The organism is Brevundimonas sp. C43 (genome assembly GCF_030732185.1).
Lineage (GTDB): Bacteria > Pseudomonadota > Alphaproteobacteria > Caulobacterales > Caulobacteraceae > Brevundimonas > Brevundimonas diminuta_C.
Map to the genome: position 1 here is coordinate 2,391,872 of NZ_CP132231.1, position 111,417 is coordinate 2,503,288.

111 protein-coding genes and 1 tRNA gene (2 of these 112 only partly in view) are annotated in these 111,417 nt (G+C 64.8%); 47 read left to right on the plus strand and 65 right to left on the minus strand.

The genetic code is table 11. The features are described from left to right. Both Q9R14_RS12110 and Q9R14_RS12115 read right to left on the minus strand, forming a co-directional pair. Window positions 1–1,665: the 5' portion of a Tn3 family transposase gene (locus Q9R14_RS12110; RefSeq protein ID WP_306004149.1), read on the minus strand. It extends 1,209 nt beyond the left edge of the window; the window shows 1,665 of its 2,874 coding nt (coding positions 1–1,665); the start codon lies at window positions 1,663–1,665; the stop codon falls past the left edge of the window. A gap of 30 nt (window positions 1,666–1,695) precedes the next feature. Further along, the gene (locus Q9R14_RS12115; protein WP_066521070.1) at window positions 1,696–2,463 is read right to left on the minus strand and encodes an IS6 family transposase; all 768 of its coding nucleotides are present in this window, start codon (window positions 2,461–2,463) and stop codon (window positions 1,696–1,698) included. 63 nt (window positions 2,464–2,526) lie between these two features. On the opposite strand from Q9R14_RS12115, the gene Q9R14_RS12120 reads away from it, so the two are divergent. The 3 genes from Q9R14_RS12120 to Q9R14_RS12130 all read left to right on the plus strand — a co-directional run bounded on the left by Q9R14_RS12120 (window position 2,527) and on the right by Q9R14_RS12130 (window position 5,035). Further along, the gene (locus Q9R14_RS12120; RefSeq protein WP_306002567.1) at window positions 2,527–4,347 is read left to right on the plus strand and encodes a type IV secretory system conjugative DNA transfer family protein; all 1,821 of its coding nucleotides are present in this window, start codon (window positions 2,527–2,529) and stop codon (window positions 4,345–4,347) included. A 116-nt stretch (window positions 4,348–4,463) separates the two neighbouring features. Continuing rightward, window positions 4,464–4,742, plus strand: coding sequence for a type II toxin-antitoxin system ParD family antitoxin (locus Q9R14_RS12125; protein ID WP_021233332.1), 279 nt, complete (start codon window positions 4,464–4,466; stop codon window positions 4,740–4,742). Next, window positions 4,739–5,035 carry a type II toxin-antitoxin system RelE/ParE family toxin gene (locus Q9R14_RS12130; protein ID WP_021233331.1) on the plus strand — a complete coding sequence of 99 codons (297 nt, stop codon included), beginning with the start codon at window positions 4,739–4,741 and terminating at the stop codon, window positions 5,033–5,035. Before Q9R14_RS12125 ends, Q9R14_RS12130 begins: the two co-directional genes overlap by 4 nt. An 11-nt stretch (window positions 5,036–5,046) precedes the next feature. Here Q9R14_RS12130 and Q9R14_RS12135 read toward each other — a convergent pair whose 3' ends face one another. The 13 genes from Q9R14_RS12135 to Q9R14_RS12195 form a co-directional block, all read right to left on the minus strand. Further along, window positions 5,047–5,589 (minus strand): PRC-barrel domain-containing protein, encoded by a 543-nt coding sequence (locus Q9R14_RS12135; protein ID WP_021233330.1) that lies wholly within the window; start codon window positions 5,587–5,589, stop codon window positions 5,047–5,049. A 91-nt stretch (window positions 5,590–5,680) separates the two neighbouring features. Further along, on the minus strand, window positions 5,681–6,502 hold the full coding sequence (locus Q9R14_RS12140) for a family 1 encapsulin nanocompartment shell protein (RefSeq protein WP_062127258.1): 822 nt from the start codon (window positions 6,500–6,502) through the stop codon (window positions 5,681–5,683). Next, a complete protein-coding gene (locus Q9R14_RS12145) occupies window positions 6,495–7,592 on the minus strand; it encodes a Dyp-type peroxidase (protein WP_082824898.1) in 1,098 nt (365 codons plus the stop codon). Before Q9R14_RS12145 ends, Q9R14_RS12140 begins: the two co-directional genes overlap by 8 nt. Window positions 7,593–7,648: 56 nt before the next feature. Continuing rightward, a complete protein-coding gene (locus Q9R14_RS12150; protein ID WP_126014096.1) occupies window positions 7,649–10,303 on the minus strand; it encodes an excinuclease ABC subunit UvrA in 2,655 nt (884 codons plus the stop codon). Window positions 10,304–10,325: 22 nt separating this feature from the next. Next, window positions 10,326–12,302, minus strand: coding sequence for an excinuclease ABC subunit UvrB (gene uvrB / locus Q9R14_RS12155; RefSeq protein ID WP_062126562.1), 1,977 nt, complete (start codon window positions 12,300–12,302; stop codon window positions 10,326–10,328). A 64-nt stretch (window positions 12,303–12,366) separates the two neighbouring features. After that, window positions 12,367–13,641 carry a DUF3422 domain-containing protein gene (locus Q9R14_RS12160; protein WP_082824897.1) on the minus strand — a complete coding sequence of 425 codons (1,275 nt, stop codon included), beginning with the start codon at window positions 13,639–13,641 and terminating at the stop codon, window positions 12,367–12,369. A gap of 40 nt (window positions 13,642–13,681) precedes the next feature. Beyond that, window positions 13,682–15,040, minus strand: coding sequence for an NAD(P)/FAD-dependent oxidoreductase (locus Q9R14_RS12165; RefSeq protein ID WP_237237782.1), 1,359 nt, complete (start codon window positions 15,038–15,040; stop codon window positions 13,682–13,684). Further along, complete coding sequence (gene fghA, locus Q9R14_RS12170) at window positions 15,037–15,867, minus strand: S-formylglutathione hydrolase (RefSeq protein ID WP_062126555.1); 831 nt, start codon at window positions 15,865–15,867, stop codon at window positions 15,037–15,039. Before fghA ends, Q9R14_RS12165 begins: the two co-directional genes overlap by 4 nt. A gap of 147 nt (window positions 15,868–16,014) precedes the next feature. Then, window positions 16,015–16,413 carry a VOC family protein gene (locus Q9R14_RS12175; protein ID WP_062126553.1) on the minus strand — a complete coding sequence of 133 codons (399 nt, stop codon included), beginning with the start codon at window positions 16,411–16,413 and terminating at the stop codon, window positions 16,015–16,017. Window positions 16,414–16,465: 52 nt separating this feature from the next. After that, a complete protein-coding gene (locus tag Q9R14_RS12180) occupies window positions 16,466–17,575 on the minus strand; it encodes an S-(hydroxymethyl)glutathione dehydrogenase/class III alcohol dehydrogenase (protein ID WP_017980840.1) in 1,110 nt (369 codons plus the stop codon). A gap of 341 nt (window positions 17,576–17,916) precedes the next feature. Further along, window positions 17,917–19,128: a glutathione-independent formaldehyde dehydrogenase gene (locus Q9R14_RS12185; RefSeq protein ID WP_020486678.1), complete on the minus strand. Its 1,212-nt coding sequence runs from the start codon at window positions 19,126–19,128 to the stop codon at window positions 17,917–17,919. A 231-nt stretch (window positions 19,129–19,359) separates the two neighbouring features. Further along, window positions 19,360–20,280 (minus strand): LysR family transcriptional regulator, encoded by a 921-nt coding sequence (locus Q9R14_RS12190; protein ID WP_062126550.1) that lies wholly within the window; start codon window positions 20,278–20,280, stop codon window positions 19,360–19,362. A 326-nt stretch (window positions 20,281–20,606) separates the two neighbouring features. Continuing rightward, window positions 20,607–20,897: a metal/formaldehyde-sensitive transcriptional repressor gene (locus Q9R14_RS12195; RefSeq protein WP_062126547.1), complete on the minus strand. Its 291-nt coding sequence runs from the start codon at window positions 20,895–20,897 to the stop codon at window positions 20,607–20,609. Window positions 20,898–21,080: 183 nt separating this feature from the next. Here Q9R14_RS12195 and Q9R14_RS12200 point away from each other — a divergent pair, with 183 nt between their 5' ends. The 4 genes from Q9R14_RS12200 (at window position 21,081) to Q9R14_RS12215 (ending at window position 24,187) form a co-directional block, all read left to right on the plus strand. Beyond that, window positions 21,081–22,598, plus strand: coding sequence for a cytochrome ubiquinol oxidase subunit I (locus Q9R14_RS12200; protein ID WP_240893578.1), 1,518 nt, complete (start codon window positions 21,081–21,083; stop codon window positions 22,596–22,598). Then, on the plus strand, window positions 22,595–23,605 hold the full coding sequence (cydB, locus tag Q9R14_RS12205; protein WP_205499249.1) for a cytochrome d ubiquinol oxidase subunit II: 1,011 nt from the start codon (window positions 22,595–22,597) through the stop codon (window positions 23,603–23,605). The genes Q9R14_RS12200 and cydB overlap by 4 nt, the downstream gene beginning before the upstream one ends. Then, entirely contained in the window at window positions 23,605–23,721 is a 117-nt protein-coding gene (locus tag Q9R14_RS12210) for a DUF2474 domain-containing protein (protein ID WP_082824896.1), read from the plus strand. Before cydB ends, Q9R14_RS12210 begins: the two co-directional genes overlap by 1 nt. A 67-nt stretch (window positions 23,722–23,788) precedes the next feature. Beyond that, window positions 23,789–24,187: a bestrophin family ion channel gene (locus Q9R14_RS12215; RefSeq protein ID WP_306002568.1), complete on the plus strand. Its 399-nt coding sequence runs from the start codon at window positions 23,789–23,791 to the stop codon at window positions 24,185–24,187. Window positions 24,188–24,228: 41 nt separating this feature from the next. Here Q9R14_RS12215 and Q9R14_RS12220 read toward each other — a convergent pair whose 3' ends face one another. Both Q9R14_RS12220 and Q9R14_RS12225 read right to left on the minus strand, forming a co-directional pair. Next, entirely contained in the window at window positions 24,229–24,513 is a 285-nt protein-coding gene (locus Q9R14_RS12220; RefSeq protein ID WP_306002569.1) for a BrnA antitoxin family protein, read from the minus strand. After that, window positions 24,494–24,811 (minus strand): BrnT family toxin, encoded by a 318-nt coding sequence (locus Q9R14_RS12225; protein ID WP_031290428.1) that lies wholly within the window; start codon window positions 24,809–24,811, stop codon window positions 24,494–24,496. Before Q9R14_RS12225 ends, Q9R14_RS12220 begins: the two co-directional genes overlap by 20 nt. A gap of 186 nt (window positions 24,812–24,997) precedes the next feature. Here Q9R14_RS12225 and Q9R14_RS12230 point away from each other — a divergent pair, with 186 nt between their 5' ends. The 5 genes from Q9R14_RS12230 to Q9R14_RS12250 all read left to right on the plus strand — a co-directional run bounded on the left by Q9R14_RS12230 (window position 24,998) and on the right by Q9R14_RS12250 (window position 31,015). Continuing rightward, on the plus strand, window positions 24,998–25,615 hold the full coding sequence (locus Q9R14_RS12230) for a recombinase family protein (RefSeq protein ID WP_015449304.1): 618 nt from the start codon (window positions 24,998–25,000) through the stop codon (window positions 25,613–25,615). Between the two features lie 9 nt (window positions 25,616–25,624). Continuing rightward, complete coding sequence (locus Q9R14_RS12235) at window positions 25,625–28,630, plus strand: Tn3 family transposase (protein WP_306002570.1); 3,006 nt, start codon at window positions 25,625–25,627, stop codon at window positions 28,628–28,630. A 67-nt stretch (window positions 28,631–28,697) separates the two neighbouring features. Continuing rightward, the gene (locus Q9R14_RS12240) at window positions 28,698–29,876 is read left to right on the plus strand and encodes a zinc-dependent alcohol dehydrogenase (RefSeq protein ID WP_165118103.1); all 1,179 of its coding nucleotides are present in this window, start codon (window positions 28,698–28,700) and stop codon (window positions 29,874–29,876) included. Window positions 29,877–30,032: 156 nt separating this feature from the next. Further along, on the plus strand, window positions 30,033–30,608 hold the full coding sequence (locus Q9R14_RS12245; protein WP_306002571.1) for a recombinase family protein: 576 nt from the start codon (window positions 30,033–30,035) through the stop codon (window positions 30,606–30,608). Then, complete coding sequence (locus Q9R14_RS12250) at window positions 30,605–31,015, plus strand: DNA mismatch endonuclease Vsr (RefSeq protein WP_306002572.1); 411 nt, start codon at window positions 30,605–30,607, stop codon at window positions 31,013–31,015. Before Q9R14_RS12245 ends, Q9R14_RS12250 begins: the two co-directional genes overlap by 4 nt. On the opposite strand, the gene Q9R14_RS12255 is transcribed toward Q9R14_RS12250, so the two are convergent. The 5 genes from Q9R14_RS12255 to Q9R14_RS12275 form a co-directional block, all read right to left on the minus strand. Next, window positions 31,012–31,869, minus strand: coding sequence for a hypothetical protein (locus tag Q9R14_RS12255; RefSeq protein ID WP_306002573.1), 858 nt, complete (start codon window positions 31,867–31,869; stop codon window positions 31,012–31,014). The two genes, Q9R14_RS12250 and Q9R14_RS12255, sit on opposite strands and share 4 nt — an antisense overlap. After that, window positions 31,866–33,014, minus strand: a complete 1,149-nt coding sequence (locus Q9R14_RS12260; protein WP_306002574.1) for a DNA (cytosine-5-)-methyltransferase — start codon at window positions 33,012–33,014, stop codon at window positions 31,866–31,868. Before Q9R14_RS12260 ends, Q9R14_RS12255 begins: the two co-directional genes overlap by 4 nt. Next, the gene (locus tag Q9R14_RS12265) at window positions 33,007–33,219 is read right to left on the minus strand and encodes a hypothetical protein (RefSeq protein ID WP_306002575.1); all 213 of its coding nucleotides are present in this window, start codon (window positions 33,217–33,219) and stop codon (window positions 33,007–33,009) included. The genes Q9R14_RS12260 and Q9R14_RS12265 overlap by 8 nt, the downstream gene beginning before the upstream one ends. Window positions 33,220–33,290: 71 nt before the next feature. After that, on the minus strand, window positions 33,291–33,866 hold the full coding sequence (locus Q9R14_RS12270; protein WP_306002576.1) for a GIY-YIG nuclease family protein: 576 nt from the start codon (window positions 33,864–33,866) through the stop codon (window positions 33,291–33,293). A gap of 81 nt (window positions 33,867–33,947) precedes the next feature. Next, entirely contained in the window at window positions 33,948–34,715 is a 768-nt protein-coding gene (locus tag Q9R14_RS12275) for an IS6 family transposase (RefSeq protein ID WP_066521070.1), read from the minus strand. Here Q9R14_RS12275 and Q9R14_RS12280 point away from each other — a divergent pair. The 3 genes from Q9R14_RS12280 (at window position 34,709) to Q9R14_RS12290 (ending at window position 36,956) form a co-directional block, all read left to right on the plus strand. Next, window positions 34,709–35,251 carry a recombinase family protein gene (locus Q9R14_RS12280; RefSeq protein WP_371929789.1) on the plus strand — a complete coding sequence of 181 codons (543 nt, stop codon included), beginning with the start codon at window positions 34,709–34,711 and terminating at the stop codon, window positions 35,249–35,251. The genes Q9R14_RS12275 and Q9R14_RS12280 overlap by 7 nt on opposite strands. Before the next feature lie 65 nt (window positions 35,252–35,316). After that, the gene (gene aph(3'')-Ib / locus Q9R14_RS12285) at window positions 35,317–36,120 is read left to right on the plus strand and encodes an aminoglycoside O-phosphotransferase APH(3'')-Ib (RefSeq protein ID WP_001082319.1); all 804 of its coding nucleotides are present in this window, start codon (window positions 35,317–35,319) and stop codon (window positions 36,118–36,120) included. Next, window positions 36,120–36,956 (plus strand): aminoglycoside O-phosphotransferase APH(6)-Id, encoded by an 837-nt coding sequence (locus Q9R14_RS12290; RefSeq protein ID WP_000480968.1) that lies wholly within the window; start codon window positions 36,120–36,122, stop codon window positions 36,954–36,956. Before aph(3'')-Ib ends, Q9R14_RS12290 begins: the two co-directional genes overlap by 1 nt. 41 nt (window positions 36,957–36,997) lie before the next feature. Here the strand turns inward: Q9R14_RS12290 and Q9R14_RS12295 are convergent, their stop codons facing one another. From Q9R14_RS12295 to Q9R14_RS12310, 4 genes are read right to left on the minus strand one after another with little or no spacing between them, the layout of a single operon-like run. Further along, entirely contained in the window at window positions 36,998–37,810 is an 813-nt protein-coding gene (locus Q9R14_RS12295; protein WP_306002577.1) for a cytochrome c, read from the minus strand. Between the two features lie 52 nt (window positions 37,811–37,862). After that, entirely contained in the window at window positions 37,863–38,147 is a 285-nt protein-coding gene (locus Q9R14_RS12300) for a hypothetical protein (RefSeq protein ID WP_293827563.1), read from the minus strand. After that, window positions 38,144–38,536, minus strand: a complete 393-nt coding sequence (locus Q9R14_RS12305; RefSeq protein WP_293827561.1) for a hypothetical protein — start codon at window positions 38,534–38,536, stop codon at window positions 38,144–38,146. The genes Q9R14_RS12300 and Q9R14_RS12305 overlap by 4 nt, the downstream gene beginning before the upstream one ends. 2 nt (window positions 38,537–38,538) lie before the next feature. Next, window positions 38,539–38,886 (minus strand): hypothetical protein, encoded by a 348-nt coding sequence (locus Q9R14_RS12310; protein WP_306002578.1) that lies wholly within the window; start codon window positions 38,884–38,886, stop codon window positions 38,539–38,541. Between the two features lie 98 nt (window positions 38,887–38,984). Here Q9R14_RS12310 and Q9R14_RS12315 point away from each other — a divergent pair, with 98 nt between their 5' ends. After that, on the plus strand, window positions 38,985–39,428 hold the full coding sequence (locus Q9R14_RS12315; protein WP_293827556.1) for a helix-turn-helix domain-containing protein: 444 nt from the start codon (window positions 38,985–38,987) through the stop codon (window positions 39,426–39,428). A 111-nt stretch (window positions 39,429–39,539) separates the two neighbouring features. Here the strand turns inward: Q9R14_RS12315 and trbB are convergent, their stop codons facing one another. Genes trbB through Q9R14_RS12335 form a run of 4 tightly spaced genes read right to left on the minus strand, consistent with a single transcriptional unit; the run spans window position 39,540 to window position 43,440 of the window. Continuing rightward, window positions 39,540–40,496 carry a P-type conjugative transfer ATPase TrbB gene (gene trbB / locus Q9R14_RS12320; protein WP_293827555.1) on the minus strand — a complete coding sequence of 319 codons (957 nt, stop codon included), beginning with the start codon at window positions 40,494–40,496 and terminating at the stop codon, window positions 39,540–39,542. Then, on the minus strand, window positions 40,496–40,933 hold the full coding sequence (locus Q9R14_RS12325; RefSeq protein ID WP_112863216.1) for a hypothetical protein: 438 nt from the start codon (window positions 40,931–40,933) through the stop codon (window positions 40,496–40,498). Before Q9R14_RS12325 ends, trbB begins: the two co-directional genes overlap by 1 nt. Then, window positions 40,926–42,821 (minus strand): type IV secretory system conjugative DNA transfer family protein, encoded by a 1,896-nt coding sequence (locus tag Q9R14_RS12330; RefSeq protein ID WP_306002579.1) that lies wholly within the window; start codon window positions 42,819–42,821, stop codon window positions 40,926–40,928. The genes Q9R14_RS12325 and Q9R14_RS12330 overlap by 8 nt, the downstream gene beginning before the upstream one ends. Beyond that, window positions 42,799–43,440 (minus strand): GntR family transcriptional regulator, encoded by a 642-nt coding sequence (locus Q9R14_RS12335; RefSeq protein ID WP_306002580.1) that lies wholly within the window; start codon window positions 43,438–43,440, stop codon window positions 42,799–42,801. Before Q9R14_RS12335 ends, Q9R14_RS12330 begins: the two co-directional genes overlap by 23 nt. A 211-nt stretch (window positions 43,441–43,651) precedes the next feature. Between Q9R14_RS12335 and Q9R14_RS12340 the strand changes: the two genes are divergently transcribed. The 5 genes from Q9R14_RS12340 (at window position 43,652) to Q9R14_RS12360 (ending at window position 47,373) form a co-directional block, all read left to right on the plus strand. Continuing rightward, a complete protein-coding gene (locus tag Q9R14_RS12340) occupies window positions 43,652–44,137 on the plus strand; it encodes a helix-turn-helix transcriptional regulator (protein WP_293827546.1) in 486 nt (161 codons plus the stop codon). Window positions 44,138–44,232: 95 nt separating this feature from the next. Continuing rightward, window positions 44,233–44,355: a hypothetical protein gene (locus Q9R14_RS12345; RefSeq protein WP_258522575.1), complete on the plus strand. Its 123-nt coding sequence runs from the start codon at window positions 44,233–44,235 to the stop codon at window positions 44,353–44,355. 391 nt (window positions 44,356–44,746) lie between these two features. Beyond that, window positions 44,747–44,869, plus strand: a complete 123-nt coding sequence (locus Q9R14_RS12350) for a hypothetical protein (RefSeq protein ID WP_258522574.1) — start codon at window positions 44,747–44,749, stop codon at window positions 44,867–44,869. A 48-nt stretch (window positions 44,870–44,917) separates the two neighbouring features. Further along, a complete protein-coding gene (locus Q9R14_RS12355; protein ID WP_293827541.1) occupies window positions 44,918–45,613 on the plus strand; it encodes a lasso peptide biosynthesis B2 protein in 696 nt (231 codons plus the stop codon). A gap of 2 nt (window positions 45,614–45,615) precedes the next feature. Beyond that, complete coding sequence (locus Q9R14_RS12360) at window positions 45,616–47,373, plus strand: asparagine synthase C-terminal domain-containing protein (protein ID WP_293827539.1); 1,758 nt, start codon at window positions 45,616–45,618, stop codon at window positions 47,371–47,373. On the opposite strand, the gene Q9R14_RS12365 is transcribed toward Q9R14_RS12360, so the two are convergent. From Q9R14_RS12365 to Q9R14_RS12380, 4 genes are all read right to left on the minus strand, one after another. Next, window positions 47,303–49,768 carry a prolyl oligopeptidase family serine peptidase gene (locus tag Q9R14_RS12365; RefSeq protein WP_306002582.1) on the minus strand — a complete coding sequence of 822 codons (2,466 nt, stop codon included), beginning with the start codon at window positions 49,766–49,768 and terminating at the stop codon, window positions 47,303–47,305. The two genes, Q9R14_RS12360 and Q9R14_RS12365, sit on opposite strands and share 71 nt — an antisense overlap. A 45-nt stretch (window positions 49,769–49,813) precedes the next feature. Continuing rightward, window positions 49,814–52,744 (minus strand): TonB-dependent receptor, encoded by a 2,931-nt coding sequence (locus Q9R14_RS12370; RefSeq protein ID WP_306002583.1) that lies wholly within the window; start codon window positions 52,742–52,744, stop codon window positions 49,814–49,816. A gap of 80 nt (window positions 52,745–52,824) precedes the next feature. Next, the gene (locus Q9R14_RS12375) at window positions 52,825–53,814 is read right to left on the minus strand and encodes a FecR domain-containing protein (protein ID WP_293826539.1); all 990 of its coding nucleotides are present in this window, start codon (window positions 53,812–53,814) and stop codon (window positions 52,825–52,827) included. 2 nt (window positions 53,815–53,816) lie between these two features. Continuing rightward, the gene (locus tag Q9R14_RS12380) at window positions 53,817–54,329 is read right to left on the minus strand and encodes an RNA polymerase sigma factor (RefSeq protein ID WP_366098828.1); all 513 of its coding nucleotides are present in this window, start codon (window positions 54,327–54,329) and stop codon (window positions 53,817–53,819) included. Between the two features lie 113 nt (window positions 54,330–54,442). On the opposite strand from Q9R14_RS12380, the gene Q9R14_RS12385 reads away from it, so the two are divergent. Continuing rightward, window positions 54,443–54,649, plus strand: coding sequence for a helix-turn-helix domain-containing protein (locus tag Q9R14_RS12385; RefSeq protein ID WP_293826608.1), 207 nt, complete (start codon window positions 54,443–54,445; stop codon window positions 54,647–54,649). Window positions 54,650–54,759: 110 nt separating this feature from the next. Next, on the plus strand, window positions 54,760–54,984 hold the full coding sequence (locus tag Q9R14_RS12390; protein ID WP_293826542.1) for a helix-turn-helix domain-containing protein: 225 nt from the start codon (window positions 54,760–54,762) through the stop codon (window positions 54,982–54,984). 89 nt (window positions 54,985–55,073) lie between these two features. On the opposite strand, the gene Q9R14_RS12395 is transcribed toward Q9R14_RS12390, so the two are convergent. The 6 genes from Q9R14_RS12395 to Q9R14_RS12420 all read right to left on the minus strand — a co-directional run bounded on the left by Q9R14_RS12395 (window position 55,074) and on the right by Q9R14_RS12420 (window position 60,657). Then, entirely contained in the window at window positions 55,074–56,315 is a 1,242-nt protein-coding gene (locus Q9R14_RS12395) for a DUF3363 domain-containing protein (RefSeq protein WP_293826545.1), read from the minus strand. Window positions 56,316–56,646: 331 nt separating this feature from the next. After that, complete coding sequence (locus Q9R14_RS12400) at window positions 56,647–57,564, minus strand: DUF2493 domain-containing protein (RefSeq protein WP_293826548.1); 918 nt, start codon at window positions 57,562–57,564, stop codon at window positions 56,647–56,649. A gap of 348 nt (window positions 57,565–57,912) precedes the next feature. Next, window positions 57,913–59,115 (minus strand): DUF4238 domain-containing protein, encoded by a 1,203-nt coding sequence (locus Q9R14_RS12405; protein ID WP_293826549.1) that lies wholly within the window; start codon window positions 59,113–59,115, stop codon window positions 57,913–57,915. Window positions 59,116–59,249: 134 nt separating this feature from the next. Then, window positions 59,250–59,714, minus strand: a complete 465-nt coding sequence (locus tag Q9R14_RS12410) for a GcrA family cell cycle regulator (protein ID WP_293826551.1) — start codon at window positions 59,712–59,714, stop codon at window positions 59,250–59,252. Window positions 59,715–59,836: 122 nt separating this feature from the next. Continuing rightward, window positions 59,837–60,265, minus strand: a complete 429-nt coding sequence (locus Q9R14_RS12415) for a single-stranded DNA-binding protein (RefSeq protein ID WP_293826553.1) — start codon at window positions 60,263–60,265, stop codon at window positions 59,837–59,839. Window positions 60,266–60,300: 35 nt separating this feature from the next. Next, entirely contained in the window at window positions 60,301–60,657 is a 357-nt protein-coding gene (locus Q9R14_RS12420; RefSeq protein ID WP_306002584.1) for a hypothetical protein, read from the minus strand. 178 nt (window positions 60,658–60,835) lie between these two features. Here Q9R14_RS12420 and Q9R14_RS12425 point away from each other — a divergent pair, with 178 nt between their 5' ends. Then, on the plus strand, window positions 60,836–61,444 hold the full coding sequence (locus tag Q9R14_RS12425) for a DUF433 domain-containing protein (RefSeq protein WP_293826555.1): 609 nt from the start codon (window positions 60,836–60,838) through the stop codon (window positions 61,442–61,444). Window positions 61,445–61,449: 5 nt separating this feature from the next. After that, window positions 61,450–61,872, plus strand: coding sequence for a type II toxin-antitoxin system VapC family toxin (locus Q9R14_RS12430; RefSeq protein ID WP_293826557.1), 423 nt, complete (start codon window positions 61,450–61,452; stop codon window positions 61,870–61,872). A gap of 5 nt (window positions 61,873–61,877) precedes the next feature. Here Q9R14_RS12430 and Q9R14_RS12435 read toward each other — a convergent pair whose 3' ends face one another. From Q9R14_RS12435 to radC, 4 genes are all read right to left on the minus strand, one after another. Continuing rightward, the gene (locus Q9R14_RS12435; RefSeq protein ID WP_306002585.1) at window positions 61,878–66,140 is read right to left on the minus strand and encodes a bifunctional class I SAM-dependent methyltransferase/DEAD/DEAH box helicase; all 4,263 of its coding nucleotides are present in this window, start codon (window positions 66,138–66,140) and stop codon (window positions 61,878–61,880) included. 165 nt (window positions 66,141–66,305) lie between these two features. After that, window positions 66,306–68,384, minus strand: a complete 2,079-nt coding sequence (locus tag Q9R14_RS12440) for a ParB N-terminal domain-containing protein (protein ID WP_306002586.1) — start codon at window positions 68,382–68,384, stop codon at window positions 66,306–66,308. Between the two features lie 51 nt (window positions 68,385–68,435). Continuing rightward, window positions 68,436–69,341, minus strand: a complete 906-nt coding sequence (locus Q9R14_RS12445; RefSeq protein ID WP_293826561.1) for a toprim domain-containing protein — start codon at window positions 69,339–69,341, stop codon at window positions 68,436–68,438. 7 nt (window positions 69,342–69,348) lie between these two features. Further along, complete coding sequence (gene radC, locus Q9R14_RS12450; protein WP_293826563.1) at window positions 69,349–69,954, minus strand: DNA repair protein RadC; 606 nt, start codon at window positions 69,952–69,954, stop codon at window positions 69,349–69,351. 192 nt (window positions 69,955–70,146) lie between these two features. Here radC and Q9R14_RS12455 point away from each other — a divergent pair, with 192 nt between their 5' ends. After that, on the plus strand, window positions 70,147–70,554 hold the full coding sequence (locus Q9R14_RS12455) for a thermonuclease family protein (RefSeq protein ID WP_293826565.1): 408 nt from the start codon (window positions 70,147–70,149) through the stop codon (window positions 70,552–70,554). 36 nt (window positions 70,555–70,590) lie between these two features. Here the strand turns inward: Q9R14_RS12455 and Q9R14_RS12460 are convergent, their stop codons facing one another. Genes Q9R14_RS12460 through Q9R14_RS12490 form a run of 7 tightly spaced genes read right to left on the minus strand, consistent with a single transcriptional unit; the run spans window position 70,591 to window position 79,031 of the window. Beyond that, a complete protein-coding gene (locus Q9R14_RS12460; protein ID WP_293826567.1) occupies window positions 70,591–71,031 on the minus strand; it encodes a hypothetical protein in 441 nt (146 codons plus the stop codon). After that, window positions 71,015–71,458 (minus strand): DUF305 domain-containing protein, encoded by a 444-nt coding sequence (locus Q9R14_RS12465; protein WP_293826569.1) that lies wholly within the window; start codon window positions 71,456–71,458, stop codon window positions 71,015–71,017. Before Q9R14_RS12465 ends, Q9R14_RS12460 begins: the two co-directional genes overlap by 17 nt. Further along, window positions 71,455–73,545 (minus strand): heavy metal translocating P-type ATPase, encoded by a 2,091-nt coding sequence (locus Q9R14_RS12470; protein ID WP_306002587.1) that lies wholly within the window; start codon window positions 73,543–73,545, stop codon window positions 71,455–71,457. Before Q9R14_RS12470 ends, Q9R14_RS12465 begins: the two co-directional genes overlap by 4 nt. Beyond that, window positions 73,542–74,144 carry a cation transporter gene (locus Q9R14_RS12475; RefSeq protein WP_293826574.1) on the minus strand — a complete coding sequence of 201 codons (603 nt, stop codon included), beginning with the start codon at window positions 74,142–74,144 and terminating at the stop codon, window positions 73,542–73,544. The genes Q9R14_RS12470 and Q9R14_RS12475 overlap by 4 nt, the downstream gene beginning before the upstream one ends. Continuing rightward, the gene (locus Q9R14_RS12480) at window positions 74,141–77,362 is read right to left on the minus strand and encodes an efflux RND transporter permease subunit (protein WP_293826576.1); all 3,222 of its coding nucleotides are present in this window, start codon (window positions 77,360–77,362) and stop codon (window positions 74,141–74,143) included. The genes Q9R14_RS12475 and Q9R14_RS12480 overlap by 4 nt, the downstream gene beginning before the upstream one ends. Window positions 77,363–77,373: 11 nt before the next feature. Beyond that, window positions 77,374–78,531 (minus strand): efflux RND transporter periplasmic adaptor subunit, encoded by a 1,158-nt coding sequence (locus tag Q9R14_RS12485; protein ID WP_306002588.1) that lies wholly within the window; start codon window positions 78,529–78,531, stop codon window positions 77,374–77,376. After that, the gene (locus tag Q9R14_RS12490; RefSeq protein WP_306002589.1) at window positions 78,531–79,031 is read right to left on the minus strand and encodes a cation transporter; all 501 of its coding nucleotides are present in this window, start codon (window positions 79,029–79,031) and stop codon (window positions 78,531–78,533) included. The genes Q9R14_RS12485 and Q9R14_RS12490 overlap by 1 nt, the downstream gene beginning before the upstream one ends. A 75-nt stretch (window positions 79,032–79,106) precedes the next feature. On the opposite strand from Q9R14_RS12490, the gene Q9R14_RS12495 reads away from it, so the two are divergent. Then, entirely contained in the window at window positions 79,107–79,604 is a 498-nt protein-coding gene (locus Q9R14_RS12495) for a helix-turn-helix domain-containing protein (RefSeq protein ID WP_293826584.1), read from the plus strand. A 467-nt stretch (window positions 79,605–80,071) separates the two neighbouring features. Here Q9R14_RS12495 and Q9R14_RS12500 read toward each other — a convergent pair. Further along, window positions 80,072–80,146 (minus strand) — tRNA-Gly (locus tag Q9R14_RS12500). A gap of 118 nt (window positions 80,147–80,264) precedes the next feature. Further along, window positions 80,265–81,047 carry an SDR family NAD(P)-dependent oxidoreductase gene (locus Q9R14_RS12505; RefSeq protein WP_055754272.1) on the minus strand — a complete coding sequence of 261 codons (783 nt, stop codon included), beginning with the start codon at window positions 81,045–81,047 and terminating at the stop codon, window positions 80,265–80,267. A 55-nt stretch (window positions 81,048–81,102) separates the two neighbouring features. On the opposite strand from Q9R14_RS12505, the gene Q9R14_RS12510 reads away from it, so the two are divergent. Then, window positions 81,103–81,501: a YkvA family protein gene (locus Q9R14_RS12510; RefSeq protein ID WP_055754271.1), complete on the plus strand. Its 399-nt coding sequence runs from the start codon at window positions 81,103–81,105 to the stop codon at window positions 81,499–81,501. 152 nt (window positions 81,502–81,653) lie between these two features. On the opposite strand, the gene Q9R14_RS12515 is transcribed toward Q9R14_RS12510, so the two are convergent. Then, on the minus strand, window positions 81,654–82,655 hold the full coding sequence (locus Q9R14_RS12515) for an NADPH:quinone oxidoreductase family protein (protein ID WP_161640087.1): 1,002 nt from the start codon (window positions 82,653–82,655) through the stop codon (window positions 81,654–81,656). Between the two features lie 188 nt (window positions 82,656–82,843). Between Q9R14_RS12515 and Q9R14_RS12520 the strand changes: the two genes are divergently transcribed. Then, entirely contained in the window at window positions 82,844–83,713 is an 870-nt protein-coding gene (locus Q9R14_RS12520) for an isoaspartyl peptidase/L-asparaginase (RefSeq protein WP_306002590.1), read from the plus strand. Here the strand turns inward: Q9R14_RS12520 and Q9R14_RS12525 are convergent. Further along, complete coding sequence (locus Q9R14_RS12525) at window positions 83,710–85,431, minus strand: ATP-binding protein (protein ID WP_306002591.1); 1,722 nt, start codon at window positions 85,429–85,431, stop codon at window positions 83,710–83,712. The two genes, Q9R14_RS12520 and Q9R14_RS12525, sit on opposite strands and share 4 nt — an antisense overlap. A gap of 247 nt (window positions 85,432–85,678) precedes the next feature. Between Q9R14_RS12525 and Q9R14_RS12530 the strand changes: the two genes are divergently transcribed. After that, complete coding sequence (locus tag Q9R14_RS12530) at window positions 85,679–88,543, plus strand: pitrilysin family protein (protein ID WP_306002592.1); 2,865 nt, start codon at window positions 85,679–85,681, stop codon at window positions 88,541–88,543. A gap of 333 nt (window positions 88,544–88,876) precedes the next feature. Here the strand turns inward: Q9R14_RS12530 and Q9R14_RS12535 are convergent, their stop codons facing one another. From Q9R14_RS12535 to Q9R14_RS12550, 4 genes are all read right to left on the minus strand, one after another. Beyond that, complete coding sequence (locus Q9R14_RS12535) at window positions 88,877–89,710, minus strand: serine protease (protein ID WP_295188813.1); 834 nt, start codon at window positions 89,708–89,710, stop codon at window positions 88,877–88,879. 12 nt (window positions 89,711–89,722) lie between these two features. Next, window positions 89,723–90,163 (minus strand): DUF350 domain-containing protein, encoded by a 441-nt coding sequence (locus Q9R14_RS12540; protein ID WP_091751531.1) that lies wholly within the window; start codon window positions 90,161–90,163, stop codon window positions 89,723–89,725. Between the two features lie 111 nt (window positions 90,164–90,274). Next, on the minus strand, window positions 90,275–91,435 hold the full coding sequence (gene rlmN / locus Q9R14_RS12545) for a 23S rRNA (adenine(2503)-C(2))-methyltransferase RlmN (protein WP_306002593.1): 1,161 nt from the start codon (window positions 91,433–91,435) through the stop codon (window positions 90,275–90,277). A gap of 81 nt (window positions 91,436–91,516) precedes the next feature. Continuing rightward, a complete protein-coding gene (locus Q9R14_RS12550; RefSeq protein ID WP_185224983.1) occupies window positions 91,517–91,816 on the minus strand; it encodes a DUF6356 family protein in 300 nt (99 codons plus the stop codon). Window positions 91,817–91,987: 171 nt separating this feature from the next. Between Q9R14_RS12550 and Q9R14_RS12555 the strand changes: the two genes are divergently transcribed. Both Q9R14_RS12555 and Q9R14_RS12560 read left to right on the plus strand, forming a co-directional pair. Beyond that, window positions 91,988–93,319, plus strand: a complete 1,332-nt coding sequence (locus Q9R14_RS12555) for a trypsin-like peptidase domain-containing protein (protein WP_306002594.1) — start codon at window positions 91,988–91,990, stop codon at window positions 93,317–93,319. Window positions 93,320–93,639: 320 nt separating this feature from the next. Further along, window positions 93,640–93,975: a DUF2794 domain-containing protein gene (locus Q9R14_RS12560; protein ID WP_306002595.1), complete on the plus strand. Its 336-nt coding sequence runs from the start codon at window positions 93,640–93,642 to the stop codon at window positions 93,973–93,975. Window positions 93,976–94,028: 53 nt separating this feature from the next. Here the strand turns inward: Q9R14_RS12560 and Q9R14_RS12565 are convergent, their stop codons facing one another. Further along, window positions 94,029–94,778 carry a Bax inhibitor-1/YccA family protein gene (locus tag Q9R14_RS12565; RefSeq protein ID WP_055754260.1) on the minus strand — a complete coding sequence of 250 codons (750 nt, stop codon included), beginning with the start codon at window positions 94,776–94,778 and terminating at the stop codon, window positions 94,029–94,031. A 130-nt stretch (window positions 94,779–94,908) separates the two neighbouring features. On the opposite strand from Q9R14_RS12565, the gene thpR reads away from it, so the two are divergent. The 4 genes from thpR to mmcB are packed head-to-tail and all read left to right on the plus strand — an operon-like array spanning window position 94,909 to window position 97,100. Next, window positions 94,909–95,448 (plus strand): RNA 2',3'-cyclic phosphodiesterase, encoded by a 540-nt coding sequence (gene thpR / locus Q9R14_RS12570; protein WP_306002596.1) that lies wholly within the window; start codon window positions 94,909–94,911, stop codon window positions 95,446–95,448. Then, window positions 95,445–96,029, plus strand: coding sequence for a GNAT family N-acetyltransferase (locus tag Q9R14_RS12575; protein WP_306002597.1), 585 nt, complete (start codon window positions 95,445–95,447; stop codon window positions 96,027–96,029). Before thpR ends, Q9R14_RS12575 begins: the two co-directional genes overlap by 4 nt. Before the next feature lie 57 nt (window positions 96,030–96,086). Next, window positions 96,087–96,611: a lipocalin family protein gene (locus tag Q9R14_RS12580; protein WP_306002598.1), complete on the plus strand. Its 525-nt coding sequence runs from the start codon at window positions 96,087–96,089 to the stop codon at window positions 96,609–96,611. Window positions 96,612–96,656: 45 nt separating this feature from the next. Beyond that, window positions 96,657–97,100, plus strand: coding sequence for a DNA repair putative endonuclease MmcB (mmcB, locus tag Q9R14_RS12585; RefSeq protein WP_271042297.1), 444 nt, complete (start codon window positions 96,657–96,659; stop codon window positions 97,098–97,100). On the opposite strand, the gene Q9R14_RS12590 is transcribed toward mmcB, so the two are convergent. Further along, entirely contained in the window at window positions 97,097–97,879 is a 783-nt protein-coding gene (locus tag Q9R14_RS12590; RefSeq protein ID WP_295234172.1) for a C40 family peptidase, read from the minus strand. The two genes, mmcB and Q9R14_RS12590, sit on opposite strands and share 4 nt — an antisense overlap. Before the next feature lie 179 nt (window positions 97,880–98,058). On the opposite strand from Q9R14_RS12590, the gene Q9R14_RS12595 reads away from it, so the two are divergent. Next, window positions 98,059–98,532, plus strand: a complete 474-nt coding sequence (locus tag Q9R14_RS12595; protein WP_295234170.1) for a hypothetical protein — start codon at window positions 98,059–98,061, stop codon at window positions 98,530–98,532. Here the strand turns inward: Q9R14_RS12595 and Q9R14_RS12600 are convergent, their stop codons facing one another. Next, window positions 98,533–99,918: a leucyl aminopeptidase family protein gene (locus tag Q9R14_RS12600; protein ID WP_306002599.1), complete on the minus strand. Its 1,386-nt coding sequence runs from the start codon at window positions 99,916–99,918 to the stop codon at window positions 98,533–98,535. It abuts the gene before it with no gap. 86 nt (window positions 99,919–100,004) lie between these two features. Here Q9R14_RS12600 and Q9R14_RS12605 point away from each other — a divergent pair, with 86 nt between their 5' ends. The 6 genes from Q9R14_RS12605 (at window position 100,005) to Q9R14_RS12630 (ending at window position 105,785) form a co-directional block, all read left to right on the plus strand. Then, the gene (locus Q9R14_RS12605; RefSeq protein ID WP_306002600.1) at window positions 100,005–100,841 is read left to right on the plus strand and encodes a tetratricopeptide repeat protein; all 837 of its coding nucleotides are present in this window, start codon (window positions 100,005–100,007) and stop codon (window positions 100,839–100,841) included. A 42-nt stretch (window positions 100,842–100,883) separates the two neighbouring features. Further along, window positions 100,884–101,543, plus strand: coding sequence for an HAD-IA family hydrolase (locus Q9R14_RS12610; protein ID WP_306002601.1), 660 nt, complete (start codon window positions 100,884–100,886; stop codon window positions 101,541–101,543). A gap of 57 nt (window positions 101,544–101,600) precedes the next feature. Beyond that, entirely contained in the window at window positions 101,601–102,056 is a 456-nt protein-coding gene (locus tag Q9R14_RS12615) for an iron-sulfur cluster assembly scaffold protein (protein ID WP_306004150.1), read from the plus strand. Between the two features lie 79 nt (window positions 102,057–102,135). Next, entirely contained in the window at window positions 102,136–102,366 is a 231-nt protein-coding gene (yidD, locus tag Q9R14_RS12620; protein ID WP_185225054.1) for a membrane protein insertion efficiency factor YidD, read from the plus strand. A 3-nt stretch (window positions 102,367–102,369) separates the two neighbouring features. Next, window positions 102,370–104,298, plus strand: coding sequence for a threonine--tRNA ligase (thrS, locus tag Q9R14_RS12625; RefSeq protein WP_306002602.1), 1,929 nt, complete (start codon window positions 102,370–102,372; stop codon window positions 104,296–104,298). 149 nt (window positions 104,299–104,447) lie between these two features. After that, window positions 104,448–105,785: a HAMP domain-containing sensor histidine kinase gene (locus Q9R14_RS12630; RefSeq protein WP_306002603.1), complete on the plus strand. Its 1,338-nt coding sequence runs from the start codon at window positions 104,448–104,450 to the stop codon at window positions 105,783–105,785. Here the strand turns inward: Q9R14_RS12630 and dapD are convergent, their stop codons facing one another. The 3 genes from dapD to argB are packed head-to-tail and all read right to left on the minus strand — an operon-like array spanning window position 105,786 to window position 108,252. Next, window positions 105,786–106,655: a 2,3,4,5-tetrahydropyridine-2,6-dicarboxylate N-succinyltransferase gene (dapD, locus tag Q9R14_RS12635; RefSeq protein WP_306002604.1), complete on the minus strand. Its 870-nt coding sequence runs from the start codon at window positions 106,653–106,655 to the stop codon at window positions 105,786–105,788. Next, complete coding sequence (locus tag Q9R14_RS12640; protein WP_306002605.1) at window positions 106,652–107,326, minus strand: pyrimidine 5'-nucleotidase; 675 nt, start codon at window positions 107,324–107,326, stop codon at window positions 106,652–106,654. Before Q9R14_RS12640 ends, dapD begins: the two co-directional genes overlap by 4 nt. Then, the gene (gene argB / locus Q9R14_RS12645; protein WP_045810017.1) at window positions 107,323–108,252 is read right to left on the minus strand and encodes an acetylglutamate kinase; all 930 of its coding nucleotides are present in this window, start codon (window positions 108,250–108,252) and stop codon (window positions 107,323–107,325) included. The genes Q9R14_RS12640 and argB overlap by 4 nt, the downstream gene beginning before the upstream one ends. 135 nt (window positions 108,253–108,387) lie before the next feature. Here argB and Q9R14_RS12650 point away from each other — a divergent pair, with 135 nt between their 5' ends. The 4 genes from Q9R14_RS12650 to Q9R14_RS12665 form a co-directional block, all read left to right on the plus strand. After that, window positions 108,388–109,152 (plus strand): methyltransferase domain-containing protein, encoded by a 765-nt coding sequence (locus Q9R14_RS12650; protein ID WP_306002606.1) that lies wholly within the window; start codon window positions 108,388–108,390, stop codon window positions 109,150–109,152. A gap of 84 nt (window positions 109,153–109,236) precedes the next feature. Beyond that, window positions 109,237–109,386, plus strand: coding sequence for a hypothetical protein (locus Q9R14_RS12655; RefSeq protein ID WP_306002607.1), 150 nt, complete (start codon window positions 109,237–109,239; stop codon window positions 109,384–109,386). A 53-nt stretch (window positions 109,387–109,439) separates the two neighbouring features. Beyond that, on the plus strand, window positions 109,440–110,453 hold the full coding sequence (locus Q9R14_RS12660; protein WP_039247628.1) for an IS110 family transposase: 1,014 nt from the start codon (window positions 109,440–109,442) through the stop codon (window positions 110,451–110,453). 351 nt (window positions 110,454–110,804) lie between these two features. After that, window positions 110,805–111,417, plus strand: the 5' end (the start) of a protein-coding gene (locus Q9R14_RS12665) for a M10 family metallopeptidase C-terminal domain-containing protein (RefSeq protein WP_306002608.1). 3,731 nt of this gene lie beyond the right edge of the window; the window shows 613 of its 4,344 coding nt (coding positions 1–613); it begins with the start codon at window positions 110,805–110,807; the stop codon falls past the right edge of the window.

Consider the following 111,417-nt stretch of genomic DNA (forward strand, 5'->3'; position numbering starts at 1 on the left):
GAGATCGAGCACCAGATCTTCGGCGCCTGTCGGCGCGGCGGCTTCGAGTTTCTCGATATGCAGAACGCCGTTTTCAATCGACCCGCCCGGGATCGTGCCTGCGCGAGCGGCACGGCCAAGCTCGCGCAACCGCATGTCGAGGCGAGCTTGCCGGTCTGCCAGCCATTCCTCCGGCCGCAATGGCACAGCGAGACGACCGCCTTCCGCGATGGATTGTGCCGGAACGAGTGCGTGTTTCAGATCGCCATAGCGCCGGGACCTAGTAAGCCAGACATCTCCGGAGCGGAACGCATCGCGCAGATGGAACAGCACCGCGATCTCCCATAGGCGAGCGTCGCCAGCCCTCTGGGCCCGAAGGTGGCGATGCCATTTCGAGCTGGGCCGCAAGAAGCTGGTCATCGCGGCATCGTTCAAACCGGTACGAAGGGCCGTCACCGCTTCCAGAAGCGGCAGTGCAACGGGCGCAGCTCGCAGATCGAGCAGGCGCAACATGCGTGGAGCGTATCGGCGGAAGCGGTGATAACCGTCGAGCACATGATTGAGCGGATCGTCGGCCATGGTGGCGGTCAGCCTGGTTGCCATTGCAACAAGGGTTTTTAAGCCGTCCCACCCTGACCCACTCGCGATGACATCGCCCAGCGGCTGGCCATCATCCTGTGCATCGACCAGGGCGCCCCCGATCTCGGCGAAGGATTTCAGGGTGTCACGCACCACCCCCGCTTCGTCTGCGACCTTTGCATGGCAAATACGCTCCGAAGCACGGTAGAGACGGCCGACGATCCGGTCGTGGGTTTCGACCACTGCGTCGGCCAACATCGCCTGCCATTCCGAGACGCAAACAGCCAAGATCGCAAGCCGCCTGTCCTCCGGGAGATCGCGCATGCCGTCGGCATAATACCGTTCACCCTGCCTGCGCAGACGAGTCACCCGATGGGCAGGAACGCCGGCAAGCAGATCCTCGGGGAGATCGATGCGTTGCAGATATTCGAGCCGGTCGAGCAGCCGGTTGGCCGACGAAGAGTTCGAGCCAGGCTCGAACTGGCGCAGCCACACAAAACGGGTCACCCGATCATCAGCCGTCTCCTCGAGCAATGCCAGCAACTGTTCTCGGATCGACATAGGCAGCCGACTGGCGATCCTCGTCTCGATGCGTCGCTCGGCATCGACGAGAGCCGCGGCACAAAGCCGCTCGATCGTGGATGTCGCGGGAAGGACAGTGCGGGTGCGTCGGCACTCGGCTACGAAGCGACGGGCGATATCCTCGTTCGACACCGCCATCTCGGCTTCTCGGAACAACCATTCCTTCAGCTCGCTCGCACCACGTCCGGAGAAGGTGCGGAAGCCGTAGAGCCCCCGTAACTCGGCAAGATGCTCGTGCCGTGTTTCCTCGCGGGCAGCATAGTCTACGAGATCGTCGGCACCCAGGCCAAGCTGCGCTCCGATAAATTCGATGACCTCTGCAGGGATCAGTTCGCCTGGAGCCAGCACCCGGCCGGGATAGCGCAGGACACACAATTGCAGGGCGAAGCCGAACCTGTTGTGAGCGCGCCGACGCAGCCTGATATGCCCAAGGTCTTCATCACTCAGCGTATAGTGCTTGAGCAAATCCGTCTGTGAAGTCGGCAAGCGCAACGGCTCTGTTGCAAACTGTGATGACGGGCGCAGTTCGTCTCATGGCTGTTCGAGCGGTGCCCATTAGGCTGCTTCAAGTTCCATCCGTTTGCCGATGAGTTGAATGGCTTCGGTGAGGGCGCAAGCGCCGAGGCCGAAGGCACGCTCGACCAGCCGCGCCTCGCCGCAAATGTCGCGGGTGAGATTGAAGGCAGCTGCCTGTCCCTTGCGCAGGGCCCGCATCACCTCGAAGCCTTTGATCGTCGCATACGCCGTCTTCAGTGTCTTGAAACCCCGCACCGGCCGGATCAGCTGCTTCAGCTTGCCATGGTCAGCCTCAACGACGTTGTTCAGATACTTCACCTGGCGATGCTGGGTATCCTTGGGACATTTGCCTTCCGCTTTCAGTTCAGCAATGGCGGCGGTGTAGGTCGGCGCCTTATCGGTATTGATGATCTCGGGTTTCTCCCAGTCCTTCAACCCGCCCAGCGCCTTGCCCAGGAAACGCTTCGCAGCCTTCGTATTCCGCGTTGGCGAGAGATAAAAATCGATCGTGTTCCCGTCCTTGTCGACCGCGCGATACAGATACGTCCAGGCACCACGAACCTTGATATAGGTCTCATCGACCCGCCAACTCGTCGAGGCAGGGCGGCGCCATTGCCAGCGCAGCCGCTTCTCGATCTCCGGGGCGTATCTCTGAACCCAGCGGTAGATCGTGGAATGGTCAACATTCACGCCACGTTCGCCCATCATCTGCTCAAGATCCCGGTAGCTGATGCCATACCGGCAGTACCATCGCACCGCCCAAAGCACGATCTCACCCTCAAAATGCCGCCCTTTGAACCCTGACATCGCGCCACCCTCACTCTCGGCAAGACAGATCACCGAAAATCGGATCAGTTTGCAACAGAGCCCGTGGTGGTGCTTTGGAAGGCGCATCTCCTCTCGGCGCACACGCCCTGGGCGCGCGTTCCGGGTGCATTATGGTCGATGCGCCACTTGCCGATCGTGTGGAAGCCGTTTCTCGCCGGTTTCTTCATCGCCTTCGCGGTCTGCCTGATCGGTATCGTGTCGTCGCTCTTCACGGGACAGAAGCTCCACGGCGAAGCCCGCTGGGCGCGGATCGGCGAGGTCCGCAAAGCCAAGCTCTTGGAGGATACCGGCATTCTCCTCGGCCGCATCAACGGCAAGTTCATGCGCTTTGGGGGAACCGAGCATGTCTTGCTCGAAGCGCCTACCCGCGCCGGCAAGGGCGTCGGCGTCGTGATCCCGAACCTTCTCCAATGGCCGGATTCGGTTGTCGTCCTCGATGTGAAGCAAGAGAATTGGGCGGCGACAGCGGGCTTTCGGATGACGAACCTTCGCCAGCAAACCCTCTTGTTCAACCCGCTCGATGCCCACGGTCGCACATGCCGCTACAACCCGCTCGCCTACATCAATCGACGCGATCAGGTCGAAGTCGTCAACGAGCTGCAAAAAATCAGCGTCATGCTTTTTCCCCTGCCCCTGCAGGGCGAGACGTTTTGGGCGGAAAGCGCAAGGACGGCGTTTCTCGGTGTCGCGGCCTATGTCGCCGCCACGGCGGATGATGGCGACGATGCGCTCCCCTTCACCATCGGCGAAATCTACCGCCAATTCGCCGCCGGCGATGCACAGAAGCGATTTCCCAAAATCATCTCGCAGCGCGAGCGGGAGGGCAAACCGCTATCAGGTGCGTGCGTGTCGGCGCTGCGGGATTGGATCATGGCCTCGGCCAATACCTTCACGTCAACCCGCCAGTCCGTCACCGCCAAGATCAATCTGTGGCTGAACCCCTATGTCGATGCGGCAACGGCTGTCAGCGATTTCGATCTGCGCGAGTTCCGCGACAAGCGGATCTCGCTCTATCTCGGCGTCTCGCCGGATGATCTGGATCGCGTGGCACCGATCTATGGCCTGCTTTTCCAGCAGCTCATTGACCTCAATGTCCGCGAGTTGCCCTCGGGTAACAAGCACCAGGTCCGCTTGCTGCTCTTGCTGGACGAGTTCTCGCGCCTCGGCCGCGCATCGGTGATCGCCAATGGCTTCAGCTACGTCGCCGGCTATGGCATTCGCCTCCTCCCCGTCATCCAGAGCGGAGCGCAGCTCGAGAACGTCTATGGGCCGAAAGTCGCCACGGAGATTGAATCCAACTGCGGCGTCCAGATGGTCATGCGCCCCGCGACCAACGATGATGCGAAGGATATTTCCGAGCGGCTTGGCACTTATACGTTTCGCGCCAAATCGCGCTCCTTCGGCATGTGGGGCCGTGGGGGCGGCTCGGTATCGGAATCCGATCAGCGCCGGCCCCTGATGCTTCCTCAAGAGCTGATGCAGCTCCCCGAAAAGGACATGATCGTCCTGCGCCTCGGCATCCCGCCCGTCTATGGCAAGAAAATCCGCTATTATACGGAGAAGGCCATGGTCGCACTGACCAAGATCCCCGCACCGCAAATGCCGAACATTCGACCCGACCCCACCGCACCGATAAACAGCCTGCGGGTGATCGCCGCGGCCGAGGCGGATGATAATGGCGCCCCTGGCTCGGCCCCGCCTGCTCATGGTCCTGGGCCGCAATCCGGAGGCGGCGGCACGGCCCCGACCCACCACCGCTTGAACCAAGCCGCGATCGCCGCCGCCATGGCCGCCCCTGCCGGGGAACGCACCAGCAAGCTTTTCCAACATATTGTTATGGTGGGCGAGGCAAAGGTCGCTTAGCGTTATGTGATCTTGCCCTCGCCGGTGGGATGACCCGAAGGGGGAACGGCTGCACAAGAGAGGCAGGCGCCTTGAAACCAATGGCAGTTTTTGCCATAATGGTAGTGAGGTGATTTATGGCTTCGATGAACGTCTCCCTTCCAGACCCCATGCGGGATTACGTCCAGCGCCGCATCGACAGCGGGCATTATGCCAGCGTGAGTGATTATGTTCGCGATCTCATTCGGCGCGATCAGGGTGAGACGCAGGATGTCGAACGGTGGCTGCATGATCTTGACGCCTCGATCGAACGCGGCCTTGCCGATGCGGAGGCGGGGCGCACCCACGACCTCGACGACGCCTGCGATGCTATCATCGACAGGATTCGGACACGGGCAAGCGCTCAGCCGCAATGAAAGTCATCCTGACGCCGGATGCGCTGGCCGACCTCGATCACATCGCCGAACATATCGAAAAGGACAATCCCGCGAGAGCCATCAGCTTTGTCGAGGAATTGCGTGAGGCGGCCCGTCGCCTTGCCGATCTGCCCCAGGGCTATCCTCTGGTGCCTCGCTATGAGCGCTACGGTATCCGTCGCCGTTCCTATCGCCGCTATGGCATCCTCTACCGGCCAGAAGCCCACCGTATCCTGATCCTGCGCTTTCTTGGCCCCGGTCAAGATCATGATCGCGCGCTCCAATTGGTTTGAGCGATCGCTTGCTAGGGATTGATCGGAGCGAAGGCGGGCCAGTCACGACTTTTGAGGCCGGGCTGTGACAGGAAGCTCGGGCCGTCCAGCAACAGCGTCATGCGCGTGTAGCCGATCCTGAGGGATTCGAGCGGCACCGCTCGCAATGTCTCTTCAAGACCGGCATATCGCTCGTCCGAGATCACCACATAGTTTATCCTGCCGGTCGAACATTCGATCAGGGCCTCGACAACCCGGCCCAGATTCATCCCGCTCTTGTCATCAACCGCCATGCCGATCAGGCCGGTCGCGGTGAACAGGTTCGGCGTATCGGATCTTTGGCTGGCTGTTTCGGCCGATCGGCCGCCATCCTCATATTTGGTCTGCTGCCCCAACCATCGCCAGATACCGACGAGGTTCGTCAGCATCAGGAATCCATTGGTGGCAACCAAGGCTGTCTGTCCTGTGGCGTAGCCCAATGTGGTCCAGCAAACCGAGCTGATGCTGAACACCACGAAGCCCCAGCCCGTCACGCGCGCGCCCAGGTTGGAAGCCGTCATCATCGCCGCGATCATCGTCGCGATCGTGGCGAGCCAACCGACGAGACTTATCATCGTCCCACCCCTCGCTGCGGCCCGCGTGGGGGCGGCGCAACCGGCAACGCCTTCACGCCGGCTGCGCCGACGCTTCCGCTGTCGGGAGCGAAACAGCCGCCTCGCTCGTCAGCAGCCGGAAGGTGAAGCTCTCTTGCAGGTACAGCTCAACCACCTCGGCGGTGTGGCTGAGATAGCCAATCGACAAGTCCTGTCCGAGATCGAGTTCGAAATCGCCGCCCCGTGTTGTCAGGACGACGCCGCCCGTGATGCCCGGCGCCCAGATGATATCGCCATCCACCAGACGATTGATGTGCTGGAGCACCGGATAGCCCTCCTCGCTGCCGCCGCTGATCGCGGTGAACGGATCATCGCCCAGCACCAGTCGATAAGGCCCCTCGACCCCGGCAAGGCGCAACCGGTCGACGGCTTGGGCGACGATGGCGGGATATCCGGCGACGGCCGTGGGCAGCGGCACCGGCTCGTTGCTCGCGCCGGGACGGATGCCGCCGATATCGGCAGCGGCATAGCCATCAAAGATCGCACGATTTTCGGCAAAGGCGATCGTGCGGGCAGCTTCCTTGAGCGGCTGCCAGTCGGAATCTTCGGAGCCACGCTCCACATCGTCGATCGCAGCGCGGGTCAGCGTGAAGGGCACGCGCAGTTCGACTACGGCATTGGCCGCACGCCGCACGGCCTGGACGCCATCGCTCGGCGCATCGATCGGCTTGGTGTGGCCCGTGCCCACGGCCGCGAGCGTAGCCCCCTTCGGGTCCGGCACGTCCACGACGCGGCGCGCGGCCAGATAGCGCTTGAGGGTTCGGGTCGCCTCTTGTTCGATCTGTGCCCAGGCGGCGTCTGAGATCGGGGCGAGTTCGCGATGGAGGTTATTCATGTCCGGCCTCGTCTTTGAGTGATCCAATGCGGAGCGATCCGTCCAATGCCGTTGGAGCCTCCGGGGTCGGAGCCGTGGGTGCCGGCGCAGCCACCGCTTCATCGCCATTGCTATCGTCGCCATCGGCCGCAGGCGGCCCCGGCGTCACGGCGTCCAGAAAGTCGGCCGACGGCACGAAATAGAGCGAGCCGGTCACGGCCCGGCTGACATCGAGCAGGCGATCGTAGTTGCCGGGCGGCAGGCCGATGAACATATTGTCGAGCATCCGCTCGATCCGCGTGGGTGAGCGGGCGTAACCGATGAAATAGGTGCCGAACTCCCCCTTGCCGACATCGCCGAACGGCATGTTGTCGCGCAGGATCTGGAGTTGCTCGCCGTCCTCCTCGATGTTGGTGAGGACGTTGTGCGCGAAGCTCGGCTTCGCTGCCTCGTCCAGCTCGATGTCCGACAGTTTCTCGCGCCCGACGATCTTCTCCTGTTGCTCGACGGGAATCGCGTTCCACTTGTCGAGGTCATGGAGGTATTTCTGGACGATCACATAGCTGCCGCCAGCGAAGACCGGATCGTCCGCCGCCCCGATCACCGTGGCATCTCTCGCCCCCTGCTCGACGGGGTTTTCCGTCCCATCGACGAAGCCCAGTAAGTCGCGATCATCGAAGTAGCGGAAGCCATGCACCTCGTCCGTGACCGAGGCGACGCCGGCGAGGCGCTTCACGATCTGCGCGGCCATCTCGAAGCACAGGTCCTGCCGTGCGGCGCGAATGTGGAACAGCAGGTCGCCGGGTGTCGAAGGCGCATGATGGACGCCATGAATTTCCCGGAACGGATGCAGCTCCTTCGGCCGCGGTGCCCCGAACAGTCGGTCCCAGGCATCGGAGCCGATCCCCATGATGCAGGAAAGCCCTCCATCCGCTGCCCTAAAGCCGACGCCACGCACCAGCGAGGAAAGGATTGCGCAGAGATTTCGCACCGCCATCTCGGGCTTTGCACCCGCGCCCATCGACACCACGAGGAAGATGGCTGCACGAGTGAGCCGGGCATCGACGGCCTGGGAACGTGCGGTAACATCCTGAGCGACAGTGGAAGGCAAGCTCGTCTCCTATGGCCGGACCCGGCCCATCGTTATGGCACACACCCAAGAGGCGGCTAAAGCGCCGCCTTGAGATAGGGCGCGGTCAGACTGCCTTCCGCCTCTGCAACGTCGCTAGGGACGCCGCTGGCGATGATTAGGCCACCTTCCTCCCCGGCTCCCGGTCCGAGATCGATGACCCAATCCACCTGTGCGATGGCGCGCATGTCATGCTCGACGACAACAACCGTATTGCCCACGTCGACAAGGCCCTGCAGGTGCCGCATCAGCCGGTCCGCGTCGGACGGGTGAAGCCCCGAAGTAGGCTCGTCGAGGATGTAGATGGTGTTGCCGCGCTGGGCGCGTTGCAGCTCGGTCGCAAGCTTGATGCGCTGCGCCTCGCCGCCCGACAGTTCCGTCGCCGGCTGCCCGAGCCTCAGATATCCAAGGCCGATCTCCCGCAGCACATCCAGCGAGCGCATGACGGACGCCTCACCCGCGAAGAAGTCGCACGCCTCGTCCACCGTCAGCTCCAGCACCTGGGCGATGTTGCGGCCGTTCCATTCGACTTCGAGCGTTTGCGGGTTGTAGCGGCTGCCGTGGCAGGTCGAGCACGGCGCATAGACGCTTGGCAGGAACAGCAGCTCCACCATCACGAACCCCTCGCCCTCACATACCGGGCAGCGGCCTTCGGCGACGTTGAACGAGAAGCGGCCGGGGCTGTAACGGCGCTTCTTGGCCAACGGAGTGCCGGCAAAGATCTTGCGCACATGATCGAACAGGCCGCTGTAGGTGGAGAGGTTCGAGCGTGGGGTGCGGCCGATCGGCTTCTGATCGACCCGCACCAGTCTGCGCACATGCTCCATGCCCGCAACGATGCGGCCTTCGGTCTCTTCCTGCGCAACATCAAGCAGCGGATCGGCATCCTCTTCCTCGGCAGCCGGCGAGCCGCCGAGCTGTTCCGCGACAAGCTCCGGCAGCGCCTGGCTGACCAGACTGGACTTGCCCGATCCCGAAACCCCGGTGACAGCGGTGAAGCAACCGATCGGAAGCTCGACGTCGAGGCCGCGCAGGTTGTTGCGCGTCACCCCCTCTAGACGGAGCCAAGCCTTTGCTTCGCGCGGGGTCCGGTCATGGGCGACGGGCTCTGCGAACAGATAGCGGCGCGTGATCGACGCCTCGACGTCGGCCAGTCCCGCGATCGGCCCGCTGTAGAGCACTTCACCGCCCTTTTCGCCTGCTCCTGGCCCTACATCGACCAGCCATTCGGCATGGCGGATCACGTCAAGATCATGCTCGACGACGAACAGCGAGTTGCCCGCCGCTTTCAGCCGCTCAAGGATGGTGAGCAAAGCTTCGCCGTCTGCCGGGTGCAGCCCCGCCGAGGGCTCGTCCAGCACATAGACCACGCCGAAAAGCTGCGAGGACAATTGAGTGGCAAGGCGCAGGCGTTGCAGCTCGCCGGAGGAAAGCGTCGGCGTGCTTCGGTCGAGCGAGATGTAGCCAAGGCCAAGATCGATCAGCGGGCCGAGCCGTTCGAGCAGCTCGGATGCGAGACGCTGCGCGGCGACCCGCTTCTCATCGGAGAGGTTGGGCGTGCGGCGCACGTCGGGCGCTGCCTTGTGCGCCGAGCCTCCCGCCGCGACCCTGCGTTCAACTGCCGCATCGCGGGCCGCCTTGCCAAGAACATGGCCCTTCGGGGCCGCCGCGGCGCCCCCATACTCGCCATGCGCGACAGGCGTGAGCAAGTCCCGGAGCTTCAGCACCGTCAGGTCGCCAAACTCGGCGATGTCGAGGCCCGCGAACTTCACCGACAGAGCCTCGCGCTTCAGCCGCTTGCCGTCGCAGGTCGGGCAATCGCGGCCTATGATATATTGCGAGACGCGCTTCTTCATCAGCGCGCTTTTGGTGTTGGCGAACGTCTCCAGCACATAGCGACGGGCGCCGGTGAAGGTGCCCTGATAGCTCGGCTCCATGCGGCGCTTGAGGGCGACGCGCGTCTGCTCGGGCGTCAGACCCGCATAGACCGGCACCGTCGGCGTCTCGTCGGTGAAGAGTATCCAGTCGCGATCCTTCTTCGGAAGATCCCGCCATGGGGTGTCGACATCATAGCCGAGCGAGACGAGGATATCGCGCAGGTTCTGGCCGTGCCACGCGGGCGGCCATGCGGCGATGGCGCGTTCCCGGATCGTCAGCGTGTCGTCGGGCACCATCGTCTCTTCGGTCGCGTCATAGACGCGCCCGATGCCGTGGCAGGTCGGGCAGGCGCCCGCGACTGTGTTTGGCGAGAAGTCCTCCGCATAGAGCATGGGCTGATTGCGCGGATATTCGCCGACGCGCGAGTAGAGCATCCGTACCAGGCTGGAGAGCGTCGTCACGCTCCCAACCGAGGACCGCGCATTGGCCGAGCCGCGCTGCTGCTGCAACGCGACTGCGGGAGGCAACCCGTCGATAGCGTCAACCTCCGGCACACCGGCCTGATCGATCAGGCGGCGGGCGTAGGGCGCGACCGATTCCAGATAGCGGCGCTGTGCCTCGGCATAGAGGGTGCCGAAAGCGAGGCTCGATTTGCCCGATCCGGATATGCCGGTGAACACCACGAAGGCGTCGCGCGGCACGTCCACGTCGACATTCTTGAGATTGTTCTGCCGCGCGCCGCGTACCTGAACGAAGCCGGAGCGCGGCGCGCGTTCCTTGCCGGGGGTGGTTTGAGGCTCCTGATCCTTGCTCATACGGTCACTTTCACTCGGCGCATCACAGATAGATGAACTGACGGTACAGGCCGTCCAACTCGCCCCGGATCGTCTCCGCCCGATCCTCGTCATCGTTATCTACTGCCGTCAGCAGCGCCTGTTCCTTCGCGGTGATCCGGTCGCACAGCTCGTACAGATTTTCGCAGAAAGCCTCCGAATGGACCGACGGCTCTTCCCGGTCGGGCTGCGCCGACGCCAGGCCGCGAACCGACGAGAGCGGGGTGACATCGTTCTCTTCGTTGAAGGCGATCTGGCGCTGTCGCCGACTCTCGGTCTCGTCGATCGCGGCCCTCATCGCCGGCGTCACGGTATCGGCGTAGAGAACTGCGGTGCCGTTCACGTTGCGCGCGACGCGGCCGATCATCTGGATCAGCGCCTGGGCCGAGCGCAGGAAGCCCGCGCGGTCCGCATCGAAGATCGCGATCAGCGACGCTTCGGGGATATCGAGCCCTTCGCGTAGCAGGCTGATACCGATCAGCACGTCGAACTCGCCCGCGCGCAGGCCCTCGATGATCGCGACCCGATCCTCGACCTTGACGTCAGAGTGCATGTAGCGCGCGCGCACGCCCTGGCTTTCGAGGAATGCGTGCAGCTCCTCGGTCGCGACCTTGGTCAGCGTCGTGACCAGCACGCGCTCATCGCGCTTCGTGCGCTGCGCGATCTCGCGTAGCAAATCATCCCGCGCGCCTTGGGACGGGCGGATTTCCACTTTCGGATCGAGCAGGCCGGTCGGCCGAACGATCTGTTCGACCACCCTGCCTTGCGAGGCCCTTACCTCATAGGCGCCGGGGGTGGCGGACACGAAGATCGTCTGCGGCTTGACCTGTTCGAACTCGTGGAAGCTCAAGGGGTGGCTGTCCTTCGAGGATGGCAGGCGGAAGCCATAATCGATCAGCGTATCCTTGCGGGCCTGGTCGCCCCGGAACATCGCCGAGATCTGCGGGATCATCACATGCGATTCGTCGACGAACAGCAGCCCATCCTTGGGCAGATAGTCGAGCAGGGTTATGGGCGGGAGCGCTGGGTCACGGCCGCTCAGATAGCAGGCGTAATTTTCCATGCCCGAGCAATATCCGACCTCGCGCAACATCTCGGCATCGTTGGTGATGCGATCATAGAGGCGCGCCGCTTCCGTCAGGCGATTTTCGCTGGTCAGCCGCTCGACCTGCGTCTCCATCTCTGCGAGGATCGCCGTTGCGGCCTTGCGGGCCTGATCGGCGGTCGCCGCCAGAACGGTCTTGGGCGATACGAGATAGTGATCGGTGCTCTCTAGCTGCCTTCCGGTCGCCGCATCGAACCACTGGAGGGACGCGATCAGGCCGTTCGCCAATCCGACCCGCAGGGCCTTATATTCCGAATCCGCCGGGTAAACCTCAACAGCGTCGCCATCAGCGCGATAGGTGCCGCGCTTCAGCTTGTGCTCGGCCCGATCATATTGCAGACGCGCCAGGCCGCGAAGAAGCTCTTCCTGTCCCAACCGCGCGCCCTCGGTCAGCGGAACCTGGAGCGCGCGATAATTGTCGGGATCGCCCATGCCATAGATCGACGATACCGAGGCAACGACGATCGTATCGCGGCGCTCAATCAGGGATTTTGTCGTCGAAAGGCGCAACCGTTCCAGATGCTCGTTGATCGAGGAATCTTTCGGAATGAACTCATCGCGGCCCGGCAAATACACCTCTGGCTGGAAATAGTCGTAGTAGGAGACGAAATACTCCACGGCGTTTTCAGGGAAAAATCGCCGCATTTCGTCATAGAGCTGCGACGTTAGCGTCTTGTTGGGGGCCAGGATCAGCGTGGGACGCTTCAGGCGATGGATCACGTTGGCCATCGTGAACGTCTTGCCCGACCCCGTGATGCCCTTGAGGGTCTGATGGTGCGCCCCCTCCTCGATGCCGGATATGAGCCGCGCGATCGCTTCGGGCTGATCGCCCGCCGGGGTATAGTCGGAGTGCAAAATGAATATGCCAGTCGACATCAGATATCCTCCTGCCAGGGCCAGGCCATGAACGCCTCAAGCGTGCCCAAAAACGATTGTCGGGTCACATCTGCCCCTTCGCGGGCGGCTGTCCATGGTCCTTGTGTGCGTGCCTGATCCGCCGAACGGTCCACCAGACACCAAGGAGGACAAGGGGAACCAAAGCTGCGATCACCAGCTCAGGCGCCACTGCGTCGTGAATGCCCGGTATGCCCTTGATGAAATAGGAGAGCAGGCCGATCACATAATAGGAGATTGCGGCGACAGACAGGCCCTCCACCGTCTGCTGAAGCTGCAATTGCAGCTTCGCCCGGTTGTTCATCGAGGCGAGCAGGTCGCTATTCTGGCGTTCGAGCTGCACATCGATCCAGGATCGCAGCAAGGTGGTCGCGCGCGCCAGCTTGTCCGAGAGATTGGCCTGCCGCTCCTCGATCACGCGACAGGTCCGCATGGCGGGGGCGATCCTGCGATGCAGGAAGCTGCGCCAGCGATAGCAGCCGGGGACGAAGGTTTCGCCGAGTGCGGCAAGCCGTTCCTCGACGATCTCGTAATAAGCGCGGCTCGCGCCGAAGCGGTAGAGGCTGGACGCCGTGTCCGCCTCCAGCTCGGCCGAGAGATCCGTCAATCTGGAAAGCAGCGCCTCGCTGTTGCGCCGAGCCGACTTGCGCATCTCATCCGTGATCGCGGCGAGGCGCTTTTCTATATTGCGTAGATGCGGACCCAGCGATTGGGTCAGGGGAATACCGAGCAGGGCCAACGTCCGATAGGTCTCGATTTCAAGGAGCCGCTGCGCCAGCGCGCCAAGCCGGATCGGCGTCAGGCCGCGATCGAGGATGAGGATGCGGGTCAGCCCATCTGCATCCTGACGGAAATCGGTAACGATATCCGCCATGCCGTCCTCGACGAGCGAATGGCAGCGGCTGATCGGATCGAAGCGGTCAATGTAGGTCGCGGTCTCTTCCGTCCACGCCACCACGTCCAACCGGATGCCGCAAATGACCGGCCCAGGCGGGGTGAAGCCGTGCTTGAACGGGTCTTCGCCCGCCAGATCCCCGGTGTCGGGATCAACAGGCGCGCTCCACAGGTAGGTCGAAAACTCCGTATGCTTCTCACAATGCAATTTGCCCTGATCCCAGGTCAGGCCATGAAGGGGGGAGTTCTGATCGGGCAGCGACGCGCCCATTCGGCTCGATATTTCCGCGAGCGTCGCCTTATCCTTGGCCAGATTGCCTTCATTCATGAAGGCGAGCTGCACCAGGGCGCGCGGTGACTCGATCAGGAGATATGGGCGCGCATGTACCTCGTCGATGGCAACCCGCCTATTTTCATAGGTCGGCATACCATAGACAGTCGAACCGCCATTCGGAGCGCTGCCCGCTTCACTCAATCGGCTTTCCCCCCTTGTCATCCTTCTCCCCCACGTCGCGATGATCTAGATCGCCATAAGTAATCAGCCGAGAGCCACGATATCCTATGCCATGGGTCCACAGCCAGCTTAGTGCCACACTAAGCCGGTTCTGCGCCCCGATCAGGAAATAAATGTGGATGAGCTTCCACATCCACCACGCCAGGGCCCCGCGCAACTTAAACCGACCCATGTCGACGACGGCAAGGCTGCGGCCTATAGTCGCCAAATTGCCCTGATGCCGGTAATGGAAGGGCGCGACCTCGTTCTGCCCCTTCAGGCGCTGGCGGATAAGCCGGGCGACATATTGACCCGCCTGCTTCGCAGCCGGCGCAAGACCGGGGACAGGCTTGCCATCGAACCCGTTCGAGGCCGCGGTGTCGCCGATCACGAAAATGTCGCGATGACCCGGCACCGTCAGGTCCGGTCCGACAATCACGCGGCCAGCGCGATCGGCTTCAGCGTTCAGCCAATGCGCGGCGGGCGATGCCTGGACGCCTGCTGCCCACAGGATCGTTTCGGCGGGAATCTGCTTCCCATCCACGACGACGCCATCGGCGGAGCATTCCGTGACCGGCGTGCCGAGCTTGATTTCGACGCCGAGCTTTTCGAGCGCCTGCCGGGTATAGGCGGAGAGGTCTTCCGGGAAAGCCTGCAAGAGCCGTTGCCCGGCTTCGATCAGCACGACGCGGGTCGCACGCGGGTCGATCGACCGGAAATCCCGCACCAGCGTCAGGCGGGCAAGCTCCGCGATCGTGCCGGCCAGCTCCACGCCGGTCGGGCCACCACCGATGATGACGAAGGTCTGCAAAGCGGCACGGCGCGCGGGGTCCGTCTCACGCTCGGCTTCCTCGAAGGCGACCAGAAGGCGCCGGCGAATGGTGGTTGCATCCTCCAGCGATTTCAGGCCGGGAGCAAACGGTTCCCATTGATCGTGGCCGAAATAGGAGTGCCGCGCGCCCGTCGCGATGACGAGCGTGTCATAGGCAACCGTCGAGCCGTCCTCCAGAATGACGCGCCGACCGCCTGTATCGACACCTTCAACCTCGCCGAGCAGGGTCCGCACGTCCTTCCGCTTGGCGAAGAGCGAACGGATCGGCCATGCGATCTCCGATGGCGACAGCGAGGCGCCCGCCACCTGATAGAGCAGCGGCTGAAAGAGATGGTGGTTGCGGCGATCGACGAGCGTGATGTCCACGCCGCTCCCGGCGAGCCGCTGCACGGTTTCAAGGCCGCCGAAGCCCGCCCCCACGACCACCACGCGATGGCGGCCGTGAGCCGGCTCATGGCTGGGCGCGATTTCGCGCATGGTTGAAGGTGACGGCCCGGTCATTGGGACAACGCCGCGGCATGGTGGGCGATATGTTCGCCGATGAAACTCGCGATGAAATAATAGCTGTGGTCGTATCCAGGCAGCCGATGGAGCGTCAGCGGGTGCTCGGCAGCCTTGCACGCCGCCTCCAGCAAGTCGGGGCGCAGCTCGCGCTCGACAAACTCGTCATCCAGACCCTGATGGACGAGCAACGGCAGACGCTCGCGGGCGGCCTTGATAAGTTCGATGGCGTCATATTGCTTCCACGCCTCGCGATCGTCACCCAGATAGGCCGTGAAGGCACGCTCGCCCCAAGGCACCTGGCTCGGCGCTACGATCGGCGAGAAGGCCGATACGCTGCGATAGCGTCCGGGGTTGCGCAGGGCGGCAACAAGGGCGCCATGCCCGCCCATGGAATGGCCCGCGATAGCCCGGCGATCATCGGCCGGGAATGTGGCTTCGATCAGCGCCGGCAATTCCTCGACGACATAATCGTACATGCGGTAGTGTGCGGCCCAAGGTTCCTGCGTCGCGTTGACGTAGAAGCCGGCGCCCTGCCCCAGATCATAGCCGGGATCGTCGGCCACGCCTTCGCCTCGCGGGCTGGTGTCCGGCACGACGAGGATGATCCCGTGCTCGGCCGCGAAACGCTGCGCGACAGCCTTGGTGATGAAATTCTGCTCGGTGCAGGTCAGGCCGGACAGCCAATACAGCACCGGCACGCGACCGTCCTTCACCTGGGGAGGCAGATAGACGCCGACCTTCATCGGACAACCGAGGCTGATCGAGTCATGCTGATAGACGTCCTGCCAACCGCCGAAGCTGGCGTGATGTTCGACACGTTCCATTTTTGTTTCCTTGCTTCGACGGTTGGTGGACGGTGTGGCGATAGGAGCCCTTTTGCTGGCTGTTGTGCGGGGGGAAGCGCCGGCGCCTGTTTCAGCGCCGGCGACAGCCAGTCATAGGGTTGCGGGTATCGCCCTCACCTTCCGGCTTCAGATGAAGGTGTACGAGCAGACCTTGTTGCCCGCCGGATCACGCAGATAGGCCGCATAGGCACCCGGCAGATGGCCACGCGGGCCGGGCTGGCCCTCGTCGGTGCCACCGGCCGCGAGGCCGGCCGCGTGGAAAGCGTCCACTTCGGCGGGCGTCGCGGCGGCAAAGCCAACCGTCACGCCGTTGCTGGAGGGCGCTTCGCCATTGCCGGGACGGGCAATGATGAAGGCGGGCTTGTCGCGACCGTACAGCACCCAGCCATTGCCGAAGGGGCCGAGGTTCTTGACGCCCAGGGCGCCCAGAGCGGCGTCATAGAACGCCGACGACTGCTCGACGTCGGCAGCGCCGATGAAGACGTGCGAGAACACGCCGTTGCCGGAGATAACGGGGTCAGCCATGATATTCTTCCTTGAGGTTAGTGTTTGAAACTAAACGGCGTAATCTGTCGGATCAGTAGTGGATCACGGTGCGGATCGACTTGCCTTCGTGCATCAGGTCGAACGCCTCGTTGATCTCATCGAGACCCATGGTGTGGGTGACGAAGGGCGCCAGATCGATCTCGCCCTTCATGGCGTCCTCGACCATGCCGGGAAGCTGGGTGCGCCCCTTGACGCCGCCAAAGGCCGACCCCTTCCAGACGCGGCCCGTGACGAGCTGGAACGGACGGGTGGAGATTTCCTGGCCCGCGCCGGCAACGCCGATGACGATCGACTGGCCCCAGCCACGATGCGCGGATTCCAGCGCGGCCCGCATGACATGGACGTTGCCGATGCACTCGAACGTGTGGTCGATGCCCCATCCGGTCATCTCGATCAGCACTTGCTGGATCGGCTTGTCATAGTCCTTGGGGTTGATGCAGTCGGTCGCGCCGAACTGACGTGCCAGCTCGAACTTCGTCGGGTTGGTGTCGATCGCGATGATGCGGCCTGCCTTGGCCTGACGCGCGCCCTGGATCGCGGCGAGACCGATGCCGCCCAGACCGAACACGGCAACCGAGTCACCCGGCTGCACCTTGGCGGTGTTGTGGACCGCGCCGATGCCGGTGGTGACGCCGCAGCCCAGAAGGCAGACATGCTCGGGGTTCGCTTCCGGGTTGATCTTGGCGAGCGAGACTTCGGCGACGACGGTGTATTCGCTGAACGTCGAGCAGCCCATGTAGTGATAGAGGGGCTGGCCGTTGTAGGAGAAGCGCGTGGTGCCATCAGGCATCAGGCCCTTGCCCTGCGTTTCGCGGACCGCGACGCACAGGTTGGTCTTGCCGGACAGACAGAACTCGCACTTGCCGCACTCGGCGGTGTAGAGCGGAATGACGTGATCGCCCGGCTTGACGCTGGTGACGCCCTCGCCGACCTCGACGACGATGCCCGCGCCCTCGTGACCGAGAACGACCGGGAAAATGCCCTCCGGATCGTTGCCGGACAGCGTGAAAGCGTCGGTGTGGCATACCCCGGTATGCGTGACCTTGATGAGCACTTCGCCTTTCTGGGGCGGTGCGACATCGATCTCGACGATTTCGAGCGGCTTGCCTGCCTCGAAGGCTACGGCGGCGCGAGATTTCATTTTGATTTCCCTCGTTGGTTGAATCGGACCGCCGGTTGTGAAGCCCGGCGAAGCGCGACTCTCGGACAAACACATACTGGCGGGAGTATGTCTAATATACTCCTAGCCAGTATGCAAGAGGGATATCGACTGAGGGATGGAGGCGCCTGACAGGACGTCATGGCTTGGGAAAGCGCAGCGCGATCGTTGATGCTGCGTTTCCGGAAAGGGGCGGCTTGCCGATCCGGGGGGGAGTTAGATCGACAAGCCGGAAGGGGGTGTTCGTGCGGAAAGCAGTCCGCCCCCTACGACTCAGAATATCCCCCGGTCATGACCGGGGGATATTCCGGGTTAGAAGAAGATCAGGCCGCTACGGAGCCGTGCGGATCGATGACGTACTTGAACGCCGATCCGTCATCGAACTCCTTGTAGGCCGCCGGCGCATCCTCCAGCTTGATGATCTTCGTGTTCATCATCGGGGTCAGATAGGGCATCCGATCGTTCAGGATCGCCCGCATGAGGGCGTGGTTGTAATTCGCCGTCGGCGACTGGCCTGCCGACATCCGCGGCGACTTGATCCAGCCACTGGCCCAATCGACTTCCATGCTGCCCTTCTTGTTGTCCCTATTCTTGGAGATCGGATTGGGGCAGTAAACGCCGACCGTGCTGGTCATCCCACCGAAGCGGACATATTTCAGCAGCGCGTTGGTGACGGCGTTCTCGACGATCTGGTCGGACTCCGCCCCGAACCCGCGACAGTCGAGGCCCACATAGTCGATGACGCGATCGGCCTCGCGCTTGCCGGTGATCCGTTCCAGATGATCCTCGATCGGAATGCCGTCCGACAGGTTGATGGTCTCGACGCCGTGCGGCTTGAGCAGATCGAGCCGCTCCTGAATGAAGTCGGCGACGATGATGGCGCCGGCACCGAGGAGCTTCGCGCAGGCTGCGCCCGCGCGACCGACAGGCCCCGCGCCGAAGATCAGCACGTTCTCGCCGACGATATACGCAGGCTGCGCCGGCCAGTCGGGCGCGGCGAACCCGTGGAACGCGGTCGGCAGCACGTCCGAAAGCAGCGTCAGATCACGGATCTTCGCCATGGCCGCGTCCTTGTCGGGGAAGGCCAGCAGATTGAAGTCTGCATAGGGCACGAACAGGTAATCCCCCTGACCGCCGGTCCATCCGCCCAGGTTGAAGCCGTAGGCGCCGCAATCGACTTCGGGGTTGGTGTGCTCGCACACGTCCGAGCGCATGTGCTTGCAGTTGTAGCAGCGTCCGCAGCCGACGTTGAAGGGAACGGACACGATATCGCCGACCTTGATATATTCGACGTCGGAGCCGACCTCGATCACCTCGCCGGTCATCTCGTGGCCCATCGTCATCCCCTTGGGGACTTCGAACGAACCGCGGTAGATGTGAAGGTCGCTGCCGCAGATGTTGGTGGTGACGATCTTGAGAATGGCGCCGTGGGGGGCTTTCTTGCCCTGCGGCGTAATCAGCTCCGGGAATTTGAAGGTGTTGACCTTCATCTCCATCGGCTTCTCGAATGTGACGATCCTGTTTCCGGTAGCCATCGAATTATCTCCTAGCTCTCGTCCGCCACCCCTCAATAATGTTGAAGTTTCTACCGGACGCGCCAAAGGAGCTGCGCTGAATTAAATCAACACAATACGCCTTTGGCGATCCAGACCTCTTCATTATCGTCCATGCAGAATGGCTTTGGCTGCATGTGACAGCAAACTCGAAGTTTCTATCTTGAGATAGGAAATTCCTATGAGCGTTTTTCGCACCGCAACATTGCCGGTTCAGCCCTTTCGAGGCTGAAATTGGCGATGCAATGCAAGGATTTCCTGCAAAGGAGACACGACTTTGGGAGTGTGGACCAGCTCAAGAAGGGCTGCCGAGGGCGGCGACTTTGCCTCCCCCTTGACGCTGACGAATCCAACATCTGCGTGCGCGCCCGCACCCGTCAGTGCTGAAGCCTGAAGGTTTGGAATGTGGGCGAGGCGGGTCGCAAGCGATTGGGGCAAGACTGCCGCGTAACGCCCTGTGGCCAGATGCGCCGCCAGAATGTCGATCGTGTCCGTGTTGATCGTCGCGGCCGAGCAGTGCGCGAGCTGCAACTGTGCCTCGCTGGGGAGCGCGCCTGCCAGAATGCAAAGCGGCAGGCTCACGACATGATCCCACGCGACTCGCTTGGGCTGCGGCTCTTTGCTCATCTGGAACAGGGTCGTATGTTCCCGGTAGAGATGATGGGTCTCGAACTCGTCCTTCGGAACCTCGCCGAGATAGGTCAGCGCCATGTCCATTTCGTGATCCAGCAAGGATCTCAACAGCGAAGCAGTGCCACTCGCCGTCACGGTTTGCCCCAGCAAGGGGATTTGATCCGCAAGAGCGGCGCTGACGATCGCGCCGACAGCCGAAGTGCCTGATACCATGCCCAAGCGGAACAGGCCCTCCAGCCCTCGCTTGAGGGCCGACAGGTCACTCTCCAGCCCGTCACAGTCCCGTTCGATCTTCTTGGCCCAGGCGAGCACTGTCCCGCCTTCCAATGTGAGACCGTCATATCGCCGGCCATGCCGCACGATCTCGACGCCCAGATCTTCCTCTAGCTGCTTGATCCCCGCCGAAAGCGTCGGCTGCGACACGTTGCAGCTCTTGGCGGCCCGCCCGAAGTGACCCTCGCGATCGAGCGCTATGAGATATTCGAAATTCTTGACGATCATATGCTATCCCATCTGCCTGCGGCATCCGGCGCAGCGACAATTCGCAATTGCGCTCGACTCGCTCGGGCATGGCGGCGGCAATCCTGCACTGAGACCCTTGGAAGATAGATCGGTCAGGATGCGGCGGCGTGTTGAAGCTGAATCATCAATCCAAGACACGGAACCGGAAAAATATATATCCGCCTCTTCGGACGATCTATGAAAACGCCAACCCACAAATCGTACCAAGCGAAGATTGGTCGTATCTTCATTATTACCACCACATTACCGATACATACGCATCAGATATCCAGATAATTACCTATACGGGATGATCTTGGCCGCGCTCATTTGAGATATGTTCTCAATATCTTCATGACCCCCTCCATGTCATTATCGTAAGAGTCACCGTCCTGCCCCCCAATCGCCTTGCTTGAGGGTCCGAACGTCTCTTTAAGATGGCTCTCCATCACCTCCGCCATCAATCCGTTGGTCGCTCCCCGCATTGCCACGATCTGTTGGAGCAGGGGTGCGCAGTCCGTACCTGCCTCGATCGCCCTTTCCAGCGCTTCCGCCTGCCCTTTGATACGGCGAAGGCGTGTGATGGCCCGCTTCTTGTCCTCTGGTGAATGTGGCATCGCGCTTTCCTGAAAGATCACCACTACATACTATACAGGGGGGGAGTTTCAAGCCGCTTGTGAATTAAGGGTCGCGGCTCGTCGACGGCCTCTGCCGATTCATAGCTGCAACGGCCCGCTTTCCCCCTCCAAACATCAGGAGCTGATCTATGGTTCCCTGCCCCCTTGATACTGGTGGGGAGTATGGTATTAAAGTGCGCAAGGCTGTTCCACCTTTCGCCGAGCACGCGCCGCAGCACCACAACGCTGGTCGCAGTTGAGGAGGCCGAAAGTCAGGGAGAAAATCTGGTGCTTGCGAATCTCGATCCGGTAATCCTGGCGCGCGCGCAATTCGCGTTCACGGTCTCCTTCCACTTCATTTTTCCGGCCTTCTCCATCGGCACGGCAAGCTACCTGATGGTGCTTGAAGGGTTGTGGCTGAAAACGGGGAGCGGCGTTTACGCCAACCTCTACCGCTATTGGCTCAAGATCTTCGCCGTAGCCTTCGGCATGGGCGTGGTCTCGGGCGTGGTCATGTCCTATCAGTTTGGGACGAACTGGTCGGTCTTCTCGGCCAAAGCCGGCCCCGTCATCGGCCCGTTGATGGCCTATGAGGTTCTCACCGCGTTCTTCCTTGAGGCGGGCTTCCTCGGTGTCATGCTGTTCGGAATCAACAAGGTGGGCAAAGGGCCGCACTTTTTCGCGACCTGCATGGTCGCCGTCGGGACGCTCATCTCGGCGACCTGGATCATTTCCGTGAATAGCTGGATGCAGACGCCGGCAGGCTATGCGATCAATGCCAAGGGCCAGTTCGTGCCCGCAGGTTCGTGGCTTCCGATCATCTTCAACGCGAGCTTTCCATACCGCCTCGTTCACACGGTCATCGGGGCCTATCTGACGACGGCGATGGTCGTCGGTGCGGTCGGGGGATGGCACCTTCTGCGCGACCGCGCGAATCCCGGCGCGCGCAAGATGTTCTCGATGGCGATGTGGATGGCGGCGCTCGTCGCTCCGATCCAGATTCTCGCGGGCGATCAGCACGGCCTCAACACGCTGGAGCATCAGCCGGCGAAGGTTCTCGCGATGGAAGGTCATTATGAGGCCAGCCCCGACGGCGCTTCGCTCATCCTTTTCGGCCTCCCGAGCAACAAGGATGCGGTGGTCCACGGCAAGGTCGAAATCCCCTATCTGGGATCGCTTATCCTCAAGCACGATCCCAAAGCGCCCCTCCCCGGCCTCAACGACTTCCCGCGCGATCGCTGGCCGCCCACGCCGATCGTCTTCTGGTCGTTTCGGATCATGGTGGCGATGGGCCTCGCCATGCTGGGGCTGGGACTTTGGAGCCTGCTCGCCCGCTGGCGCGGCAAGCTCTATGACTGGCACTGGCTTCACCGCGCCGCTGTCGCGCTTGGTCCGTCAGGTTTCGTCGCGGTCATAGCAGGATGGGTCACGACGGAGGTTGGGCGACAGCCCTTCACCGTTTACGGCCTGCTGCGAACCGCAGAGTCCCATTCCCCCTTGGCCGCACCCGCCGTCGCGGCGTCCCTCGTCGCTTTCATCCTCGTCTATTTCGGCGCCTTCGGGGCCGGCACCTATTATCTGCTCCGGATGATGGCAAAGCCGCCCGCAGCCGGTGAGCCGGAACCGTCCAAGGTGCCGCAACGCGCGGCGGGCATTACGCCGGCGAGCGGCGTCGTGGCATCGACCGGACGGGAGGCATGAACATGGAGCACCTTGATCTCACCATAATCTGGGCCGGTATCATCGGTTTTGCTGTCTTCGCCTATGTCGTGATGGACGGGTTCGATCTGGGGATCGGCATCCTCTTCCCGAGCCTTTCGGTCGGAGGGGAGCGCGATCAGGCGATGAACTCGATCGCGCCGGTCTGGGATGGCAACGAAACATGGCTGGTGCTGGGCGGAGGCGGTCTCTTCGCGGCCTTTCCCCTTGCCTACGCCATCATCCTTCCCGCGACCTACCCGCTCATCATCGCGATGTTGCTCGGTCTCGTGTTCCGCGGGGTGGCATTCGAGTTTCGTTGGCGAGATCCACGCCATCGTCCCTTCTGGGATGTCGCCTTCAGCTTTGGGTCCGTTCTCGCGGCGTTCTCGCAGGGGATCACGCTGGGCGCGATCCTGCAAGGCGTGCGGGTCGAGGCCGATGCCTATGCCGGGGGATGGCTGGATTGGCTGAGCGCGTTCAGCCTCTTGACCGGCGCGGCAGTCGTAATCGGATATGCGCTTCTCGGCGCGGCCTGGCTGGTCTGGAAAACCGAAGGGCCGGGCCAGGAACGCGCCCGTCGACTGGCATTTTGGCTCGGCGGTGCGACGCTACTCGCGCTTTTCGCCGTCAGTGCGGCGACGCCGTTCCTGACCTATGACTATTGGCGACGCTGGTTTGCGATGCCCGGCGTGCTTCTCACCGCGCAGGTTCCTCTGCTGGTGGCAATCTGCGCTGCAACCTTCTTCTGGAGTCTGAAGCGCGGCGCGGAGCGTCTGCCCTTCATTATGGCGCTTGGCCTGTTCTTTCTCGGTTTCGTTGGGCTGGGGATCAGCATCTATCCCTATGTCGTTCCCCGCGCCGTCACGATCTGGGATGCAGCCGCTCCCCCGCAAAGCCAGCTCTTCATGCTGGCGGGTGCGGCCATCATCATTCCGATCATTCTCGGCTATACCGCGTGGGCCTATTGGGTGTTCCGCGGTAAGGTCGGCGCCCACGGCTATCACTGATGGATGAGCAAAAACCGCTCGGTCGACGGCTCGCCTGGATGGTCTTAATCTGGGCGGCCAGCGTTTTGGCGCTGGGGGCTGTCGCGCAGGTCATTCGCCTCATCCTCAAACCCTGACGGCAGCTCGTTTCGACGAGCTGCCGAGGGAAATGCCGGCAAACAGGCGAAGGACATTCCACGGACCATGATCGTTCGATCGCAACCGAGCTTCCAAGATATCATTTTCACCGTGCATGGCTCGATCTTGCCGCGCATCGCGCGGAGGCTGGCGGCGATAGCGATCGTCAGTGTGATCGCCATCCTGGCCGCCCAAGCCCATCCCGGCATTTTCGCGCGTATCTCGACGATCCCTTTCACCCTGATCGGCATCGCGCTCTCGATCTTCATGAGCTTTCGCAACAATGCCTGCTATGCGCGATGGTGGGAGGGGCGGCAGCTATGGGGCGAGCTGATTATCTCGGCCCGTTCGTTCGCGCGCGAGACATCGCTTCTCCCTGACGAGGATCGGCGAGCGTTGCTCCACAGCATATGTGGCTTTGCCTGCGGCCTCACCGCACGCCTTCGCGGCGAGGACGGGGTTTGAGTAGCAACGGAACAGAAAACCTACATAAGCCAAGCAGCCGCTTATCTCCGGTCCGCGTTGTCATGGACATAACGGCGCAGCACGCGGTTTATTTCGGTCTGGTATCCCCCCGATTGCGAGTGATCCTTGAACCAGCTCACCACATCGGTATCGAGCCGCAGGGTAACGGGTTTTTTGCGCGGCTTGTAAAGACCGGGACGCTTTGCCAAAGCCCAATTCTCAATCGGTGCCTCGGGAATATCCGCCGTGTCGATGTCAGTGTCAGGCATGTTCACTAGCTGCGCAATTTGGGCCGCTATGTCAGCCTCAGTCATCTTGTGCTTCATAACGTTTCCTTTCATCGGCTGTCGCTTTTCGGGCGCTGATAATACGTATGCTGTTCTCATCGTCACCCGTGGGGAGCGTGTGGACGACCGTTAAGATCAATATGCCGCGTACCAAGCCAATCGCGTGCCAGCGTTCTTCGTCGTTTTCATAGCGATCAAACACGATGATATGGGCGGGATCATCCCAGACCAGCTCAGCCAGCTCGAATGCGACATGGTGCTTGCGCAGGTTGGCAGCGGCCTTGTCGTCGTCCCACTCAAATATCACAAAACTTCCTGTATTGACATTATCGTGCATACATTGCTCGAGGGCCAGATGCAACGCTGAACCATGCGGTCACAACAAACCCCGGTTTGATGCGAAGCGGTCCGACGAACGCGATCGACCCACTGGACGGCCTTCAATCTCACATCTACCCGTCCAGAAACCTATAGCCGGTAAACCCATCGTTCGATAGATTGATGCAAGAGGGAGCGGGCGTCGATGCTGATCGGGTACATGCGGGTGTCGACGGGCGAGCAGAATCTCGATCTGCAACGTGATGCGCTCGATCGTGCCGGATGCAACCGGATCTTCGACGACGTTTGCTCGGGCCGTACGACCGAACGGCCTGGGCTCGACAAGGCAATCGATATCATGCGTGATGGCGACGCTCTTGTTGTCTGGAAGCTCGACCGAATTGGACGGTCGCTGCCTCACGTCGTCGGGCTGGTCGGAGATCTGCAGAAGCGCGGCGTCGGCCTGAAGGTGCTGACCGGCGATATCGATACGACGACCGTCACGGGCCGGTTAGTGTTCGGCATCTTCGCAACCCTGGCCGAGTTCGAGCGCGACCTGATCCACGAGCGCACGATGGCAGGGCTGGCTGCGGCCAGGGCCCGTGGCCGCGCGGGCGGGCGGCCACGGGTGATGACGAAACAGAAGTTGAAGGCCGCAATGGCGTTGATGGCAGACCGCGACAATGCCGCGCGCGACGTCGCTGTCCAGCTCGGAGTATCGGTGTCGACACTCTATGCCTATGTCGACGCCAAAGGACAGCCGCGAGAGCGGGCCAGCGAACTGTTGGCCAAGCGCGGGACCAGATCCGCGGCAGCGGCATAGCGTGAAGCGGTGCCAGTCAGCTTTCTCTCGGACGACCAGGCACTGCGATATGGTCGCTTCGTAGGCGATCCGACCTCGGAACAGCTGGCGCGGCACTTTCATCTCGACGATGCGGACCGGGCGTTCATCGGCGCACACCGCGGCGACCACAACCGGCTCGGTGTCGCGGTGCAGCTTGGCTCGTTGAGGCTGCTCGGCACTTTTCTCGAAGATCCGGCGCAAATACCTGCGTCCGTCACGCGATTTGCTGGCGACCAACTGGCGATCGACGGATCGGCCGAACTAATGGCGCGATATTGCGCGACCAAGGGACGATGGCGGCACGGCCCGCGCATCCGCATTCATTATGGCTACCGAGTCTTCTCCGATCCCGGCGTCGCGTTCCGATTGCATCGTTTCCTGTATGCGCTGTGCTGGACGGGCACCGATCGACCGTCGGCCCTGTTCGACGCAGCCGCGACATGGCTGCTCGAGTTCAAGGTGATGTTACCGGGATTGTCCGTCCTCGAGCGCGATATCGCACGGGTCCGCACGCGAGTCGCCGCGCACGTCCATCGCCGCCTGGTCGACAAGCTGACGTCAGAGCAACGTACCCGGCTCGATACGCTCGTCGCTGTTGCCGAAGATGGACGGCAAAGCCCGCTCGATCGACTCCGTGATGGGCCATATCTGCAAAGCGGCCCTGAGATCAGCCGGGCCATCGACCGACTGACCGAAATCCGTACATTCACCACAGGCTTGCCCGAACTCGACCGCGTACCGCCCGGCAAGGCCGCCGCATTAGCGCGATTTGCCGGCGCCGCGAAAGCGCAGGCCGTCGCCCGGTTGCCGGACGATCGCCGCGCGGCGACCCTGGTTGCCTTCATCCGGACGCTTGAAGCGTCGGCCAGCGACGATGTCATCGACCTGTTCGACGCCGTGTCGACCAAGATGTTCTCCAATGCGCGCATCAACGCCAAGGAGGCGCGGATGCGCTCACTGCGCGATCTCGACGCCGCATCGCTCCGGCTTCGCGATGTCGGGGCGGTGCTGCTCGATGACAGTATCGGCGACACCGAGGTCCGCGCAGCCGTGTTCGCGCTCGTCGACCGGGCAGCGCTGACCGAGGCCGTCGCGCAGGTGAACCTGCTCGCCCGGCCGACCGACGAGAGCTACTTCGTCGAGTTGCGCCAGCAGACTGGCACGATGCGCTATCTGCCGAAGATGCTTGCTGGGCTCGATCTTGCGGCGGCGCCAGCGGGGCAGCCGCTGTTGGACGCGGTCGATCACCTGCGGAGAGTTCACCAGGGTGAAAAGCGCCGTGGACCGGTACCAACATCTTTCGTACCCAAGGCCTGGGCCCGCCAGCTGAAGACCGCGGACGGTGCATTCGATCTGATCGGATACCGGCTTTGTACGCTCGACCGACTACGCCGCGCCATCCGTCGCCGCGACGTCTTTCCCGTTCGCTCACTTCGCTATGCCGATCCTCGCAAGGGCCTACTGACGGGAGCTGGCTGGGAGGCGGCGCGACCGACGGTATGCCGCACGGTCGGCGTGGCGGTCGCTGGCGACGAGGAAATCGCCAAACTTTCGGCGCGGCTCGATCTTGCCTACCGCGAAACAGCCGCGCGCGTGCCGGACAACGATGCGGTGACAATTACGAAGACCGCGAGCGCCGCCGACCTATCAATCGCACCGCTCGATAAGATCGACGAGCCATTGAGCCTCACCAACCTGCATAATGCGATCGATGCGCGACTGCCGCGGCTCGATCTCCCCGAGCTGATCCTGGAGATGCACGCGCGAACGGGGTTCGGGGCAGCGTTCACTCATGCCAGTGAGGGCAATGCGCGCGCTGAGGATATAGCGACCACGATCTGTGCAGTGCTTGTCGCGGAGGCAACCAATACCGGGTTCGAGCCGCTTGTCCGCTCGGAGGTCCCCGCCTTGCGCCGGTCGCGGCTGAGCTGGGTGAAGCAGAACTTCATGCGGGCCGAAACGCTGACGGCGGCCAACGCGCTACTGGTCGCCGCGCATAACAGGATTCCACTGACCCGTGCCTGGGGCGGCGGCGAGGTCGCCTCGGCCGATGGGCTGCGATTCACCGTGCCGGTCCGCACGATCCACGCCGGCCCGAACCCGCGCTATTTCGGGCGCGAACGCGGCGTCACCTGGTACAATCTGGTTTCCGACCGTTTTTCCGGGCTGAATGCCGTGACGGTCCCCGGTACGTTGCGCGACAGCCTCCATCTGCTGGCGGTCGTGCTCGACCAGGAAACCGAATTGCGGCCAAGCGAAATCATGACCGATACGGCCGGCTATACCGACACGATTTTCGGCGTTTTCTACCTCCTCGGGCTCCAGTTCTCGCCGCGCATCGCCGATATCGGCGGCGCGCGGTTCTGGCGTGTCGATGGAAAGGCCGATTACGGTGTGCTGGACGACCTCGCGTCGAACAGGATCAACACCAAGCTGATCGTCGAGCACTGGGATGACCTGCTGCGCCTGGCCGGATCGCTGAAACTCGGCGTCGTGCGCGCGACTGGGCTCACCCGTGTCCTTCAGACCAACGATCGCCCGACCAAGCTAGCGCGCGCGCTCCAGGAACTTGGCCGCCTCATCAAGTCGCTCTACATGCTGCGGTTCATCGATGACGAAACCTACCGGCGACGCATCCTGATCCAGCTCAACCGGGGCGAGAGCCGTCACCAGCTCGCCCGCACCGTATTCCACGGCAAGCGCGGTGAGCTTCGTCAGCGTTACCGCGAAGGGCAAGAAGATCAACTCGGCGCGCTTGGGCTCGTCGTCAATCTGGTCGTGCTCTGGAACACGATCTACATCGACGCCGCGCTCAACCAGCTCCGCACCGAAGGTCATGTGATCCTCGACGAGGACGTCGCGCGCCTCTCGCCGCTCGGCTCCCAACACATCAACATGCTCGGGCGCTACGCCTTCACCATCCCCGACATGGTCGCGCGCGGCGAGCTGCGGCCGCTCCGTGATCCCAGCGTCACGGGCATTGACGATGCCTGAAGCCGCGCCTTATGTAGGTTTTCTGTTCCGTTGCTACTCAACCCCCTAATAACGTCGGAGAACAATAATGCGCGCACTATGTTGGCATGGAAAAGGTGACGTTCGGGTAGACACCGTTGCCGATCCCGAAATCAAGCATCCTCGGGATGCCATCATCAAGGTTACGGCCTGCGCGATATGCGGATCGGATCTCCACCTGCTCGATGGCTATCAGCCGACCATGGAGAGCGGAGACATTCTGGGCCATGAGAATATGGGCGAGGTCGTAGCGCTGGGCTCGGAGGTGACGAACCTCAAAATCGGCGACCGCGTGGTGGTGCCGTTCACGATCAGCTGCGGCGAGTGCTGGTTCTGCAAGAAGGGACTGTTTTCGGCCTGCTGCACGACCAACCCCAATGCCGAAATGGCGATCAAGGCGATGGGCCATTCGCCCGCCGGCCTGTTCGGCTTCAGCCACATGCTGGGCGGCTATTGCGGTGGCCAGGCCGAATATCTGCGCGTGCCGATGGCCGATTTCGGCCCGATCAAAGTGCCCGACAATGTCACCGATGAGCAGGCGCTGTTCCTCTCGGACATCTTCCCGACCGGTTACATGGCCGCCGAGAATGCCAATATCGAGGAAGGCGACACCGTCGCGATCTGGGGCTGCGGTCCGGTCGGCCAGTTCGCGATCCGCTCGGCGCTGATGCTCGGTGCCGGTCGCGTGATCGCGATCGACGAAGTGCCCGAACGCCTCGCCATGGCTGAAGCCGGCGGTGCCGAAACGATCAACTTCGCCGAAGTCGACAATGTCTATGACGAGTTGCAATTCCGCACCAAGGGCCGCGGGCCTGACAGCTGCATCGACGCGGTGGGCGCCGAAGCTGCCGGGCATGGCTCGGTCGATGCGGTTCTCGACAAGGCCAAGGCCACGGTCGGCCTTGCCACCGACCGCATCCATGTGCTGCGAGAAGCGATCATGAGCTGCCGGATGGGCGGCACCGTTTCGATCCCCGGCGTCTATGTCGGGATGGGCGACAAGGTCCCGCTCGGCGCGATGATGAACAAGGGGCTGACGATCAAAACTGGCCAGACCCACGTCCAAGCCTACACCGCGCCGCTGATGGCACGCATTGAAGCTGGCGAAATTGACCCCAGCTTTGTAATTACTCACCCGGCCAGTCTCGAGGACGCTCCCGAGATGTACAAAAAGTTTCGGGATAAGGAAGACGGCGTCATCAAGGTGGTGATGCGCCCGCACGGTTGAAATGACTTAGAGCCCGCGTACCGTCAAGCGGTGCGCGGGCTTCCTTATGAGCCGTGGTTTTGGCGAGTGTCATAACCGGACGGTTGTGACACCACCACCCTGACCTAGCGTTTCCAAGGGTTTGCAGGTGTCAAAACCCCATGCCAGAATAGTGGCATGGAAATCGGCTATGCCCGCGTGTCCCGAGGCGACTCCCAGGACATTGACCCGCAGCTTCGCGCACTCCGCGATGCCGGGTGCGATCCCATCTACCAAGAGGAAGCATCGGGCGGCCGAGCCGATCGCCCCGAGCTGGCGCGCGCGATCGGCGCGTTGAAGCCCGGGGACGTATTTGTGGTGTGGAAGCTCGACCGGCTATCGCGCTCGCTTCGCGACCTCCTGTTCACTCTTGAGGCGATCACCGCCGCCGGCGCGGGGTTCCGATCGGTGACGGAGGCGATCGACACCACCACCGCTCCCGGCCGGTTGATGACGCAGATGCTAGGCGCGTTCGCCGAGTTTGAGCGCGCCATGATCCGCGAGCGGACCATGAACGGACTGGCCCATGCGCGTAAGGCGGGGCGGCATCTTGGACGACGGCCGAGTCTCAACGGGCAACAGCGCGCCGAGATCATCGCCAAGGCCGAATCCGGGCAAGGCTCCCCTGCCCAGCTCGCCAGCCTGTTCCGCGTGTCGCGATCGACCGTGCAGCGCGTGTTGCGCGATCATCGCGCGCAGCAGGCAACAGGTTGACCGACATTCTGGCGCCAGCGGCGCGATCGGAACGCATGCGGAGCGTGCGTGGAAAGAACACGCGGCCGGAGATGGTGGTGCGCCGGTTGGCGCATCGGCTTGGCTACCGATTCCGGCTTCACCGGCGCGATTTGCCCGGCAGTCCCGATCTTGTGTTTCCCGCGCGTCGAGCGGTCATCTTCGTGCACGGATGCTTCTGGCACCAACACGACTGCCCGCGTGGGGCGCGGCGCCCCTCAAGCAATGCAAGCTATTGGCACCCGAAGCTGGCCCGGAACGTCGAGCGAGACGGGGAAGTCCGGCAGCGCCTTGAGGACGAAGGTTGGCGTGTCCTGGCGATATGGGAATGCGAAATGCGCGACAGTGAGCAGCTATCCCGCCGGTTGACCGGCTTCCTCGATCCTTAAACTCGCCGGATCGGCGCCATGTCCGACACCTTCTGGATAACACCGGCGCGGCGGATCGTGGTGCGCCGCATGAGGTCAGAGCCGCTTTGCAACAGCTCGAAATCCACCTGGTTCAATTCTGTATCGCGGCCCTTGAAGCAGCGGTGGAAGGCTGACAGCAGCTCGACGGCTTCGATCGGTTGCGCCGGCGCGGCGGGGGTGGCGCTGGACGGCACGGCGTCGGGAAAGAGGTAGATGCAGGCGGGCGGAACGCGGAACGGTCCAATGTCGGTAAGCCGCGATCCGTCATCATCGGCGACCTTGGGGCACGGCCGCCCGATCGTGCCGCACACCATGTCCCACACGATCAGGCCATCGACGCGCTGGTTGCGGGAGATCATCTCAGCGCTCAGCCGCGTATGAATCCCCGACCAGGCGTTGCGGCGGGGATCGGCGCCGAGATTAGTGCAGATGCTCCAGATCACGAACTCGTCTGCATTGGCCGGCCGCTCGAAAATATTGGTGTTGTTGCCGTCCAGGCAACCTTTCAGGTCGATGACGGCCGTGCGGCCGGAGGGAAGGCGCACCAGATAGTCGTTGCGACTGGCATCCCCGGTGAGATCCCATCCGGCGATGAAGCCTTCGTCCTCCATATGGTTGAGGACATGTTGGACGAACTCGCGCTTGGCACGCATCGTGGCGGAGAATTGTCCTCTCACCCGCTCGACGGCGCCGCGAAACAAGCCGGAATTATAGAAGTCGCGCTCGTCCAGGCCATGATCGCCGAGCCGGTGCGCCTCGGTTTTCAGGACTTCGGCGAACCGCTCGATTTGCGCGCGCAGATCGCTGTTCTGCTCGCACGGTATGACGCTCATGCAGCAGCCCGTTCGGCAGCCTCCGCCATGCCCAGCAAAGGCTCCAGAATATGATGCGCCAGATGCCGGACGACCGGCACGGCAACGCCATCGCCGGTGAGGTGGTAAGCCTCATTGTAGTTGCGGGGCAGCTTGTAATCGTCGCCCAGGCCCATCAGGCGCGCCGTCTCGCGCGCGGAAATCAGTCGCGACCGCACCTTCGCGCCATCAATGACAACGATCACCTGACGGCTCGACCCGCCGGCCGGCGTCCGCAGGCAGCCGGACATATCATCGAACCGGATTTCGGCGCGCTGCACCTTTACGCCCTTCTCGTTGAGGCGGGTGCGCTTGTAGACACCGCCGACCATGCGGTGCCCTGCCCGCTTGGCCGCGTTCACCTTGGCGAGGTTGATCGGCGACATCATGCCGAGGAGCTGCTGGGTTTCCGCCGGCGTATGCCAGGACACGCTCGTCGGGTTTTCCTCGATCATGCTCGCGAATGTTGAGTTGCGCCGGTTGGGCGTCGGCATGTTCCACCACAGCATGGTTTCTCGCAGCGCAGCGGGCAGCCGCTCGATCGCGCTTTGCAGACCGCGCGTGTGGAAGGGTTCGATTGGACCCGGCGCAAGCAGCGCCGGGTCCACGTTCACATCGGCATGAACCCCGACCACGAACAGCCGTGGCCGGGATTGCGGGAGGAACAGGGCGGCGTTGATGACGAGGGCACCGCAGCGATAGCCCGCATCAGCGAAGGTCTGGCAGATCGCCTCGAAATCCTTGCCGCCGTGCGAAGTCAGCGTGCCGCACACGTTCTCGAGCGCGATCAGTCGGGGCGCTCGATCGTCCGCGATGAGGCCGCGAATCACGTCCCAGAACGGATAGAAGGTGCCGGATCGCTCGCCGCGCAGGCCCGCTCCGCCCCCCGCCAGCGACAGGTCCTGGCACGGGAATGAACCCCATACGAGATCAGCAACGCCGGGCAGGTTGGCGGCGGTGACTTGCTTCACGTCGCCGACCGTCAGCTCGCCGCCGGTGCCCCAGTTGGCTTGGTAGGTAAGCCCCTTCTTATGATCGAAGTCGTTGGCGAACAGGCATGTCCAGCCTGCGCCCAGGCCGGCGCGCGCCATGCCTCCGCCGGCGAAGAACTCGTAGAACTCAGCCATTGGCGACCCGCCCTTCCTCGCGACGATCGTTGGCGCTCGTCTCGCGCGCCAGCTTCTCTGCGATGGCTTCAGTGATCCAGGTATTGCGCGAGACGTTGCCGAGGCGATCGGCGCGCGCAGCGTCGATTAGGGCGAACGTCTCGGCCGAAAGGCGAAGATTGATGCGATCCAGGTCGCGCACCGTAAGCTTAGGGAGCGTAGTCATGGCGCCATTGTGGCGCCACATTTACCCTTTGTCTAGTATGTTCTGTCTATGTTCTCAAAATAGGCAAGCCCCTACTCGTCCCCCGGGTCGGATTCGCCCGTGAGGCCAAGAAGCTCGGCGTGGTAGCTCGCCAACCGCTTGAAATGAGCATCCATAGCGCGGGCCACTTGTGGGGAGTTTTTGACCGCCAGGAAGTGGCCAACGATGTTGGTGTAATGGCCTGCCTGTCGAGGGAGGCGCTGAACCGGATCGATCTTATCGGCAATTTCCTCGTCCGACATAACCTGCACCACCTGCGCCGGGTCCGGAACCGCGGTTCCTGCCGGAGGCGCCGCAGGGATCGACCCGTTCATCAATTGAGACTTCGGATTGAAGTGGTGGAAGAGCAAAGATTCGAGGGGTGTTATCTCTTCTTTTGTCTCCACCGGATATGCGAGAACCCAGGCGATTTCCCAAACGTCGATTTGCCTGTTGGCGATAATGTCCGAGCGCGCGGACGTGAGATGGCGTGCAACGCGACTGCGGATGCCATCCTTAGACTGGCCGACATAGATCGGAACTTTGTCTAGATCGCAAAGAACATAGACGCCGATCTGGTTGGTGAGGGTTCGAACCGCCTTTTTTCTGAAACCAAAGTCGATCGCCACAGCTCGCCCCACTAAATACGGCTCTGTTGCAAACTGTGATGACGGGCGCAGTTCGTCTCATGGCTGTTCGAGCGGTGCCCATTAGGCTGCTTCAAGTTCCATCCGTTTGCCGATGAGTTGAATGGCTTCGGTGAGGGCGCAAGCGCCGAGGCCGAAGGCACGCTCGACCAGCCGCGCCTCGCCGCAAATGTCGCGGGTGAGATTGAAGGCAGCTGCCTGTCCCTTGCGCAGGGCCCGCATCACCTCGAAGCCTTTGATCGTCGCATACGCCGTCTTCAGTGTCTTGAAACCCCGCACCGGCCGGATCAGCTGCTTCAGCTTGCCATGGTCAGCCTCAACGACGTTGTTCAGATACTTCACCTGGCGATGCTGGGTATCCTTGGGACATTTGCCTTCCGCTTTCAGTTCAGCAATGGCGGCGGTGTAGGTCGGCGCCTTATCGGTATTGATGATCTCGGGTTTCTCCCAGTCCTTCAACCCGCCCAGCGCCTTGCCCAGGAAACGCTTCGCAGCCTTCGTATTCCGCGTTGGCGAGAGATAAAAATCGATCGTGTTCCCGTCCTTGTCGACCGCGCGATACAGATACGTCCAGGCACCACGAACCTTGATATAGGTCTCATCGACCCGCCAACTCGTCGAGGCAGGGCGGCGCCATTGCCAGCGCAGCCGCTTCTCGATCTCCGGGGCGTATCTCTGAACCCAGCGGTAGATCGTGGAATGGTCAACATTCACGCCACGTTCGCCCATCATCTGCTCAAGATCCCGGTAGCTGATGCCATACCGGCAGTACCATCGCACCGCCCAAAGCACGATCTCACCCTCAAAATGCCGCCCTTTGAACCCTGACATCGCGCCACCCTCACTCTCGGCAAGACAGATCACCGAAAATCGGATCAGTTTGCAACAGAGCCGGCTTGACTGCCTGCCTCAAGTCATTGCGTGACGGCGATGTGCTGGTGGTCTGGAAGCTCGATCGCCTCGGACGATCGCTTGCCCATCTGGTCAACACGGTGAAGGAGCTGTCAGACCGCAAGATCGGCCTGCGGGTTCTGACTGGAAAGGGCGCTCAGATCGACACCACGACTGCGTCCGGTCGCATGGTGTTCGGAATCTTCGCCACCTTGGCCGAGTTCGAGCGGGATCTGATCCGAGAGCGCACCATGGCGGGTCTCGCCTCCGCGAGAGCGCGCGGTCGCAAGGGCGGACGAAAATTCGCGCTCACCAAAGCTCAGGTGCGTCTCGCGCAAGCCGCCATGGCCCAGCGCGATACTTCAGTTTCCGATCTCTGCAAGGAACTCGGCATCGAGCGCGTCACTCTCTACCGATATGTCGGTCCCAAAGGCGAGCTCAGAGACCATGGAAAGCATGTTCTCGGACTTACGTAGCAACTCGTTTCTTTTCGCAGGTTGATCCACCTCCGCGCTTCATCAGAAAACTGAAGGAACCTCCATTGAATCGAACTAATATTTTTTTTGGTGAATCGCATTCTGACTGGTTGCCTGTCAGAGGCGGAGAATCTGGTGATTTTGTTTTTCGACGTGGTGACGGGCATGCCTTCGCGAAAATCGCACCTGCTTCCCGCCGCGGTGAGCTCGCTGGAGAGCGTGACCGCCTCATTTGGCTCAAAGGTCGAGGTGTGGCTTGCCCCGAGGTGATCAACTGGCAGGAGGAACAGGAGGGTGCATGCTTGGTGATAACGGCAATTCCGGGAGTACCGGCGGCTGATCTGTCTGGAGCGGATTTGCTCAAAGCGTGGCCGTCAATGGGGCAGCAACTTGGCGCTGTTCACAGCCTATCGGTTGATCAATGTCCGTTTGAGCGCAGGCTGTCGCGAATGTTCGGACGCGCCGTTGATGTGGTGTCCCGCAATGCCGTCAATCCCGACTTCTTACCGGACGAGGACAAGAGTACGCCGCAGCTCGATCTTTTGGCTCGTGTCGAACGAGAGCTACCGGTGCGGCTCGACCAAGAGCGCACCGATATGGTTGTTTGCCATGGTGATCCCTGCATGCCGAACTTCATGGTGGACCCTAAAACTCTTCAATGCACGGGTCTGATCGACCTTGGGCGGCTCGGAACAGCAGATCGCTATGCCGATTTGGCACTCATGATTGCTAACGCCGAAGAGAACTGGGCAGCGCCAGATGAAGCAGAGCGCGCCTTCGCTGTCCTATTCAATGTATTGGGGATCGAAGCCCCCGACCGCGAACGCCTTGCCTTCTATCTGCGATTGGACCCTCTGACTTGGGGTTGATGTTCATGCCGCCTGTTTTTCCTGCTCATTGGCACGTTTCGCAACCTGTTCTCATTGCGGACACCTTTTCCAGCCTCGTTTGGAAAGTTTCATTGCCAGACGGGACTCCTGCAATCGTCAAGGGATTGAAACCTATAGAAGACATTGCTGATGAACTGCGCGGGGCCGACTATCTGGTATGGCGCAATGGGAGGGGAGCAGTCCGGTTGCTCGGTCGTGAGAACAATCTGATGTTGCTCGAATATGCCGGGGAGCGAATGCTCTCTCACATCGTTGCCGAGCACGGCGACTACCAGGCGACCGAAATTGCAGCGGAACTAATGGCGAAGCTGTATGCCGCATCTGAGGAACCCCTGCCTTCTGCCCTTCTCCCGATCCGGGATCGCTTTGCAGCTTTGTTTCAGCGGGCGCGCGATGATCAAAACGCAGGTTGTCAAACTGACTACGTCCACGCGGCGATTATAGCCGATCAAATGATGAGCAATGCCTCGGAACTGCGTGGGCTACATGGCGATCTGCATCATGAAAACATCATGTTCTCCAGTCGCGGCTGGCTGGTGATAGATCCCGTCGGTCTGGTCGGTGAAGTGGGCTTTGGCGCCGCCAATATGTTCTACGATCCGGCTGACAGAGACGACCTTTGTCTCGATCCTAGACGCATTGCACAGATGGCGGACGCATTCTCTCGTGCGCTGGACGTCGATCCGCGTCGCCTGCTCGACCAGGCGTACGCTTATGGGTGCCTTTCCGCAGCTTGGAACGCGGATGGAGAAGAGGAGCAACGCGATCTAGCTATCGCGGCCGCGATCAAGCAGGTGCGACAGACGTCATACTAGATATCAAGCGACTTCTCCTATCCCCTGGGAACACATCAATCTTACCGGAGAATATCGTTGGCCAAAGCCTTAGCGTAGGATTTCGCCCTCTCCCGCAAACGACCCCGGTCAGGGAAGCGGGCGCGGACCGCCGCATCCTCGTTCCAGAGCTTTTCGCCGGCCGCGGCCTGTTCCTCAGTAAAAGCGAAGCGCCCGACGTAGAAGGCCAGATCCCATTGCTCGTCGGTCGACAGGTGGGCGAAGCTCGCCATCGCCGTGCCGTCCAGACCCTGATTGATAACCTGATACAGGCCGAACGCACTGCGCTGACGCGCCCGATCGACGTCTGCAAAGGCGATGGCCGGCGGGTCGAGATCGGCCGCCAAAGGCCCGTCGCCGCCGCCCGTCGCGCCGTGACAGGCGGCGCAGTTTTGCGCGTAGAGCGCCGCCCCACGGGGAAGATCCGGCGTCCGGATGGGCGCCAGGGGCGTGGGATAGGCGACAAGCAGCTCGGCTGCCAGGGCATGCGCCTGACCGGCCACGACAGTGGGATCTTGCTTGGCGGTGATCGCCGCTTCAAGCGCCCGGGCCTTGCTGACCAGCCCCGGCTGAGCCGCATGGACCGGGAGGGCTGTGATCCGTTCGCGCACCTGAGCCGCGAACTCGTTCATCTCCGCGTATTCGGGCGGGCTTATGACCTGGCCGTTCTGGACCGCTCCGCTGTAGTCCACCGCGAGATAGTCGAGAAGACGCCATGCCGTCTGTGAAGACGCCGCTTCTTGGGCGGACGCGGTCGTCGGAGCCGCTCCAACCAGGCCGAGAGCGAGTAACCCCAAAGCCAAGGCGCGGAGACGGTTCTTAAGAGCGGTTATCATTCGCAAATGTTTAGGCGTTGGCGCATTCACAGCCAAGTCACTCCCGCGATGCTCAGGTCTTTTCTGTGCAACCGCAGGACCCGTCCACGCTGCAGGATGCCGCCGGGCTTTTCCGCCGCATCAATACAAGGGCGGCACCCAGAACGATCAGCATCAGCGCCCCGCAGGCGACAGCGTCCCAGCTCTGGCTCAAGGCGACGCCCGTGGCGGCCAGGGTCGCGCCGCCCATGAGCAGCATCACGATCGGCACGGCGCAGCAGGCCGCGCAGGCGCCCGCCATGCCGAGGACGATCCACAAGGGCCTGATCTTCTTCTTCGGCGTCGCTTCGAGGGTCATCGCACCATCGCCATCAGCGCGGACTCGATCCGGGGCCAAACGAGGGCCAAGGCGAGCATGAGGGTCGAAAGCGTCATCATGATCGCGGTCGAGCGCGCCAGCGGATGACCGCGGCGGAACGTCCGCCACGCCAGCCAGCCCCAGGCGGCCAGGACGATCATGAAGGCAACGCCGGTGATCCACATATGAGCGCCCGCGAACCAGGCGAGGATCGCGCCGGAGGCGCCCAGGGCCAGCACCGGGAAGGCCAGCGGCACGACGCAGCAGGCGGCGCAGCCGAGAACGGCGCCCGTGGTCGCGACGATGGAGCCGACCCCGACCACCTTCTGGTTCGTGTCGCCCTTGGCGGGCTCGGCGGATAACGGCGCGCCTGTATTGAGAGACGTCATGATCAGCAGCATCCACAGGTTTGGGCCCGGGTCGACGAACCCGAGGCGATAAAGTCTTCGAATAGGGAGTCGGCGGCGAGGCGGGCCTCTTCCGGCGCCGTGACGGTGAGATGGACGTAGTCTCGGTGTCGTTCGACCTGGAAGGTCAGGAAGGCGCAGCAGGCGGCTTCCTGACGAACGTGTTCCTCGACATCGGCAAGCGCGCCGGCCTCATAGTCGATGCGCAGCGTCAGGTCGTCCCGGTGATGATCCCGAAGGCTGCGCTGGTTGAGATCGGCGATCCACCGAACTCTCTCTTGATAGTCGCCGGCGCCCAGAGCGCAGGCGATCGGAACGTCCTTGGCTGCCATGTCTCACGGTCCTGAACGGGTCCGATGCACCGTTCCATTGGACGCCTTGTAGGACTTCAAGTAACTTTAGCTTCAAGCCCTATTTTCCGGATGACGACATGGACCGTGCTCTCTCTATCGGAGCTCTCGCCAAGCGCAGCGGGACCAACCCGCCGACGATCCGCTATTACGAAGAGATCGGCTTGGTGCGCCGCGCCGATCGTCGCGACGGCGGCCACCGCACCTATGGCGATACGGACCTTAAACGACTGACCTTCATCCGTCGCTGCCGCGAGCTGGGCTTTCCCATCGATCAGGTTCGCAGCCTGGTCGATCTGCTTGAGAACGGCGACCGCTCCTGCCTCGACGCCCGCGATCTGGCGCAACGGAATCTGGAGGTCGTCCAGACTAAGCTCTCGGAGCTCAAAGCGCTGGAAGCCGATCTCGCCAAGCTCGTGACCGACTGCGACGCGGCCTGTGTCGGCGGCCCCGGACCTGATTGCGTAATTTTGGAAGATTTGAGCTACGTGCGGTCATCTTCTTGCTGCGGGACAAGGTCGTAGCACGACCTAGTTGGAGCCGCGCGAGTGCCGTTTTCAGACGTGACTTCCCGAAAGCCGACCTTCCCAGTGCGCAACAAAATTCAGACTTTGTAGTTTCGAGCTCGACTAAAATCAGGCCAGGACACTGATCGCGTAGCCGTCGTCGCCCAAAGGCTCGACACCGAGTACGGCCTGGACCTGCCGTCCGGAGGCGGTACGACGGATGTGGACAATCCGATCGACGGCCTGAGCGATCGCTCGACGGCGCGTGCGCGAGGAAACCTCAGCGATCAGGTCCTCGACACGACGCAAGACATCGTCGGCCGAATTGGCGTGGAGGGTCGAAAGTCCTCCGGGATGGCCCGTGTTCCAGCTCTTGAGCGTCTCCAGGGCAGCCGCCCCGTCCCGCATTTCGCCGACGACGATCCGATCGGGTCGCATCCGGAGCGCATCCCTGACCAGATCGACCACGCCGATCGGGATTGGCTGACGGCGGGTCAGCACCGACACGGTGTCCCAGGCCGAACACTGAAGCTCTGGCGTATCCTCGACGAGGAAGACCCGATCCTGGGCGAAGGCCGGCTCAGCGAGCACGGCGTTGGCGAGCGTGGTCTTACCAGATCCGGTGCCTCCCGAGATGAGGATGTTGAGTCGCTGCTCAGCAGCGCCACGCAATACGGCTGCCTGTTGGTGGGTCATGGCTCCGTCGCGGACATAGTCTTCCAGACTCCAGATCACCGAGGACCGTTTGCGGATGGAGAATGCAGGTGCGCTCGTGACTGGCGGCAGCATCCCCTGAAACCGTTCCCCCGTCCCGGGCAGGACTCCAGCGAGTCGGGGATCGTCGCGCGTAACGGTCTCGCCGACATAGTCCGCGATCAGACGAATGACCCGCTCCCGCGACTCGGCCGACAGGGTCGCGCCTGTATCCCGACGCCCTTCGCCGCTGCGGTCGAGGATCAGACGGCCATCGGGATTAACGAGGATCTCGACGACCGCCGGCTCGACCAGGGCCGCCAGAATGGTGTCGCCCAATGCATGGCGCAGCGCCTCGAGCTTGCGTTCAGCGATGATGGGATGGGCGACCATCAGTTGGTCTGGCCGAACGAACGGTCTTCGTCAGGAAGAGGGCGCTCGGTCCGGCCGGCCACGATGCGCGCCGCCGTGGCGTCCAGAAGGCGTTCGATCCGCCGATCGACGGCTGCCTGAACCGTGGGGTCCTCGTCGACGATCGCGTCGGGGAGCCGGACAAAGAAGGCTCTGGCCACCTCGATCAATAGCTCCTGAACGATCTGCATGTCGCGGGCCGTGGATCGCATATGGTCGCGAAGGGACCGTTCGAGCTGCAGCAGGCGATCCTCGGGATCGGCCTGGGGGCTCTTCTGCAGACCGCGGGCGATGGCCCGACCCGCCGCCTGACTGAGCGGCATCTTGCCGCTACGGGCCTCCCGGTTGAGACCAGACACGACCTTGGGATCGGTCAGATAAACCTGCACACGGGCGCTCGCCGCTTCTTTCCTAGCCATCGCCTAGACCTCGCAAATGATCGAGCGCCGCATCCTGCGCGGCCATCTCCTGCGCCACCCGCCCGTAGATATCGGCCACCCGCGCTGCGACCTTCTTGTCGTCCATCGCTGCGGCCACTTCCTTAAACAGCGGCAGCGACGCCTCTGCGTCCTCGCCCAGACTGCTGCGACCGGCCCACGGGTGCGGAGTTCCGGGCGGCGCATCCAGCCGCGCGGCCTGATCGGGCGCGACGTCGTGCGCCCGCGTCCTAAACGGTTCGCGGACGTCATAGAGGAGCTTGGTCGTCCGCAGCGGTCTAGTGCCGGCGGCGAACACCAACTGGATGTCGTCCGGAAGGGCGCGGATCTCGCCCGGCTCCAGCAGCGGCCGCTCGATCTGCGACCGAGACATCGAGCTGCGGCCAGCCGCCAGCCCTGCCGGCGAACTGCGGCTTGTCCGGGTCTCCAGCACGGACCCCGTCAGCTTCGATACCTTGTCCTGGGTCAGAGGATCGAGCGCGCTGAAGGCCGTGTAGATATGGAGGTTGTCGAGAATGGTGTTGTTGGCGCCGTAGGTCTCGACGATGTCGTTAAGAGACTGGGCGACGAACATCACCTTGACCCCGTAGCCGCTGAGCAGGCGGAGGGACTTCTCGAAAAAACTAACTCGGCCGAGCAACGGGAACTCATCCATCAGCATGAGAAGGTTATGGCGCTTGGGCCGCCCATCGGCGGCTTCGGTCTCCCGAACCGTCAGGGACTGGGCTGCGGCGTAGAAGAATAGACGCACCAAGGGCCTCAGCGCTGCGCTGTCAGCCGGCGCGACCTGAACGTAGAGAGACAGGGGCGCTTCGGCGCACATCAGATCCCCCATGGAAAAATCCGATCGGGACAGCGAACGCTCGATGTCCTCGCCTGCGAGCCATTTGAGGTAGGACCGGGCCGTCCCCTGGACCGAAGTCCGGAAGCGGTCGTGCATCGCCGCATAGCCCTTGACCGCCGTGGCGATGAACGGATGGGTCTCCGGTTCGCCGCTTGGACCCGGACGGTGCAAAGTCTTGGTCATGACGTCGGCGGCGCTGTCGAGGTCGGCGAGCATTTCGCGGACCTTGAGCAGGGTCTTTTCGGCGTCGTCGGCGGTGTAGAGGACATGCAGGATCACGGCCTCGAGGATTTCCGACGCCGCCTTGTCCCAGATCGCCTCGTCGTCACGGGCGCCGCCGGGATCGGACAGGATCGAGACCAGGCGTTGAACGTGGGCGAGCTCTCCAGGTCCTGGCAGGATTTCAGCAAGAGGGTTCCAGCACGCCGAGGCCAGGTCGTGCGGATCGAAATACAGGGCATGACTGAACCGGGCCCGCCAGCCACTGCTCAATCGCCAGAGCTCGCGCTTGGGATCATGCACGAGGACGCTGGCGTTCCATGACAGCAGCGTCGGCATGACGTGGCCGCGCCCCTTGCCCGACCGGGTGCCGCCGGTCACGAGACTGGGACGGAGGTCGGTGGTTGCGAGAACACGTCGTCCGAGAACGCCGATGATGCATCCGCCGATGGCCGTAAGCCCGGCACCTTTGGCGTCTTTGAGCTCTCCCCAGCCCCGGATCCGTCGATGGGGCCTGTCGCCCGCAAGCGTCCCCAACCCCAGCCCTCCAACGCCGCAGACCAGGATCAACGGTGCGCACCGCGACACGACGGCCTGCGCCTCGGCGCCGAAGGCAGACCGCCATTGCAAGATGGCCCAGGGCGGATAGAGGGCAAGGTCGGGGGCGATGCGCCATGCCGGTCCCAGAGCGTCGGCCCACTGGTACGTCCAGGCGAACATCTCCGTCGCGGCCTGGGCGCCCACGGCGAGGCCGAGCCCCAATCCTGTCAGCTTGGCCCACACCTCAGGAGTCCGGAGGCCGGACATCCCGGCCAGCCTCAGCTTCGAGGATCAGCGAAGGAGCGGCGTCCATTCGACGGTGGTGATAGGCGGTCAAGGCGTCGACCAAATCTGTTCCCGACGACCGTTTGAACAGACCCACCAGCGCGGCCGCCTCATGGTCGAAATCCTCGAACAGCCGACGTTCCGCCTCGGCCAGTTGCAACAGCGTGCTATTCATCCGTTCATAAGCGTCCACCAAGGCCGCATTGCCTGTGGTTCTAACCGCCCTGAGCATGTGATCGGAAAGGCTGCGGCATGTCCTCTGTCCACCGCCGCGCACGACCGACCGCGACGCCGGATCACCGCCTCTCAGGCTGGTCGTGAGGCAGAGAAGGCGGAAAGCGAACCTGTCGCGGACAAGAGCAGCGTCAAGTCGGGGAGCCAGAAATCCTCCCAAAGGCGCGCGTTCGATGAGGCCGAACCCGCAGAGCCAGCCGAGGGCCTCACGAACCGGCGTCGCGGACAGTTTCAGACGGCGCGCCTCCTCGATGATCACCACCGGAGCGCCCGGGGTAAAGGAGCCCTGTTCGGCCCGGGCGCGCAGGCTCTCCAGAGCTAGGGTGAATGGATCATGCTTGCGCATTAAGGCGGCCTCCGAGGGCAAACGCCTACTATGGCGCCTGCCAACGCCTCGCCAATGAGTTGCAGCCCCAACCGATCCGGCTCGGTCGCAAATCGTCCGACCCTCGGTCAGAACCCGCCGCAAAACATGCCGCTTTGTGGCCGATTGTCCTGTTTTCTTTCCCAGCCACACACGTGATCGTTGATCAGAAGCCGGACTGATTCTACTTCGGAAAACGGAAGGGTATGCGCGGATGAGTCGAGACGACCCGGAACTTCCAGACGATGGCGCGCTGCTTTCGGCGACTCTCAAATCCTTGCGCCGCTACCGCAAGATGACCAAAGCCGAGACGGCTGCGGCCATGCGGATCGCCATCCGGACCTATGCCCGCTTTGAGGCCGGAGAAACCCGTCTCAACCTCGACTACATCCACCGCTTCGCCGCCGCGACGCAAAGCGACGCCCAAGCGATCCTGATGGCGGTGGCGATTGGATCGCCTGAGCACGCCAGACGGTGCGCAGAGAACCAGATGGGCTCCATCTACACCATCGGGCTCGAACAGTTCGACCACCTTCTTGGCGATGACATCCGCAACCTCGACAGCCGGACCATCATCGCCGCCATCGTGCGAATGTTCGAGGAGCTCGCCAAGGCGCTGCGCGAAGGAGATCCGGCCCGGGATTGGATCGAGAAAGGCTCGGCCAATCTGCGCGCCAAGCGACCCAAACCAGGGCGTTGAGCTCAAATATACTCCAGATATAGCTTTGCCGCTGACCGATCCTAGCGCTCCTTTGGCGAGCCACATCCGTGGCGATCAACCAAGGAGAGACTGGAATGAAGACGACCAAACTGCGCATCGTTCGCTTCGGCAGCGCCAAGGCCCTGACCCGCGACGGCATGGGCAATATCTTCGAGGAAGCCGGCGTCAAGAACGGTCAATATCCGACCGAGGGCTGAGCGAAGGGCGGACGACGGCTACAACAGGCGGTCGTCCGCTTGTCTCCATCGGATTGCTCGAAGCCCACGCCTCGTCACCACAAACGAGGCCGGCGCGACGTGGGCGCATCGGAAACGATCCCGCCAAGCAGGGCTCCAAAACCAAAATAGCGGGGTCTCCAGCATCGGGCCGAAGCCGCCGGTCTGCGTCTGACGTCAAATGTGGCCTTCAGCAGTCGGACCTCCGCGACGATCGTGCGGAACGCGTCGGGCCGCCGGCAAAGAGGACCGAAACAGCGAACCCGCCAACCCGAACCCTTTCAAATATACTCCAGATATAGCTTTGCAGCCGGCTGATCTGCGCGCTCACTGGTTGCGCCACATCCGTGGCGATCAACCAAAGGAGACTGAGATGAAGACGACCAAACTGCGCCTCGTCCGCTTCGGCAGCGCCAAGGCCCTCACCCGTGACGGGCTGGGCACCGTGTTCGAGGAGGCCGGCATCAAGAACGGCCTTCGCCCGACCGAGGGCTGAGCGTACGGCGGACGACCGCATACACGCGGTCGTCCGCTAGCCGCCGCCTTGACGGTCACCGCCCCGCTTGAACAACCAAGAAGCCCTGTTGCAAACGCCATGACAGCTGACCTCTGGTGTCATCCCAACATCTATTTGACCGTGGTGGACGAAGATGTGGTCGTCCTCGATGTGGCGGGCGATCGCTACGAGTGCCTGCTGGGCGCTGCACCACTCCTCCAGCCAGAAGCAGACGGACGGATCGGGCTTGCGGACGTCTCGATCATGGACGAGTTGCGCACCGCCGGGCTGGCCGGCGACCTTGCCCCAAACCCGGTACGCAGGCCCATTGTCCCTCCGACCCGTGAAATCACGCCAGCGTCGCGCCCGCCTCGCTCCGAGATGGTTCGCGCCGCCTTCGCCTGGATCGTCGCGACCCTCATCTTCCGGGGCAAGCCGATATCCGTCCTTGTGGACTACCATAAGGCGCTGCGCGGTCGGGCGGAGGAACAGGACGAAGCGTGGCTCGCGGATTTGGCGGGAGCCGCCCGGCGAGTGCGGCCCTGGATACCGTTCGAGGGCGAATGTCTGCAGCGTTCATTTCAGCTCCGGTGCTACCTCGCATCAAGAGGCGTGGCAGCAGACTGGATTTTCGGCGTCCGGACCTGGCCCTTCAGCGCTCATTGCTGGCTGCAGATCGGCGACCTTGTTGTCGGCGATCGTCTTGAACGCGTGCGACGGTACGCACCGATCCTGCGGGCCTGACCGTGAGAGAGTTTCTGCTCGTTTGCCGCGCTGCCGATGACCTCCCTTCCCAAGCGCTGTCTGAAGACCTTGCCAAGAAGGCATCAGCGCAAGGACTTGTAGTCTCTGCACTCAACCCACGCGCCTGGCTCGCGGTCCCCAGTTCGTCGCCCGCCACGCCGGTCCGGGTCGGTGGCTGGACGCTTATCGGGGACGTTTTCGATCGTCGCTCACCCGTCATTCCCTATGCGCATCCCGACGATCCCTGGGGGTACGAACGGAAGTTAATGGCAAGGTTCTGGGGCCGCTATGTTGGCGTTCTCTTCGGCGCTGGAGATCAGCTATCCGCTCTCCTTCGCGACCCTTCCGGCGCTCTGGAATGCGTGGCCTGGCCCGAAAAGGGGCTGACCATCGTCGCCTCGACGGCCTTCGAGTGGTTGATCAAAGCGCTACGTCCTGCGTGGCGCATCAACAGCGCTCGACTGGCTCAGGAGCTTCACGCCGTCGTTACGGGGACGGGCGCGCTTCTCATTGACGGCCCCACCGCGCTCGAGCCGGGGACTGTTCAACCGCTCCCGCTTGAGCGGCAGGCCCTGGCCGTGTGGACTCCAGCTGACATCGCTCGCCGTAGCCTCTGGACTCCACCCGATCAGCACTCGGCCATGGAAGCTATCCGCTCGTCGATCGATGAGGCCGTGTCTGGATTCGCAAGCCTGCCCGGCGCCTTGGCCGCCGAAGTCTCGGGAGGGCTGGATTCCAGCATCATCGCCTCGAGTCTCGCGCGACAGAAGCCTGACGGTCAACGGCTCTGGGTCAACGCCTACGGCTCCACGCCGGAGTCCGATGAGCGCGCCTACGTCGCCATTCTGGGCCAGTCGCTCGGCTTCAAGCCTCTTTCGGTTCCGCACGTGACCGGAAGGATGACACCGGACTGGCTCGCGGCGATAGCCGGAGATTTCCGTCCGGGACTGAACGGGCTCGATCATCCCCAAGATGTCGCTTGGGCGCGCCACGTCGTCGATGGTGGCGCAAGCGCTCTGATGACCGGCAAGGGGGGCGACAGCATCCTCTTCCAGGCGGCCACCACCGATGTCTTTACGGATCTGTGGAAGTCTCGGGGCTGGCGAGCACTTGGACATCCGGACCTCGCAGAACTCGCGGCGGGCAACGAGATTTCGATCTGGTCGATGATCCGGACGGCGGTGCGATACTCGGCAGCAGGCCAAACGCCGCCGCGCAGAGCTCACCCAATCCTATCCCCGCTCACCGAGCCTTTCGTCGGCCATCCCTGGCTTCAGGATCTCGACGTCTTTGGGCCCAGTAAGGCCTTTCACATCGCCGGGGTCGCCGACAGCGTGTCACACCATGGGCCGTCTGTCCTCTCCCGAGCCGTCGATGTCCGACATCCGCTTTGCAGCCAACCTGTGGTGGAGGCCTGCCTCGCCCTTCCCACCGCGTTGTTGACGGCGGGAGGACGAGATCGCGGACTGGCGCGGCAAGCCTTCAGAGAGGGGCTTCCGGACACCATCGTCAACCGGCGATCCAAGGGAGAGATGACCCGGATTTATGGGCGCTTGATCGTCGACAATCTGGACATTCTCAGGCCCTGGCTGATCAATGGCCGCCTCGCCGCCTTGGGTCTAATCGATCGCGCGACCGCAGAGACCGAACTGACACCGGAAGCGCTGATCTGGCGTGGCCAGCATTCTGTCATCCTGGGGATCGCGGCGCTGGAGGGATGGACACGTCTTTGGGAAGATCGCCTGGGGCGTGCAGCGTGAACCGGTCCGGGTCTGAAAGGGTTCGGTCGAGCCAGTCGAAGATCTGCGCGTAGTAGTCCCGAATGTTGGCGGGGCTCCAGATCACATGTTTCTCGCCCCAGTAGGTCACCATCCGGGCGTCGCCACCGTTCCTCAAAACAGCGCTGAACATCCGCTCCGATTGGCTCATGGGCGCGAAGTCCATATCAGCGGTCAGGAACAGAATTGGCCTCTTGATACGGTCGGCGCGCAGGAACGGACTTGAGGACACATAGAGGTCCGGATCGCCCCACGGGGGGGCAGCCAATCCGCCCTGTCCGAACTCCGTCCAGCCTTGGTTGAAGCGAAAGAAAATGCCGTTTTCCGGCTGGATCCGCCCCTGGCTGTCAAACTCGCCCCATACACCCGGCATGTCGCTGTATCCGGCGGAGGCGATGTAAGACCGGTAGCGATCCGAACGGGTGGCGATCTCCAATGTCGCATAGCCGCCGAAGCTATGACCCCACAGAACCATGCGGTCGAAGGGAGCCTCGGGGAAAGCAACACGCGCGGCATCGACGGCGAGGTCGGCGCTCCGGACGTAGGCGTCCCCGCGATCCCGTACTGAAAGGTCGCCCGGGATCGATGGACTCAAAACAGCATAGCCTGCGGAAACGAACACCTCGGGTCGAGTGCTGTAGGTCATGGCCAACGGATCGACGCGGGCGAGGTTGTCGGCCCAGCCGGGATAGACCTTGACGATCACACCCCGGATGTCACGGGCCGCACCCCTGGGCAGGAATAGCCAGCTGGTGGTCTGTCGCCCGTTGATATCCAGATGTACGATCGGCTGAGCCTCGGTCAGAACGACATCCGAAAGACTTTGATTGATACTGTCGAGGTTCCGGGTGGGAGCGAGGCTTCTCCGGATCAGGGTCTCCGATAAGCCCTCAGACCGCAGCATAAGGAGCCCTTCGGCGGACACGGCGACGACCCTGTCATCCTTACTTGCCACACCCCCGAAGGAGGTCGCGCCATTCTCGCCCACGATAAGGCTCTCGCCATCTGCTGCGATCGCGGGTGACCAGTTCCGCCGTGGCGCCTCATTGCCCTTCAGTCGGCGGCCGAGGATCGGATCGAACACAAGCGCCTCGCGGACGCTGGGCCCCGTCTCCATGAGCCTTCGCACGCCCGAGCCTGTCAGCGCCCAATAGGCGCCGTCCGCGAACGCATAGAGGACGTCAGGCCCGGCGGCCGCAATACGCGTCGGCGCCGTGGCCAGCTCTTCCGTCAAGGCCCGAGGCGGCCCGTCTGGCGACAGCAGATACCAATCGCGGCGTCCGGTTTCATCATCCTTGGCGTAGACAACGGGCGATGCGCCGATCCAGTCCGCCTTGACGCCGTTGAGCGCCACCTCGGCGGACGTGCCGACATCCAGCTTGTCTCGCACGAACCAGTCCACGCCATCGACCGAGACCCGGCCCAGCCGGCCCTCGGTCCAGCGTTCGCCATCCCGGCGGGCCCACACCAGTACGCCCCGGGAATCGGGAGACCACCTGAGGAGATGGAAGGCGACGTCCAGATCGTCGGGGGACGCCACCACTCGTCCGCTTTCAAGATCGATGATCGCCACCCGGTGCCGGCGGTCATCCTCCATATGCAGAAGCTCCGGACGACCCAACGGCATTTGCTCGGCACGCCTGATCACGACGGCCTTTGTCCCGTCAGGCGATAGGGCGAAGTCACCGATACGGGCCTCCAAGAGTATCTTGGCCTCGCCCGTCACGGTGTCGTACCGGACCAAGCGCTGGATCGGCTCCGGCGTCTCCGTGGACACCACGCCTCCGTGGGCTTCAATCACGGTTCGCGAAGGCTCATGGGCCCCCGCTGTCCGCTCCCAGGCTTCGGCTCGCCGCGTCGTCGCGGCACCGTCATAGCCCAATACCAATGGCAGGCTGCCATCCGGCCGAACGACGAAGACGAGGACGGCGTTGGACGCCCAGAACGCCCCTGCGCCATTCAGCGGAAGATCGGGCGTCAACCCTGTCCAAGTCACGGCTCCGTCCGATATCGTGACGACCCCGTACTCGAAGGTCTGGCCGCGCAGGCGGGTAACAAGAAGGCGTTTGCTGTCAGGGGACCAGGCGATGCGTTGCAGTCCAAGTCCTTCAGCGGGAAGAAGGCGTCGCGGTGGCGTGGCGGGCTCCTTCAGGTCCGCGAGCCAAAGGTCCATGATCGTCCAGGTCGACCGCCCGCCAAGGCGGACCTCCGTCATGGTGTTGTAGCCGGCGCGTTTCTCGTAGACCGCCCAACGGCCGTCCGGCGAGATGTCTGCGCGTCCGAATGCCTCCAGTCCGAGCAGGTCTTCCACCGTCAGCCTGCGATCTGGATCCCCAGAGCTGGCCATGGCGCCTGTTGCAAGCCAGGCAACCGCCATCATCGCGCCGGCGAGGCGTTGAATAAATCTCCGCACGGTTCGAACTCACCAACGACGCGTGAGCTGGAGCGATACCACCCGGCCCAGTGGGCTGGCCTGGCCTGGGTCGAAGCCCAGACCTGTCGCCGCATTGTAGAAGGGCGGGTCCTGGTCCAAGAGGTTCTGGACGGCCAACTGGATCTGCAAGCCGCCCTGCCGGTTTGGCGACCACGCGAAGCGGGTGTCGATTGTGTTCCAGGCGTCGATTTGTGCGCCAAGGCGGTCCTTATAGTCCGCGACGTGGTTCCAGTAGCCGCCCACCTCGAGATCGCCCTGGAACCAGGTCAGCCCGGTTCGCGCGCGCAACTCTGACGGATAACCGATGAGACCAGCGACCTTTTCGGCCGGCGCGGTTGGAGTTGTCCGGTTTTCGTAGTCCAGGATCCAGGAGGCGTTGGCGTCGAGCACCAATCGGCCGTCGCCCACAGACCACTCATGGCGACCGGTGACATCCAAGCCGTTGACCCGAACAGCGCCTGTGTTGACCCAACGGGTGTCGACTATGGCGCCGTAGGCGGTGACGGGGAACGAAGTGGAGAAGCCGGGAACCGCGGCATACGATTCGATGAGTGCGCGGTCGGCCGGCCGATTCACCGGATCAACAAAGGTCACGAACGGGCTCAAAGTCGGATCGATCAAGGCGCCGCTGAAGTTCGCGTTCACAGGCTGGGCGATCCGGTCTTCAAACCGGGTATCGAAGTAGTTGAAACTGAACGAAGGCCCGCCTCTCGGCCGATAGTCGAAGCCGGCGGTGAGGGTCTCGGAGGTTTCAGGTCTCAGGTCCGCGTTGCCGCCGTAAACCATGAGGATCAAGGTTTGAACCCCGCCCGCCCGGTTAAGAAAGGTTGGAGACACCCCGGGCGCATCGAACAGCTGGGACAGAGCCCCCGCGCGGAAGGAGGTCCCCCAGGACGATCGCACGACCCAGGCCTCTGCCGGCGACCAGACCAGCCCGATCTTGGGATTCGTGGTTGTCCCGAAATCTTCGTAGTCCTCGAGTCGGCCCGCTATCGACAGGTCAAGGCGACGGATCCCGGGCCTGGCGTTATCGGGACCCACAATCGGGATGCGGGTCTCTGCAAAGATCGCCGCGATCGAACGCTCGGCTGTCGGGCTTGAGAATGACAAGGGAGCGGCCCCGGACAGGAAGGTCGCGCCCCGGGTGTCGAAGGTCTCGTCGCGAACCTGTGCGCCGAGGGCGATCGACAGATCGCCGCCCGGAAGGCGCATCATCGGCCCCTGGACAAGGAGGTTGGCCGAGCGCGTGCGGCTTCGATTATGGACTTCGCCATAGCCGCTGCCGATGAAATCAAGCACGGCGGAGCTGTTGACGGTCCCGCCTCCGAAGAAATTGAAATATCCATCCACCGCGGCCCGATACGCCGTGTTCGGGTCGTCTGGAATCGTGCCGAGCGCCTCGGCCAGATATCGGGTGTTGACCCGATTGCTGTTGCCGAAATCTGCGCGCTCGGTTGCCTCAGCGAAGTAGCCCTCGACCGACCAGTCCGCCGAGAGATCGAAGCGTGCTCCAAGCGTTACGCCGAGGCTTTCGGACTGCGTATGGCTGCGTGCGGGACCGATGTCGCGGACGAAGGAATAGGCGACCTGATGGGACGCGGCGCCCATCGGTGAGACGAACCATGGATTGGCGCGCGTGACTGTGAATATCCCCGCCGACGGAGCGGTGTTCAGGTCCGTCGTGCGGTAGCTGTAGCGCACGTCGCCCGTCACCTCGAGCCGGCCGCCGAAAGACTGACTGACCCGCCCATAGGCGCTGTGGCGCTGGACTTCCGGCAGTAGGTCTACCCCCAGGAGGCCGGACTGCAGGTTGGTCTGACCGGCCGCGAAATCCGCCGGACCCTGCGCGGATCCGCTGGCATTCGGTCGGATGGCGTACTGGACCCCGAACGTCGACGTCGCCGGATTGACCGCGACGATATTGCCGGGGGCGCTGTAGAAGCCCCGATGGTCGGTGCCGCCGAAGGGACGTAGGTCACCGTCTCGTGTGTAAGGGCGGTCAGAAGTGCTGAATGCGTTTCCGGTTTGATATTCGTAGGACAGATAGGCCGCGCCGGAGGACCAGCTTCGGCCAGCCAGATGCGAGAGCTGTATCTCCTCGGCGCCGCCTTTCGCAGCGGAGGCTCGGAAACGGGACTCCTGCCCGTCGAATGCCCGGCGCATGATCACATTGACCACTCCGGCGACCGCGTCCGCGCCATACAAGGCCGAAGCCCCGTCCAACAGCACGTCCACACGCTCCACGGCGGCGGACGGCAGGGCGGAGATGTCTGCAAACTCGGCCCGCGACCCGGTACCCGCCAGGCGACGGCCGTTGACGAGAACCAGCGTGGACGCTGCCCCGAGGCCACGCAGATTGATGCCGGTCGCGAAAACATTGTTGGATCCGCCAGCATCGGACAGAGCGGCCTGGCTGATCGGCGTAGACGTGCCAGCGTAGTTTTGCGGCAGGGAGATGAGCGCCTCAGCCACCGTGGCGGCGGCGCGGCGATCGAGGTCGTCGCGGTTCAGGGTCACAACCGGGGACGCCAGATTCCCCGACCCCCTCAACAGGGTTCCGGTGACAACGACATCGTCAAGCGCCGTCACGGCCTCGGCGTTGGCAAGGACTTCACCACGGCGCAAGAAAATGACGCCCGGCCGTCCTTGCGACCAGACGATTCCTGATCCCGCCAGCAGCCGATCCAGCGCATCCCGTGGCGCAAATCGTCCCACCAGCCCCGGCGTCGTCCGGCCCGCGACCAAGTCCCCGGCGAAAAGAATCTGCTGGTCGGCCTGGGTCGCAAAAAGATTCAGTCCATCCCGCAGCGAACCCGCCGGAATGGTGAACTGGCGCGCGTCCTGGGCGCAGGCCGTCGCGCTGATGGATACGGCGCAGGCGACGATCGCGCTGCAGGACAATAGACTCAAGCGTCTCATATTCAGGGCTCCCCTCGACGCCACGCGACGTCGAAGAGGAGGTGATCGAGGCCCCGGGCGACCCCGGAGCCTCGACGGATTTATTTTCCGCGTTCCGACAATCGGATCGAGCCGTTCGGCCCGGCCGACGGCTCCAGACCGAAAACGCCCGAGGCCGCTGCGACAAAGGCGTCACGATCCCCCGTCTTGAACACGCCGTTGACTGGCACGGTCGCGAGATCTTTCGCTTCCAGAACAACCTTTGCGGTGAGGTACCGGTTCACCTCGGCAACCGCTTCGTTCATCGGCGTGTCTCGGAACACGATGCGCCCCTCGGTCCAACTGGTGGCCGTGGGCACATCAACCGAGCGGCTGGCTGTGCCGGCCGGGGTCACTCGCGCCTCTTGGCCCGCCGCAAGTCGTAACGGCCTTTCCGGACCGGACAAACGGGTCACATCCACCGCGCCGCTCACCAGAGTGACGCTGACGCCGTCTCCTTGCCGCTGGACGTCGAACACCGTCCCTATGGCCGTCACGCGCGCGTCGCCCGCCGCAACAACAAATGGTCGTTGGGCGTCATGGGCCACGGAGAACATCGCCTGTCCGCGTTCAAGATCGACGAGACGCTGGCCGTCGCTGAACCTGACCCTCATCCGGGAATCTGTGTCGAGGCGAACAGACGAACCGTCCGCCAACTGTACGACCCATTGCTCGCCCACGCCGGTCGTGAAGGTGGATCGCCCCTGCCACCACGTCCATCCGCCGAAAACAAGCACCGCTGCCGCCCCGACGGCGGCGGCGCCCAATAGGATCCCCGGTGCCCGACGTTCAGATGATTTGGGAAGACGTCGCGACATGGCGTCGTTGAGCGCGTCCTCGATTGCGGGCGTGCCTGCCAGCTTCCGGCTTTCCGTCCAGATCAGCTCGACCCGACGATACGCGTCCGCGTTGGCCGGAGATTTCCGCCAGTCGAAAAACTCCCGGATCGTCTCTGTCGTGACGCTGGGCGCGCCAAGGCGCTCGTGCCATTCGGCCGCTTCGCGATCCGCAATTTCAACCCGTGCCGTCGGGTTGCCCATGATGCGCCCCATTCCTAGCGCCGAAGCTCGGCGGCGCATTGAGCCAAGGCCTTGGTCATGCGCCATTCGACGGTCTTCGGACTGATGCCCAGTTGCTCGGCGATCTGGTTGTTCGTCAGACCGCCAAATCTGGATAACACAAAGACATCCCGGAGGGGTTGTGGCAAGGCGAGGACGATCTCCTGAATCTGCACCACGGCGTTCTGCGCGGGTTCTTGGGCCGTTGTTCCCAGCGGAACGGAGTTGTCGAGGATCTGGCGCCGCCGCCGACTTTGCCGATCACCGCTGAGACCAATGTTGAAGGCGACCTTCAACAGGAACGCCCGAGGGTAACGGATGTCCAGATCCGCTTCGATCGCTGCCATTCGTAGCCAGATTTCCTGGACCAGATCCTCAGTGTCCGTGCCGAACCGGCGACGAAGTCGCGCGACAAGCCAAGGTGAGTAGCGGCGGTAAAACCCCTCAAGCCGAGCGTGACGACGCGAACCTGAACTAACGGACACTCCGACGGGCTTCACATCCGACACGGCTACCTCCGCCCAATAACAAATCAAATGGCCTTCGGCTGAATCCTATCGGATGGGTTGAATGGTTACTATAGTGACTGGCGGAGTTTGCCGATTTCCAGCCGCCTGTGGCGATGGAGCTGCGGGAGAAATTTGGGCTGAATGTCCGCCGCAGCCGGAAAGCCAGACGGATGACCATCGAGGTTCTGGCCCACCAGAGCGAGCTTTCCTACAGCTATGTCGGAGAGATCGAGCGGGGACTTCGTAACCCAACTCTCGATGTCGTGGAGGCCTTGGCAAGAGGCCTGGGCATAGACGTTGCCACCCTGTTTGAAAGCTAGGCCGTCGGCGTGGCGCCAACCTTTTGAAGCATTCGGCTAAAAGCTAAATCACAGACCGCCTGGTTACTATAGTAACTGGCTCTGGCCGCCTAGCTGGTTGTCTTAACCCGATGGGGTTAGCCGTCGTATTTGGACGAAACGTGCGTGAGCGGCGGGTCTCTAAGGGGATCACCTTAGAAGCGCTCGCTCACGATGTTGGTCTGTCCTACAGCTACCTTGGTGAGTTGGAACGAGGCAGGCGCAATCCAACACTGAAGGTTATTGAACAGATCGCACGAGCGCTCGAAGTGGATGCTTTGGTCCTCCTGCAGGCAGAAGTCAGCCAGAGTCGGTAGCCGCCACACCACCACAAACCGACAAGCCCGGTTCGCCACCATCGCCCGCCCAGCCTGGATCAGATCGGACGGGCCGACCGGCAGGGGATCTAACTCCCGCGGCTCAGGTCTGCCCCCTTGCCTGCGACAAGCTGCGCGACGCCGTTCGTCGATGGAACGAGAGTCACGCTCTGATCTATACGAACCCCAGCGTGCCCCGTTCGAAGTCTCGCGTAATGCTCGACCCCGTCCCTGTCGCGCACTACAGCCCAGGGCGAAGCCCCTGCCTCATCATGAAACCCCGTCTTCACGACCACACCTCGCACCGGCTCACGGTCCAGAACCCGTATATCCCTCGCGCCCTCCAGCCGACGCTGATTGAGGGTGCGGATGATGTCGCGCCGCACCTGAAGCGTGCGCAGTTTCGTCTCCATCTCGCCGTCGAGCCGATACCGCCGCCCGGACCGCGTCGCGAGGCCCAGGCCTTCCAGATGCCTTAGCCGCCCCCGCGTCAGCGCCGCCCACGCGTCGGTTGAGCCGACCCCGTCATCGACCAGCCCGTGCTTGTCCGTCTCGGCGATCAGCCGCCGGTCGAACCCCGTGAATCGGTCGGCCTCGGTTTCTTTCCAGACGCGCCGTTCGGCCTCGACACGCGAGAGATCGCCAAGCCGCTCCTGCGCCACTTCCTGCGCCCGCGCGCGGAATCCATAGCCAATGTAGTCGCGCGGAATGACAAGGTCCCGGCCATCCTCGCGACGGCCCCGAACGAGCACATGGGCATGGGGTTGATCGGTGTCGAAATGACAGGTCGCCACCCACTTCAGATTGGGCTCTCCAATGTCCGCAGAGACGCGTCCCATGACCTCGCGGACATAGGATTTCATGTCGAGCCGTTCGCCGTGTTCCGGCGAGATGATGAAGCGGAAATGATGCCGGTCCTGGCTCCAGCCTTCCGTCTCGACGCCGGGCTGAACCCCATGGGAATTGCGATCGAAAAACTCCGGTCGCTCACCCTCCACCCCGGCGCCCGGCCGTCCGAGATAAGACACGTGTTTGGCGAGCGCAGCCGCCCGATCGGCGCCCTTGCCCATGTGTCGCGAGACCAGCGCCTTGACGATCACCTTCTGGCGAACGTCCAGTCTGAAGGCGCGGCCTGACCGGTTCTGCGCCGCCTTGAGCACCCCTGAACGATTGCCCAAAGCGAAGGCTTTGGAACTCGCAAGACGCTTCAGCATACCGTTCTTGACGTTCATCCGTTCGGTCTTAAGGGACAGCGGAAGGCCGAGGCGCACGGCGGCGGCTTGGCCGGAGCCGGCAGAAACCCGCCCGTCTATCTCGTCGCGGATCAGCATTCGCAGTCCTCCAGAGTATGCAGCAAAGGCTCGAAGGACGACAACTCAAGACAAGTCGTCAATGATGCTCCGAGCTGCCGCTAACTATCGGACAGAATAGAAGAAACCGGCGCAGCCAAAAACACCCTTTTATCTTGCCCTCCGACCCTTTTTGCAGATTGTCATCCATCGAAATCATATGCCGACATACCCTATCAACAGTCATCATAGTCGGTGACCAGAAGCGAGATACACACGCTGCACAGGCCGTCGATCGGATCGAGCCGCCGGATGACAATCAAAAACCCGCCCGGCCGAAGCCGAGCGGGTCGTTGATTGCAGGTCCAGTCTATCAGGCGGCCCGGGCCTTGATGAGCACATGCCGCAGCCCGGACTCCATCGCCTTCTGCCCGAGGTTGAGCGCAGGTCCGAACGGCCGCTGGTCCTCCCCCACCCCTGCCAGCGAATGGACCAGGGTGAGGCAGACCTCCGGCTCGAGCGCGATCAGCTCGTCGTTCGCCCTGAAGGGAGCCGCCTTGCCATGGGTGTCAAAATCCGCGCGGGCGAGGATCAACTTCACGCCCTTCTGCTGGGCCCATTTGATCGCGAGTTTCTCGGAGCCCTTCGCCCCGGTCGTCGCCAGAGCCATGTCGGGCCACTCCTGCTTCGCCCAGTTCAGGGCGTCGAAAATTCGCCCCGCATCCTCCGCGCTGTCGGCCGTCGGCGCGCCCCGGAAGGCGATCACCGGACCGCCCGGATCCGCCTCCCCGGACTTCCGGTTGCGGATCGCCCTTATCGCCTGTTTCGCTTCGAGCTGCGCCGCCGTCAGGTGTGTTCCGCGCCGCGATCCCCGCCAGGCCGTCCAGACCTCCCCAGTCGCGACCGTCCAGGTTTCGGATGCCGCATCCCGGATCAGTTCGCAGGCCTGCGTCGCCGCATCGCCTGCTCGAGCCTTCGCCGTGGCTTCCTGGAGTTCGACGTCCGCGGCCTCCGATCCGTCGAAGTCCCGGTCGAGCGATCGCATAGTATCGCGCGCCCGGTCCGCATCGCGTTCGATCCGCCCTGCCGCCGAATGGAAGGCGCCGATCAGGGCCTCTCCCAGGATGGTCTGGAAATCCTCCAGCGCGGTGTCAGAGATGACGTCGATCAACTCGGTCATGAGCGCGCGCCCGAGTTGAACCAGGGCATCTTCGGTCGGAAGCGAACCTCCCTCGTCCAGGGAAACGGACAGGTCGGTCAAGGCGGAGGATGAAGTGTTGAAACGGGTCATTGGAACATTCCTTGAGACTGTCGAGCGCCCCATGCGCAACGACCCCGGTTTTGGCCATATCGGGGTCCCCGGCAGTCACCGGAGCGGAGGGCCGCTTGCCCTCCGTGGAGGGGATAAGGCGAAGCCGTTGACTTCCGGGGTGATATGACAAAATCGGAGGGCGTTGTGTGGGGGCAAGTCGTCGTCGCCCTTCGCGACGACGACACCACTCGGCGCCGTCGCGCCGATGCGGACGAACGGGCATCGATCTTCGGTCGAAATGTCGGCGGCGAGCCGCCGACGGGGTGGCCAAGCTGGAAGACGTTCCCGGGATCCACCGCAGGTCAGATTTCGATCAGCAAGCCTTATTTAGAGAAATTCTCCGAGACCGGGAAACGGATCGGAAGGCGTCTCTGGCCAGTGATTGGTGACGAACCTTAACGGCCCGGCGCTGGTGGCGTAGACGAAGCGCGCGGCTTGGGCGACGATTTTGCGGTTGAGAGCGGGAACCGCAGCGTACCCCCTGAACGCCTCCTCAAGCAGGTCCATGTAGTCCGCCGAGTTGGTCCAGGCGAGCAGGCGGCTCGGCCCGACAGGCAGCACGACATAGGCGTCCGATCGGCCAAAGCCGTTGTAGGTGACCAAGGGCCGGTCGCAGGTCAAAAGCTGATGACGGGGCGAAACCAAGGTGATGAGGCGACGGGTCATGCCGTTCAAATGCGCCCCGAGTTTGGGTAGGTCGCTGAGCTTGGGTATGAGATGCCCGCCCAGTATCTGCGCAGACGGCCCGTCAAAGGCGGCCCGATACTCATCGAATGACGGATCGTCCGCTCCACGCCGTTCCTCGTAAAGGTCCCGGCTCTGGGAGATCACCTCAGTGTAGGTCCGCTGCGCCAATACCTGAAGCTCGGCGACGCGAATGGGGTCCCGTTGCAGCAGCGACATGACGAACCTCGACAGACCGTCATTGTGGCTCTTGTTCAGAACAACCGGACCGGGGAGTTCCAGAAGATCGAAGATGTCCGAGGCATCCTGATCTACTCGTCGAAAGAAGACCGTCTCGATGTAGTCGCGACGATCATCAGGCAGTGCGAGCACGGAGTAGAGGTTCTCTACGTAGCCAGTCTGGACAGGAAATTTCGGGCGAGCGATCACTTGCCTATGCGGACGCTGGAACTCCCACAGTTTCCGGTCGCTCCCCGCCCAGCGCTTCAGATAGAACTGCGGCACATAATGGTGACGCCAAGTTTCTGATTGTGAAGGCGCCGCAGGCATTCCTCGTCTTAACGCGGCAACCCGATGACGCAATGTCCTGCTGGGTAAGCAACGCGAACGGGTTCTGCGCTGCCCAGGTCCTTGATCTGTCCAGCCCGTCGGTCGCCACCCGCTGAGGAAGGTCTCCATCGCCACCTGAACGGGACCGCTGATGTCAGACTTTCCGGCTTCCACGTCGATGACACGCGCCGCCAATTTCTGGGGCGTTCCAGCGAGACGAAAGGCGCGCGCGATCGTCAGCGGATCCCACCCAAGGATCTGACGGGCGACTTTCAACTCAGCGGCCGGAGCTGCCATCGGGATCTCGTGCGGCCAGAGGCCGAACAGCGAGCGCTCGATTTGGCGGCCCGGACAAAAGACAAACGGCGGCCTCGTCGAGGCCGCCGTTCAGATCCTCATGTCTCAAGATTCCAGCGAGGGCGTTAAGTATCTCAGTTAAGCCGCGCCAGCCGATCCAGTGTGCGGGGAGTGTCAGCCGCCGGTCGATAGGCGACGGCGGCATGTGAGGCACAGAAGGCTCCACGCGTCACCGGTTGACCGCACAGACTGAAGTCAGCGGCTCCAGGCTCACCGAAAGGCCAACGGCACTGGCAGCGCCGCACCGAGAGGACTGTAGCCAGGCCATGCTCACTCGCGACGACGGGGCGAGCGTCGATCGGCCGATCCGCCAAGGACCTGGCCGGCGCGAGGCGGGGCGGCTTCGGACCGGCGGCAGGGCGTTTGGGCGGGCGGCCGGAACGGCCCGCCGACAGACCCATACGATGAACTTTGCCGAGCACGGCGCTGCGCGTGATGCCATTGGCGAGATCGCGGGCGATCTGCTCGGCGGTCTGACCCTCGAGCCAGAGTGTCTTCAAACGACCGATGCGGTCATCGGTCCAGGCAGAGGCGGTCATGGGAAGCTCCGAGGCTCACGAGCCCGATCGGCTCACCCCGCGCCGCCCTGCCTTTCCCTCCCGCCACAAAACGAAAAGCGGCCCGACGCTCGCGCGCCGGGCCGCTCTCATTCACCCGCTGTCTAGAACGGGATGTCGTCGTTCAGGTCGTAGCCACTGGCCGGCTCCTGGACCTGGCGGCCGGAGCCGCCCTCGTCCTCGGCGGCGCCCTCGGAAGCTTCGCGCCTGTTCTTCAGGCGGATATCTGCGACGATCACCCGCATGTCGTAGTGTTCGACACCGTCCTTGCCGGTCCAGGTGTCGTTCTCGACATGACCCTGGATCACGACGCGGCTGCCTTTGCGGGCGAACGGGCCGATGTATTTCTCGGCCGTCGCCTCGTTGAAGCAGATGCAGTTAAAGCCGGTGGTCCGTTCGCCGGGCGTGCCGTCGGCCTTGCGGAAACGGGTGGTCTCGAGCACGCGGAAGCTTGCCCGCTTCTTGCCCGAGCCTTGAGCCGAGAGGACGGAGGGGTTGGCCGTCAGATAGCCTTCGATGATCACGGTTTGCATGGTCAGTCTCCTGACAATTGAATGTTGATGAAGGATCAGGCGGCGGCGCGGTCGGCGCTGCTATCCTGATTGTCGCGGTCCTCGGCCCAGTCGAGGACGGTGAGCCGGTTGATGACCAGTTCCTTGGCCGTCCGCTCGGTCCCGTTCTTGGCCGCGTAGGCGGTGTCGATGAAGGCGCCGATGACGACCGCCTCACACCCCTGCGCGAGGCCCCGAGCGATGACCTTCTCGTTGAGGCCCTTCGACCAGCTCACGCAATTGACGCCGACCAGCCGATCCTTACCGGCATTATCGACGCCGCGGCTCTCGATCAGGCGAAACACGGCCTTGCCGAAGTCGTCGGTGATCTGGGGGTCGGCCGCCAATCGGCCGGTGAACATCACGTTTTGCATGTCAGTCTCCTGGATATCCGAAGCCGTCGGGGAGCCGATCTCCTCAATTCAGCTTCACCCTGACACTCCCTTCCTCCGCTCCTTTGGACGGTGTTCGGTCGCGCACGCGATCCTGGACCTCATCGACATTGCCGAAACCCAATGCGATCCTATATTGGATTATATTAGGAGACCTTCGATGCCCGATCCCCAGTGGACTCTGCCCGAAGCGGCGTTCGTCCTTGATCAACCGCTCGACGCGATCAAACGCGACGTCAATCGGCGACCGCTCAAACCAGAGGCCTCAGGCCCGGCCAGACGCGCCGTGCGATGCGTCGGCCTGACCGACCTCGTCTATCTCGACATGGTGGCCACCTATCGCCACACCCTGACGCCTTCCGCGCTCGACGACCTCTACGTCGCCGTGGCCAAGGAGCCCGCGCAGTCCGCCAGCGTCTCTGTCGGGCCGCTCATCGTGCAGTTGAAGCGGCATCGGACAAATGTCGCGCAACGCCTGAAGGCGCTGGAGGCTGTGGATCGCGCCATAGAAATCAAACACGGCGCTCCCGTCGTGAGAGGCACCGACATCGAGGTCCATCGCCTGGCGGCGCTCTCGGCCGGCGGAGCCACCGATGAGGAGATCCTCGAGGACTACCCGTCGCTGTCGCTCGCCAAGATCAAGGCGGCGACCGCTTATGCGCGCGCCCATCCCAAATCCGGTCGCCCTTACCCGGCGACGTCGGCGAAGCGCGCGATGCAGGGAGCCGACCTTGGCGGGCTCGAGTCGTTCATGCGGCCGAGGGGATGATCTATTTGCTCGACACCAACGTCGTCAGCCAGAGCAGCAAGCCCAAACCGTCCGCCAACATCCTGGCCTGGCTCCGGTCGGTCGATGACCACGAGCTCTGCATCAGCGCTATGACCGTCCGCGAATTGCGATACGGAGCGGAGCGGGCGACAGCCGCCGATCATCCTGCCGCCGCGGCGATCACACAGGGCGTGGACGCGGTCATCGCCGCCTACGCGGGCCGCATCCTTCCCATCGACGAAGCCGTGGCCGCCGTCTGGGGCCGGATGCTGGCCGAGCGCGACGGCGACGAGCAGGATGCCGCCCTGGCCGCGACCGCGCTGGTCCACGGTTTGACGCTCGTCACCGCCAATATCAAGGATGTGACGGGTCGCGGCGTCCCCCTTCTGAACCCGTCCCGGTCGCCGCCGAAGGCGACGCCGGCCTGACCCGCTCAGGCGGCCTGCCCGTCGAGGACTGTCTGAACCGGATGGCGGCGCAGCACCGCCTCCAACACGGTCGGCCGATCAACCGGGACGAAGACCCGAGGCGTGAAGGCGATGATCTCCACGAAACAGCCCGAGGCGACCAGGGCGTCGCGATCTGTCCGGCCTCCCACCACCTCGATGCGCCAGCGGTCCATGACGCGGGACCGCTTCAGCCACAGCCCACCCTCCAGCGATAGCTGGACGTTGCGGTCGAGGATCGTGGCGGCGGTTCTCGCGCCGTCCGCCCAGACCTCGGCGACGTCGGTCAGGCCCAGGCTCGTCTTGAGGGTTTGGGCCTGGACCTGATCCAGAACCCGCCCCAGCCAACGGCGCCCGTCGGGCGCCCGCACCCGGCGAACCGAGCAACCCCGCGCCGGCAACCGGCCCCAGATCGGCAAGAGCAATCCCGTGGCAAGCGTCAGTTCGCGCGTCCGCCAGGGGTCGGTCCCGGCGACCTCTTCGTCCCAGACCCGCCGCCAGGTCGAGACCTCCGCCGGCCTCCACGCCGACTCCTCGAACGTCTTCTCGGCCATCGTCTGGCGATCGTCGGGCCGAACCAGCCGCACGGCGGTGATCAGGCGGTTCTCGTCCGTCGAGGTGGTCAGGCCCAGTTCCGCGATCGCGGCGCGGCCCGACTTCTCGTTGATGACCAGCTGGTGGGCGACATCCTTCGCCCAGGTCAGGGCGGCGTCGGCGACGAGGATCTCGCGCCTTACCTTGAGCGAGAAGGTCACCAGAGCCGTTTCGGCGCCGGTCGAGACATCGGTCCGGATCACTTCCTGATCCATGACCTCCAGTTCCTCGGCCTCGATGTCCTCCAGCCCGCGGTCCAGTTCACCGGAGGCGGCGGCTCGATCGAGGATGCCGGACAGGATGCGGTCGAAGTCCGCGAACAAGGCGTTCTGGTCGGCGATGCGCAGCGCCAGAAGCCGGTTCAGGAAGGTATGGATCGGCGGCAGGTCGTCGGAGGGTTTAAGGCCGCCGTCGTCGTCGAGCAGCTTCAAGCTCGTCTTGGCCACGAAGGTCTCGAGCGTCATCGAGTCCAGTTCCCCGAAGGTCAGCGCACCATAGAAGACCAGCAGTGCCCGGCGCGCCCAGGGGCTCTCCAGATTGTCCTCGGCGCGGAACAGGCCGGCTCCGGCGGTGCGCCGTTCGCCGCGCGTAAGCGCGCCCAGAGAGTCCAGCCGGCGCGCGATCGTCGAGGTGAACCGCTTCTCGCCCTGGATGTCGGTGGTGACGGGCCGGAACAGAGGCGCGGATGCCTGATGCGTCCGGTGGGAGCGGCCAAGGCCCTGGATGGCGGCGTCGGCCCGCCAGCCCGGTTCGACCAGATAGTGGACCCGCCGCTGCTGGTTCGGAGCCGACAGGTCGGCATGGTAGCTGCGGCCGGTTCCGCCGGCGTCGGAGAAGATCAGCACCCGTTTGCGTGCGCTCATGAAGGCGTCGGTCTCAGCGCGCGCCGCCGAGGCTCCGCGCCGCTCCACAACACGACGACCGTCGCGCACCACGACCCGGCGGGACCGGCCGGTGATCTCGGCGACCGCCTCGGTTCCGAAGGCTTCCAGTAGGGCGTCGAGCACGCCCGGCACAGCGGGCAGCAAAGCCATTTGCTCTATCAGGGCCTCGCGTCGGGCCAACGCCTCCTGACTGAGGGCGGGACGACCGTCGTTCATGACCGGGACCATGGTGACGTTCCCGTCGTCGTCCTCGATCGCCTCCATCAGATGGACGGGGAAGGCCTCGCGGAGATAGTCGAGGACATATTCGCGCGGCGTCAGGTCGATGGTGAGGTTGTTCCATTCCTCGGGCGGGATAGAGGACAGCCGCCGCTCCATCACCGCTTCATTGGTCGAGACGATCTGGATCACGGCCGATCGCTCCGAGGCGAGGTCGTCGCGGATCGACGCAATCAAGCTCGGCGACTTCAGGCCCGCCAGAAGGTGACCGAAGAAGCGCAGTTTAGCGCTCTCGAAGGCGGAGTGGACGGCCGAGGCTGCTTGCGGACTATTCGGCTTGCCGTCTTCGCCGCTGAGGCCGGTCGCCTTTAACGCCTCGGACAGGTTGGCGTGGATCACCTGGAAGGCGTCGGCCCACGCGTCCCAGATGGCGATGTCGTCGGAGGTCAGCGGATGCACGAGCGGCTCGTATTCGACGCCTTCGAACGAGAGCGACCGCGCCACGTAAAGACCCAGCGCCTTGAGCTCGCGGGCGACCAGCTCCATGGCCGCGACCCCGCCCCGGTCCATGGCCTCAAGGAAGTCGGCGCGGCTCATGAAGGGCGCCTCGGGCCCGCCCCAGAGCCCGAGACGGGCCGCGTAGGCGAGGTTCTCCGCCGTCGTCGCCCCGGTCGCCGACACATAAAGGATCCGGGCGTTGGGCAGTCGGTTCTGCAGCGACAGCCCCGCCATCCCCTGCAGCGAGGCCTTCTTCGTCCCGCGCGCGCCCTTGCCGCCCCCGGCGGCGTTGGCCATGGCGTGGGCCTCGTCAAAGGCGATGACCCCGTCGAAGTCTTCGCCCAGCCAGGCGACGACCTGGTCGAGGCGGGACTGGCGGGAGCCCCGTGCCGGCTGGCGAAGGGTCGCGTAGGTGGTGAACAGGATGCCGTGATCGAGCCTGACGCCGTCCCCCTGCTTCCAGCTCGACAGCGGCACGATGTCGTGGGCGACGCCGCCGATGGCGCCCCAGTCGCGTCGGGCGTCCTCCAGCAGGGCGTCGTTGCGCGACAGCCAGACCGCGCGCACGCGCCCCTGGCTCATATTGTCGGCGACGATGGCGGCGATTTGACGCCCCTTACCGCAGCCGGTGCCGTCGCCAAGGAAGAATCCGCGTCGGAACGAAACGCTGTCCTCAGCATCATCGCGAACGAGCGCCACCTCATGGGCCGTCTCGCCCAGTCGGAACCTCCCGGGCAGGAAGGCCGCATGGGCCTCGCCGGCGTAGATCACCGTCTCCGTCTGGGCGTCGGAGATCCGGCCCTGGTTGAGCACCGCCGGCGGCAACACCGGCCGGTAGGTCGGCGCGGGCGGCGCGACTGAGGCCATCGGGCCGGACTCGACCAGAGGCGAAGGATGCGGTCGGGGATCAGGCAGGACGATCCGCGCCAGGGCATGGGCCTGATAGAGGCCGACGTCCCGGCCCTTTCCAGCCCAGGGCCGCGCCTCATAGGTCAGGTGTGTTGCTCCGGCCAGGAAGGCCAGTCGGCCTGCGGGAAGGGCGAGCCCGCGGTCGCGCGGCGCGAGGAAGGCGGCGGCGTCCAGCGTCAACCGCATGCGCGGACGGGCCGTGCCGCGATCCGGAAGACTCGCGAGAATCCGGGCGGTCGCCTCCAGATCTTCGGGCTGGTGAAGAAGGCCGTCCCAGACGGCTGTCCCGCCGCGATCCATGACCAGCAGGCCGGTCTCGACTGAGGTGCCGTGTTTGGCGAAAGCGCGCGCGGGAAACGCCACGGCGGCCACCATGACACCGTGGCGTTCGAGCACCCGCCTCAGATCGGTGTCGGCAAGGGCGGTGAGGGGCACGATACCCGCCATCCGGCCGCCGTCCGCCAGAACCTTGAGCGACGCGATCAGATGGGCCTGAAGATCCGAGAATGGCGGGTTGCAGACCACGACATCGAACGCCCCGGCGTCAACGATGAGGTCGGGTAGATGGCGGCCGTCATACCGTCGGCGCGTTGCCCTGGCGAAAAGCCCGTCGAGGAGCGCCGCGCGGGTGGGCGCAAGCTCGTTCAACGTCAGGCTCGCCCCGCACGCTTCGGCCACCACGGCCAGCAATCCGGTCCCCGCTGACGGCTCCAGGACACGGTCCTTCGGTCGAACCTGCGCGGCCAGCACCGCGAGGGCGGCGAGTTGGGGCGGGGTGGAGAACTGGTCCCGCGCGACCTGTTCCTCGCTGCGCCGGCTGTGGGTGAGGCCAAGCGCCGAGACCGCGGCGAGCAGAGCGGCGATCTCGGCCGGGGCGTCCTCGAGTCGGGCGATCTGCGGCGCGAGGCGGCGGATCTGATGCACGGTCGCGGCCTCGATAGCGTCATAGGCGTCGCGCCAGGTCCAGCCGCCCTCGGCGTCGGACGCTCCGAACGCGGTGGTCATGACGTCGGCCACGAGGCGTCGATCCAACGCGCGCGAGCGGGCCAGATGGACGGCCAATGCGCGGGCGGCGGCCAGGATGTTGGCGGGGAGATTCCCAACGTCGACGTCGGCGAACAGCGACAGATTGCGGGTCGTGGACATGTGAAGGCTCCGGTCGCCTGGAGCGGAGGGCTCCTCCCTCTCGGTCCTCCAGGCTCGCTTCGCCCCGCCCTTCCTTCGTCTCCCCGACAGTCGGGTCGGCGCTCACGACGACAGAGAAACACCGCCCCGGCAGGTCGCCGGCGCGGTGTTTCCGTAGACAGAAGATCAGGCGGCGGCGGAGTCCAGGGCCGCCTCGCCCTCCGCGGTGACGACGAAGGCGCCGGCCCCCTCGTCGTCCTCATCGACGCCATCGCCGGCGGCTGGGTCCTCGATGTGCGGGGTGCCCTGATCGGCGTCGATCGGGGCGGCCCAGGACAGGGCGGCTGGAGCCCAGGTCCGTTGCGCGGCCTGTTCGGCCACCCAATCGACCAGTTCGAACTTACGGAGCGTCTTCACCCGCTCGTCCTCGGCGCCCATGGTCACCAGCATGCCCGTGAGCAGGCCCTTGGAGTGGGGCTGCAGGAAGGGGGCGTCGGGCGTCCAGTGAAGAGTGATGTCCGCCTGGCAGAGAGCGGCCAGCTCCGCCGCTTCGGCCCGGGCGCTGCGGCGGATGGAGAAGGTCTTCTCCTCCCGGACGTCGAGGCTGATGGCGGTCAACTCCGCCAGCAATCCCATCTTCTCGCCGTGGGGAAGGCCATGGGCCCAAGCGATGACGGTCTCGCCGGACGCTTCCCAGGCCGTGCGACGATCCTCGAGCCGTCGACGAACGTCACCATCCAGAGCCTCGATGACCCGGCTGTTGGCGGGATTGAACCCGCTGGCTGTGATGGCCAGGGCCGAGTCCGTTCGCGTCACATGAGCGCGTCGCACAAGGACGGTGAACAGCCGCGCAATCAAAGCTGTAAGCGCCGCCCCGGGATCGTCGGCCAGGGCACGGATAAGCCCTCGCGTCGCCACGTCGGTCCGCACGGCATGAAGGGCATGGTTGACACCCTCGGTGTCCGGCTCCGGAGCGTCGACTTCCGGCGGGACATAGGCCGGCGGCGCCGAGGTCCGACGTGCATCCTCCCGCGTGGCATCCTCAGCGCCGTCGTCGATCTCGGGTTCCTCCGGCGTGTAGCAGCGGACTTCGACGCCTGCCTCTGCGGCCGGCCACAGGACCATCGTGGTCACGACCCGCCCCCCGCATCCAGTCTGGTCTGAGGCGATCCTGGCGTGAATCATGTCGACGATCGCCAGATCAGCGACGTCGGGGTGCTCGACGTCCGCCAGGGCGATGCGGGCCTTTTCGGTCCGCTCGTTGAACACCTCCCGCTGCGCCCGGTAGCGCGCCATCTCTTCGGCGGGTAGTGAACCGCCATACACATAACCGAGCGCCTCAAGATCATCGGGGAGCTCTGGCTCCGGGCCGGCAGTCACGTGAACCGAGATCCCTTCGGCCTCGAACACGGCCGCGATCCCGCGTGCGCGACGGGTCCACACGTCGGTCAGAATATCCGGGTCGAGCAGGACCGGCGGCAGTTCGCCGAACAGATCGGTCTCGGTGCGGCCTCCGGCGTCGGCATAGGCCCGAGGATCGACCAGGGCGCAGCGGCGATCGCGCGTGGTGACACGGCTGTCGTCGAGACGTTCGCTGACCCGCCATTCCTGAAACCCATGGCCGTCCAAGGTCATCTGGGCGAGATCCTCCTGCTCCTGGCGATCCGGCAGCCGTGCCAGCAACCGGGTCTGGCGAAGGGTGATGCGGCCCGCCTTCAGCGCCACCAAAGCGGCGGGCGCGACGCCGGACAGGGCCGCCAATCGCTTGATCTCGATCTCGTCGTAACCGAGCGCCCGCGCCATGGCCGTAATCGTCAGTTTCGACTTCAGCATCCGGCCGATAGCCGCGATGACGTCGGCCACATGGACGGGTACGGCGGTGTTGGTCAAAAGGACCGCCGCCGCCTGGCGCGCCGGATCGGTCTCGACATAGGTGCGGACCGGATAGTCCTCGTCGATGTCTCCGGCCTCCAGCAGGATCGCCAGCGCCAGCCGGCGCCGGCGTCCGTCCAGGGCCATGAACGGCTGCTCCTTCTTGCCGCGACCGGGCCTGACGGTCACGGGCTGCAACTGACCGGCCGCCTTCAGCGTGGCGGCCAGGGTCGGAATATCGTTGTCCGGCGGTTCGCCATAGCGCAGGTTCTCTCGCGCGATGCCGAGATCCCCGAGGCGGACGATGCGTTCCACCGGGGTGAAGATGACGGCCGGGGTCGGGGTTTCAGGAACAGGGGTTGTGGGGGTGATGACGGGAACGAGGTCGGTCATGAGGTCTCTCCTGCCGGGCGACGGGGCCCATCCCCGCCGCTTCGGCGCCCCTCAGCCCCCTCGCTCCGTCCTTTGCGATGCCGCCGCGACCGCGATTTCGTTCCAGTCGCCGAACGGCGGTTCGGGCCATGACACCTCAACCTCAAGACCTTCATGGACCAAGCGGCGGCGGAGCCGGGCAGCCGCCGCCTCACCGGCCTTGCCCCGGTCGGCGGCGATCAGGACCCTGCGCACGCAGGCGGGCGGGCTCCAGACGGCCAGGTTGTTGGCGGCCATGAGGGCCCAGCCGGGAAGACCGAACCGCTCCATGGCGGACAGGGTCGTGACCACCCCTTCGCCCACCAGCATGTGTTCGGCGGCAGCCGAGAGGCGAACGGTCGCGCCGGGCGGGACCTGACCCACGGTCTTGCGCGCCAGCCGCAGACCGATGGCAGGCAGACCATTGGTCTCGATATAGGTCAGCTCGACAGCCGTCAGACGATCTTCGGCGTCGCTGATCCGGGCGATCAGAGCCGGACGCGAGCGCCCGCCGCTTCGGTACACCGAGAGCGGCGCGGCCGGGTGCAGGCGAAGGTTGGAGACGGCGGATCCGCACATGACGGCGCGTCGCCGCAGATAGAGACCCGCCGGGCCGTGGGGCGGTCGCCCGGTCGTCGCGGTCCACAGACGCGACGCGGTCTCGACGCGAAGGCGAAGGTCCGGCCTGGGCGAACACCCCCGCCCACGCCCGCCCCCGGTAAGCCGGCCGGCATCATCGATGAAGCCGCGAACACGGAGATCGTCCCGGGCAGTCCGCCAATCGGCACCGCCGAATCCGTGGATGATGACGCGATCATCGGCCAGCATCAGCGAAACTGAACGATCCGCCGTGCTGTGGCCGGGTGCGGGGACGCTGGCGCGTGAGCCCCCGGCGTAAAGGTCGCCGCCCAGGGCGGCGACGATGGCTTTCAGGGTCATGGCCGCCTCAGATCAGGCCGAGCTGTTTGAAGCTCGCCGTGCCCTGGCGCCCGATGACGAGATGGTCGTGGACCTGCAGGCCGAAGACGCGCGCAGCATCGATGATCTGCCGCGTCATCTCGATATCGGCCCGTGACGGCGCGGGGTCGCCGGACGGGTGATTGTGGACGAGGATGAGCGCGGAGGCAGAGAGTTCGAGCGCCCGCCGGATGACTTCCCGTGGATAGACGGGCGCGTGATCCACTGTGCCTTCAGCCCGGAATTCGTCCCGGAGCAGGATGTTCTTTTTGTCGAGATACAGGGTGCGGAACTGTTCTCTCGGTTCGTGAGCCAGGGCCGAGCGGACATAGGCCACCAACGCGGACCACGACGACAGGACGGGGCGGCGGCAGGCCTCCGACCTGGCCAGTCGCACGCTCAGGCGACGCAATATCTTGAGGTCCGTGATCGTGGTCGCGTCGAGCCGAGCGGCCCGCGCGAGTTCCGGTGGATCCGCCGCGACAACCGAGGCGACCGAGCCGAACACCGCCAGCAAGGTCGCTACAGCCTGCGCGATGTCACGCTCGGGCATGGTTCGCGCCATCAACAGGGAAAGAAGGGTGGCGTCGTCCATCTCCTGCTCGAGGCCCGGAGAAGGCGCGAACAGGTCTGCCGATCGCCGATCGGAAGGGCTGGAGATTGATGAGGGCAAGGGTCGCATTGCGGAGTTCCTAGGCTGCTCGCCCCGGATCGGGGCGCCGCCCCCGCCCTCCCTTTTTCTCCGTCGCCCGTTGGCGAAGCGCTGCGATGGCCTAAGTCTGCACGCATGAAATGGCTCCTGATCCTTCCAGGCCTGTGGCTAGCCCCCGCTGTCGCCCACGCCGATCCGTGCGAAGGCCGGTTGCCCGACCTCGCGGGCGCGAGTTTCTCCGGTGTGGTTCGCTACATCGGAGACGGCGACAGCCTCTGTGTCGGCCCCAACAGCGATCCCTCGACCTGGATCGAGGTCCGCCTTTCGGATTTCAACGCCCCCGAGCTCCACAGTCCGACCGGGCGCGCAGACCGCGACCGGTTGTCCGGTCTGGCGCTCGGGCGGGTCCTCGCTTGTGTCGCCGTTCGCGGCCGTAACGGCCGGGTCATCGTCTATGATCGGGTCATCGCCTCATGCCGTCTGAATGGGCGAAGGGTCGGTGAACTGCTGCGTGCTGCCGGTGGACGCGAAGGGGGAAACTAGGGTTCGACTTGGCGGCACCGTGGGCCGACGGGTGCATCAACCCTTCGCCTTACCCGCAATGACGGGTTGTGCGACCGTCGTATGCCGATGAACCGGTATAACGATATCGGCCCGGGCGGCGAACAAGACGGCCGACCCGATCAGCCACAACACGCCGATGCCGCTGGCGATCATCCGCCCCCCGCGGTCCCGAGGTCCCATCGCATATGAGGCGATGCCGACGCCGCCCAGGATCGCGGTGTAGCCCAGATACAGGGGGACGCCGTGAGACCCAGACAGGATGAAGGCGAGGCAGAAGACGACGCCGGCCGCCAGGAAGCTTGCGACCGCCGCGACGCCTAGGTCCAGTGTCAGGTTTGGCTTGGGCGGGGCCTTCGGCCGCGATCGCTTGGTCTTTGCGCGGCCCTCCTTCCAGCGAAGGTCGCGACCCCGGACGGTGAACCGCTTCCCGGCCACGGCGTCAGGGCCTGACGCCACTGGGCGGGTCGTCTTCGTGCCGCGCCAGTAGTATCCTCATCCGGAGGATCTCGGCCTCCTGGGCGGCGATGATCTCGCGGGCGAGGCTTTGGACGTCTGCGGCCTCACCGTGCGCGACCGCGATCCTGGCCATGGCGATGGCGCCCTCGTGATGCGCGATCATGCCTCGCAGGAAGTCGATGTCGGCGTCGCCCGTATAGGCGATGGCCATCTCCCGGTGCATCCGGTCGTTCGCCTCGCGATAGGCCTGGGTAGAGGGACCATCTCCCGACGTCGCTCCTTCGGTTTGATGAGCACCGACCTCCCGCGTCGATGACGGGGGCGCCGCATCCGCTGCCGGCCGTGACCGTGCCGAGAGCATGCCATAGGCGAAAGCAGACAGTGCGAGGAACACGGCGATGACGGAAACCCATCCGATACGCTTCATGCGACTATTCCCTTCGGGTCTGCACCCGCCGCGGCGGATACGCCAGTCGACATGACGGCGCGGCGGCTCGGGTCGCGGTAGCCAAGGAGCCGGAGGGCGTTGAACACGACCAACAGGGTCGAGCCCTCGTGCATCGCCACCGCCGGCCCGATGCCTAAGCCGAAGATGGTGGCGGGCACAAGGAAGGCGACGACCCCGAGGCTGACGACCAGGTTCTGCAGGATGATTCCGCGGGTTCGGCGGCTCAGCCCCACCGCGAACGGCAGTTGCGAGAGATCGTCGGACATCAGGGCGACGTCGGCGGTCTCCAGAGCGACATCAGAGCCAGCCGCGCCCATGGCGATGCCCACAGTCGCCGTGGCCATAGCGGGGGCGTCGTTCACGCCGTCCCCAACCATGGCGATCTTGCCTTCAGCGCGAAGGCGTTTGATGGCCTCGACCTTGTCCTCGGGCATGAGGTCGCCCCAGGCTTCGGTCAGGCCAACCTGGCTGGCGATGGCCTGTGCCGCCTTCTGATGGTCTCCCGAGATCATGATCATCCGAGAGACACCCAGCGCTCGCAGGGCATCGAGCGTTGTGCGGGCTGCGGCCCGTGGCGTATCCAGCAGGCCGATCACGCCAAGATCGCACTCGCCCCGCCGGACGACCATCAGGGTGCGACCCTCTAGACGGAGGCGCGCCACGGCCGCCTCCGCCTCGGCGCTGAGCGGGCCGACGCCGTCCACGCCGAACATCTCCGGCTTGCCGATCCATACCTGCCCACCGTCATACTGGGCCGTCACGCCCTTTCCGGTCAGGCTCTTCAGGTCAGAGGCCGCCGCAAACACCGCGCCCTTAAGTCGCTCCAGGCCGTCACGCGCTATCGCCTCCGCCAGAGGATGATCGCTCAGCCGCTCGACCGCGACGGCGGTTGTCAGAAGGTCGAGTTGCTTCGTGCCGCCTACCGGCACGATGTCGGTGATCCGGGGCCGTCCCTCCGTCAGGGTGCCGGTCTTGTCGAACGCTATGGCGTTGAGCGATCCCAGGTTCTCAAGGGGGGCCCCCCCCTTGATCAGGACGCCGGCTCGGGCCGCACGAGCGACGCCCGAGAGAACGGCGCTGGGCGTGGCGATGGCGAGGGCGCAAGGGCTGGCCGCCACCAGGACCGCCATGGCCCGGTAGAAACTGTCGCGGAACGGCTCGTCGACCACACCCCAGGCGAAGAGTAGGAGGAAGGCGAGGCCGAGCACCACGGGCACGAAAATCCGTTCGAAGCGATCGGTAAATCGCTGGGTCGGAGACTTCTGGGTTTCGGCCTCGCTCACCATTCGAACGACCTTGGCCAGCGTGGTGTCGGTGGATTTGCGCGTCGCCTCGATCTCGATCGATCCGGACCCGTTGATGGTCCCCGCGAAGACGATGGAGGCCGACGGAATCTGGGCGGGCCTGGCCCGCGCTGCGGCCGCGTCGCCGACCGGCTGCTTGTCGACCGGCATGCTCTCGCCTGTTACCGGGGCCTGATTGATGCTGGTCGCGCCGACGACGACGAAGCCATCCGCCGGCAGCCGCTCGTTCGGTCGAACCACGATCGTGTCGCCGACCTCGACCTCTTCGACTGGCACTTCAACAACCTCGTCGCCCCGACGAACATGAGCGGTGCGCGGCGCCAGGTCGGCCAAGGCCTCGATCGCGCGTTTGGCGCGCCCCATCGCGTAGTGTTCGAGAGCGTGGCCGATGCTGAACAGAAAGAGGAGCAACGCGCCTTCCGCCCAGGCACCGAGCGCCGCTGCACCGGCGGCGGCTACGAGCATTAAGGTGTCGATTTCGAAACGCTTGTTGCGAAGGTTGTCGAAGGCCTCGCGGACCGTGAAGAAGCCGCCGAAGGCGTAGGCGACGACATAGAGCGCGATAGGCAGCCAAACCGGGATGCCGGCAACAAGCATTTCCAGCCCGAAACCCAAGGCCAGGGTGGCGCCGCTCATCAGTGCAAAAATCACCTCGGTGTTCGGCCCGAGCATGCCTCCATGGGCGTGGGCGTTTGCTCCCGCCTTCTCGCTTGCATGATCGTGGCCATCACCGGTTTGATGGTCGGTAGCGGACGAACTCATCGGATCGTCTCCTCATTGTCGGCAGCGCGAGCCGCGTTTCGCAGAATTTCGACGCCGCCCTTGATGGCGAGCGCCGCGACCAACAGTCCGACCACGAGGTCTGGCCACGCCTGATCGAGCCACAGAACAAGCCCGCCGGCGACGAGAATGCCGCCGTTCGCGGCGAAGTCGTTCAGGCTGAAGGTTTCGGCGGCCTCCATGTTGACGTCGTCGGAGGTGACCCTTTTCAACAGCAACAGGCAGGCGAGGTTCACCACCGCTGCGACGAGAGCCAGCCCCATCATGGTCCAGCCGACGGGTTCCGCGCCGAACCACCATCGCCTGCCGACGTCGATGACGACGCCGGCGGCAAAAAGCAGCAACAGGACGCCGGATAGACGGGCCGCACCTCTTTTCCAAGACAAGGCTCGGCCCACGGCCAGGAAGCTGATCAGGTAGACAACCGAGTCCGCTCCATTGTCGACCGCATTGGCCAGCAGGGCGCTGGAGTCCGCGAGAATGCCGCCGGCGCCCAGACCCACGAAAAGCAGGGCGTTGAGGATGAGGACGACCAGCAGCGTGCGTCGCTGCTGGTCGTCCTCCGAGGATCGAGCCGTCAATCGTCCATTCCTTCCGAGGCCCTGTGCTTGACGGCCCTGGCTGCGAAGGTCGGCAGAACGAGCAAGGTCAGGATGGTCGCGGTCAGAAGGCCCCCGATCACCACCGTCGCCAGCGGCTTCTGAACCTCGGCCCCGGCCCCGTGCGCCAGCGCCATCGGTATGAAGCCGACGATGGCGACCATTGCGGTCGTCAGCACGGCGCGAAGGCGGCTGGAGGCGCCCTCGATGGCGGCATCATAGGGCGTGAGACCCGCCGTCAGCCGCTCGCGGATCGCCTGCATCAGGACAAGGCCGTTCAGGGTCGCCACACCGGAGACGGCGATAAAGCCGACCGCCGCCGAGACCGAAAAGGGCATCCCGCGCAGCAGCAGCGCGAGCGCGCCGCCGACCAGGGCCAAGGGCACGCAGGCGAACACCAGACCGGCCTCTGCGAACGACCCCAGCGCAAGGAACAGGAGCACGCCGATCAGCACGAAGACGATCGGGATGACGAGACCGAAGCGCTGCACCGCCCGTTCCAGGTTCTCGAACTGGCCGCCCCATTTCAGATAGACGCCCGCCGGCAGGTCAATCTTCGAGACCTCGCTCTGGGCATCGGTGACGAAGCCGCCCAGATCGCGACCGCGAACATTGGCCTGAACCACCATGCGGCGGCTGCCGTTCTCGCGACTGATCTGGTTCGGGCCTTCGCCGACCTGGATGCGCGCCACCGAGGACAGCGGTACGATGACCCCCGTGTCGGAGACGATCGGGAGGGCAGCCAGTGACGCCGGATCATTGCGGGCGTCGTCAGGCAGGCGGACAACCACGTCGAAGCGTCGGTCGCCCTCGAAGATCCGCCCGGCTTCGGCGCCACCGACGCCGGCCGAGACCGCCTCGCTGACATCCGCAGCGGACAAGCCGTAGCTGGCGGCGGCGATGCGATCAACGCTGACGGTCAGGGTGGGCAGGCCGGAAGCCTGCTCGACCCGAACGTCCGCCGACCCAGTCGTCGCCCTCAGTGAAGTCGCGACCTGATCCGCCACGCGCTGGAGCGTGTCGAAGTCGTCGCCATAGACCATGACAGCGAGATCGGTGCGGACGCCGGAGATCAGTTCGTTGAAGCGCAATTCGATCGGTTGGCTGAACTCGAAGTTATTGCCGATCTGTAGCGCCGCGACGCCTTCGATCCGCTCAATCAGAGCCTCCTTCTCCAAGCTCGGATCGGGCCAGTCCTTGCGGTCCTTCAGCACGATCACGCTGTCGGAGATGTTCGGCGGCATCGGATCCACCGCCGCCTCCGCCGTGCCAGTACGCGAGAACATCGTTTCCACCTCGGGCTGAGCCTTAATGGCGCGTTCCAAGGCCATTTGCATGGCGAGGGACTGCTCCAGCGAGGCCGACGGGACGCGCAGCGCCTGCATGGCGATGTCGCCTTCGTCGAGCGTCGGGATGAACTCCCGGCCCAGCGACATGAAGGAGATCGCGCCGATGGCGAGGGTCGCCACCGCAGAGATCAGCACGATCTTGGGCCGGGAGACCGCGGCCTGGATCGCCGGCTGGATGAACCGGCGGGCGAACCGCAGAATCCAGGTCTCGTGTTCCACCGCCTGACCGTCCGGACCGACGTGAACCGACTTCGGATCACGAACCAGCAAGGCCGTCATTGCGGGCACGAAAGTGAAGGAGAAGATGAAGGCTCCGACCAAGGCCAGCATGACGGTCGCGCCCATGGGCTGGAACGTCTTGCCCTCGACGCCTTCCAGCATCAGCAGCGGAGCAAAGACCAGAAGGATGATCAGTTGTCCGAAGGCGGCTGGCTTGACCATCTGGCGGGCGGACTGAACGGCCACGTCCAATCGCTCATGGCGGGTCAGCATCCGTCCCAAGGAGGCCCGGCGCTGGGTCAGCATAAGCAGGGTGTTCTCGATCACCACGACTGCGCCATCGACCATCAGACCGAAGTCGAGGGCGCCCAGGCTCATCAGGTTACCGCTGATGCCGAACCGGTTCATGCCGATGACGGCGAACAGGAAGGACAACGGAATCATCAAGGCGGTGATGCTCGCCGCTCGGATGTTACCCAGCAGCAGGAAGAGAACGACGATGACCAGCAGCGCGCCTTCGGCAAGGTTGCGGGCGACCGTCGAGATGGTCGAGTTGACCAGTTCACTGCGGTTCAGCACCGGCACAGCGACGACGCCGGGAGGCAAACTGTCGTCCACGACCGACAGCCGTTCGGCGGCGGCCTGAGCCACGGTGCGGCTGTTGCCGCCCGCGATCATCAGCGCCGTGCCGAGCACCGCCTCGTGTCCGTCTCGGCTCGCGCCGCCCAGACGCGGAGCCTGGCCGATCTCGACCGTCGCGACATCGGCGACCCGGACGACCAGACCCCCGCGATTGACGACCGGCGCCTGCGCCAGATCGTCGATCGTCAGGGCCAGGGCGTCGGTGCGTACGACCAGGGCCTCACCCGCGCGCTGGATATAGCCCGCACCAGCCTGGGTGTTGGCACGCTCGACCGCCTCGACCAGATCATTGAGGCCGAGCCCATAGGCCGCCAGTTGCGACGCATTGGGTCGGACGGCGTATTCCTTGACGTAGCCCCCGACCGTATCGACCCCGGCAAGACCGGTGGTGGTGCGCATCTGGGGCGCGATGATCCAGTCCTGGACCGTGCGCAGATAGGTGGCGCGCTGTTCAGCGGTCGTCAGTCGCTCGCCTTCTGGGGTCAAATAGGCCCCGCCGGCCTGCCAGCCCGGCTGGCCCGGCTTGGACAGGTTTTCGCTGTTGAAGGGCACATAGTCGACCGTCCACATCAGAACCTCGCCGAGGCCCGTGGTGATGGGCGAAAGGCCCGGCTCCACGCCCTCGGGAAGTCCTTCCGACGCTGCGGCGAGACGTTCCGCGACCTGCTGACGTGCGAAATAGATGTCCGTCTGGTCGGTGAAGATCGCTGTGATCTGGCTGAAGCCGTTGCGCGACAGGGACCGCGTGCTGGTCAGGCCTGGGATGCCGGCCAGCGCCGTCTCTAGCGGATAGGTGACCTGGCGCTCGATCTGCTCGGGCGCCAGCGCAGGCGCGACCGTGGTGATCTGCACCTGACGGTTGGTGATGTCGGGGACCGCGTCGATCGGCAGTTTGGTCAGTTCAAACAGACCCAGCGCCGCGACGAGGCTGACGGCAAGGACGATGAACCAGCGGAACCTGACGGACGCTGTGATGATAGCTGTAAACATGATCGTCGCCCCTAGTGGCCGTGCTCGGCCTCGCCCTTGGCGAGTTCGGCTTTAAGGAGGAAGGCGTTGGCCCCAGCGACACGTTCAGACCCTGTCAGGCCGCTCAGGATTTCGGTACGATCTCCCGCCTGCCGACCCGCCAGGACCGAAACCGCGCGGAAGCCCTCAGCGGTACGGACGAACACGACGCTCCCGCCTTCCACCGTCTGGATCGCGTCTGATGGCACGGTTAGGCCACTGACAGCGCCGCCGGTTACGACACTCCCCGACACCGCCGATCCGGCGGGCGGCAGACCGCCTCCTGACGGGCGCGCGCGAATTATAGTTCCGCCGCCCTCACCGCCTGCGCCCGCCGCAACGCCGGTGACCACGGCATCGAACTCGCCAGCCGGTCCTTGCACGCGCACGGATGAACCGGCTCGAACTTGGGCTGCAAGCGCCGGGGGTGCGTTGAAGACGATCTCGACCCGCGCCGGATTGGTGACCTCGGCGATGACACCGCCCTGAGCGGCAAACCCACCGGGCCCAACCTGAACGCTGGTGACCACGCCTGAAATGGGACTGGTCACGCTGAGACGTCCGGAGGCGTTGGGCGATCCAGCGGCGGAGACCCGCGCCCTCGCGGCGCGGGCCGCGGCTTCTGAACTGAGCGATTGGGCACGAGACGTCTCGACCTCCTGACGAGCGACGACGCCGGCTTCCTCCAGATTTCGGTCCCGCTCATAGGCTCGGCGGGCGGCATCAGACGATGCAGCCGCCGCATCCGCATCGGCGCGGAGGGTCGCGGCATCGCCGCTGACCAGGATTGCCAGCGATTGTCCGGCGCGCACCGATTGACCCGGCGCGACCAAAACCCGTTCGACGCGGCCACCGACGCTCGCCGCGACGGCCGCCTTCGCATCAACCATCGGCTCGACCCGCCCCGACAGGCGGGTTTCGCCGCCACCGCCACCGGTCACGGCGACGATGGCGATGTTGGCGGCGGTGATCTGGGCCGCCGTCAGGACGACTACGCCTTCTTCGCCGCCTGCTTCCTCGCCCTCGGCGTGCTCGCCTTCCTCCTCGGAATGTCCGGCTTCACCCTCCGCCGCCGGAGCCTCCGCGGGTGAGCGGGTCATGGCATAGAGCCCCGCGCCACCGAGGACGACGACGGCGGCGACCCCGGCCATCAGCCAGGTCTTATTGATCTGTGGTGTGTGCAGAGCCAGACGGAACGGACATTGGCGTCGCCTTCGCGGTGACGCACGAGCAGAAGGGCGGCGACCGCGTTGGCAAGGAGACCGAACAGGCCCAAGCTGGTGATCACCGTCCCTTCGGGCGGTGCGCCCGATACGGCCCGCCAGATGGCGAAGCCGAGGATGAACACGGCCAATAGTCCCAGGCTCGCGCCCTTGAGCAGGGCGGCGCCGGACCGGACCCGCACCGACTTGCCGATCGCCCAAAGGCTAATGGCGTAGGTCGCGCTGTCGGCCAGGAAGTCCAGCGCATTGGCGCCGAGAGATGCCGAGCCCTGGGCCATGGCACCGCCCGCCACGGCCACGAAGGCGACGGCGTTGATGGCGATCACGGCCAGCAGGATGCGGCGGTAGGCGGGCGAGGCGCCGTCGAATTTGACGGTCGCGCCGCAACAGGCGGCGGCGGGTCTGTCCTGGATGAGGGGCTCGGTCATCAGAGAATCCGGCTGGGCGTCGGACGACCTATGCATCCTCTAGCGGCTAGAGGATCAAGCGCTTATTCTCACGCCATGGCTTCTTCCGTTCCCTCGCCACTTCGATCCATCGGAAAGCTGGCCACGGCCACGGGCGTGAAGGTCCCGACCATCCGCTTCTATGAGCAGATCGGGCTTCTGGCGCCGCCGCCCCGGACAGCCAGCGACCGGCGGCTTTATGACGATGCCGCCCTGCGCCGGCTGTCCTTCATCCGGCATGCGCGTCAGCTGGGGTTTGACCTCGACGCCATCCGCTCCCTGCTTGATCTGTCGGACCATCCCGACCGGCCCTGCGGCGATGCCAATGCGATCGCTGAGCGTCATCTGGCAGACGTCACCGAGAAGATCGCGCAACTCCAGGCCCTGCGAACCGAACTATCGCGTATGTCGGCGGAATGCGCCGGCGGCCGGGTGTCGGCCTGCAAGGTGATCGAGGTGCTACACGACCATGATCTGTGCGCGGTAGGCAACCACGTGGGCTCTACGGTCACAGGCTCCCATGCGTTTTCCGGAACACACGGGCGGCCTGGGTGACCAGGGGCACAGCCTCGTGGAGCCAAAAGCGGACCAAGCGCATGGCTGCCTAAAGTCAGATTCCGCTAGTCTCCGCCGACACGCCTTCGTAGGGCAGGCCGCTGCCTGTGTAAGCTGCCCATGAGCAGGCGGGTATGACCGTCGAGATCATGTTCAAAACAAGCGCTCACACCGCGCGGCTAAGTCAAGGCGACGGCTGACGGATACAAGGCAAGAAGCTTGGGGCAACATAGTTTCCAAGGCACTATTTTCCGCGATCTGCTCGCGAGCAGATCTGCTCAGGAATTAATGCGATCTTTTCAGCAGATTTCAGGGGCTTTCACCGCAATGCGCCTTGCCAGTCGACAGACGAGCGCTCGCCAGCGGAAGATTTTTGGTAGCGGTGTGGTAGCGGTGGATAAAATAGGGTGGGCGATCCCGTCGGGATCGCCCTGCCATAACCCATTGATTGCCTTGGCAATCCCGACTGGAGCGGGCGAAGAGATTCGAACTCTCGACCCCAACCTTGGCAAGGTTGTGCTCTACCACTGAGCTACGCCCGCACTCCGTAGGAGCTAGGTGCGCTCCCCGTCGAGGAGGGGGCGTATAGCGGAGGGTTGATCGGTCCTGCAAGAGAGAATTTGCAAAAAGCGATCAAGTCCCGCTCACGCCCCCCGCGCCTCAGCGCGGCGCCAGACGAATGGCGCCGTCCAGACGGATGCATTCGCCGTTGATGTAGACGTTTCGCGCCAGCTCCAGCACCAGCGACGCATAGTCGGCCGGCGTGCCCAGGCGGCTGGGGAAGGGGATGGCGGCGGCCAGGGCGTCCTGAATTTTCTGGTCCATGCCGGCCATCATCGGCGTCCACATGATGCCGGGCAGGATGGTGTTGCAGCGCACCCCTTCCTGGGCCAGATCGCGCGCGATCGGCAGGGTCATCGCATAGACGCCGCCCTTGGACGCCGAATAGGCCGCCTGGCCGATCTGGCCGTCCTGAGCCGCGACCGAGGCCGTGTTGACGATCAGGCCGCGCTCGCCGTCCGCCATCGGCTCCAGCGTCACCATGCCCGCCGCCGACTGCGACAAAACGCGGAAGGTGCCGAACAGGTTGACCCGTACGGTGCGCTCGAACTGGGCCATGTCGTGGGCCTTGATCTCGCCGGTGTCCTTCTTGCGCGAGACGGTCTTCTGGCCCGTGGCGATGCCGGCGCAGTTGACGGTCAGACGTTCCTGGCCATGGGCGGCGCGGGCCTTTTCGAAGGCGGCGGCGACCGAGGCGTCGTCGGTCACGTCCACCTGGCAGAAGACGCCGCCGATCTCTTTCGCGATTTCCTCGCCGCGTTCAGCGTTCAGGTCGAACAGGGCGACCTTGGCCCCCGTCGCCGCGATGGCGCGCGCGGTGCCTTCGCCCAGGCCCGAGGCGCCGCCGGTGACCACTGCGGCGATGGTGTTGTCGAGTTTCATCCTGATCGTTCCTATATTGTCGTGAACCTGAGTTTCGTTTGAGGATTTAGCGGCCATGACCGCCAAAGCCAAACCCGCCGATCCGTCGGATGTCCTGGACCCGAAAAAGGCGCTCGTGCCGTCGGTCGTGAAGATCAACGAGGCCCGCGTGGCCAAGGGCTTCTGGCCCAAGATCCAGCGCACGGCCGCCCGCATCCCCTTTGCGGACCAGGCCCTGGCCGCCTGGTACGCCGCGCGCGATCCACAGACGCCGATGGCGGCCAAGGGCATGATCTTCGCGGGCCTGGCCTATTTCGTCATGCCGGTGGACGCCATTCCCGACATCTTCGCGGGCATCGGCTATACCGACGATGCGGCCGTCATCACCGCCCTGCTGGCCCTCGTCGGCGCCAACATCAAACGCCGCCACCGCGACCAGGCCGAGGACGCGGTGCAGCGGCTGAAGGCGAAGTAGGCGCTCTCATTTAATGTCCGTCATCCTCGCCCTTGTGGCGAGGATCCATACGCCCGGCGCGTCGGTAGTATGCGCCATCGTCAGACATCGGGAGTATGGATCCCAGGGACAAGCCTTGGGAAGACGATGTAGGTGATCGGCGCGCGGGTCCTTTAGCTCTCGACCGTCACCACGATCTTGCCCAGCGCCTGACGGTCGCCCAGGGCCTTGATCGCTTCGCCGGCCTTTTCGAGAGGGAAGGTCTTTGAAACCCGCGGCCTGATCTTGCCGTCGGCGTACATCTGCATCAGTTCGGCCATGTTGGCGGCGTGGGCCTTGGGATCGCGCATCACCGCCGCGCCCCAGAAGACGCCGATCACCGACACCGACTTCAGCAGCGTCAGGTTCAGCGGCAGGGATGGAATGCCCGCCGGGAAGCCGACCACCAGATAGCGCCCGTTCCAGTCCATGGCCCGCAGCGCCGGATCGGCATAATCCCCGCCGACCGCATCATAAACGACGTCCGCGCCATCGCGGCCGGTCGCCAGCTTGAACTCGCCGGACAGCTCCTTCTGCGCCGCCTTGTCCATCGGTCCCGACGGATAGATCAGGCCATTGTCGGCGCCCAGTTCAAGCGCGAACTCGACCTTGTCGTTGGTCGAGGCGGCGGCGACCACCTTGGCCCCCATGGCCTTGCCCAGCTCGACGGCGGCGGCGCCGACGCCCCCGGCCGCGCCCAGCACCAAGAGGGTTTCGCCAGCCTTCAGCTGCGCCCGGTCCTTCAGCGCATAGTAGCTGGTGCCATAGGTCATGATCAGGGCCGCCGCCTCTTCGAAGCTCATGGCGTCGGGGATGGGAATGACGGTCTCGGCCCGCACCGCCAGCCGCTCGACCAGCCCGCCCCAGCCCGGCACGGCGATGACCCGGTCGCCCTTGCGCACGCCCTTGACGCCTTCGCCCACGGCCTCGACCACGCCCGCGACCTCGGCGCCCGGCGAGAACGGCCGCTCGGGCCGGAACTGATATTTGTCCTCGATGATCAGGGTGTCGGGATAGTTGATCCCCACCGCCTTGACCTCGATGATCACCTCGCCCGCCTTGGGCGTCGGGTCGAGCACGTCTTCCACGACCAGGGTTTCAGGGCCGCCAGGCGTCTTGGACAAAACAGCGCGCATCATTCCTCCTTGGGCCTACCGCGCTTCGCGCTACTTGAGGCCGTTGTTATTTGGCCTACCGCGCTTCGCGCTACTTGAGGCCGTTTCGTAATTGGGTTGCGACCGTCATGGCGCGGCCTTCATCGCGACGCTAAAGAGCGCCACGCCCGTTTGAAAGAGGCGATAAGGACAAGGCTCAGGAAGACGACATGACCGCCCTCATCCTCCACGGCGGCGCCGGCGCCCGGCGCGAACGCAACTACGACGCCGAGGTCGTGCACATGCGCGAGGTGGTCGAGGCCATGAAGGTTCGTCTGGACGCGGGCGACAGCGCCCTGGATGTCGCCACCGCCGCCGTCGTCATGCTGGAGGATTCGGGCCTCTATGTCGCCGGCAAGGGCGCATCCCCCAATCTCGCCGGCGCCTATGAGCTGGACGCCAGCATCATGGACGGATCGACGAAACGCGCCGGCGCCGTCGCCGCCCTGCAAGGGTTCCGCAATCCCGTCGTCGCCGCCCGCGCGGTGATGGAGAAGACGCCGCATATCATGCTGGCGGGCGAGGGTGCCGGTCTGTTCGCCCACGACCAGGGGCTGGAGCCCATCGGCGACGAGGCCGCCTGGTTCACCGGCGCCGGCAAGGGCGAGGACAACCATCCGCCCGGTACGCTCAGCCACGGCACCGTCGGCGCCTGCGTACTGGACAGCCAGGGCCGTCTCGCCGCCGCCACCTCGACCGCCGGGGTGTTCGGCAAGATGCCGGGCCGCGTCGGCGACACGCCGATCCCCGCCGCCGGAACCTGGGCCGACGCCCACGCCGCGACCTCCTGCACCGGCCAGGGCGAATATTTCATCCGCGTCGCCGCCTCCGCCCAGGTCGCCTGGCGCGTCGCCGCCGGCCAGTCGCTGGCCGAGGCGACCCAGGCCGTCATCGACGAGATCGGTCAGATGGGCGGTGACGGCGGCATGATCGCCCTGGACGCCGCCGGAAACATCGCCGCCCCGTTCAACAGCCAGGGCATGAAGCACGCCTGGCTGACCACCGCCGGCGAGATCGGCGTCCAGGTCTTCCGCGACTAGGTCCTGGCGGACATTACGTCGGAAATGGTGGTCAGCAGCCGTTTCAGATCGATGGGCTTGCTGACCACCGCATCCATGCCCGCGGCCAGATAGCTCTCGACCTGCTCCACCATCGCATTGGCCGTCAGGGCTATGATCGGCGTACGCACCAGCCCCTGGTCGGTCTCGCGCTGCCGCATCGTCCGGGTCGCCGTCGGACCGTCCATGTTCGGCATCTGCACATCCATCAGGATCAGGTCCCAGTCGCGCGTTTGCGTCGCTTCGACCGCCTGAAGCCCATCATCGACGATCTCGACCTCGATCCCGACCTGGCCCAGAAGGCCCCGGATCACCTGCTGATTGACCGGGTGGTCCTCGGCGACCAGCACCCGTAGCGCCCGCTCCGGCTCGGCGTCCGGCGCATCCTCACCGGCCTGCACGGGCTGCGCCGGCGTCAGCGGCAGCGTGACGACGAAGGTCGCCCCTTCGCCCGCCTCGCTCTCCACCTCGATCCGGCCGCCCATCAACTCCACCAGGGTCGCTACGATCGAAAGGCCCAGCCCGGCCCCGTCGCGCCGATCGACGGCCGCCGCCTCGATCTGGGCGAAGCGCGTGAAGAGTTGACCGATCTGGTCCGCCGGTATGCCCCGCCCGGTGTCCGACACGCGGAACACGGCCCCGGCGTCCGTCAGCGCGACCTCCAGCGCCACCTGACCCTCGGCCGTGAACTTGATGGCGTTGGACAGCAGGTTGAACAGGATCTGGCGCAGCCGGACCGGATCGGCGCAGACCCAGCCCAGGCCCGGCGACACGACTTGGAAGGCCAGGCCCTTGCTTTCGGCCAAGGGCCTCAGGGTCTCTGTGACCTCGTGGACCAGGACGTCCGCATCGATGGGCTGCGGCACGATCTCCAGCCGCCCCTCCTCGATCCGCGACAGGTCCAGAATCTGGTTGATCAGGTCCAGCAGGGTGTGGGCCGACCGGTCCAGGATCTCCAATCGCGCCTTCTGCCGATCCTCCAGCGCGTCGCCCGCCATGATCTGCGCCATGCCGATGACGCCGTTCAAAGGGGTGCGGATTTCATGGCTCATATTGGCCAGGAAGCGGGACTTGGCGGCATTGGCCTCGTCGGCCTCCTGACGCGCGCATCGGGCGGCGTCGCGGTCCAGCACGGCCGCCTCATGTGCCGCCTGCACGTCCATCAGCAATGCCTTGTTGCGCTGGTCTGCCGCGAACAGGTCGCACCACAGGGCGTGGGTCGCGCGCGAGATGATGAACAGGATCGTCGCCAGCATGACGAAGGCCGCCGCCACCGCCAGACCGTGCGGCCCGATCAGCGAGGGATAGATGACGACCAGCACGGTCGCGCAGATCGGCGCCGCCGCCAGCGCCAACAGCCGAGGCGCCGCGCTGAACTGAACGAAGGCCACACCGATCGACCAGACCTGGATCAGCACCACCACCAGCATCACATCGGCGCGGGGGTTCATCAGCCAGGCGATCAGCGGGCCGGACACCCCCAGCGCGAACCGGATCGCCACGATGGCCATCAGCAGCGGGGGCCAGCCCGCGACGGGCGCCTCAGCCTTCTGGTATCGCCTGACGCGCCCCTGCGCCCAGGCGTCGAACGCCATGCCGACAAGGGCGAACCCCAGCCCCACCCACGGCTGCCCGAGGGCCGCCAGGATCAGCCCGGCGGCCGCCCAGCTGCCGTAGAGAACAGCGGGCGGAGTAACCATATTTTGCAGAACAAAGGCCCAGACCGCGATCTTTTCGTCGGAGACAGAAGTCGCTTTCGCTCGTCTCGGCACGCGTCCTCGGCTTGGGTGGTCGCTGGGATGCGACCTATTGGCGAATAGAGCGCCGTCGGGGTTTTGTCCATCAACGACCCGCGCCTTATCCGGTTCATTACAGCTCGGTAAGGTGCAAGACGCCCAATCGCTGATACGGTCTCGGCGCCCGGCGTTCCGGGCTTCGGAGCCCTTCATGAAATCCCGCCTGATCGCCACAGCCGCCGCCTCGGCCCTCCTTCTCGGCCTCGCCGCCCCCGCCTTCGCACAGGGCGCCGCGCCCGCCGCTGCCGCCGCTCAATCGACCGGGCAGGCGCCGCAGGGCGTGAGCGTGCCGCCGCTGGGCTTCACCAAGCGCGTTCTGGCGAACGGGCTGGAGGTCTATTCGGCGCGTGACGCCGACACCTCGAACGTCACGGTCCAGGTCTGGTACAAAGTGGGCTCAAAGGATGACCCGGCCGGCCGCTCGGGCTTCGCCCACCTGTTCGAACACCTGATGTTCAAGTCCACCACCAACCTGCCGCCCGAGACCTTCGACCGGCTGACCGAGGACGTGGGCGGCTCCAACAACGCCTTCACCGCCGACGACACCACCGCCTATTTCGAGACCGTGCCCGCCAACCACCTGGAGCGGATGCTGTTCGCCGAGGCCGACCGCATGGGTTCGCTGGTCGTGGACGAGCCGACCTTCGTCGCCGAGCGCGACGTGGTGAAGGAGGAATACCGCCAGCGGATTCTCGCCAACCCCTACGGCCGCCTGTTCGGTCTGTTCGTGCCCGAGACGATCTATCAGGACAGTCCCTATCGCCGTCCGGGCATCGGCTCGATCGAGGAGCTGGAGGCCTCGTCGCTGGAGGACGTGCGCCGCTTCCACGCCACCTACTATCGTCCCGACGCCGCATATCTGATCGTGGCCGGCAACTTCGACCAGGCTCAACTGGACCGCTGGGTCGATCAGTATTTCGGCCCGCTGAAGAACCCGACCACGCCGATCCCGACCAACAATGTCGTCGAGCCCGAGCCGACGGGCCCGCGCAACGTCACCTACAATGCGCCGAACGTGCCGCTGCCGGCCGCCGTCGTCGCCTGGCCGACGGTGAAATACGCCGACGCCGACCGCGCCGCCCTGACCGTTCTGGACGGCATCCTGTCCACCGGCGAATCCAGCCGCCTGTATCGCTCGCTGGTCTATGACAAGCAGATCGCGGCCCAGATCGGCTCGACCCCCGACTTCTCGCAGCAGGCCGGCAATCTGTCCGCCCTGGCGATCATGGCCCAGGGCCATACGGCCGAGGAAGGCATCGCCGCCCTGAACGAAGAGATCGGCAAGCTGCGCGACACGCCCGTCAGCGCCGCTGAGCTGGCCGAGGCCAAGAACGAACTGGTCGCCGATGCCCTGCGCAGCCGCGAGACGGTGGACGACCGCGCGACCGCCCTGGGCTTCTCGCTGATCAACACCGGCTCGGCCGCCGCCGCCGACGAAGAGGTCGCTCAGATCCAGGCCGTCACCGTCGCCGACATTCAGCGCGTCGCCCGCAAATATCTGACGCCGCAGCGTCAGTCGACGATCACCTTCCTGGCCGCCGACGACCAGAACCCCGCCTCGGTCCAGAAGATGAACGTGGACGCCCCCGTGAAGGTCGCCGACCTGGCCCCCGCCGGTCCGCCCGCCGTCCTGCTGCCCGAGGCCGAGCGCAAGCCCCTGCCCCAGCCGGGCGCCGAGGTCGCGCCCGTGACGCCGACCGTCGCCGACTTCCGGCTCGATAACGGCCTGCGCGTCCTGGTCGCCCCCACCGACGGCGTGCCGCTGGTCTCGGCCCGTCTCAGCTTCGACGCCGGTTCGTCCGATGATCCGACGGGCAAGGCCGGCGTCGCCGCCATGACCGCCGCGCTTCTGACCCAGGGCACCAAGACCAGGACCGCGCCCGAAATCGCCACCCAGATCGAACAGCTGGGCGCCAGCGTCGGCGCATCGGCCGGGGTCGATTTCTCCAACGTCTATGCCAACGCGCCGTCGAACGCCTTCGCGGCGACCGTCGCCCTGATGGCGGATCTGGTGAAGAACCCGACCTTCGCCGGCGAAGAGCTTGAACGTCAGCAGGCCCAGACCCTGGACGGCCTGCGCGTCGCCCTCAGCCAGCCGGCGTCCATCGCCGGCATGACGGTCGGCCGCGTCATCTACGGCGACGCCCCCTATGGCGCGACGATCACCCAGCAGACTGTCCCGGCCATCACGGCGGCCGACGTCGCCGCCTTCCACGCCGCCCGCTACCGGCCGTCGGACGCGACTCTGGTCTTCTCGGGCGACATCACGCCGGCCGCCGCTCGCGCCCTGGCGCAACAGGCGTTCGGCGACTGGCGCCCGGCCGGCGCGGCCCCGGCCGCTGCGACCAATCCGGCCGGCCAGCCCCTGGCGCCGCGCATTGTCGTGGTGAACCAACCCGGCGCCGGTCAGGCCGCGGTCGTCGCCGCCGTTCGCGGCGTGTCGCGCACCGATGCGGACTTCTTCCCGCTGACGGTCGGCAACACCCTGCTGGGCGGCGGCTTCTCCTCGCGCCTGAACCAGGAGATCCGCATCAAGCGCGGTCTGTCCTACGGCGCCTCGTCGTCGCTGGGCGCACGGGCGGATGCGGGCCTGTTCACCGCCTCGACCCAGACCAAGAACGAGACCGCCGACGAGGTCGCCGATCTGATCCTGGCCGAGATCGCCAAGCTGGGAACCGAGACCCCGACCCAGGCCGATCTGGCCCCGCGCCGCGCCACCCTGATCGGCGGCTTCGGCCGCTCGCTGGAGACGGTGGACGGCCTGGGCGCCCTGGTCGCCAACCTGGCGCTCTATGATCTGCCGATGAGCGATCTGGCCGACTACGCCGGCCGGGTCCGCGCCGTCACGCCCGAACAGGTCGAGGCCGCCTTCGCTGAACACCTGCCGGTCAACCGCGCCAGCCTGGTCATCGTCGGCGACGGCTCGAAGTTCCTGGACGATCTGCGCGCCAAACACCCGAACCTCGAAGTCATCGAGGCGGGCGCCCTGAATCTGAACACCGGCTCGCTGAAGTAAGGCCGGATCGGCAAGCCCCCTCCTTCGCCTGGCGGCGAAGGAGGGGGTCGGCCGCCAGCCGTCCTATTTTCAGGACCGAAGTCGTCTCTTTTCAGGGACTTTCGGGCCGCCCTCGACAATCATCCATACGGGCTTCGATTGGGGATATGATCCATCCCCGATCTTTGACATCGCGATCTGCCCAAGCCGCGACCCTGGGTCTCAAGGCCGGGCCGACCTGCCTCGAGAATTGCACGCGTGCAATTCGAGCGGAGATTTATCCCTTCGATTTCCGTCTCCTGGCGCCAAATTGCACGCCATTGCACCCTTTTCGTCGGGTGCAATTTCCGTCCGCTAGACCGACAGACACACCACCTGGGCCACGCGCAGGTCGCGTCTCAGGCGGTTGGACACCTGGCCGTAATCCTCGGTCGTGATGGTCTGGCCGCGCGCGTCGTCCGCCGGCGTCTGTTCGCCGCGAATGGCCGGCCCGAACGTCTCCGGCGCCGTCGTATAGATCCGGCCCCGCCTCGGCGCCTCGGCGATGGTGACGCCCACGACGCGGCCCTGCGCATCCAGGGCCGGCGCGCCGGACAGGCCCGACAATGTGCCCTCAAGCCCGTTGGTGCGCCCGACCTCGGCCCAGGACAGCACCGGCTCGTCGCGCGCCCCGCGCCCGAAGACCTTCAAGGTCTCGCGCCCCAGCAGGCGTGATGTCACCTCGCCCGGACGCCCCTGAGGAAAGCCGGGATGAAAGGCGCGCTGCCCCTTGCGCAGCGGCGCCTCGACCGCGACCGGCAGCGCGGCGGGACCGCCGTCGGTGATCAGCAAGGCGACGTCGGCGCGCGGCGCCAGACGGACGTCGGCCGCGACCGCCCGCCCCTCGCCCACGACCAGCGCCGGCTTTCGGCATCCTTCGACGACATGGCGCGCCGTCACCCAACGCCCCCGTCCTGCGATGGAGAAGGCCGTGCCTGACGACGGCTTGAACGGCGCCTCGCCCGCATCGACGGTTACGGCGGCGTCAAAGGGGGTGATGGGGCCCAACAGCGCGCCCTCGGCCACATCGGCGTCGGCCTCCGCGACCGGCGGCGCATCGGCGTTCTCGCGTCGCCCTAGGGACACCGCCAGAAACACGGCCGCCACCGCTCCATAGATGGCCCAGTCCGGCAGGCGGGGAAACTGCATCGCTCCGGCCAATCAGCCGGTCAGCGCGGCGGACAGGATCACGGCCGTCGCCAGCTTGGCGCCCAGCAGCACCACCGCCGCCGAAATCTCGCCGTGGCGGATCCGCTCGGGCAGGCCCGTCAGCAGCAGGTCCACGACCCGGAAGGCCAGAAGCTGCAGCACCACGGTCGCCACGCCCCAGATGGCGATGTCTCGCACCGAGGTCGACACCGCCAGCGACACCGCCAGCGGCACCGCCAACCCCACCAGAATGCCGGCGAAGGCGATGGCGGCGGCGACATTGCCCTGACGGATCAGGGCGACCTCCTTCCACGGCGTCAGCAGAGCATAGACCGTCGCCCCCGCCGCGAGCAGCAGCAGGGTCACGATCAGGTGCATCACCATGACCGGGAAGCCCGAGGCGAAAGCCTGCACCTCGGCGCTGGAAAGGACGTTCGACAAGGAGGGGTCCATGCCCAGACGCCTTGCCCGATTGTCGCCCCAATCCGCAAGCGCGCCAGGGACACACTGCGTGACAATATGTATCCAAAGGTTGTGCCCTCTCATCAAGAGAGGACATGACGATCAGGCCGCCGCCTGCTCCGCCTTCCGCAGAGCCGACGCCCTGATCTTCTCGCTTTCGGACTTCAGTTGGCCGCAGGCGGCCAGGATGTCGCGGCCGCGGGGGGTGCGGATGGGCGAGGCGTAGCCGGCCTTGTTGAGGATGGCGGCGAAGCGTTCGATCGTCTTCCAGTCCGAGCACTGATAGTCCGTGCCGGGCCAGGGGTTGAACGGGATCAGGTTGACCTTGGCGGGGATGCCCTCGATCAGCTTCAGCAGGGCGCGCGCCTCTTCGGGGCTGTCGTTGACGCCCTTCAGCATGACGTATTCGAACGTCACGCGACGCGCGTTGGACAGGCCGGGATAGGCGCGGATGGCGGCCATCAGCTGGTCCAGCGGATACTTCTTGTTCAACGGCACCAGCACGTCACGCAGCGGGTCGTTGGTGGCGTGCAGGCTGATGGCCAGCATGGCCGCCGTGCGGTCGCCCAGCGCCTGGAGCTGCGGCACCACGCCCGAGGTCGAGACCGTGATGCGGCGGCGCGATAGGGCGATGCCCTCGTTGTCGCTGATGATGTCGATGGCGTCGGCGACGTGGTCCAGATTGTAGAGCGGCTCACCCATGCCCATGAAGACGATGTTGGACAGGCGCCGGTCTTCCTTGGGCGACGGCCATTCCTCCAGGTCGTCGCGCGCGACCTGAACCTGGGCCACGATCTCGGCGGCGGTCAGGTTGCGCACCAGCTTCTGCGTGCCGGTGTGGCAGAAGGTGCAGTTCAGGGTGCAACCGACCTGGCTGGACACGCACAGGGCGCCGGCGCGGCCAACGTCGGGGATATAGACGGTCTCGATCTCGATGCCCGGCGCGGTGCGGATCAGCCATTTGCGCGTGCCGTCCTTGGACACCTGGCGCTCGACGACCTCGGGGCGGGCCAGGGTGAAATGCTCGGCCAGCTTGGCCTGCATATCCTTGGCGACATTGCTCATGGCCGAAAACTCGGTCACGCCATAGTGGTGGATCCAGCTCCACACCTGGCTGGCGCGCATCTTGGCCTTCTCGGGTGGACAGACGTTCGCGTCGATCAGGGCCTGGCGCAGGCCGGCGCGCGTCAGACCGCTGAGGTTGACGGGGGCCTTGACGGCGGGCGCGTTAGAGACGCGCGAAAGATCGAGCGTGATGCTCAAGGCGGCGATCCTGCGTGAGGTTGAGCCGGCCTATATAGCACGGATCCCGGCGATTGCATGGCCGGGGCGGATTCGACCGCCCTAGAGGCCCACGTCCCAGACGCCGGCGTCGCGCATCCGGGTCTCGCGCGCCTCCTCGGCCCGGCCGCCCATGTCCTTGGCCATGCTGCGGATCGCGGTCGAGACGGTGGCCTTGTGCACGCCCGGCACGATCGCGTGGGCGAAGGCGGCGCCCGCTAGACCCAGCAGCTTGAAGCCGAAGCCGGCCGAGGCGGCCATATGCTGCAGATAGGTCTCGTCGACCTCGCGCGGGTGGTCGCGGAACAGGCGGTCGAACGGGGTCGAACCCGAACGGCGGCGGTCGATCGTCGTCTGACTCATGGCGGCGGCCTTCCCTGCTTCGTCGCCTCATGGTCACGCCGGACGGCCGACGACGCAACCCCCATCGCGATCTGTTCATTGGACGTGACCGACACGCGCCCCGCTCGCTTCAGACCCATCGTCAGAAACGAAAACTCGGTCTAGGGTCGGCGTTCGATCAAGGAAATGCCCATGCCGATCCGCCTTTCGCCCGCCTCTTCCATGGCCGTCGCCCTGGCCCTGCTGGCCTCAGCGACGCCGGTGCTGGCGCAATCGGGCACGGCAGGCCTGCCCTACGACGCCCGGCGCGGCGTCTTCAGCTTCTCGTCGGGGCTGGAAGGCTCGCTTCCAGCGGTCGTTCAGGTCACGACCCTGGGCCAGTCGCGTGGTCCCAGTTCGGACGCGGCCGACCCCAAACCCTACGCCTCCGGCTCCGGCGTCATCGTCGATGCGGCCGAGGGGCTGGTGATCACCAACAATCACGTCGTCGAGGGCGGGCGTAAGTTCACCGTCGATCTGACGGACGGCCGCCTGTTCGACGCCGTGCTGGTCGGGGCGGACAAGGCGACCGACATCGCCGTGCTGCGCATCACGCCCGACGGTCGGCCGCTGAACCTGAAACAGGTCCAGACGGTGGATTCCGACACCCTGCGCACCGGCGACCTGGCCTTCGCGGTCGGCTATCCGCTGGGTCTGGACCAGACCCTGACCATGGGCGTCATCTCTGGCCTGAACCGCTCAGGGCTAGGCGACGCGGTCGAGGACTATATCCAGACCGACGCGGCCGTGAACTCGGGCAACTCCGGCGGACCGTTGCTGGACAGCCGGGGCCGGCTGATCGGCATCAACACCTCGATTCTGTCGGGCGGTCTGGGCGGCGGCAACGACGGCATCGCCTTCGCCGTGCCGACGCGGATCATGCTCTACGTCGCCGACCAGTTGAAGAAGAACGGCGAGGTCAAGCGCGGCGCGACCGGCGCCATCTTCGGCTCGCTGAACGCCGAACGCGCGCGCGACCTGCATCTGGGCATCGTGCGCGGGGCCGTCGTCGCCGATGTCGCGCCGGGATCGCCGGCCGAACGCGCGGGCTTACGCCACAACGACGTCATCACCCGGATCCAGGGCCGTCCCGTCGCCAACGCCGGCTCGGTCAACGCCACCATAGGCATCGCCGCGCCGGGCTCGGACCTCAGCGTTTCCTATCTGCGCGGCGGGCGCGAGGCGACCACGTTGCTGGCGGTCGAAACACCCGCTGATCAGCCCGTGGTCGTCGGCGCCCAGTCGGTGCTGGCCTATGGGGCGACGCTGCGAGATCAGGACGGCGGCGCCCAGGTCACGGCCGTCTCGGCCGGCTCGCCCGCCGCCCAGGCCGAGCTGACGGCCGGCGATGTGATCACCGCCATCGCCGGCGCGCCCGTCGCCGACGCTCGCGCGGCCGCGACCGCGCTACAGAGCGCCTCAGGATCGGTCGAGGCGACCGTGCTCAGAAATGGCGAGACCCTGGACCTGACCCTATCGCTCTAAGCGGGGTCAGACGCCGACGTGGCGCTGTCTGGCGGGCTCCAGACGGCGAAACGCCCGCCTTGCCAGGGAGGGGGAGGGGAAAGGCAGGGCGGGCGCTCGCTTGGAGGAAGCATCGGCCGCCGGAGCCCGTAAACTGGAAACATCCAGGGGGGCTGGGGGGGCTGTTCAGGATCCGGGACGCTTCCGAACTCCGACGAGCCGATGATCGATATTTCGTTGCGCATACGGGCGGGCGAAGGACCGAAACGGGGCCATTTCGTGTCTGCGTCGATTTCCTGGCCGCCTCTGGCGTTGCGCCTCCAGCGGCCTAAGTTGAACCTATGAGCCTGACCCCTCACGACACGACGCCGGCGCCCGGCCCCGTCTTCTTCGAACGCCGCGAACTGGACCCGATTCTCAGGGTCTATGGTCGCATGGTCGCCCAGGGCGAATGGCGCGACTACGCCATGGTTGGGCACAAGGACTTCGCCGAGTTCGCCGTCTTTCGCCGCAGCGGCGATGCCCCGCTTTATCGCATTGAAAAGCGACCGGCCCTCCAGACCCGCCAGGGCCAGTGGGCCGTCATCGGCGAAGGCGGCCAGATCCTGAAACGCGGCCGCGACCTGGCCCAGGTGCTGCGCGTCTTCGACAGCCGCCGGTTTCAGGTGGTGGAGTAGAAACAAAAAGGGCCCCGCGAGGGGCCCTTTCCGTATCCGTCTTTCGACAGACCTTAGTTCCGGTTGCCGCCCATGAAGGCCAGCAGGAATTGGAACAGGTTCACGAAGTTGATGAACAGGCTCAGAGCGCCGAAGCCGGTCGCCACGCCCATCGCGTTCTGGTCGCCGCCCAAGGCGTAGTAGGTCATCTTCAGACGCTGGGTGTCGTAGGCGATCAGGCCCGAAAAGATCAGCACGCCCAGGCCCGAGATGATCAGGTAGAAGGTCCCGGACTGCAGGAACATGTTCACGATCGAGGCGATGATCAGGCCGATCACGCCCATGATCAGGAAGGTGCCCATGCCGGTCAGGTCCTTCTTCGTCGTATAGCCCACCAGGCTAAGACCGCCGAAAGCCGCGGCCGTCACCAGGAAGGTGGTGGCCAGCGAACCGCCCGTGTAGCGCAGGAACAGGATGCCCAGGCCCGCGCCGATCGTGGCGACCACGGCCCAATAGAGCATGTTCACGCCCTTGGCCGTCGGGTTCTTCATGAAGAACATCGAGCCGAACAGCATCACCAGGGGCGAAAACTGGACGATCATGCCCAGGATCGTCAGGCCGATCCGGCCGTCCGCCGTCTGGACGAACAGCAACTGCTGCACCGCCGGAACATTGCCGGTGACATAGGCCAGGGCGCCGGCGACCACGAGGCCCAGGGCCAGCTTGTTGTAGACGCCCAGCATGAAGCTGCGCAGGCCGGCGTCGACCGACATGTCGGCCGTCTGCGGCAGAGGACGGGCGTAACCGTTGTTGAAATCGCTCATGGCGACGAACTTTCTCCGATTGGCCGGAGAGGCTTCTCCGGTCACAGGCTTTGAATATCGTGAGCCGAGGCCCGCGCTGCAAGGAAAACCGGACTTGGAGGCTTGTGTTCCGGCCGCTACTTTCGGTCGCATGCTTCGTCTGTTCACCGCCCTGACCCTGCCGCCCGACGTCGCAGAGACGCTGAAACGACGACAATCGGGCCTGCCCGGCGCGAGGTGGCGGCCGCTGGACGCCCTGCACGTCACGCTCGCCTTCTATGGCGAGACCGACGAACGCCGCGCCGACGACCTGGCGTCGGGGCTGACGCGCGTGACGGGCGGTCCGTTCGAAATCGCGCTGAAGGGCGTCGGCTGTTTTGGCGACGACCACCGCAGCCATACGCTGTGGGCCGGGGTCGAAACGCCGAATGAGCGCCTGTCGGTTCTCGCCGGGCGCTGCAAGGCCGCCGGAGAACGGGCCGGGATCGGCATGGAGGCGCGCACCTACAAACCGCATGTGACCCTGGCCTATCTGAAGACCCAAACCAATCCCGACAGGCTCGGCGCCTGGGTGTCGGGGCATAATCTGCTGCATTCGCCGCCGATCCGCATTGATCGCTTCGGCCTGTATTCCAGCGTTTTGACCGACAGCGGCAGCCATTACGAACTGGAGCGGGAGTATCTGCTGTGAGCACTGCCGCCTACGCCCTGCCGCCCCATGTCGCTCTGGGGCCGACGCTGGAGACCGAGCGGCTGATCCTGCGTCCACCGGCGGTTGAGGACTTTCCGCGCTGGGCTGAGTTCATGGCCGATCCCGAGACCGCCCGCTTCATCGGCGGGGTCCAGCCCGCACCTCAGGTCTGGCGCCTGATCTGCACCGTCGCGGGCATGTGGGCCCTGACTGGAGAGGGCATGTTCTCCATCCTGGAAAAGGAGACCGGCCAGTGGATCGGCCGCATCGGCCCGCTACATCCCTATGGCTGGCCCGGCCGCGAGGTGGGCTGGAGCCTGCATCGCGACGCCACCGGCAAGGGTTATGCGGTTGAAGCGGCCGCAGCCACGATGGACTACGCCTTCGACGTGCTGGGGTGGGACGACGTGATCCACTGCATCGCGCCCGAGAACCTGCCTTCGGCGGCGGTCGCGACGCGGCTGGGATCGCGCAATCGCGGGCCGGGCCTCCTGCCCGAACCGCTCCAAGACATCGCCATCGATCTTTGGGGCCAGACCCGCGACGAATGGGCGGTCAATCGGACGCGCCTGAAGGGCTGATCACAACCGAACGCGTCGGCGCGTCGTATCCATTCCAAACCGAACGAGGATACGCCCATGTTTCGCGCCAACCTGATCGCCGCCGCAGTCACCCTCGCCGCCCTGCCGTCAATGGCTCTCGCCCAGGCGTCGAACGTCGATCTGAACCGCTTCGACGGCCGGTGGTTCGAGATCGAGCGCAATCACAATAACGTCCAGAAGGACTGCAGCCGGGCGCAGATCGACTTCACGCCGCGGGGCGCCGCCGACCGCTACGCCATCACCGTCACCTGCGTCCGGCGCGCCGATGGCAAGGTCGAGACGCTGCGCGCCAACGCCCGCGTCACCGACACCACGACCAATGCGAAGTTCCGATTCAGCCTGACCGGCCTGCTCAGCTTCGGCGGTCTGGCGGGCCAGAACTACTGGGTCTACGACCATGCCCCGGACTACAGCTGGGCCATCATGGGTCTGCCGGACAAATCGAACTGGTGGATCTGGCACCGCAACCAGAATGCGACGCAGGCTGAGCGCGACCGCATTCTGAGCCGTGTCCGCGCCCTGGGCTTCAGCACCAGCCGCCTGGTCCACACCGGCCTCTAAGGCGCCGCTTGCGATAGGAACGTAGGCGGAACATAAGCTGTCGGCATGTCCGCCGTCGCCCATCTCGAACTCGTCTTCAGCCGTCCCGAGACCACCCTTTCGGTCACGCGCGGCGCGGCGCGGCTGATGATGGATATGGGCTATGCGCCGCTCTTGGAAGTCTGCCTGCCCAACGGTCGCCGCGCCGATGTCATGGCGATCGGACGCAAGGGCGACATCATCATCTGCGAGGTCAAGTCGGGCGTCGAGGATTATCGCGTCGACCGCAAATGGCACGAGTACGGACCGTTCTGCGACGCCTTCTTCTTCGCCGTCGCGCCCGAGTTTCCGCAGGACATCCTGCCCGACGAACCGGGCCTGATCGTCGCAGACGGTTTCGGCGGCGCGGTCGTGCGAGACGCGCCGGTGGTCAGCTTGGCGCCCGCCCGGCGCAAGGCGTTGACGCTGGCCTTCGCCCGGCTGGGCGCGATGCGGACCTTAAGGGACTAGAGCCGGCGGAAGACGGCGGTCGCGAAACCCTCGGCGATCAGACGCGCCTCGACCTCGGCCAGGGTCTCGATCACGACGCCCTTGCCGCCTGTCGCGTGGATGATGCGTTCACCATCCAGCATCAGCGCCGAATGACCCGTCCAGTCCTGATCGTCGTTCGGCGCCAGCCAGACGACGATGTCGCCGCGCTTTAGATCCGACGGAGACGCCGCTCGACCCAACCGGGCCTGCGCGTCCGACCGGCGGGGACCGGGCAGGCCGCATGCCAGAAGGGCCTGCTGCACCAGGCCGGAACAGTCGGTGGAGATCGAAGACCGCGCGCCAAGTTCATGCGGCCGCCCGAGCAACCGCTCGGCCACCGCGACCAGATCCGCCTCGAATACGCCGATCGGCTTCAGATCAGCCTCAGACACTTCCGTCGCCTCGACCACCAGAGCGTTCAGCGGCAGGGCGGCATCCACGCCGGCGATCCAGTGCGTCGCCAACGGCGCGCCGGCCGACAGACTGTCCAGGACGACCCAGCCGACGACGCCGTCGCGACGCGCCCGGCCCCAGGCCCGGCCATTCGCCCGATCCAGAACGTCGAAAATCTCGCCATGCAGCAGCTGGTCGATCCGACCGTCAACGTCCGACAAAATGTCCGCCACGGCGACCCGACAATGCATGGCCTCAGTCGCTCGATAGGCGTCTGCGCGCACCAGTCCTTCCAGCGCCTGTTCGGCGAGGTCAGGGCGAACGAGGCGGTCGCCGGGCGGGAGAAGGTCGAGGACGTCGGTCAACGTGAACTCGCATTGCTGAACCCACAGCCTTATCCCCCGATGGCTTAGGGGCCGTTAACGCGAGACGCTTTTGCGAAAGAAAATCAACAGAACCGCGTTCTTGATGACGCGACGCCGTCTTGAAGCGTCACCTTGGGCGCCCATTTCGGCTTGAGTCGGCGTCGCGCCGGGAGGTCCCTATGCTGCTGCTGAGCGTTCTGATCATTCTTGGCCTGACCCTCGCTGACGAAGGCGTCGTCGGCACGGCCCTCAAACAATGGCTCGTCGAGACGCCTGCGCGATTCCTGGCGGGCCTGTCACGCGGTCGAACATTGGGGTTGGGCCTCGTCGCTCTGGTGGGCCTCGCGGCCGTCATGCTGTTCGAGACGGAAGGCGTCCGCCTGTTCTCGATGGCCGCGCCGGACATGGTGGCCTGGGTTCTGATATTCGACGTGACCGTCCTCTTCGACATCGTCGTTCTGGCGGTCAGCTTACGCGCGGTCGCCGGCTGGCGAGGCCTGATCCGGGGCCGCGACCTGATGCAAGGGCTGGCTCGGAGACTGGTCGGCCGGATCAGAGGCATGCGGTCGCGGGCCCGACGCGTGAGTGGGCCTCGACCACCGAAATCTCCGTCGGCCGATCCCGAACCCAGGCCCGCCTACGCCTTCGCTTAACTACGTCGCGTAGCGGGCCTTCAGCATGGCGTAGCAGGCTCTCAGCGCCTGGGCCTCGCCGCCTTCCGGATAGCCGGGGCGGGCGCGGGGGTTCCAGGCGAAGATGTCCATGTGCGCCCAGGCCCCCGTGGTCGGGGCGAACTTTTGCAGGAACAGGGCGGCCGTCACCGAGCCGGCCTGGGCCCAGCCGGCCGGGTCGTTCCGCAGGTCCGCGATCTCGGCGTCCAGCGCGCCGCGATAGCCGGGCCACAGCGGCATTCGCCACAGGGGATCGCGCACCTGACCCGCTGCGGCCAGCAGCCCGGCGGCCAGGGCTTCGTCGTCCGTGTAAACCGGCGGCAGCTCGGGCCCCAGGGCGATCCGCGCGGCGCCGGTCAGGGTGGCGAAGTCCAGGGTCAGGTCGGGTTGGTGCTCGGCCGCCCGTGTCAGAGCGTCGGCCAGGATCAGCCGGCCTTCTGCGTCGGTGTTGCCGATCTCGATGGTCAGACCCTTACGGCTGTGCAGGATGTCGCCGGGTCGGAAGGCGTCGGCCGACACGGCGTTCTCGACCGCCGCGACGATGACCACCAACCGCACCGGCAGGTCGGCCTGCATCACCAGACGCCCGAGAGCCAGGGCATGGGCCGAGCCGCCCATGTCCTTCTTCATGTTCCGCATGCCGGCGGCGGGTTTCAGGTCCAGCCCGCCGGTGTCGAACACCACCCCTTTGCCGACCAGGGCGACCAGCGGCAGGTCGGTCCGATCCAGCTTCCAGCCGATCTCGATCAGGCGCGGCGCCCGGTGCGGGGCGGCGGCGCGCCCCACGGCGTGGACGGCCGGATAGTTGTCTTCCAGCAGGGCGTCGCCGGTCGTGACGGTGATCTCGGCGCCCGCGCTCTCTGCGATCTCGCGGGCGATGGTCTCGATCTGCAAAGGCCCCATGTCGGCCGCGGGCGTATCGACCATTTCGCGCGCGAGGGCGCAGGCGGCGGCGATGCGCGAGACCTCGGCGACATCCACACCGTCTGGCGCAACCAGCCGCACAGGCGTCCGGTCCGGCCGGGCCTTATAGCGGTCGAAGACATAGCTCCCCAGCAGGAAGGCCAGGGTCGCCAGTTCCGCGTCCTGCGCTGCGACCTCAAGCCGATACAGGCCGCCCGGCAACCGCACCGACAAGCCCCGCACGCTCATCGGGTCGAAGGTCGCGCCCCCACCGACAACCACCTGGCGGATCTCGCCGTCCGCGTCCGGCACGACCAACAGCTGGCCCGGCTTGCCGTCGAACCCGTGCAGGACGCCCCAGCGGCGGGTCGCACCCTCCAGCACGTCGCCCGCCTGAACGAAGCGGATCGGGATGGCGCCGTCGCCGTCTTGGGCGGAAACCAGCAGGGGGTGCGAGACGGACATGGGGCTCTCGAAACGAAGTTAACCATCGGTTGACGCGAACCGGCGATTCTAGGGGCGAGACCTCTAGGACCGTCTGGACCTGACCCATGTCGCGCATGCCCGCCCTTCTCGCAACCGTCGCCCTGATCGCCCTGTCCGGCACGCCGACGCTGGCGGCTGATCCGACGGCGGCGACTGCGGCCCAGGCTCGCGCGCCGTCGTCCGCTGCGGTGCGCGCCACCTATGACCGGATGGACGCCCTGTCGCGCTCGGTCTTCTGGGCCTCGGAGCAGCAGGCCGATCCGACCGACGCCGTGGCGGGCGTGAAGCTGGCCCAGGCCCTGCGTGAGCTGGGTCGATATGATCAGGCGGCCGAGGCCGCCCAGGCGACCCTGACCGTCCAGCCGAACAATCTGGACGCCCTGCTGGAGCTGGGCCGCGCCCACATCGCGCGCGGCCAGGCCTTCTATGGGGTGGCCCCGCTGGAGAAGGCGCGCGATCAGGCCCCGCGCGACTGGCGAGCCTATTCCCTGCTGGGCGTCGCCTATGAACAGGTCAGCCGCTTCGACGACGCCCGCTTCGCCTGGAACCAGGCCCTGGCCCTGTCGCCCGACAACCCGGATGTCCTGACCAACGCCGCCACCGCCGCCCTGACCCAGGGCGATGCGCCGGGCGCGGAGACCCTGCTGCGCCGCGCCGTCGCCCAGCCGACCGCCTCGGCCAAGGTGCGCCAGAACCTGGCCATGGTGCTGGGCCTTCAGGGCAAGATGGGCGAGGCCGAACAGATCCTGCGACGCGAACTGCCGCCCGAACAGGCCGAACAGAACCTGCGCTGGCTGCGCGCGCGCGGCGCGGCCGGCGCCGCGCCGTCCAGCGGCGGCGCAGCTGCGGACTCGCCGACGACCGACACGGCCCGCACCTGGAATTCGCTGCAAGGCGGCTGATCCGCCCGTTGCGGTCTGACCGCCCGCATGGTGGATGAGGCCATGACCGCCCCACCCGCGTCTCGCGCCTATCAGGCCTTCCTGTTCGACATGGACGGCACCCTGATCACCTCGACCCTGGCCGCCGAGCGCGTATGGACCCGCTGGGCCGCGCGCCACGGGCTGGATGTCGCCGCCTTCGTTCCCACCATCCACGGCGTGCGCGCCATCGACACCATTCGTCGTCAGAACCTGCCCGATATCAACCTGGACGCCGAGGTCGCCTGGGTCGAACGCGGCGAGATCGAGGACGTGGACGGCGTCGCCCCCATCCCCGGCGCCGTCGATTTCGTCAAACGCCTGCCGCCCGACCGCTGGGCCGTGGTCACCTCCGCTTCACTCCCCCTCGCGCGCGCCCGGCTGAGGGCCGCAGGCGTGACCCCGCCCGCCGTGATGATCACCGCCGAGGACGTCGAACGCGGCAAGCCCGACCCCGCCGGCTATCTGAAGGCCGCCGCGACGCTGGGCTTCGACATCGGCGACTGCCTGGTGTTCGAGGACGCCGAGGCCGGCATCAAGGCGGGCGAAGCGGCCGGCGCCGATGTGCTGGTCGTCACCGCCGCCTGGACCCATCCGCTAGAGACGGATCATCCCACTCTGGCGGACTATGCGGATGCGAGTTTGGAAGTCCGATCCGAGGGGCGTCTCGTCCTGACGCTTTAAATCCTCCCCCATTACGCTGCGCTTCACGGAGGAGGATTGAGCGCCTATCTTCGCTCCATGATCGACGACCTTTACAGCGCGCGCATCCTGTCGCTGGCGGCGAACCTGCCGCATGCGGGGCGTCTGCCAACTCCTCAGGGCACCGGGGAACGGGTGGCGAAACTGTGCGGGTCGCGCGCGACGGTCGATGTGACGCTGGACGACCAGGCCCGCATCGCCGACTTCGCCCAGGACGTCAAAGCCTGCGCCCTCGGCCAGGCCGCCGCCGGTGTGCTGGGGCAGTCTGTGATCGGGGCGTCGGTCGATGATCTCAAGGACGCCCGCGACGCCATGATCGCCATGCTGAAATCCGGCGGCGACGGCCCGGTCGACCGGTTTGAGGATCTGCGCCTGCTGAAACAGGTCGCCGACTACCCCGCCCGCCACGCCTCCACCCTCGTCTCCATCGAAGCGACGCTGGAGGCGGTGAACAAGGCCTTGGCCGCCCGAACTCGTCTCGCCGGCGCGGCCTGACGGGCACGACCGGTTGATCCCCCTGCGATGACAGGGGATAAGCGCGGCGAACCTCTCAAGCCCCCGGCGAAGGGACGTGATGTCTCTCTATGAACGCAGCGTGCGCGCGGCCCATCGGGGCTACAAGCTGACGCTGTCTCCCCTGATCGGCCAGCAATGCCGGTTCCTGCCGACCTGTTCGGATTATGGGCGCGACGCCCTGATCCAACACGGCCCGGTAAAGGGGGGGTGGCTCACCGTGCGCCGCCTCTGTAAATGCCATCCCTTCGGGGGATCGGGATACGACCCGGTCCCGCCAGTTAAAGACTGACACATGATCGACCTGAAATTCCCCGACGGCGCGGTGCGCCAATACCCGGCTGGTTCAACGGCGCGCGACGTCGCGACCTCGATCTCGCCGTCGCTGGCCAAGAAGGCCGTGCTGGCCGAACTGAACGGCGAGCAACGCGACATGGGCCGGGTGCTGGAGACGGGCGGCGACTTTCGCCTGATCATGCGCGAGGACCCCGCCGCCCTCTATACGATCCGCCACGACACGGCCCACGTCCTGGCCGAGGCGGTCCAGACCCTGTTCCCCGGCACCCAGGTCACGATCGGGCCGGCGATCGAGGACGGCTTCTACTATGACTTTTACCGCGAAGAGCCCTTCTCGACCGACGACTTCGCCGCCATCGAAAAGGAGATGGGCCGGATCGTGGATCGCGACGCCAAGTTCGAGCGCGAGGTCTGGGAACGGGACGAGGCCATTCAATTCTTTGAGGCGCGGGGCGAGAAGTTCAAGGCCGAGCTGATCCGCGACCTGCCCGGGACCGAGACCATCACTCTGTACAAACAGGGCGACTGGATCGACCTGTGCCGGGGCCCGCACTTCCCCTCGACGCGCCACGTCGGCAAGGCGTTCAAACTGACCAAGCTGGCCGGCGCCTATTGGCGGGGCGATTCCAAGCGCGAGCAGTTGCAACGCATCTACGGCACCGCCTGGGCCACCAAGGAGGATCTGGACGCCCATCTGCAGCGTCTGGAAGAGGCCGAGAAGCGCGACCACCGCAAGGTCGGCAAGGCGATGGAGCTCTTCCATATGCAGGAAGAAGGCCGGGGCATGGTCTTCTGGCACCCTAAGGGCTGGGTCCTGTGGCGCGTTCTGGAAGCCTATATGCGCCGCCGCCTGGACGCCGCCGGATACGTCGAGGTCAAGACGCCCCAGGTGCTGGACCGCAAATTCTGGGAACAGAGCGGCCACTGGGACAAGTATCGCCCCAATATGTTCGTCTGCGAGACGGTTGAGGGCGAGGAACTGAGCCTGAAGCCGATGAACTGCCCGGGTCACGTTCAGATCTTCGACCAGGGCCAGCGGTCTTACCGAGAACTGCCGCTGCGCATGGCCGAGTTCGGCGCCTGCCATCGCTATGAGCCGTCCGGATCGCTGCACGGCCTGATGCGGGTGCGCGGCTTCACCCAGGACGACGCCCATATCTTCTGCCGCGAGGACCAGATCGTCGAGGAGACGGCCGAGTTCATCAAACTGGCCCGCAGCGTCCATGCCGACCTCGGCATGGAGACCGCCTACATCAGCCTGGGCACCCGCCCCGAAAACCGCGCCGGCACGGACGAATTCTGGGACAAGGCCGAGACCCTGATGGCCGAGGCCGCCCGTGCTGCTGGGACCGAGCCGGTCGTCACCGAGGGCGACGGCGCCTTCTACGCGCCCAAGCTGGATTTCATCGTCAAGGACGCCATCGGCCGCGAGTGGACCTGCGGCACGATCCAACTGGACTATGTCCTGCCGGAACGCCTGAACGCCACCTACATCGCCGAGGACGGCCAGAAGCACCGCCCGGTCATGCTGCACCGGGCGATCCTGGGTTCGTTCGAGCGGTTCATCGGCATCATGATCGAGAACTACGCCGGCGCCTTCCCGCTGTGGCTGGCCCCGACCCAGGCCGTTGTGGCCACCATCACCTCCGACGCCGACGACTACGCCCGCGAAGTGATGGCCAAGTTCAAGGCCGCCGGCCTGCGCACCGAGATCGATCTGCGCAACGAAAAGGTCGGCTACAAGGTGCGTGAACACTCGGTCGGCAAGGTCCCGGTCATCGCCGTGGTTGGCAGGAAGGAAGCCGAAGACGGCATGGTCGCCATCCGCCGCCTCGGCTCCCAGGCCCAGACGTTGGTCACGGTCGAGGAGGCCATTCGCCTCCTGACCGACGAAGCGACCCCGCCGGATCTAAAGCGCGCCGGTTGATGGATTGGAGGCGGCTCTCGGCCGCCTCCTCATCCGCCGTAGAATGTCGCCAATGCGCGGTCTCGGCCACGACGAGCTCAAAGCTGAGCGTTCATCGTATCTTAGGTGAAGACGCGCCACCTTGGGTCATTGCTCGACGAGATCCGAAGATGACGACGTTCAAGACCCATCCTGGCCGTTCCCTTCTGCAACATCTGATTGCCGACGGTCATATGCGGTATCTGATCATCGCCAGTTGGGCGGTTGCCTTATTTACCGCCACCGATTTGGCGACCGCAGCGTTGTGGTTTGCAGCCGCGACCGCGTCGGGACTGCTGCGGACGTTCGCCGAACGTGTTCTGGTGATCCGGGATGAGCGACTGCACGGCCGGATCAAGCTGGCGGCCGCCACTATTTCCTGCATCGCCTGGTCTGCGGCGCCGCTGCTCGCCTTCCTCTACGGTGGCGCCTATGGCGTGCCGCTGGGCGTGGCTCTTCTCATGGCCGGTTATGTGTTGGTCTTCACCCAGATGCGCGCCGCCCCCCGTGAGGCTCTGATCGCATCGGCGCCCTATTCGGTGGTTGTGGTCCTGCTACTGGCCAAACTGTGGGGCACGCCCGGCTTTTGGGTAGTGCTCAGCATGGTCCCGGTCCTGGCGCTGGCCTTGGTGATCAAGGTGGCGATCACCCAGATGAAGGATAGCGATCTGGAGACCGTAAACCGGCGCCAGGCCGAGTTAATCGCAGAACTCGAAATCGCCCGCGACAGCGCGACCGCCGCCAGCGCGGCCAAGTCCAACTTCCTGGGCGTCATTTCGCATGAGCTGCGGACGCCGATGAACGGGGTTCTGGGCGCCGCACAACTGTTGCAGATGTCCGAGCTCAGCGACCGCCAGAAGGAGTTCGTGGGGGTCATCCGCTACTCCGGCGAAGGGCTCATGGTGCTGCTGAACGACATCCTCGACATCACCAAGATCGAGTCCGGCAAGATGGAGTTGGACTTCGTCGATGTCGAAGCCGAGACTCTCGCCGCTCGGCTGACGGGCCCGTTCAAGGCGCAGGCCGAGGCGCGCGGACTGACCTTCACGACCGACATCCGCGGCCCGCTGCCGCCGCTTCTCAGAATGGACCCGCTGCGCCTGGCCCAGGTGACGCATAACCTGCTGGCCAACGCCATCAAGTTCACGCCCCATGGGGAGGTTCGCCTGATTATCGACAGCGAGCCGGCAGGCGACGGTCGCACGACCTTACGACTTGGTGTGGTCGATTCCGGCATCGGCATCGCCGCCGACGATCTGACGCGCCTGTTCCAGCCCTTCTCTCAGGTGGACGGGTCGTCCACCCGCAAGTTCGGCGGCACCGGCCTGGGGCTCAGCATCTGCCAGCGTCTGGCCGCCCTGATGGACGGCGAGATCACGGTGACGTCGACCCCCGGCAAGGGTTCGACCTTCACCCTGCACGCGACGTTCGACACGCCTCAGATCGAGGCTGTTCGCGTCGCCGCCTGATCAGTCGCGCAGCAACTCGTTGACGCCGGTCTTGGCCCGGGTCTGCGCGTCCACACGCTTGACGATGACGGCGCAATACAGCGACGGCCCGCCATTGGGATCCGGCAGCGACCCCGGCACGACCACCGAATAGGCCGGCACCTCGCCCCGGAACACTTCGCCGGTCGCCCGGTCCACGATCTTGGTCGAGCCCGACAGATAGACGCCCATGGCCAGGACCGCGCCCTCGCGCACAATCACGCCCTCGGCGACCTCGGCGCGGGCGCCGATGAAACACCCGTCCTCGATGATGGTCGGATTGGCCTGCAGCGGCTCCAGCACGCCGCCGATGCCCGCGCCGCCCGACAGATGCACGTTTTTGCCGATCTGGGCGCAAGAGCCGACCGTGGCCCAGGCGTCCACCATCGAGCCCTCATCGACGAAGGCGCCGATGTTCACGAAAGACGGCATCAGCACCACGTTCTTGGCGATATGCGCGCCGTGACGGACGATGGCGCCGGGCACCGAGCGGAAGCCGGCCGACTGATAGTCCGATGCGGTCCAGTCGCCGAACTTGTTGGGCACCTTGTCCCAGAAGGGGCCGACGGCGACGGGATGATCCGCCGACAGCGGCATCACGGACGCCGCGCCCGCCCGCATGATCTGGTTGTCGTTCAGACGGAAGGACAGCAGCACCGCCTTCTTCAGCCACTGATGCGTGATCCAGACGCCATCCGCGCCGCGCGAGGCGACGCGCGCCTGCCCGGAATCCAGCAAGGCCGAGGCGGTTTCAACGGCGTCGCGCACCTCGCCATGCGTGGCGGCGGACACCTCGGCGCGCTGTTCCCAGGCGGCCTCGACGACGGATTCGAGATGCGACAGATCGGTCATGCGGCGTCCTTGAAGTTCAGATCGGAGAGGAATTCGAAAAGGTCCAGGGCCACATGATCGATGTGCGGCCCGATCGGCTTGCCGTGGCCATCGCCGATCAGGATCGTTGCCATGCCCAGCGCCTTCGCCGGCTCCAGGTTCTTGGGCGTGTCCTCGAAGAAGGCGGATCGGTGCGGATCGATGCCGAACTGCTCCAGCATCCGGCGGAAGGTTGCGGGATTGGGCTTGGGCATCAGATCCCCATCCTCGATGGCGAAGACGCCTTCGAAACAGTCGGCGACGCCGATCCGGTCCAGCACACGGTGGGCGTATTCACGCGCGCCGTTGGTGAAGACATAGCAACGACCGGGCAGCGCCTTCAGCCGTTCCGCCAGACGCGGATTGGGTTCGACCCCGTCCAGCGGCACGTCGTGCACCTCGCGCAGGAATCGTTCGGTATCGACCGCATAGTTGGCCATCAGTCCGGCTAAGGTCGTGCCGTGCTCGTCCAGAAACTGGCGCTGCATCGCGGCTGCAGCCTCGGGCTCCAGCCCGACGGCCTCGACCACAAAGGCGTTGATGCGCGCCTGGACCAGCCGCATCAGACCCTGCTCGCGTGGATACAGGGTGTCGTCCATGTCGAACACCCAGGCGCGCACATGCCCAAGGGATGTGGAATGGGGGTCGATCAAGACGCCTTCACCAGGGTGCCGGCGCCGAACTCGGTGAACAACTCGACCAGCATGGCGTGCGGCCGACGCCCGTCCAGTATCACCACCGCCTCAACGCCCGCGCGAACGGCGGCCATGGCGGTCTCCAGCTTGGGGATCATGCCGCCGGTGGCGACGCCGGTGTCGATCAGGTTTTGCGCCTCTTCCAGCGTCATCTGGCGGATGATGTCGCCGTCGGCGCCCTTGACCCCCGGCACGTCGGTCAGCAGCAGCATCCGCTTGGCGTTCAGCGAACCCGCGACCGCGCCCGCCACCGTGTCGGCGTTGACGTTGTAGGTCTGGCCATCCTCAGCCACGCCGATCGGGGCGATGACCGGGACCCAGTCTTCGGTCTCGGACGCGATCAGGCCGGCGATCAGCTTGGGATCCACCTTGGTCGGCTCGCCGACATAGCCCAGATCGACCTCATGCTCGATCATGCTGTCGGGGTCGCGCTTGGTCCGGCGCGTCTTCTCGACGGTCAACAGGCCGGCGTCCTTGCCCGACAATCCGACGCCGCGCACGTCCGCCTCCTTGCCGGCCATGGTGATCCAGTGCGCGATCTCCTTATTCACGGCGCCCGACAGTACCATCTCGGCGACTTCCATCGTCGCCGGATCGGTGACCCGCAGCCCGTCGACGAAGCTGGATTTCACCCCCGCCTTATCCAACATGGCGCTGATCTGAGGCCCGCCGCCGTGCACGACGACCGGGTTCACGCCCATCAGCTTCAACAGCACCACATCGGCGGCGAACTGACGCGCCACAGCGCTCTCGCCCATGGCGTGACCGCCGTATTTGATGACCACGGTCTCGCGGTCATACACCTGAATATACGGCAAGGCCTCGGCGAGCGTCTTCGCCGTCTCCCAGCTGCGTTCTTCCGACTGGCGTTCTGTTTCGTTCATCACGCGCGCGAGATAGCGGGCGTTACGAGTGGTGTCACGCAGGAAGCGTGATACTGAGCCAGGATCGGCATTGGGAGTTGTGGCCGACTGCCGCACTTCCTGAGCGCGAGAACGCAGTTAGTATGAGGTATTTTGATGAGCAGCGATCGCCTCGCCATACTCGAACGCTACGTCGTGGCCAGCAAACACGCCGCACTCGACATATACTATCGCAGCCTTGGAACCCGAGTTCTGCGTTGTATTGTCTGCGACACCGCCGACAGCACTGACAGGATGCGCACATCGCGCACAGTCTGCCGGTTCGGAGGAGGAGAGCTCGTTCGTCATCACTGCCGCACATGTGGCGCTCTGTTCGGACCGGAGAAGATGCTGGTCATGAGCGAGGCAGAACTCTCCTCCGAATACGAAATCCTCTACGCTTCCTATCAGGAAGGCGACACCGTCGAGGATACGGCCCGGACTTTCTATGCAATCGAGCCTGTTCGCGGCGACGTGTACCTGGATTGGGGCTGCGGCTGGTGGTCATCATCGCTGGCGCAACTTCGATCGGAGGGCTGGAACGTCTGGGGTTACGAGCCAACCCCTGGCGGCTCCTCCGAGTTCATTCTCAACGATCTAGGCCACGTCGCGCCGGGCCTTTCAGGCATCTATTCGAACAACACCATAGAACATTTCATCCATCCCGTGGATGAATTCAGGAAGATGAGAGCGCTGCTGCAGCCTGGTGCGCGGATGTCCCATTCGTCACCTTGCTATGAGGAACGTTATCTCGACACCCGCTTTCACACCGTCTTTTATCTTGAAAACAGCATCGACATCGTCGCCGAGCGGGCCGGATTCCGTATTCTCGCGAAGGAGCGAGATCGCGAATACATCAATACCGTATTCGAAGCCGTTTAGCGCGCTGATCTCTTAGCTGCGGCTGAGCTTGCCAACCCGCGCGGGCAAGGTAGGGTGGTGCTCCAAACCACGATAGGATGCCAGATGATGCCTGCCACCCTGACCAGCCGCGTTTTCAACATCACGTCCTCGAACCTCGACGGACAGTCAGACTGGGCGTTTGCGTCATCGGCGGGCGGCGGTGTTTCGGCCTTTGCTGTCTGTGACGTGATGGTGTGGACGACCTCCGCCTAACCGGCTGTTCTGGCGGTGTCGTCATCAGGGACGTCACGTCTAGGAGCGGTATCATGCAGACCATCGCTGTCGTCGGGCTCGATCTGGCGAAGACTGTTTTCCAGGTTCACGGTGTAGCCGCAGACGGCACGGTTGTCGTGAGACGGCAACTGCGGCGCGGCCAGGTGCTGGCCTTCTTCCAGTCGATCGGGCCATGCCTGATCGGGATCGAGGCGTGCGCCTCAGCCCACCACTGGGCGCGTGAGCTGATGGCGATTGGGCACGAGGTGCGGCTCATGCCGCCAGCTTACGTGAAGGCCTATGTGAAGCGAGGCAAGACCGACGCGGCCGACGCCGAGGCGATCGCCGAGGCCGTCACCCGGCCGACCATGCGGTTCGTGGCTGTGAAGTCGAAGGTCCAACAGGCGGTGTTGATGCTCCACAAGACCCGGGATCTCCTGGTTCGCCAGAGAACGATGCTGATCAATGCGCTGCGGGGTCACCTCGGGGAGTACGGCCTCACCGCGCCTCAAGGCCCCGCCGGGGTGCAGGCCGCTCTGAAGGCTTTGCGGGAAGAGGATCAGGACCTGCCGGATCTGGCGCGAGCCGCCCTTGGCGGATTGGCGGAACAGCTCGAACACCTCGGCGAAGAGATCGGCCGACTGGAGCGTCGGATTCTCGATTGGCATCGGCAGGACGAGACGAGCCGGCGGCTAGCGACCATCCCGGGCATCGGCCCGATCACCGCCAGCGCCATGGCGGCCAGCGCGCCAGATCCAAGTCTCTTCCGGTCGGGCCGCCAGTTCGCAGCCTGGCTGGGGCTCACGCCGCGTGCCAACAGCAGTGGAGGCAAGGATCGCCAGGGTGGCATCAGCAAGATGGGCGACAGCTACCTTCGACGTCTTCTCGTCGTCGGGGCGACAGCCGTCCTCCGAATGGCCCGGCAGCAAAGACGCGAGGGCTGGGTTGGCAATCTCCTCGAACGCAAGAAGCCGAAGGTCGCTGCCGTGGCCTTGGCCAACAAGACGGCCCGCATCGCCTGGACCCTGATGGCGCGACAGGAGGACTACAAGCCCACGGCGGCCTAGAGATCGGCCCGGTCTTCACCCAGGACCGGCGCCGTAGGCGAAGGAGTGGTGAGACGTGATGACGAACCGGCCGCAGCCGGGGATCGGTGAAACCCAGGGGGTCAGAGCGCCTTGAGCGCGTTGACGTGATTAGGGAGCCGGTCCGCGGACTTCATCAGGGCCAGCAGCGCACACAGCTGCATCAACAGGCCGAACACATGACTGCACTCGACCGAGCGCCAACGTCGTTTCCACTCTTGCGTCTTGGAGGTCGTCCACACATGACGTCCCTGATGACGACACCGCCAGAACAGCCGGTTAGGCGGAGGTCGTCCACACCATCACGTCATCTGCGGATGCTGCGGCCGTTTGGTGTCCGACAGCGTCAGTGACGGGCATCAGGGCGCGATCGTCAATATCGACAGTCGCGGCGGATCAGGCCCGAACGGCAAGCCGTCGCTTTCAACAACGGACGCGGGACTTCAGATTACGCGCGGCAATCAGTCGTGGATTTCTGGCGGCCAGCCACTCGGCACTGCGGCGACCGTAACGTTCGCTTTCAGAGCCAGCGCGACCACAATGCCAAGCGACACGGCGGGATTCAGCCAGTTCACCGCCGTGCAGATCGCCGCGACGCTGTTGGCGCTGCGATCGTGGTCGGATGTCGCCAATATCGTGTTCCAACAAGTCGATGACGGATCTGGTTACTCCAACAACGCCTCAATCCTGTTTGGGAATTATTCCAGCGGACAGAATGGCGCCGCCGCTTTCGCCTACGGACCCGGCACGGTCTCATCGACGTCAAACTCCGGCGATGTCTGGGTCAACTCGACGCTAAGCTATAATGCTGCGCCCTTGATGCTGGGATATGGCCAGCAGGTTCTAACCCACGAAATCGGCCACGCGCTGGGTCTTCGCCATCCGGCGGATTACAATGCAAGCGAAGGCGTTTCTATCACCTACAGCAACGACGCGACTTACTTCG

Bases quoted from the DNA above. Each gene is read 5' to 3' on its own strand.
- Q9R14_RS12180 (WP_017980840.1), bottom strand. From the start codon at position 17,575: ATGAAATCTCGCGCCGCCGTAGCCTTCGAGGCAGGCAAGCCGCTCGAA.
- Q9R14_RS12400 (WP_293826548.1), bottom strand. From the start codon at position 57,564: ATGACCCGTTTCAACACTTCATCCTCCGCCTTGACCGACCTGTCCGTT.
- Q9R14_RS12485 (WP_306002588.1), bottom strand. From the start codon at position 78,531: ATGGCCGGGGTCGCCGCCGTCGTCGTCCTCGGTGGCGCGGGGCTCTAT.
- Q9R14_RS12200 (WP_240893578.1), top strand. From the start codon at position 21,081: ATGGTATTAAAGTGCGCAAGGCTGTTCCACCTTTCGCCGAGCACGCGC.
- Q9R14_RS12160 (WP_082824897.1), bottom strand. From the start codon at position 13,641: ATGCCGACCTATGAAAATAGGCGGGTTGCCATCGACGAGGTACATGCG.
- Q9R14_RS12560 (WP_306002595.1), top strand. From the start codon at position 93,640: ATGAGCCTGACCCCTCACGACACGACGCCGGCGCCCGGCCCCGTCTTC.
- trbB (WP_293827555.1), bottom strand. From the start codon at position 40,496: ATGGTCGCCCATCCCATCATCGCTGAACGCAAGCTCGAGGCGCTGCGC.
- Q9R14_RS12275 (WP_066521070.1), bottom strand. From the start codon at position 34,715: ATGTCAGGGTTCAAAGGGCGGCATTTTGAGGGTGAGATCGTGCTTTGG.
- Q9R14_RS12405 (WP_293826549.1), bottom strand. From the start codon at position 59,115: ATGGCAGCTCCGGCCGCTGAGTTGAAAGTCGCCCGTCAGATCCTTGGG.
- Q9R14_RS12115 (WP_066521070.1), bottom strand. From the start codon at position 2,463: ATGTCAGGGTTCAAAGGGCGGCATTTTGAGGGTGAGATCGTGCTTTGG.
- Q9R14_RS12480 (WP_293826576.1), bottom strand. From the start codon at position 77,362: ATGTTTACAGCTATCATCACAGCGTCCGTCAGGTTCCGCTGGTTCATC.
- Q9R14_RS12555 (WP_306002594.1), top strand. From the start codon at position 91,988: ATGCCGATCCGCCTTTCGCCCGCCTCTTCCATGGCCGTCGCCCTGGCC.
- Q9R14_RS12130 (WP_021233331.1), top strand. From the start codon at position 4,739: ATGAAAGTCATCCTGACGCCGGATGCGCTGGCCGACCTCGATCACATC.
- Q9R14_RS12630 (WP_306002603.1), top strand. From the start codon at position 104,448: ATGACGACGTTCAAGACCCATCCTGGCCGTTCCCTTCTGCAACATCTG.
- argB (WP_045810017.1), bottom strand. From the start codon at position 108,252: ATGAACGAAACAGAACGCCAGTCGGAAGAACGCAGCTGGGAGACGGCG.
- Q9R14_RS12495 (WP_293826584.1), top strand. From the start codon at position 79,107: ATGGCTTCTTCCGTTCCCTCGCCACTTCGATCCATCGGAAAGCTGGCC.
- Q9R14_RS12385 (WP_293826608.1), top strand. From the start codon at position 54,443: ATGGAGCTGCGGGAGAAATTTGGGCTGAATGTCCGCCGCAGCCGGAAA.
- Q9R14_RS12140 (WP_062127258.1), bottom strand. From the start codon at position 6,502: ATGAATAACCTCCATCGCGAACTCGCCCCGATCTCAGACGCCGCCTGG.
- cydB (WP_205499249.1), top strand. From the start codon at position 22,595: ATGAACATGGAGCACCTTGATCTCACCATAATCTGGGCCGGTATCATC.
- Q9R14_RS12305 (WP_293827561.1), bottom strand. From the start codon at position 38,536: ATGACGTCTCTCAATACAGGCGCGCCGTTATCCGCCGAGCCCGCCAAG.
- Q9R14_RS12490 (WP_306002589.1), bottom strand. From the start codon at position 79,031: ATGACCGAGCCCCTCATCCAGGACAGACCCGCCGCCGCCTGTTGCGGC.
- Q9R14_RS12370 (WP_306002583.1), bottom strand. From the start codon at position 52,744: ATGAGACGCTTGAGTCTATTGTCCTGCAGCGCGATCGTCGCCTGCGCC.
- fghA (WP_062126555.1), bottom strand. From the start codon at position 15,867: ATGGAACGTGTCGAACATCACGCCAGCTTCGGCGGTTGGCAGGACGTC.
- Q9R14_RS12365 (WP_306002582.1), bottom strand. From the start codon at position 49,768: ATGGCGGTTGCCTGGCTTGCAACAGGCGCCATGGCCAGCTCTGGGGAT.
- Q9R14_RS12470 (WP_306002587.1), bottom strand. From the start codon at position 73,545: ATGAGTTCGTCCGCTACCGACCATCAAACCGGTGATGGCCACGATCAT.
- Q9R14_RS12425 (WP_293826555.1), top strand. From the start codon at position 60,836: ATGCCCGATCCCCAGTGGACTCTGCCCGAAGCGGCGTTCGTCCTTGAT.
- Q9R14_RS12195 (WP_062126547.1), bottom strand. From the start codon at position 20,897: ATGCCACATTCACCAGAGGACAAGAAGCGGGCCATCACACGCCTTCGC.
- Q9R14_RS12580 (WP_306002598.1), top strand. From the start codon at position 96,087: ATGTTTCGCGCCAACCTGATCGCCGCCGCAGTCACCCTCGCCGCCCTG.
- Q9R14_RS12315 (WP_293827556.1), top strand. From the start codon at position 38,985: ATGGACCGTGCTCTCTCTATCGGAGCTCTCGCCAAGCGCAGCGGGACC.
- Q9R14_RS12375 (WP_293826539.1), bottom strand. From the start codon at position 53,814: ATGGGGCGCATCATGGGCAACCCGACGGCACGGGTTGAAATTGCGGAT.
- Q9R14_RS12435 (WP_306002585.1), bottom strand. From the start codon at position 66,140: ATGTCCACGACCCGCAATCTGTCGCTGTTCGCCGACGTCGACGTTGGG.
- Q9R14_RS12650 (WP_306002606.1), top strand. From the start codon at position 108,388: ATGAGCAGCGATCGCCTCGCCATACTCGAACGCTACGTCGTGGCCAGC.
- Q9R14_RS12190 (WP_062126550.1), bottom strand. From the start codon at position 20,280: ATGATCGTCAAGAATTTCGAATATCTCATAGCGCTCGATCGCGAGGGT.
- Q9R14_RS12510 (WP_055754271.1), top strand. From the start codon at position 81,103: ATGACCGCCAAAGCCAAACCCGCCGATCCGTCGGATGTCCTGGACCCG.
- Q9R14_RS12165 (WP_237237782.1), bottom strand. From the start codon at position 15,040: ATGACCGGGCCGTCACCTTCAACCATGCGCGAAATCGCGCCCAGCCAT.
- Q9R14_RS12615 (WP_306004150.1), top strand. From the start codon at position 101,601: ATGATCGACGACCTTTACAGCGCGCGCATCCTGTCGCTGGCGGCGAAC.
- Q9R14_RS12135 (WP_021233330.1), bottom strand. From the start codon at position 5,589: ATGATCGCGGCGATGATGACGGCTTCCAACCTGGGCGCGCGCGTGACG.
- Q9R14_RS12330 (WP_306002579.1), bottom strand. From the start codon at position 42,821: ATGTCCGGCCTCCGGACTCCTGAGGTGTGGGCCAAGCTGACAGGATTG.
- Q9R14_RS12340 (WP_293827546.1), top strand. From the start codon at position 43,652: ATGAGTCGAGACGACCCGGAACTTCCAGACGATGGCGCGCTGCTTTCG.
- uvrB (WP_062126562.1), bottom strand. From the start codon at position 12,302: ATGTCGACTGGCATATTCATTTTGCACTCCGACTATACCCCGGCGGGC.
- Q9R14_RS12345 (WP_258522575.1), top strand. From the start codon at position 44,233: ATGAAGACGACCAAACTGCGCATCGTTCGCTTCGGCAGCGCCAAGGCC.
- Q9R14_RS12255 (WP_306002573.1), bottom strand. From the start codon at position 31,869: ATGAGCGTCATACCGTGCGAGCAGAACAGCGATCTGCGCGCGCAAATC.
- Q9R14_RS12515 (WP_161640087.1), bottom strand. From the start codon at position 82,655: ATGCGCGCTGTTTTGTCCAAGACGCCTGGCGGCCCTGAAACCCTGGTC.
- Q9R14_RS12300 (WP_293827563.1), bottom strand. From the start codon at position 38,147: ATGACCCTCGAAGCGACGCCGAAGAAGAAGATCAGGCCCTTGTGGATC.
- mmcB (WP_271042297.1), top strand. From the start codon at position 96,657: ATGTCCGCCGTCGCCCATCTCGAACTCGTCTTCAGCCGTCCCGAGACC.
- Q9R14_RS12260 (WP_306002574.1), bottom strand. From the start codon at position 33,014: ATGGCTGAGTTCTACGAGTTCTTCGCCGGCGGAGGCATGGCGCGCGCC.
- Q9R14_RS12455 (WP_293826565.1), top strand. From the start codon at position 70,147: ATGAAATGGCTCCTGATCCTTCCAGGCCTGTGGCTAGCCCCCGCTGTC.
- Q9R14_RS12505 (WP_055754272.1), bottom strand. From the start codon at position 81,047: ATGAAACTCGACAACACCATCGCCGCAGTGGTCACCGGCGGCGCCTCG.
- Q9R14_RS12125 (WP_021233332.1), top strand. From the start codon at position 4,464: ATGGCTTCGATGAACGTCTCCCTTCCAGACCCCATGCGGGATTACGTC.
- Q9R14_RS12310 (WP_306002578.1), bottom strand. From the start codon at position 38,886: ATGGCAGCCAAGGACGTTCCGATCGCCTGCGCTCTGGGCGCCGGCGAC.
- Q9R14_RS12530 (WP_306002592.1), top strand. From the start codon at position 85,679: ATGAAATCCCGCCTGATCGCCACAGCCGCCGCCTCGGCCCTCCTTCTC.
- Q9R14_RS12595 (WP_295234170.1), top strand. From the start codon at position 98,059: ATGCTGCTGCTGAGCGTTCTGATCATTCTTGGCCTGACCCTCGCTGAC.
- Q9R14_RS12550 (WP_185224983.1), bottom strand. From the start codon at position 91,816: ATGAGTCAGACGACGATCGACCGCCGCCGTTCGGGTTCGACCCCGTTC.
- Q9R14_RS12225 (WP_031290428.1), bottom strand. From the start codon at position 24,811: ATGCACGATAATGTCAATACAGGAAGTTTTGTGATATTTGAGTGGGAC.
- Q9R14_RS12395 (WP_293826545.1), bottom strand. From the start codon at position 56,315: ATGCTGATCCGCGACGAGATAGACGGGCGGGTTTCTGCCGGCTCCGGC.
- Q9R14_RS12600 (WP_306002599.1), bottom strand. From the start codon at position 99,918: ATGTCCGTCTCGCACCCCCTGCTGGTTTCCGCCCAAGACGGCGACGGC.
- Q9R14_RS12420 (WP_306002584.1), bottom strand. From the start codon at position 60,657: ATGCAAAACGTGATGTTCACCGGCCGATTGGCGGCCGACCCCCAGATC.
- Q9R14_RS12325 (WP_112863216.1), bottom strand. From the start codon at position 40,933: ATGGCTAGGAAAGAAGCGGCGAGCGCCCGTGTGCAGGTTTATCTGACC.
- dapD (WP_306002604.1), bottom strand. From the start codon at position 106,655: ATGACCGATCTGTCGCATCTCGAATCCGTCGTCGAGGCCGCCTGGGAA.
- Q9R14_RS12295 (WP_306002577.1), bottom strand. From the start codon at position 37,810: ATGATAACCGCTCTTAAGAACCGTCTCCGCGCCTTGGCTTTGGGGTTA.
- Q9R14_RS12655 (WP_306002607.1), top strand. From the start codon at position 109,237: ATGATGCCTGCCACCCTGACCAGCCGCGTTTTCAACATCACGTCCTCG.
- Q9R14_RS12605 (WP_306002600.1), top strand. From the start codon at position 100,005: ATGTCGCGCATGCCCGCCCTTCTCGCAACCGTCGCCCTGATCGCCCTG.
- Q9R14_RS12215 (WP_306002568.1), top strand. From the start codon at position 23,789: ATGATCGTTCGATCGCAACCGAGCTTCCAAGATATCATTTTCACCGTG.
- Q9R14_RS12540 (WP_091751531.1), bottom strand. From the start codon at position 90,163: ATGGACCCCTCCTTGTCGAACGTCCTTTCCAGCGCCGAGGTGCAGGCT.
- Q9R14_RS12290 (WP_000480968.1), top strand. From the start codon at position 36,120: ATGTTCATGCCGCCTGTTTTTCCTGCTCATTGGCACGTTTCGCAACCT.
- yidD (WP_185225054.1), top strand. From the start codon at position 102,136: ATGTCTCTCTATGAACGCAGCGTGCGCGCGGCCCATCGGGGCTACAAG.
- Q9R14_RS12610 (WP_306002601.1), top strand. From the start codon at position 100,884: ATGACCGCCCCACCCGCGTCTCGCGCCTATCAGGCCTTCCTGTTCGAC.
- Q9R14_RS12350 (WP_258522574.1), top strand. From the start codon at position 44,747: ATGAAGACGACCAAACTGCGCCTCGTCCGCTTCGGCAGCGCCAAGGCC.
- Q9R14_RS12440 (WP_306002586.1), bottom strand. From the start codon at position 68,384: ATGACCGACCTCGTTCCCGTCATCACCCCCACAACCCCTGTTCCTGAA.
- thpR (WP_306002596.1), top strand. From the start codon at position 94,909: ATGCTTCGTCTGTTCACCGCCCTGACCCTGCCGCCCGACGTCGCAGAG.
- Q9R14_RS12240 (WP_165118103.1), top strand. From the start codon at position 28,698: ATGCGCGCACTATGTTGGCATGGAAAAGGTGACGTTCGGGTAGACACC.
- Q9R14_RS12465 (WP_293826569.1), bottom strand. From the start codon at position 71,458: ATGAAGCGTATCGGATGGGTTTCCGTCATCGCCGTGTTCCTCGCACTG.
- Q9R14_RS12415 (WP_293826553.1), bottom strand. From the start codon at position 60,265: ATGCAAACCGTGATCATCGAAGGCTATCTGACGGCCAACCCCTCCGTC.
- Q9R14_RS12230 (WP_015449304.1), top strand. From the start codon at position 24,998: ATGCTGATCGGGTACATGCGGGTGTCGACGGGCGAGCAGAATCTCGAT.
- thrS (WP_306002602.1), top strand. From the start codon at position 102,370: ATGATCGACCTGAAATTCCCCGACGGCGCGGTGCGCCAATACCCGGCT.
- Q9R14_RS12390 (WP_293826542.1), top strand. From the start codon at position 54,760: ATGGGGTTAGCCGTCGTATTTGGACGAAACGTGCGTGAGCGGCGGGTC.
- Q9R14_RS12410 (WP_293826551.1), bottom strand. From the start codon at position 59,714: ATGACCGCCTCTGCCTGGACCGATGACCGCATCGGTCGTTTGAAGACA.
- Q9R14_RS12445 (WP_293826561.1), bottom strand. From the start codon at position 69,341: ATGACCCTGAAAGCCATCGTCGCCGCCCTGGGCGGCGACCTTTACGCC.
- Q9R14_RS12175 (WP_062126553.1), bottom strand. From the start codon at position 16,413: ATGGCTGACCCCGTTATCTCCGGCAACGGCGTGTTCTCGCACGTCTTC.
- Q9R14_RS12245 (WP_306002571.1), top strand. From the start codon at position 30,033: ATGGAAATCGGCTATGCCCGCGTGTCCCGAGGCGACTCCCAGGACATT.
- Q9R14_RS12220 (WP_306002569.1), bottom strand. From the start codon at position 24,513: ATGAAGCACAAGATGACTGAGGCTGACATAGCGGCCCAAATTGCGCAG.
- radC (WP_293826563.1), bottom strand. From the start codon at position 69,954: ATGGACGACGCCACCCTTCTTTCCCTGTTGATGGCGCGAACCATGCCC.
- Q9R14_RS12520 (WP_306002590.1), top strand. From the start codon at position 82,844: ATGACCGCCCTCATCCTCCACGGCGGCGCCGGCGCCCGGCGCGAACGC.
- Q9R14_RS12210 (WP_082824896.1), top strand. From the start codon at position 23,605: ATGGATGAGCAAAAACCGCTCGGTCGACGGCTCGCCTGGATGGTCTTA.
- Q9R14_RS12525 (WP_306002591.1), bottom strand. From the start codon at position 85,431: ATGGTTACTCCGCCCGCTGTTCTCTACGGCAGCTGGGCGGCCGCCGGG.
- Q9R14_RS12660 (WP_039247628.1), top strand. From the start codon at position 109,440: ATGCAGACCATCGCTGTCGTCGGGCTCGATCTGGCGAAGACTGTTTTC.
- Q9R14_RS12535 (WP_295188813.1), bottom strand. From the start codon at position 89,710: ATGCAGTTTCCCCGCCTGCCGGACTGGGCCATCTATGGAGCGGTGGCG.
- Q9R14_RS12565 (WP_055754260.1), bottom strand. From the start codon at position 94,778: ATGAGCGATTTCAACAACGGTTACGCCCGTCCTCTGCCGCAGACGGCC.
- Q9R14_RS12150 (WP_126014096.1), bottom strand. From the start codon at position 10,303: ATGAGCAAGGATCAGGAGCCTCAAACCACCCCCGGCAAGGAACGCGCG.
- Q9R14_RS12265 (WP_306002575.1), bottom strand. From the start codon at position 33,219: ATGACTACGCTCCCTAAGCTTACGGTGCGCGACCTGGATCGCATCAAT.
- Q9R14_RS12185 (WP_020486678.1), bottom strand. From the start codon at position 19,128: ATGGCTACCGGAAACAGGATCGTCACATTCGAGAAGCCGATGGAGATG.